General features: G+C 37.8%; 109 protein-coding genes and 7 pseudogenes (2 of these 116 running past the window's edge). 52 read left to right on the plus strand and 64 right to left on the minus strand.

Going from position 1 to position 115,343, the window contains the following annotated elements; all coding sequences use genetic code 11:
* The 3 genes from BTO22_RS16375 to BTO22_RS16385 all read right to left on the minus strand — a co-directional run.
* Positions 1–1,444: the 5' portion of a DEAD/DEAH box helicase gene (locus tag BTO22_RS16375; protein WP_105056392.1), read on the minus strand. Its footprint begins 62 nt before the window's first position; the window shows 1,444 of its 1,506 coding nt (coding positions 1–1,444); it begins with the start codon at positions 1,442–1,444; the stop codon falls past the left edge of the window.
* Between the two features lie 156 nt (positions 1,445–1,600).
* A complete protein-coding gene (locus tag BTO22_RS16380; RefSeq protein WP_105056393.1) occupies positions 1,601–2,323 on the minus strand; it encodes a YebC/PmpR family DNA-binding transcriptional regulator in 723 nt (240 codons plus the stop codon).
* A gap of 91 nt (positions 2,324–2,414) precedes the next feature.
* Entirely contained in the window at positions 2,415–2,621 is a 207-nt protein-coding gene (locus BTO22_RS16385; RefSeq protein ID WP_060992034.1) for a DUF3283 family protein, read from the minus strand.
* A gap of 341 nt (positions 2,622–2,962) precedes the next feature.
* On the opposite strand from BTO22_RS16385, the gene BTO22_RS16390 reads away from it, so the two are divergent.
* A complete protein-coding gene (locus tag BTO22_RS16390; RefSeq protein WP_105056394.1) occupies positions 2,963–3,325 on the plus strand; it encodes a pilus assembly protein PilA in 363 nt (120 codons plus the stop codon).
* Between the two features lie 79 nt (positions 3,326–3,404).
* On the opposite strand, the gene BTO22_RS16395 is transcribed toward BTO22_RS16390, so the two are convergent.
* Positions 3,405–3,599, minus strand: a complete 195-nt coding sequence (locus BTO22_RS16395; RefSeq protein ID WP_105056395.1) for a hypothetical protein — start codon at positions 3,597–3,599, stop codon at positions 3,405–3,407.
* Between the two features lie 313 nt (positions 3,600–3,912).
* On the opposite strand from BTO22_RS16395, the gene BTO22_RS16400 reads away from it, so the two are divergent.
* The gene (locus BTO22_RS16400; RefSeq protein WP_258132680.1) at positions 3,913–4,269 is read left to right on the plus strand and encodes a YkgJ family cysteine cluster protein; all 357 of its coding nucleotides are present in this window, start codon (positions 3,913–3,915) and stop codon (positions 4,267–4,269) included.
* A 30-nt stretch (positions 4,270–4,299) separates the two neighbouring features.
* Here the strand turns inward: BTO22_RS16400 and BTO22_RS16405 are convergent, their stop codons facing one another.
* Entirely contained in the window at positions 4,300–4,791 is a 492-nt protein-coding gene (locus tag BTO22_RS16405) for a M48 metallopeptidase family protein (RefSeq protein ID WP_105056593.1), read from the minus strand.
* A gap of 113 nt (positions 4,792–4,904) precedes the next feature.
* Between BTO22_RS16405 and BTO22_RS16410 the strand changes: the two genes are divergently transcribed.
* Positions 4,905–5,189 carry a hypothetical protein gene (locus tag BTO22_RS16410; RefSeq protein ID WP_105056396.1) on the plus strand — a complete coding sequence of 95 codons (285 nt, stop codon included), beginning with the start codon at positions 4,905–4,907 and terminating at the stop codon, positions 5,187–5,189.
* A gap of 48 nt (positions 5,190–5,237) precedes the next feature.
* Here BTO22_RS16410 and BTO22_RS16415 read toward each other — a convergent pair whose 3' ends face one another.
* Together BTO22_RS16415 and gbpA are read right to left on the minus strand one after the other, a co-directional pair.
* Positions 5,238–5,786, minus strand: coding sequence for a cytochrome b (locus BTO22_RS16415; protein ID WP_105056397.1), 549 nt, complete (start codon positions 5,784–5,786; stop codon positions 5,238–5,240).
* A 62-nt stretch (positions 5,787–5,848) separates the two neighbouring features.
* A complete protein-coding gene (gene gbpA / locus BTO22_RS16420) occupies positions 5,849–7,321 on the minus strand; it encodes an N-acetylglucosamine-binding protein GbpA (RefSeq protein ID WP_105056398.1) in 1,473 nt (490 codons plus the stop codon).
* A gap of 648 nt (positions 7,322–7,969) precedes the next feature.
* On the opposite strand from gbpA, the gene BTO22_RS16425 reads away from it, so the two are divergent.
* On the plus strand, positions 7,970–9,358 hold the full coding sequence (locus BTO22_RS16425; protein ID WP_105056399.1) for an SLC13 family permease: 1,389 nt from the start codon (positions 7,970–7,972) through the stop codon (positions 9,356–9,358).
* A 76-nt stretch (positions 9,359–9,434) separates the two neighbouring features.
* On the opposite strand, the gene BTO22_RS16430 is transcribed toward BTO22_RS16425, so the two are convergent.
* Positions 9,435–10,382 (minus strand): hypothetical protein, encoded by a 948-nt coding sequence (locus tag BTO22_RS16430; RefSeq protein ID WP_105056400.1) that lies wholly within the window; start codon positions 10,380–10,382, stop codon positions 9,435–9,437.
* Positions 10,383–10,976: 594 nt separating this feature from the next.
* Here BTO22_RS16430 and BTO22_RS16435 point away from each other — a divergent pair.
* Positions 10,977–12,017, plus strand: a complete 1,041-nt coding sequence (locus tag BTO22_RS16435) for an alpha/beta hydrolase (RefSeq protein ID WP_105056401.1) — start codon at positions 10,977–10,979, stop codon at positions 12,015–12,017.
* A gap of 87 nt (positions 12,018–12,104) precedes the next feature.
* Positions 12,105–12,689, plus strand: coding sequence for a class I SAM-dependent methyltransferase (locus BTO22_RS16440; protein WP_105056402.1), 585 nt, complete (start codon positions 12,105–12,107; stop codon positions 12,687–12,689).
* Here BTO22_RS16440 and BTO22_RS16445 read toward each other — a convergent pair.
* From BTO22_RS16445 to BTO22_RS16470, 6 genes are all read right to left on the minus strand, one after another.
* Positions 12,684–13,811, minus strand: coding sequence for an HNH endonuclease (locus BTO22_RS16445; RefSeq protein WP_105056403.1), 1,128 nt, complete (start codon positions 13,809–13,811; stop codon positions 12,684–12,686). The genes BTO22_RS16440 and BTO22_RS16445 overlap by 6 nt on opposite strands.
* Before the next feature lie 229 nt (positions 13,812–14,040).
* Positions 14,041–14,190 carry a hypothetical protein gene (locus BTO22_RS20275; protein WP_258132648.1) on the minus strand — a complete coding sequence of 50 codons (150 nt, stop codon included), beginning with the start codon at positions 14,188–14,190 and terminating at the stop codon, positions 14,041–14,043.
* Positions 14,191–14,391: 201 nt separating this feature from the next.
* Entirely contained in the window at positions 14,392–15,219 is an 828-nt protein-coding gene (locus BTO22_RS16455) for a CPBP family intramembrane glutamic endopeptidase (RefSeq protein ID WP_105056404.1), read from the minus strand.
* A 177-nt stretch (positions 15,220–15,396) separates the two neighbouring features.
* Positions 15,397–15,747 (minus strand): rhodanese-like domain-containing protein, encoded by a 351-nt coding sequence (locus tag BTO22_RS16460; RefSeq protein ID WP_105056405.1) that lies wholly within the window; start codon positions 15,745–15,747, stop codon positions 15,397–15,399.
* A gap of 187 nt (positions 15,748–15,934) precedes the next feature.
* On the minus strand, positions 15,935–17,419 hold the full coding sequence (dtpA, locus tag BTO22_RS16465; protein WP_105056406.1) for a dipeptide/tripeptide permease DtpA: 1,485 nt from the start codon (positions 17,417–17,419) through the stop codon (positions 15,935–15,937).
* A gap of 333 nt (positions 17,420–17,752) precedes the next feature.
* Complete coding sequence (locus BTO22_RS16470) at positions 17,753–19,219, minus strand: peptide MFS transporter (protein WP_105056407.1); 1,467 nt, start codon at positions 19,217–19,219, stop codon at positions 17,753–17,755.
* 311 nt (positions 19,220–19,530) lie between these two features.
* Here BTO22_RS16470 and BTO22_RS16475 point away from each other — a divergent pair, with 311 nt between their 5' ends.
* Both BTO22_RS16475 and BTO22_RS16480 read left to right on the plus strand, forming a co-directional pair.
* The gene (locus tag BTO22_RS16475; RefSeq protein ID WP_105056408.1) at positions 19,531–19,818 is read left to right on the plus strand and encodes a hypothetical protein; all 288 of its coding nucleotides are present in this window, start codon (positions 19,531–19,533) and stop codon (positions 19,816–19,818) included.
* Positions 19,819–19,829: 11 nt separating this feature from the next.
* Positions 19,830–20,009 (plus strand): hypothetical protein, encoded by a 180-nt coding sequence (locus tag BTO22_RS16480; protein ID WP_105056409.1) that lies wholly within the window; start codon positions 19,830–19,832, stop codon positions 20,007–20,009.
* A gap of 163 nt (positions 20,010–20,172) precedes the next feature.
* Here the strand turns inward: BTO22_RS16480 and BTO22_RS20365 are convergent.
* The 5 genes and pseudogenes from BTO22_RS20365 to BTO22_RS16500 form a co-directional block, all read right to left on the minus strand.
* A pseudogene (locus tag BTO22_RS20365) lies at positions 20,173–20,370 on the minus strand (hypothetical protein); the annotation flags it as partial.
* A 157-nt stretch (positions 20,371–20,527) separates the two neighbouring features.
* Positions 20,528–20,662, minus strand: coding sequence for a hypothetical protein (locus tag BTO22_RS20280; RefSeq protein ID WP_258132650.1), 135 nt, complete (start codon positions 20,660–20,662; stop codon positions 20,528–20,530).
* A 322-nt stretch (positions 20,663–20,984) separates the two neighbouring features.
* Entirely contained in the window at positions 20,985–21,311 is a 327-nt protein-coding gene (locus BTO22_RS16490; RefSeq protein WP_105056411.1) for a hypothetical protein, read from the minus strand.
* A gap of 1 nt (position 21,312) precedes the next feature.
* On the minus strand, positions 21,313–22,320 hold the full coding sequence (locus BTO22_RS16495) for a hypothetical protein (protein ID WP_105056412.1): 1,008 nt from the start codon (positions 22,318–22,320) through the stop codon (positions 21,313–21,315).
* Complete coding sequence (locus BTO22_RS16500; protein WP_181044675.1) at positions 22,317–23,879, minus strand: DUF4150 domain-containing protein; 1,563 nt, start codon at positions 23,877–23,879, stop codon at positions 22,317–22,319. The genes BTO22_RS16495 and BTO22_RS16500 overlap by 4 nt, the downstream gene beginning before the upstream one ends.
* 282 nt (positions 23,880–24,161) lie before the next feature.
* Here BTO22_RS16500 and BTO22_RS16505 point away from each other — a divergent pair, with 282 nt between their 5' ends.
* Positions 24,162–25,274, plus strand: coding sequence for an NADH:flavin oxidoreductase (locus BTO22_RS16505; RefSeq protein WP_105056414.1), 1,113 nt, complete (start codon positions 24,162–24,164; stop codon positions 25,272–25,274).
* Between the two features lie 61 nt (positions 25,275–25,335).
* Here the strand turns inward: BTO22_RS16505 and BTO22_RS16510 are convergent, their stop codons facing one another.
* Entirely contained in the window at positions 25,336–25,821 is a 486-nt protein-coding gene (locus BTO22_RS16510) for a VOC family protein (RefSeq protein WP_105056415.1), read from the minus strand.
* A gap of 500 nt (positions 25,822–26,321) precedes the next feature.
* Between BTO22_RS16510 and proV the strand changes: the two genes are divergently transcribed.
* The 5 genes and pseudogenes from proV to BTO22_RS16535 form a co-directional block, all read left to right on the plus strand.
* The gene (gene proV, locus BTO22_RS16515) at positions 26,322–27,509 is read left to right on the plus strand and encodes a glycine betaine/L-proline ABC transporter ATP-binding protein ProV (protein WP_105056416.1); all 1,188 of its coding nucleotides are present in this window, start codon (positions 26,322–26,324) and stop codon (positions 27,507–27,509) included.
* A 4-nt stretch (positions 27,510–27,513) separates the two neighbouring features.
* Positions 27,514–28,599, plus strand: coding sequence for a glycine betaine/L-proline ABC transporter permease ProW (gene proW / locus BTO22_RS16520; protein WP_061029826.1), 1,086 nt, complete (start codon positions 27,514–27,516; stop codon positions 28,597–28,599).
* Between the two features lie 2 nt (positions 28,600–28,601).
* The gene (gene proX / locus BTO22_RS16525; RefSeq protein WP_105056417.1) at positions 28,602–29,609 is read left to right on the plus strand and encodes a glycine betaine/L-proline ABC transporter substrate-binding protein ProX; all 1,008 of its coding nucleotides are present in this window, start codon (positions 28,602–28,604) and stop codon (positions 29,607–29,609) included.
* Positions 29,610–29,855: 246 nt separating this feature from the next.
* Positions 29,856–30,515, plus strand: a complete 660-nt coding sequence (locus tag BTO22_RS16530) for a nitroreductase family protein (RefSeq protein ID WP_105056418.1) — start codon at positions 29,856–29,858, stop codon at positions 30,513–30,515.
* A 115-nt stretch (positions 30,516–30,630) separates the two neighbouring features.
* Positions 30,631–30,846: pseudogene (locus tag BTO22_RS16535) on the plus strand (oxidoreductase); the annotation flags it as partial.
* Between the two features lie 49 nt (positions 30,847–30,895).
* Here the strand turns inward: BTO22_RS16535 and BTO22_RS16540 are convergent.
* Together BTO22_RS16540 and BTO22_RS16545 are read right to left on the minus strand one after the other, a co-directional pair.
* Positions 30,896–31,867: a LysR family transcriptional regulator gene (locus tag BTO22_RS16540; RefSeq protein WP_105056419.1), complete on the minus strand. Its 972-nt coding sequence runs from the start codon at positions 31,865–31,867 to the stop codon at positions 30,896–30,898.
* A gap of 187 nt (positions 31,868–32,054) precedes the next feature.
* Positions 32,055–32,285 (minus strand): annotated as a pseudogene (locus BTO22_RS16545) (MerR family transcriptional regulator); the annotation flags it as partial.
* 136 nt (positions 32,286–32,421) lie between these two features.
* On the opposite strand from BTO22_RS16545, the gene BTO22_RS16550 reads away from it, so the two are divergent.
* On the plus strand, positions 32,422–33,111 hold the full coding sequence (locus BTO22_RS16550) for a DNA-3-methyladenine glycosylase I (RefSeq protein WP_105056594.1): 690 nt from the start codon (positions 32,422–32,424) through the stop codon (positions 33,109–33,111).
* Between the two features lie 339 nt (positions 33,112–33,450).
* On the opposite strand, the gene BTO22_RS20285 is transcribed toward BTO22_RS16550, so the two are convergent.
* Positions 33,451–33,573 carry a hypothetical protein gene (locus tag BTO22_RS20285; RefSeq protein ID WP_258132652.1) on the minus strand — a complete coding sequence of 41 codons (123 nt, stop codon included), beginning with the start codon at positions 33,571–33,573 and terminating at the stop codon, positions 33,451–33,453.
* Positions 33,574–34,009: 436 nt separating this feature from the next.
* On the opposite strand from BTO22_RS20285, the gene BTO22_RS16555 reads away from it, so the two are divergent.
* Entirely contained in the window at positions 34,010–34,495 is a 486-nt protein-coding gene (locus tag BTO22_RS16555; protein WP_105056420.1) for a hypothetical protein, read from the plus strand.
* A 94-nt stretch (positions 34,496–34,589) separates the two neighbouring features.
* On the opposite strand, the gene BTO22_RS16560 is transcribed toward BTO22_RS16555, so the two are convergent.
* From BTO22_RS16560 to BTO22_RS16590, 7 genes are all read right to left on the minus strand, one after another.
* Positions 34,590–34,880 carry a hypothetical protein gene (locus BTO22_RS16560; RefSeq protein ID WP_105056421.1) on the minus strand — a complete coding sequence of 97 codons (291 nt, stop codon included), beginning with the start codon at positions 34,878–34,880 and terminating at the stop codon, positions 34,590–34,592.
* A 77-nt stretch (positions 34,881–34,957) separates the two neighbouring features.
* Positions 34,958–36,091 carry a JmjC domain-containing protein gene (locus tag BTO22_RS16565; protein WP_105056422.1) on the minus strand — a complete coding sequence of 378 codons (1,134 nt, stop codon included), beginning with the start codon at positions 36,089–36,091 and terminating at the stop codon, positions 34,958–34,960.
* The gene (locus BTO22_RS16570) at positions 36,091–36,918 is read right to left on the minus strand and encodes a TylF/MycF/NovP-related O-methyltransferase (protein WP_181044676.1); all 828 of its coding nucleotides are present in this window, start codon (positions 36,916–36,918) and stop codon (positions 36,091–36,093) included. The genes BTO22_RS16565 and BTO22_RS16570 overlap by 1 nt, the downstream gene beginning before the upstream one ends.
* A 1-nt stretch (position 36,919) precedes the next feature.
* A complete protein-coding gene (locus BTO22_RS16575; RefSeq protein ID WP_105056424.1) occupies positions 36,920–38,080 on the minus strand; it encodes an MFS transporter in 1,161 nt (386 codons plus the stop codon).
* Positions 38,070–39,269, minus strand: a complete 1,200-nt coding sequence (locus BTO22_RS16580; RefSeq protein WP_105056425.1) for a JmjC domain-containing protein — start codon at positions 39,267–39,269, stop codon at positions 38,070–38,072. Before BTO22_RS16580 ends, BTO22_RS16575 begins: the two co-directional genes overlap by 11 nt.
* Positions 39,270–39,734: 465 nt before the next feature.
* Complete coding sequence (locus tag BTO22_RS16585) at positions 39,735–41,702, minus strand: alkyl/aryl-sulfatase (protein ID WP_105056426.1); 1,968 nt, start codon at positions 41,700–41,702, stop codon at positions 39,735–39,737.
* Positions 41,703–41,846: 144 nt separating this feature from the next.
* Entirely contained in the window at positions 41,847–42,758 is a 912-nt protein-coding gene (locus tag BTO22_RS16590; protein ID WP_105056427.1) for a LysR family transcriptional regulator, read from the minus strand.
* Between the two features lie 256 nt (positions 42,759–43,014).
* On the opposite strand from BTO22_RS16590, the gene BTO22_RS16595 reads away from it, so the two are divergent.
* Both BTO22_RS16595 and BTO22_RS16600 read left to right on the plus strand, forming a co-directional pair.
* Entirely contained in the window at positions 43,015–43,656 is a 642-nt protein-coding gene (locus BTO22_RS16595; protein WP_105056428.1) for a hypothetical protein, read from the plus strand.
* 200 nt (positions 43,657–43,856) lie between these two features.
* Positions 43,857–46,265, plus strand: a complete 2,409-nt coding sequence (locus BTO22_RS16600) for a beta-mannosidase (RefSeq protein WP_105056429.1) — start codon at positions 43,857–43,859, stop codon at positions 46,263–46,265.
* Between the two features lie 41 nt (positions 46,266–46,306).
* Here BTO22_RS16600 and BTO22_RS16605 read toward each other — a convergent pair whose 3' ends face one another.
* From BTO22_RS16605 to BTO22_RS16615, 3 genes are all read right to left on the minus strand, one after another.
* Positions 46,307–47,236 (minus strand): LysR substrate-binding domain-containing protein, encoded by a 930-nt coding sequence (locus tag BTO22_RS16605; protein ID WP_105056430.1) that lies wholly within the window; start codon positions 47,234–47,236, stop codon positions 46,307–46,309.
* Positions 47,237–47,283: 47 nt separating this feature from the next.
* Positions 47,284–47,961, minus strand: coding sequence for an NAD(P)H-binding protein (locus tag BTO22_RS16610; protein WP_105056431.1), 678 nt, complete (start codon positions 47,959–47,961; stop codon positions 47,284–47,286).
* A gap of 133 nt (positions 47,962–48,094) precedes the next feature.
* The gene (locus BTO22_RS16615) at positions 48,095–49,465 is read right to left on the minus strand and encodes an NCS2 family permease (protein ID WP_105056432.1); all 1,371 of its coding nucleotides are present in this window, start codon (positions 49,463–49,465) and stop codon (positions 48,095–48,097) included.
* A gap of 236 nt (positions 49,466–49,701) precedes the next feature.
* On the opposite strand from BTO22_RS16615, the gene BTO22_RS16620 reads away from it, so the two are divergent.
* Positions 49,702–51,549: a M3 family metallopeptidase gene (locus BTO22_RS16620; protein WP_105056433.1), complete on the plus strand. Its 1,848-nt coding sequence runs from the start codon at positions 49,702–49,704 to the stop codon at positions 51,547–51,549.
* Positions 51,550–51,582: 33 nt separating this feature from the next.
* On the opposite strand, the gene BTO22_RS16625 is transcribed toward BTO22_RS16620, so the two are convergent.
* Positions 51,583–52,584, minus strand: a complete 1,002-nt coding sequence (locus BTO22_RS16625; RefSeq protein WP_105056434.1) for an esterase/lipase family protein — start codon at positions 52,582–52,584, stop codon at positions 51,583–51,585.
* Positions 52,585–52,720: 136 nt separating this feature from the next.
* Positions 52,721–53,335 carry a TetR/AcrR family transcriptional regulator gene (locus BTO22_RS16630; protein WP_105056435.1) on the minus strand — a complete coding sequence of 205 codons (615 nt, stop codon included), beginning with the start codon at positions 53,333–53,335 and terminating at the stop codon, positions 52,721–52,723.
* Positions 53,336–53,602: 267 nt separating this feature from the next.
* Between BTO22_RS16630 and BTO22_RS16635 the strand changes: the two genes are divergently transcribed.
* The 11 genes from BTO22_RS16635 to BTO22_RS16685 all read left to right on the plus strand — a co-directional run bounded on the left by BTO22_RS16635 (position 53,603) and on the right by BTO22_RS16685 (position 67,401).
* Positions 53,603–54,610, plus strand: a complete 1,008-nt coding sequence (locus BTO22_RS16635) for an MBL fold metallo-hydrolase (protein WP_258132681.1) — start codon at positions 53,603–53,605, stop codon at positions 54,608–54,610.
* Between the two features lie 196 nt (positions 54,611–54,806).
* Positions 54,807–56,561, plus strand: coding sequence for a gamma-glutamyltransferase (gene ggt, locus BTO22_RS16640; protein WP_105056437.1), 1,755 nt, complete (start codon positions 54,807–54,809; stop codon positions 56,559–56,561).
* Between the two features lie 325 nt (positions 56,562–56,886).
* Entirely contained in the window at positions 56,887–57,414 is a 528-nt protein-coding gene (locus BTO22_RS16645) for an MSHA biogenesis protein MshC (protein WP_105056438.1), read from the plus strand.
* The gene (locus BTO22_RS16650; protein WP_181044677.1) at positions 57,404–57,658 is read left to right on the plus strand and encodes a type II secretion system protein; all 255 of its coding nucleotides are present in this window, start codon (positions 57,404–57,406) and stop codon (positions 57,656–57,658) included. Before BTO22_RS16645 ends, BTO22_RS16650 begins: the two co-directional genes overlap by 11 nt.
* Before the next feature lie 338 nt (positions 57,659–57,996).
* Complete coding sequence (locus BTO22_RS16655; RefSeq protein ID WP_105056439.1) at positions 57,997–58,524, plus strand: pilus assembly FimT family protein; 528 nt, start codon at positions 57,997–57,999, stop codon at positions 58,522–58,524.
* On the plus strand, positions 58,514–59,077 hold the full coding sequence (locus BTO22_RS16660) for an MSHA biogenesis protein MshD (RefSeq protein WP_105056440.1): 564 nt from the start codon (positions 58,514–58,516) through the stop codon (positions 59,075–59,077). Before BTO22_RS16655 ends, BTO22_RS16660 begins: the two co-directional genes overlap by 11 nt.
* Positions 59,077–59,874, plus strand: a complete 798-nt coding sequence (locus BTO22_RS16665; RefSeq protein WP_105056441.1) for a PilW family protein — start codon at positions 59,077–59,079, stop codon at positions 59,872–59,874. The genes BTO22_RS16660 and BTO22_RS16665 overlap by 1 nt, the downstream gene beginning before the upstream one ends.
* A complete protein-coding gene (locus BTO22_RS16670; RefSeq protein ID WP_105056442.1) occupies positions 59,846–60,277 on the plus strand; it encodes an MSHA biogenesis protein MshP in 432 nt (143 codons plus the stop codon). Before BTO22_RS16665 ends, BTO22_RS16670 begins: the two co-directional genes overlap by 29 nt.
* Entirely contained in the window at positions 60,267–64,682 is a 4,416-nt protein-coding gene (locus BTO22_RS16675; RefSeq protein WP_105056443.1) for a DUF6701 domain-containing protein, read from the plus strand. Before BTO22_RS16670 ends, BTO22_RS16675 begins: the two co-directional genes overlap by 11 nt.
* 60 nt (positions 64,683–64,742) lie before the next feature.
* Positions 64,743–65,663 (plus strand): M14 family metallopeptidase, encoded by a 921-nt coding sequence (locus BTO22_RS16680; RefSeq protein WP_105056444.1) that lies wholly within the window; start codon positions 64,743–64,745, stop codon positions 65,661–65,663.
* A gap of 265 nt (positions 65,664–65,928) precedes the next feature.
* Complete coding sequence (locus tag BTO22_RS16685; RefSeq protein WP_105056445.1) at positions 65,929–67,401, plus strand: peptide MFS transporter; 1,473 nt, start codon at positions 65,929–65,931, stop codon at positions 67,399–67,401.
* Between the two features lie 47 nt (positions 67,402–67,448).
* Here BTO22_RS16685 and BTO22_RS16690 read toward each other — a convergent pair whose 3' ends face one another.
* Positions 67,449–69,206 carry an ATP-binding protein gene (locus BTO22_RS16690; RefSeq protein WP_105056446.1) on the minus strand — a complete coding sequence of 586 codons (1,758 nt, stop codon included), beginning with the start codon at positions 69,204–69,206 and terminating at the stop codon, positions 67,449–67,451.
* Positions 69,207–69,225: 19 nt separating this feature from the next.
* Positions 69,226–69,759, minus strand: coding sequence for a heme NO-binding domain-containing protein (locus BTO22_RS16695; RefSeq protein WP_105056447.1), 534 nt, complete (start codon positions 69,757–69,759; stop codon positions 69,226–69,228).
* A gap of 205 nt (positions 69,760–69,964) precedes the next feature.
* Here BTO22_RS16695 and BTO22_RS16700 point away from each other — a divergent pair, with 205 nt between their 5' ends.
* The 4 genes from BTO22_RS16700 (at position 69,965) to BTO22_RS16715 (ending at position 72,845) form a co-directional block, all read left to right on the plus strand.
* Complete coding sequence (locus BTO22_RS16700) at positions 69,965–70,501, plus strand: DUF924 family protein (RefSeq protein ID WP_105056448.1); 537 nt, start codon at positions 69,965–69,967, stop codon at positions 70,499–70,501.
* A 350-nt stretch (positions 70,502–70,851) separates the two neighbouring features.
* Positions 70,852–71,316, plus strand: coding sequence for a hypothetical protein (locus BTO22_RS16705; protein ID WP_061012176.1), 465 nt, complete (start codon positions 70,852–70,854; stop codon positions 71,314–71,316).
* A 128-nt stretch (positions 71,317–71,444) separates the two neighbouring features.
* Complete coding sequence (locus tag BTO22_RS16710) at positions 71,445–71,627, plus strand: hypothetical protein (RefSeq protein ID WP_061029891.1); 183 nt, start codon at positions 71,445–71,447, stop codon at positions 71,625–71,627.
* Between the two features lie 9 nt (positions 71,628–71,636).
* Entirely contained in the window at positions 71,637–72,845 is a 1,209-nt protein-coding gene (locus BTO22_RS16715) for an MFS transporter (RefSeq protein WP_105056449.1), read from the plus strand.
* Positions 72,846–72,958: 113 nt separating this feature from the next.
* On the opposite strand, the gene BTO22_RS16720 is transcribed toward BTO22_RS16715, so the two are convergent.
* The 6 genes from BTO22_RS16720 to BTO22_RS16745 form a co-directional block, all read right to left on the minus strand.
* Complete coding sequence (locus BTO22_RS16720; protein WP_105056450.1) at positions 72,959–73,705, minus strand: phosphatase; 747 nt, start codon at positions 73,703–73,705, stop codon at positions 72,959–72,961.
* 9 nt (positions 73,706–73,714) lie between these two features.
* Positions 73,715–74,449, minus strand: coding sequence for a nucleoside/nucleotide kinase family protein (locus BTO22_RS16725; protein ID WP_060991966.1), 735 nt, complete (start codon positions 74,447–74,449; stop codon positions 73,715–73,717).
* Positions 74,450–74,458: 9 nt separating this feature from the next.
* Positions 74,459–74,977: an MltR family transcriptional regulator gene (locus BTO22_RS16730; RefSeq protein ID WP_060991965.1), complete on the minus strand. Its 519-nt coding sequence runs from the start codon at positions 74,975–74,977 to the stop codon at positions 74,459–74,461.
* A gap of 69 nt (positions 74,978–75,046) precedes the next feature.
* Entirely contained in the window at positions 75,047–76,318 is a 1,272-nt protein-coding gene (locus BTO22_RS16735; RefSeq protein ID WP_105056451.1) for a zinc-binding dehydrogenase, read from the minus strand.
* A gap of 53 nt (positions 76,319–76,371) precedes the next feature.
* Entirely contained in the window at positions 76,372–77,775 is a 1,404-nt protein-coding gene (locus tag BTO22_RS16740) for a PTS mannitol transporter subunit IICB (protein WP_258132656.1), read from the minus strand.
* A 13-nt stretch (positions 77,776–77,788) separates the two neighbouring features.
* A complete protein-coding gene (locus BTO22_RS16745; RefSeq protein ID WP_061003376.1) occupies positions 77,789–78,232 on the minus strand; it encodes a PTS sugar transporter subunit IIA in 444 nt (147 codons plus the stop codon).
* A gap of 592 nt (positions 78,233–78,824) precedes the next feature.
* On the opposite strand from BTO22_RS16745, the gene BTO22_RS16750 reads away from it, so the two are divergent.
* From BTO22_RS16750 to BTO22_RS16760, 3 genes are read left to right on the plus strand one after another with little or no spacing between them, the layout of a single operon-like run.
* Entirely contained in the window at positions 78,825–81,035 is a 2,211-nt protein-coding gene (locus tag BTO22_RS16750) for a TonB-dependent receptor plug domain-containing protein (protein WP_105056452.1), read from the plus strand.
* Positions 81,036–81,037: 2 nt separating this feature from the next.
* Positions 81,038–81,631: a YfiR family protein gene (locus BTO22_RS16755; protein WP_105056453.1), complete on the plus strand. Its 594-nt coding sequence runs from the start codon at positions 81,038–81,040 to the stop codon at positions 81,629–81,631.
* Positions 81,628–83,628: a diguanylate cyclase domain-containing protein gene (locus BTO22_RS16760; RefSeq protein WP_060991960.1), complete on the plus strand. Its 2,001-nt coding sequence runs from the start codon at positions 81,628–81,630 to the stop codon at positions 83,626–83,628. Before BTO22_RS16755 ends, BTO22_RS16760 begins: the two co-directional genes overlap by 4 nt.
* Here the strand turns inward: BTO22_RS16760 and BTO22_RS16765 are convergent.
* Positions 83,612–84,934 (minus strand): diguanylate cyclase domain-containing protein, encoded by a 1,323-nt coding sequence (locus BTO22_RS16765; protein ID WP_105056454.1) that lies wholly within the window; start codon positions 84,932–84,934, stop codon positions 83,612–83,614. The genes BTO22_RS16760 and BTO22_RS16765 overlap by 17 nt on opposite strands.
* Positions 84,935–85,190: 256 nt before the next feature.
* Here BTO22_RS16765 and BTO22_RS16770 point away from each other — a divergent pair, with 256 nt between their 5' ends.
* Both BTO22_RS16770 and BTO22_RS16775 read left to right on the plus strand, forming a co-directional pair.
* Entirely contained in the window at positions 85,191–85,721 is a 531-nt protein-coding gene (locus tag BTO22_RS16770; protein ID WP_061003359.1) for a DUF2975 domain-containing protein, read from the plus strand.
* Positions 85,722–85,732: 11 nt separating this feature from the next.
* Positions 85,733–85,945 (plus strand): helix-turn-helix domain-containing protein, encoded by a 213-nt coding sequence (locus BTO22_RS16775; protein ID WP_005421814.1) that lies wholly within the window; start codon positions 85,733–85,735, stop codon positions 85,943–85,945.
* Positions 85,946–85,997: 52 nt separating this feature from the next.
* Here the strand turns inward: BTO22_RS16775 and BTO22_RS16780 are convergent, their stop codons facing one another.
* On the minus strand, positions 85,998–86,903 hold the full coding sequence (locus BTO22_RS16780) for a LysR family transcriptional regulator (RefSeq protein WP_105056455.1): 906 nt from the start codon (positions 86,901–86,903) through the stop codon (positions 85,998–86,000).
* A gap of 161 nt (positions 86,904–87,064) precedes the next feature.
* Between BTO22_RS16780 and BTO22_RS16785 the strand changes: the two genes are divergently transcribed.
* Positions 87,065–87,784, plus strand: coding sequence for an SDR family oxidoreductase (locus BTO22_RS16785; protein ID WP_061003357.1), 720 nt, complete (start codon positions 87,065–87,067; stop codon positions 87,782–87,784).
* Between the two features lie 105 nt (positions 87,785–87,889).
* Here BTO22_RS16785 and BTO22_RS16790 read toward each other — a convergent pair whose 3' ends face one another.
* The 5 genes and pseudogenes from BTO22_RS16790 to BTO22_RS16810 form a co-directional block, all read right to left on the minus strand.
* Complete coding sequence (locus BTO22_RS16790) at positions 87,890–88,423, minus strand: type IV pilin protein (protein ID WP_061003355.1); 534 nt, start codon at positions 88,421–88,423, stop codon at positions 87,890–87,892.
* Positions 88,424–88,781: 358 nt separating this feature from the next.
* Positions 88,782–89,195, minus strand: a complete 414-nt coding sequence (locus BTO22_RS16795; protein ID WP_045103503.1) for a VF530 family protein — start codon at positions 89,193–89,195, stop codon at positions 88,782–88,784.
* A 225-nt stretch (positions 89,196–89,420) separates the two neighbouring features.
* Positions 89,421–92,483 carry an efflux RND transporter permease subunit gene (locus tag BTO22_RS16800; RefSeq protein WP_105056456.1) on the minus strand — a complete coding sequence of 1,021 codons (3,063 nt, stop codon included), beginning with the start codon at positions 92,481–92,483 and terminating at the stop codon, positions 89,421–89,423.
* Positions 92,483–93,544 carry an efflux RND transporter periplasmic adaptor subunit gene (locus tag BTO22_RS16805; protein WP_105056457.1) on the minus strand — a complete coding sequence of 354 codons (1,062 nt, stop codon included), beginning with the start codon at positions 93,542–93,544 and terminating at the stop codon, positions 92,483–92,485. The genes BTO22_RS16800 and BTO22_RS16805 overlap by 1 nt, the downstream gene beginning before the upstream one ends.
* Positions 93,544–94,341, minus strand: a pseudogene (locus BTO22_RS16810) (efflux RND transporter periplasmic adaptor subunit); the annotation flags it as partial. The gene BTO22_RS16805 and the pseudogene BTO22_RS16810, both read right to left, overlap by 1 nt.
* Positions 94,342–94,470: 129 nt before the next feature.
* On the opposite strand from BTO22_RS16810, the gene BTO22_RS20290 reads away from it, so the two are divergent.
* Together BTO22_RS20290 and BTO22_RS20060 are read left to right on the plus strand one after the other, a co-directional pair.
* Positions 94,471–94,710: a hypothetical protein gene (locus BTO22_RS20290; protein WP_258132659.1), complete on the plus strand. Its 240-nt coding sequence runs from the start codon at positions 94,471–94,473 to the stop codon at positions 94,708–94,710.
* Between the two features lie 155 nt (positions 94,711–94,865).
* Positions 94,866–95,018, plus strand: a complete 153-nt coding sequence (locus BTO22_RS20060; protein WP_181044678.1) for a hypothetical protein — start codon at positions 94,866–94,868, stop codon at positions 95,016–95,018.
* A gap of 206 nt (positions 95,019–95,224) precedes the next feature.
* Here BTO22_RS20060 and BTO22_RS20370 read toward each other — a convergent pair whose 3' ends face one another.
* The 4 genes from BTO22_RS20370 to BTO22_RS16830 form a co-directional block, all read right to left on the minus strand.
* A complete protein-coding gene (locus BTO22_RS20370; protein WP_308727218.1) occupies positions 95,225–95,707 on the minus strand; it encodes a hypothetical protein in 483 nt (160 codons plus the stop codon).
* A complete protein-coding gene (locus tag BTO22_RS20375) occupies positions 95,647–96,024 on the minus strand; it encodes a hypothetical protein (RefSeq protein WP_308727219.1) in 378 nt (125 codons plus the stop codon). The genes BTO22_RS20370 and BTO22_RS20375 overlap by 61 nt, the downstream gene beginning before the upstream one ends.
* Positions 96,021–97,541 carry an FAD-dependent oxidoreductase gene (locus tag BTO22_RS16825; protein ID WP_105056595.1) on the minus strand — a complete coding sequence of 507 codons (1,521 nt, stop codon included), beginning with the start codon at positions 97,539–97,541 and terminating at the stop codon, positions 96,021–96,023. The genes BTO22_RS20375 and BTO22_RS16825 overlap by 4 nt, the downstream gene beginning before the upstream one ends.
* A gap of 85 nt (positions 97,542–97,626) precedes the next feature.
* On the minus strand, positions 97,627–98,901 hold the full coding sequence (locus BTO22_RS16830; RefSeq protein WP_105056458.1) for a trypsin-like serine protease: 1,275 nt from the start codon (positions 98,899–98,901) through the stop codon (positions 97,627–97,629).
* 566 nt (positions 98,902–99,467) lie between these two features.
* On the opposite strand from BTO22_RS16830, the pseudogene BTO22_RS20295 reads away from it, so the two are divergent.
* Positions 99,468–99,581 (plus strand): annotated as a pseudogene (locus tag BTO22_RS20295) (type I phosphomannose isomerase catalytic subunit); the annotation flags it as partial.
* A gap of 48 nt (positions 99,582–99,629) precedes the next feature.
* On the opposite strand, the gene BTO22_RS16835 reads toward BTO22_RS20295, so the two are convergent.
* On the minus strand, positions 99,630–100,694 hold the full coding sequence (locus BTO22_RS16835; RefSeq protein ID WP_181044679.1) for a DUF1214 domain-containing protein: 1,065 nt from the start codon (positions 100,692–100,694) through the stop codon (positions 99,630–99,632).
* 145 nt (positions 100,695–100,839) lie between these two features.
* On the opposite strand from BTO22_RS16835, the gene BTO22_RS16840 reads away from it, so the two are divergent.
* Complete coding sequence (locus tag BTO22_RS16840) at positions 100,840–101,784, plus strand: LysR family transcriptional regulator (protein WP_105056459.1); 945 nt, start codon at positions 100,840–100,842, stop codon at positions 101,782–101,784.
* Positions 101,785–102,167: 383 nt separating this feature from the next.
* Here the strand turns inward: BTO22_RS16840 and BTO22_RS16850 are convergent, their stop codons facing one another.
* Positions 102,168–102,995, minus strand: coding sequence for a LysR family transcriptional regulator (locus BTO22_RS16850; RefSeq protein ID WP_105056461.1), 828 nt, complete (start codon positions 102,993–102,995; stop codon positions 102,168–102,170).
* Between the two features lie 43 nt (positions 102,996–103,038).
* Positions 103,039–103,926 carry a helix-turn-helix transcriptional regulator gene (locus BTO22_RS16855; protein WP_105056462.1) on the minus strand — a complete coding sequence of 296 codons (888 nt, stop codon included), beginning with the start codon at positions 103,924–103,926 and terminating at the stop codon, positions 103,039–103,041.
* Positions 103,927–104,131: 205 nt separating this feature from the next.
* Here BTO22_RS16855 and BTO22_RS16860 point away from each other — a divergent pair, with 205 nt between their 5' ends.
* The 4 genes and pseudogenes from BTO22_RS16860 to BTO22_RS20300 form a co-directional block, all read left to right on the plus strand.
* A complete protein-coding gene (locus BTO22_RS16860; protein ID WP_105056463.1) occupies positions 104,132–105,334 on the plus strand; it encodes a sugar efflux transporter in 1,203 nt (400 codons plus the stop codon).
* 217 nt (positions 105,335–105,551) lie between these two features.
* Positions 105,552–105,956: a DUF6088 family protein gene (locus BTO22_RS16865; RefSeq protein ID WP_105056464.1), complete on the plus strand. Its 405-nt coding sequence runs from the start codon at positions 105,552–105,554 to the stop codon at positions 105,954–105,956.
* A 1-nt stretch (position 105,957) separates the two neighbouring features.
* Entirely contained in the window at positions 105,958–106,899 is a 942-nt protein-coding gene (locus BTO22_RS16870; RefSeq protein ID WP_105056465.1) for a nucleotidyl transferase AbiEii/AbiGii toxin family protein, read from the plus strand.
* A gap of 74 nt (positions 106,900–106,973) precedes the next feature.
* Positions 106,974–107,171 (plus strand): annotated as a pseudogene (locus BTO22_RS20300) (hypothetical protein); the annotation flags it as partial.
* A 25-nt stretch (positions 107,172–107,196) separates the two neighbouring features.
* Here BTO22_RS20300 and BTO22_RS16880 read toward each other — a convergent pair.
* Positions 107,197–107,763: a TetR/AcrR family transcriptional regulator gene (locus BTO22_RS16880; protein WP_105056466.1), complete on the minus strand. Its 567-nt coding sequence runs from the start codon at positions 107,761–107,763 to the stop codon at positions 107,197–107,199.
* Between the two features lie 346 nt (positions 107,764–108,109).
* Here BTO22_RS16880 and BTO22_RS16885 point away from each other — a divergent pair, with 346 nt between their 5' ends.
* The gene (locus tag BTO22_RS16885) at positions 108,110–108,616 is read left to right on the plus strand and encodes a GNAT family N-acetyltransferase (RefSeq protein ID WP_105056467.1); all 507 of its coding nucleotides are present in this window, start codon (positions 108,110–108,112) and stop codon (positions 108,614–108,616) included.
* 224 nt (positions 108,617–108,840) lie between these two features.
* On the opposite strand, the pseudogene BTO22_RS16890 reads toward BTO22_RS16885, so the two are convergent.
* A pseudogene (locus BTO22_RS16890) lies at positions 108,841–109,584 on the minus strand (alkyl sulfatase dimerization domain-containing protein); the annotation flags it as partial.
* Between BTO22_RS16890 and BTO22_RS16895 the strand changes: the two are divergent.
* Complete coding sequence (locus BTO22_RS16895; RefSeq protein ID WP_258132661.1) at positions 109,509–110,243, plus strand: LysR substrate-binding domain-containing protein; 735 nt, start codon at positions 109,509–109,511, stop codon at positions 110,241–110,243. The pseudogene BTO22_RS16890 and the gene BTO22_RS16895 overlap by 76 nt on opposite strands.
* Positions 110,244–110,329: 86 nt before the next feature.
* On the opposite strand, the gene BTO22_RS16900 is transcribed toward BTO22_RS16895, so the two are convergent.
* The 3 genes from BTO22_RS16900 to BTO22_RS16910 form a co-directional block, all read right to left on the minus strand.
* Positions 110,330–111,325, minus strand: a complete 996-nt coding sequence (locus BTO22_RS16900) for an HlyD family secretion protein (RefSeq protein ID WP_105056468.1) — start codon at positions 111,323–111,325, stop codon at positions 110,330–110,332.
* 4 nt (positions 111,326–111,329) lie between these two features.
* On the minus strand, positions 111,330–111,650 hold the full coding sequence (locus BTO22_RS16905; protein WP_105056469.1) for a DUF3302 domain-containing protein: 321 nt from the start codon (positions 111,648–111,650) through the stop codon (positions 111,330–111,332).
* A 295-nt stretch (positions 111,651–111,945) separates the two neighbouring features.
* Entirely contained in the window at positions 111,946–112,248 is a 303-nt protein-coding gene (locus BTO22_RS16910; protein WP_105056470.1) for a DUF3861 domain-containing protein, read from the minus strand.
* Between the two features lie 148 nt (positions 112,249–112,396).
* Between BTO22_RS16910 and BTO22_RS16915 the strand changes: the two genes are divergently transcribed.
* Positions 112,397–112,822: a MarR family winged helix-turn-helix transcriptional regulator gene (locus BTO22_RS16915; RefSeq protein ID WP_105056471.1), complete on the plus strand. Its 426-nt coding sequence runs from the start codon at positions 112,397–112,399 to the stop codon at positions 112,820–112,822.
* A gap of 100 nt (positions 112,823–112,922) precedes the next feature.
* On the opposite strand, the gene BTO22_RS16920 is transcribed toward BTO22_RS16915, so the two are convergent.
* Positions 112,923–113,873, minus strand: a complete 951-nt coding sequence (locus BTO22_RS16920; protein WP_105056472.1) for a LysR family transcriptional regulator — start codon at positions 113,871–113,873, stop codon at positions 112,923–112,925.
* Positions 113,874–114,051: 178 nt separating this feature from the next.
* Here BTO22_RS16920 and BTO22_RS16925 point away from each other — a divergent pair, with 178 nt between their 5' ends.
* On the plus strand, positions 114,052–114,864 hold the full coding sequence (locus tag BTO22_RS16925; protein ID WP_105056473.1) for an enoyl-CoA hydratase/isomerase family protein: 813 nt from the start codon (positions 114,052–114,054) through the stop codon (positions 114,862–114,864).
* A 93-nt stretch (positions 114,865–114,957) separates the two neighbouring features.
* Here BTO22_RS16925 and BTO22_RS16930 read toward each other — a convergent pair whose 3' ends face one another.
* On the minus strand, positions 114,958–115,343 hold the 3' end of the coding sequence (locus BTO22_RS16930; RefSeq protein WP_105056474.1) for a peptide MFS transporter. Its footprint extends 1,132 nt past the window's final position; only the last 386 of its 1,518 coding nucleotides appear in the window; its start codon lies beyond the right edge, outside the window — the gene reads right to left on this strand; it ends in the stop codon at positions 114,958–114,960.

Below are 115,343 nucleotides of genomic sequence, written 5' to 3' on the forward strand. Positions count from 1 at the left end.
CCGCTTTTGGCTTAGAGAAGTTACTGCCATTACCACGGTTTTCACCATTGCCTTTTGACTTTGGTTTACCAGAGCTAGTTGGCTTACCGCCATCAATAGGACGCTTCTTATTATTACCGCCCTCTTTCTTAGCAGCTCCGCCTTCTTTATTCTCTGTATTACGTCTTGGAGCTGGCTTAGCCCCTTGTCTGTGACCACTGCGGTTTTCACCAGAACGCTGACCATCTCTATGGTCTTGTCTTGGTGCTTTCGCTTTCTTTGGTTTTTTCGCTTTAATCGGGCGAGTATCTAATCGAGATTCAGGCACTTTTAATGTCGGTTCAAAACCTTCAAGCGTATGACGAGGTAATACTTTTTGAATCAGACGTTCAATTGCAAATAATTCACTTGCTTCATCTTCACTCACAAAAGAAACGGCTTTACCCGTTGCACCAGCACGACCAGTACGGCCGATACGGTGAACGTAATCTTCAGGCACCTTTGGTAAATCAACGTTAATGACTTGAGGTAATTGCTCAATATCTAAACCACGAGCCGCAATATCAGTCGCCACTAATACTCGAACCTGACCACTTTTGAAGTTAGCTAATGCTTTAGTACGTGCGCCTTGGCTCTTATTACCATGGATCGCTGCAGAGCTAATGCCTTTTTCTTCAAGCGTCTTCGCTAAACGGTTTGCACCATGTTTAGTTTTGCTGAAAACCAATACTTGTTTCCAATCATTGTCTTTAATTAGCTTAGTAAGAACGCGGGCTTTTTTCGTTTTATCAACAACGTACACCGATTGTTCAACCGTTTCTGCTGTTGTATTACGTGTTGCTACCGAAATCTCTACAGGGTTATTTACAAGCCCTTTTGCTAACTGACGAATGTCATCAGAAAACGTTGCTGAGAACAGCAGATTTTGACGATTCTTAGGTAATTTAGCTAAGATTTTTTTAATGTCATGAATAAAGCCCATATCCAACATACGGTCAGCTTCATCCAATACAAGGATTTCTAATTGATCGAATTTAATCGCGTTCTGGTTTGCAAGATCTAATAAACGACCAGGCGTTGCAACCAATACGTCCACTCCTTTACGAAGACGTTGCATTTGAGGGTTTGCTTTCACACCACCAAATACTACATCAGACGTTAATGGAAGGTTTACACTGTATTTCTCAACACTTTCGTGTACTTGTGCTGCAAGCTCACGTGTTGGTGTTAATACCAATGCACGAACTTGATTAAACTTACGTGTAGGACCTTTTGATAAACGCTCAAGAAGAGGCAGTGTAAAGCCTGCTGTTTTACCTGTACCTGTTTGAGCCGCAGCCATAACATCCTTCCCTTCAATTACCGCAGGGATAGCTTGTAATTGGATAGGTGAAGGAGTGCTGTAACCTTGTGCTTCTACAGCTTTTAAAATAGGGGCAGATAAGCCCAAAGAGGTAAAACCCATACTAAAATGTTCTCTATATTGTTCATTAAGCGCAAAACTGCGAGCGCTGTAGCATACAGTAACTTCTAGATTACTCAATCCTAAAGCGCAGTTTAAAACGAAAAAGCCGAGCAACTAAGGCTCGGCTTTGATTCATTTTGTAAAATTAGGACTCTATTAGTCTTCTAATTCTGCGTTGTGATAAACTTGTTGTACGTCATCACAATCGTCTAGTAGATCTAAGAATTTTTGGAATTTCTCAGCATCTTCGCCTGTAACCGCCATTGGGTTTTGAGGAACGAATGTAATTTCTTCAACATCAACAACTAATTCAGGGAACTCAGCAGCCAATGCTGTTTTCACTTTAAAGAACTCAGTGTTTGGAGCGAATACTGTGATCACACCATCTTCAAGTTCGATATCAGTAACGTCAGCATCTTGCATCATAAGCGCTTCAAGTACTGCTTCTTCGTCGTCGCCTTTAAACTGGAATACAGCTTGGTGATCAAACATGTGAGCACTTGTGCCTGGGCTACCAATCTTAGCGCCAGTCTTAACGAAACATTGACGAACGTCTTGGAAAGTACGGTTACCGTTATCTGTTAAACAGTCAACGATTACGCTTGCGCCGCCTGGAGCAAAACCTTCATAACGAGCGTGTTGGTAATCTTCACCACCGCCGCCGTTCGCTTTATCAATCGCTTTATCAATGATGTGTGTAGGTACCTGATCTTTTTTCGCTTTTGAAATAAGATGTTTTAGAGACAGGTTCATGTCTGGATCAGGACCGCCATTCTTAGCACACATGTAAATTTCTTTACCGTATTTAGAATAAACTTTGATTTTTGCGCCTTGTGTTTTAGCCATTGAAGACTTGCGCACTTCAAAACTTCTTCCCATCGGAATTCTCTCTTTTTTGATTGTGGACTTAAAATTATCGGCAGATTCTACCAAATTACTGAGGTGATACGCTAGTAAAGATCAAGGAACCTTACGCTACGCCCATTTTTGACTTGTATTTTTCAATAGATTGCTGAAAAAAGAGACGTTCAGCCTCATCTTCCAGTTTATTTGCTTCTGTTATCCAAAGGTCTGGGCCTGCTTTTGCATTTTTTACCTTCCAAACAAAGAACGCCGCTTGTTTATCAAGTTCAATTTCGTTTTTCTCTTTTGGAGGCAGTAGTGACAGGTTTTTCATAACAAGCTCAATTTAATTAATTACGGATAAAGTTTAATACTTCACTGTGAAGTTTTCTAGCCCCAAAAAATACATTCACAAAAACAAAACCGACAAGGGTGGCATTCACAAAATAAATGACTTTATGCTCAAATTTGAAACTCTATCACAATTCTCAATTGTGACACACCCATTAATGTCTTATCTATCAATTAGTGCGGTACTATGTTCACACAATCGATTGGTAATGAATAATCAAAGTATTATCACTACCTAAATATAAATAGATTTTTTTCGGCTTAATTTCGTAATATAACGATAATGCTTCAATATCAAAATCTTACTGACACTAAGTGCTCATAATGCAAAATAATAAACAAATCACGACTCGAAACCTCATCATTATATTCATTGTATTAGCTGTTTTTGGTATTGCTGCAAAGCCTTTCTTATCAAACATTGAACATCAATCTAAAGTAAGAGTTTTAGATAAAATAAAAAAATCGGTAGAACACGCAAATAAGACTCAAAAACTCGATACAACCTCTATCATCGCTTTAATTAATCCTCAAGATAGCTTATTAGCATCATTTGATGAAAATAAAACCTATATTGGTTTTGCGGATTCCATTGAAGAACTAAAAAATGGAAAATGCTACTTTCTTTACACTCAAGAAAATGAAGCGACAACAACACACTCTACAATAGAGAACAGTGGCTGTTAAATATTACGGCAACAAAAATGCGCCATAAGTAGACGCATTAATAATATCACTGTGAAGGTATGAAGGTAGAACTCAATAATTAATGGATAAGGCCCAAGTCTTTCGCTTCTTCTAGCGTAAGACCACTTTCTCTAATTTCTCGCATTTCTTCAATACGACGACGTGCTGCTACTTTTTTCTGACACTCTGTAATATTTGTTACTACTTCATCAGCAAGATCATACTTGCCTTTCATATCGGTGATTTCACCGTGATCAATAGAATTAATAGACATAATAACCTCCTAAATCCATACCTTTCAGACGTATGTTTAGCAAAGCCAATTGCACTTGTTAAACCTATTTATCTCATAATGTGATCAAAGTTAGGTTTGTGATTTTTTTCCCAAAAAACACTATCTTTAATTGTATCAGTTGAACTACATTTAAGGTTCTACCCTTAAGAAAATCATTTGAGCTACATCACGTATTTAACGGCACTTGTTCTCTATATCTTCACTTTAAACACTAAAAATTATTTTTATTATTCGTGATATCTACTCAGGTGAGTTACCCTAAGTTTCAACATTGATAAAAATAATGATAACTATGACCATCAACGCCATTGATATTACGGTTCTTACCGAATCATCTTCAACAGAGTCACTACTAACGACCGCCTCATCAAATACGGCTTCTGGCATTACTTGTGAGAACTGCCAAGCATGCTGCTGCAAATTAGAAGTAATGATCATTACAGACACTGGCGTACCAGAAGAGTACATAGACCGTGATGAGTGGGGAAGCGAGGTGATGTTGCGACTGGATGATGGTTGGTGTGCCGCTGTTGATCGCGACACGCTAATGTGTACGATTTATGAAAATCGCCCGTGGATATGCCGTGAATTTGAAATGGCGTCTTATGAATGTGAAGAAGAACGCAAAGCACAGGGCATCGATAAATAGACACCCAGACCTTTAAGTAAAAAAGAAAACCTATATCGTTTCTAAATACGTTAAATACAAACGCGCATCAAATTCTAATTGATGATAATCAGGCTCCATATGGCAACACAATGCATAAAACGCTTTGTTATGATCCTTCTCTTTGATGTGCGCTAACTCATGCACCACAAGCATTTTCAATAAAGGTTCAGGCGCTTTACGAAATACGCTAGAAATACGTATCTCATTTTTCGCTTTCAATTTATTGCCATGAATACGCGAAACAAACGTATGTAAGCCTAACGCATTATTCACTATATGTATCTTAGGGTCATACACCACTTTGCTTAAAGGAGATGACTTTTTAATGTACTTATTCTTTAACGCTTGAGTGTAATCAAACAATGCTTTTTCTGACGTAATGTCATGCATAGTTGGGTATTTATTTTTCACCCATTCCGCTAGCTTCCCATTCGCTACCATAGGCTCAACTTGTGCCAAAATATGCTCAGGGTAACCTTGTAAATATCGCAGTTTAGTCATGGTTTTGTTCATGATCTCATTTTACTTATGATGCACTATTGTACCTTACTTTCTTTATCGCTACTCTACCCACTCTTCTTTCTTCACCTTCTATATCTAACCAAAGGACTGCTATGAATTTTCGTCGCTCAATTGCTCACTCCATAAATCAAATAAAAACAGCAATTAGTGAAGTGATTGAATTTCAGTCTCGCATTTGGGTAATCAACATTCACGAAGGAACCTTAAATGATGAATCTTTCATTATTAATGAAGATAACTTTCAAGAGCCAATGCAATGGATGGTAAAGAGACAATATACTTCTGAGATGATAGAAAAAGTAGATGCGATGAAACGATCTCAAATCGTGGTATTGATGCTTAATAACGTAGAGCATAGATTAATGCGAGTAAAATAAAAAAGGCCTTTATTTCTAAAGACCTTTATAGTGCCGTTTTTTCTAATATTACATTGCTTTCAAAGATCTATTACTTTTTATCATTCTATCAAACAGATTGTTTTTTCGAACATAATGATGGTAGCAAGCCGCTATAATATGAATTAGCACACTACATGCTAATGCAATACACCCCACCCGATGAACCATAAAAAAGAATTGATTAATCACGAGTTCTTCAACCATATTATCGATACTAAATAACCAGAAAAATAGATACGGGCTTTCTAACATCAGATAACCAGAAATAAAAACAATGAACATTAAGAAGTACAATAGTGCATGCATAAAATGTGCAATATTCGCTTCTGTCATATTATTATGTTTGACCGCCTTAACTGCTGGACGAAAATAAGACCAGAGCCAGCGAACAACAAACAAAATGGTTCCCACCGTTGCTAATGACATATTCATAATTGATAACGTATAAAACAATTCTTTATCGCTATTAATAACCAAATGCATAACATAGCCTGCGATGGTGGCATAAATAATAATAACAGCCATAACCCAATGCAATATTTGACTAAAACGATCATAAGAAGTTTGTAAGTTCATATAGCCTCTTTGCAAAAATTGGCCATATTAAAAAATACGGCCAATAATGATATCTATTTTAGTTAGATCTTACCCCAAGCCAATGGCCAGTCAGAACCAACGCCAGGTGCAAAGTTCGTTGCCGTTTCTGACCACTGAACACAGTAACCAGAATAAGGGAATGCTTTACATTGATAGATAGCACCATCTTCTGCTAATACTTTAGTTCCTGCTTCGTAATTTTTTACGTTTTCAGGGAACACAAAATCATAATCACCCGCAGGTGGTGGAGTTTGCTCTTCCATCAAATGGAAATTAGATGTTGTTTGCTCAATTAGCTCGCCTTCCGTATTTTTGATACGAGAAATAAGCATGTGATGACCTTCTTCTGATTTAGATAAAGTCATAACTACTGGTTCAACATCGCCATCTTTTAAATTAACAACAGCATTAGAAAGAGCTTCTCTTGCGTGGTTATATACCGTTAGCTCAACATTCATATCACCTACTGCATACAGAGTAAGGTCTAATTCAGTCGCCTCATCACCAATCATATACATAGATTCTAGACCTTGAATATCTAGCTCATACGTTGGTTCAGGCGTCTCAATTTGGTAACCAATCTCAACATTCTTCAGGCCGCTGCCCGCTTTCAAATATACAGGGTTTGAGCCATATACAGGAACAAACTCACCTTTTTCATTTAGCTGACCAGCACCAATATTTGATTGCTCTTGATTGATCTTAGTTGCCAATGCATGAGTCCAGTTATTTGCTTGACCTTGAGTTGCGTTATCAATAACTAAACGTGTTGATAATGCGGAGTTCTCACCAGATGCATCAAATACACGCGTATAAACCTCATCACCCACGTTTAAATCACGAGTTGGATTAATTTGACCGCCTTGAGTCCAAGTAGGATCAACCACACCACCGTCACCTTCAAATTTAACATCGATTACGTTATAGAATGCCGCAGCGGTATCGCCCACATCCCAAACGGCAAGGATTACTTGGTAACCTTCACGCTCAGGAACAACACAGTCATGAGAGAATGTTTGTGGATATACAGGAGGCTTTTCCATGTTGTATTCAAGTTCACAGAATGGAGTCAAATCAAAAGAATCACGCGTCAATACAGCATTTTGATTCCAGTTCTGTTTTGTCATGTAATATTTCCACGTTTTAGTTACGTGGTTTGCCGTAAATGTCCACTCAAACGTTTGTTGGCCTGCCGTTATCGGACGCTTTACCCAACGATCAGACGTTTGTTCATTTAATTCTGAAAATTGCGGTAAACCTGCACTTGCGATCTGGCCATCAGCAGGACCTTTTTCAGGAAATCCGTCGTCGCCTTCAACACTTTGTGGTTCCCACTGCACAGAGCCACAATTTGTATTCTTTTCTTGAGTATCAGACGTTGGAAATTTACATAAAGCTGCACGCGAAGCAGCAATACCATCGTTTGTTTCAGAAACATAACCATGGGCAGAAACACCCGTGCTAGCCGCTATTAACGACAACGCAAATAGCGTTTTTGTTGAGCATTTGTTCATTATCATTCCTTAAAATTATAATTGTATTATTCATATCACACAGCTAATTGACTGTATTAACAACAATACAAACCAAGCCTCCCTGACTCCTAAAAAGATCAAAAGGGAATGTCTTATTATTTATTTTTAAAATTAATAAGCTTACTGCGTGAGTTGTGGAATGTAGTCGAAAGCATAAATAAACACGACTAATATTGACATAAAATGGAAGTCAAATCACAAAAGAAAAAAAGCTAAATCATTGTAAACAAAGGATAAAATAACAACCAAACGAATATATTAAACAAAGTTAATTCACGTAACGAATAAACAACCGGCGAATAATCAGAAACTAAATACTTATGCAGTAACATAAATGTCAATATCCAAAAATAAGAATACTATCGAATAAGTTAATGTTATCACTCAAAAATTTAATAACATTGCAGCAACAATAAAGGCTGTCTTTCTGTTTAAATAGTGAACTAAAGCATATTTATGACATTACAAAAACGATCGAAACGACAAAGCTCATAACCTTTTATTTACTAAGGTTACTATTCTGTGACAATAACAAAAAAAGTTACTCAATAACTATCGAATAAGACACTGTGTTTCACAGTAAATCTTGCTCATCAGAAACAATTCATCGTTAGAATGGAGCTCAACATGCACAAAAACGAACATCTGCCTTTACCCACCAATACCAAGGAATGGTTTCTAAATAAAAATAGCCTTATCATTCTTTTTGATATTATTCTTTTTGCCCTTCTATATCATTTCTTACCCTTTGAAAGAGAGGTTGTTCTTGGTTTAAGTATTTTAGTTTTTGTTGCTATTTTATGGCTTACCGAAGCGCTACACGTCAGTATTACCGCATTACTCGTCCCTCTTCTCGCTGTTGCTTTTAGTATTTTTGATACGGCTAAAGCCTTAAGTAATTTCTCTAATCCAATTATCTTCTTATTTCTTGGGGGATTTGCTCTTGCTGCCGCTCTGCATCGACAAGAACTAGATAAAGTCATTGCAGATAAAGTATTAGTTCTAGCCAAAGGAAAAATGAGTACTGCGGTTTATATGCTTTTTGGTGTCACCGCCGGTCTATCCATGTGGATAAGTAACACAGCCACCACAGCAATGATGTTGCCACTGGTTTTAGGTGTGCTAAGTAAAGTAAACTCAAAAACAGGCCATAATACGTATGTATTTGTTCTTTTAGGAATCGCTTACTGTGCAAGTATCGGCGGAATTTCAACCATTGTTGGTAGCCCACCGAATGCTATTGCAGCAGCCGAAGTTGGCTTAAGTTTTACTGATTGGATGGCCTTTGGCGTACCTGTCACCCTTATATTATTACCAGTGACTGTTGCTCTGTTATACGTAATGCTAAAACCAAACCTCAATGAAGTATTTGAACTTAACCATGAACCTGTAACGTGGGATAAAGGTAAAATCGTAACTCTAATGATCTTTGGTCTTACGGTTACTTTGTGGATTTTCAGCAAGCCAATTAATGCGATGTTAGGCGGATTCTCGAAATTCGACACCTTAGTTGCACTAATGGCTATCGTCTTACTTGGCTTCTCTCGAGTCGTTCATTGGAAAGACGTTGAAAAAACCACAGACTGGGGCGTTCTACTATTATTTGGCGGTGGTATTTGCTTAAGTAACATCTTAAAAGCAACAGGGACAAGCAGCTTCTTAGCACACAGCCTTAGCGATATTTTATCTCAAGCTGGGATTCTATTTACCATACTAACCGTTGCCGCCTTCGTTGTATTCTTAACAGAGTTTGCAAGTAATACAGCAAGTGCTGCATTATTGATCCCTGTATTTGCGAGCGTAGCAGAGGTGCTTGGTATCTCTCCTGTTGTGTTATCTGCCATGATAGCTATCTCAGCCTCATGTGCCTTTATGCTACCAGTTGCAACACCACCTAACGCCATTGTATTCGGCTCTGGTCACATAAAACAATCAGAGATGATGCGTGTAGGGGTTTACCTAAACTTAGTGTGTATTGTTATCTTAACTGCGTTTGCTTCTATCTTCTGGGCGTAATTAAGACCGCTAAAAACAACAACGGCCTCTGTTAAACACAGAGGCCGCATTTTTTACGGTGGTTAGTCATTATCGATTAATGCCAAAATTCATCATTCGGATCATTCTCTTCGCACCATTCTTTTACCGACCTTGCATTTAAATACGATTGCAAACCATCAAACAAAGCAAAAGCCATAGGGCCACCTAAATGCTCAAACTCATCAAAGAATGCATCTTCTTGTTCAACCAATGCACCTAGATTAATGCACTGATTTTTAATCGCCCATTCTATTGCTTTAGGCTGAGCGACCATACCATCAATTGATACAGGCACTAAAGGCAGTGTTTGAACCGTTTGATTTGATAATTCAGACTCTGCAATATCGGCCTTATCCTGCTCTTGGTTTAAGACTTCATTAATAATGGTATTACGGTCTCTGCTTGAAATGTTTCGATTTAACTCAGCAATACGTAAAGCATAAGCAAAACGCTCAGAACCAACGATTTCAATTAAGGTTTCAAGTAAGACAAGATCCAACGACAATGCTTTCACATGGTATTCAATACACGCTTGAATACTCAAATAACGCACACCATTAAACTCATAACCACAACTTTCATCATACCCATCAAGCGGTTCACCATCGACAGCAATATTCCAACCAACATACTCAACTCGCTCTTTTGCGATTTCATACATCGGCCATGCACTTTTACCAAACCCTTCCAAGATAGCACCGTGAAACTCTGAGTCTTCTAACTCTTCTTTTGTCCACTGTAACCCTATACCTAAATGTTTAGCATATTTGTTCATTAAGGCATGTTTAATGTTATCTCGAAATGACCAGATAGATTCAACCACACCACCCGTAGGTAAAGATAAGCACTCTTTACAAGCCGGTAACTCAATTGGCTGATGCGATATTTGTGCAATTTGGTGGGATGACTTTGGAAAAGAAAGGAGATCAAACGAGGGCTCACCACAGAACCAACAGGCATGTCTGAGGTTAAAAGGAATATCAATAAGAGAGTAGTGAACCATAGGGTTTCCAAGCTAAAGAAGAAAACCCTATTTTACCCAATAATTTGCATTAAGAAAGAAAAGGTGTGATTACTCTTTTTCTCTTAAAATACGGAATGTGTGTATTGCCATCGGAATTAACACAATCGCTAAAACAACGATTAAAAATTCCATAAATACCATGAATGAACTCTGAGAACCATTTAAGAACATCTCATTACCCTATGTTGTTTAAGCCATTACACCTAGACCAGAGACAGTTTATTTCCTGTTTCTTGTTGGTTTTTTATTGCAGAGAATACTCTCTTGCGTTTGTTATGGATCTCATTATGCTGTATTTATAAAGTAATTAGTATCATTTATTCACAAACATACGAGCATAGCTCACAAATATTTATATAAACTAACTTACTGATATAAAACACAATTAAATGAAGTTAAGATTTAATTCTTAAAAGAAAGACAATCTTACATGCTTATTTCATCCCTCCTAATTCTCCTTCGCAACTTCTTACATTGATACTTCTTACATTGATACTTCTTACATTGATACTTCTTATCTTTTAAAAACCTTTTATTCTGTAAGCTTATAAAGTTACGTAACAAGGATGTTAAGTGATATTCATATTAAGTACACGTCACCTTAAAAAGAGTTCAATACATACTCAACATATAGACGAGTCTGTTCGCGCTCATTACCTTATTTTGCCTGATGATGCGACGAGCTCAGATCACAATATTCATCAAACAAACCAAGAGCATTGGATTGCCGATTTAACAGCCGCAGCAACCAGTGGGCACCACCCTGATCACCATCCATTAGCTCAATTTAAAACAGGAAACATTCTTTTCTTTGTGCATGGGTATAACAATAACCAAGAAGAAGTGATACAACGCCATAAACTGTTAGATAAAAACCTTAAAGAACAAGGGTTCACAGGTACGATTGTCAGTTTTGACTGGTCTTGCTCTACCTACACTTTACATGATTTAGAAGACAGGATGGATGCTTATCAAAGTGCATTGCAATTGGTTATTTCAGGGATCACTCCATTAGCTATTAACCAACTCAACGAACGTAAAAACCAATGCGATATTGATGTTCATTTACTTGGGCATTCAACTGGGGCTTATGTAATTAGAGAAGCATTTTACCAAGCCAGTAAAAACCGAACCTTACAACGCATTTATTGGAACGTTAACCAAATATGTTTTATTGGGGGAGATATTGCCCAAAAATCATTACAAAACGATGACAGTAAATCAAAGCCCTTATTTGAACAATCTACTCGTATTACTAATTACCAAAGCCCTTATGATACGGCCTTAAAAATATCAGGTATAAACCGCTCTGGACTATCTCCTCGTTGTGGACGCATAGGGATCCCGAATAATGCCCCCGATCATGTCGTTAATGTGTATTGTGGTGCCCACTGGTTATCACTCACCAGCCCTTTTTCGCAAGATACTAATGATAATTGGACCCACTCATGGCACTTTTACTGCAAACACTTTGCGGAAGATTTAGCACAAACCTTATTAGGCGATATTGATAGGTTAGCCATACCAACCCGAGAAAGAACAAACGGAGAATTAAGCTTAAAAGTGAAAAAGCCCGTAACGATTGGGATTGTAAAAAACAGAGGGAAGCTGTGAGGTTGGTTGAGCTAGATAAGTGTTTATTTCATTAAAAATGAAAGCTTGCTATGATTTTAAGATACAATTTTAATAGGTTATATCATCATGGTTAATAGTAATTACTATAATAGTAACGCAGATGCTTTTTTTAACGATACTATTGATGTCGATGCAAGCTCTCTCTACCAAGAATTCATGCCTTATCTTCCTACCAATGCAAAAATTATTGATGCAGGCTGTGGCTCAGGCCGTGATACACACCATTTTTTAAAAAATGATCATGATGTCATTGCTTTTGATTCAAGTGAAAAGTTAAGGCAACTTGCCACAGAACGAACAAAGCACCCTATTTTACATACTACTTTTTTGGAATTTTCAACCAAACCAGAAAGCCAAGATGCTATCTGGGCCTGTGCTTCTTTGCTTCATGTCCCAATGAATGAATTAACACAAACCTTTCTCCATTTAAGTCAATTCCTTAAAACTAATGGCATTTTCTATTGTTCATTCAAATATGGTAACAATGAAACTAACCGTAATGGTCGTCGATTTACCAATTTAAATGAGGCATTGTTAATTCAACTACTTAAATCTTCACCTTTAGTTATTAAAAAAATATGGATAACCGAAGATTTACGCTTAGGAAGAACTAATGAAAAATGGCTAAATACCATTTTAACTAAACTATAAACCTTTAAATAAAGTCATTCGGTGATGCTTCAAATATTTCTCATGTTCTCTATTTACATGAAAAGCCATTCCATCAGTAATACCTAATACTTCTGGTTTTTCTAGCTGTCTAGAAACCATAACTTTTCCTGAATTTTCGAAAGAAATAAATCCGAGATCAAACGCTTTATCTAAATTTGCAAGCAGCAATAAACCATTAAATTTATCTAATCGTTCAGCATTATTAGCATCTCGCCAAGGTTTAATGTGCGATGCAACTAACATCTGTGTATTTTTATATCCAGTTACCGAGCATCCCTTCCACATTTCAATAAGTTGCTTTCTAAAGGTTCCTTGTCCCATTCTGGTATTAATCATTATCGATTTTTCAGTTTGTGTAAGTTTTTTATCTTCAAAGATATTTTGAATGTCTGCTTTTACATCTATTTGAGATAAATCTGCTAAAAAACGTTGGTATGAGTTTAATGCTGCGCTATACATACTATTACCCCTGACATTAAACTTTTTAAACTTATCCAAAGATCGCACACTTTCAGAAAGACGACAAAACTCTCGAAAAGACTTCACCTCGGTTAAAGGGACATTAAGAAGCCTTTCCTGCACCATCCAATTAGAAATAGACCCTCTTATTGCTTGGGAATAATTTTTAGCTGTTTTTTCTGATTTACCAATATCAAGAAGCCATTGAATGTAGAGAGCCGTTAAATCTGATAAATTTTCCACAAGAGAGTCTTTAAAATCATTAACCACTATCGGACTTTTTAAGTAATCAAACAATTCTGGATCTAAATAAGCATAGTCCACAGCTTTATTTGAATACCCTTTAACAAGAGAAGCATCAATACCTTCTTGATAAACTAAATGCCAAAAACCTTCACTTTTAAGATGAAAAAAAGGATTTTCAGGTGTGTCTCTATCTTGACCTTGCTTACGTTCATTGAAGAAATGAGTAAACCGATCTTTTAATGTTATATCAAGCTTAATCTTATTCTCATAGATATAACCTGCCTGTATTAAGTCCATAACTGAAAGCAACATGCAGACTTTATGAGGACTTTTTCGGCCTTTGTTACTATTCATGTTCAAGTTACGGAATTTGTCTACATAATAATCAACAGACATACAGCATCCTAAAAATAAAAACCAAGCTATTATAATATTATACCTAGTAAAAAAATGAGGTATAACAATCATTTCAAAAGCTATAAATATTAATAATAAAATCTAGCCCTGATTGTGACCCGTAGGGCCAAGACACAGCGAAGCGTTTTGTGGCTTGGTTGAGCCATTGGGGTTTGCGAAGAATGAGCAACCCCAATTCGCGAGATAAAGCAGGTTGCCCGAAGGGTGCTTACATTACGTTATTTAAATTTCGCTGTTGGTCCATGTAGACTTTTAAGCGGTTTACTCTTGATTCAATCTCTTTTTCTTTTAGCTCGCCTCGTTTCATTGCGAACTTGATGGCTTGCTGGTCGTACACGCCTTCGTTTTGCATCTTCATATTACTGATGCTGTTTTTAAGCTCTTCTTGGCTTCTGTCTCGCTCTATTGATTCGGTTTAATTTTACCAATCGCTTCTATTTTCATGTAAACCTCTGACTTGAATGTTTTTATTATTTTCTGGAACAGTAGATCCAAGTTCAGTGGCGGTCAAGTAAAACTAAAGGCACTCTGCATGTTGTATGAAGAATGCCTCTGTTTTTTACTTCATCATTGGGTAGGTGAAGAACAGTAGATGAGCAAAATTAAATAAGAAGTGGAATAACACGGCAACCCACAAACGTGAACTGTAATGGTAAGCCAAGCCATAACCTACGCCTGCTAGCGTAGCAAAAGCAACCAAGAGTAACCCGCCGCCAATGTGCGCTAAGCCAAATAATAAGCTTGCCACTGCTACGCCTGCTATCCAACCAAATCGTTTACTTAATGATTGCTGCACAAAACCACGGAAAAAGGCTTCTTCTGCTACACAGGTAAGCAGTAAGTTATTTAACGCAAATAACCACCACCAATGAGGAATTGTTAGCTCTGGTTGTAAAGCGCCTAGTCCCCATGCTATTGGTAATAAACTAAATAATGGTATTGCTGTAAGCAGAAGCGCTTTTTTATTGAAGCTTGCTTTATTTCCTAACATTGCAGGATAAGCGAGTAGCAATCCAAAAAAGATGAACGGCTTATCTAGGTTTAAGTACATTGTAAAGGGGATGCTTTGTGGGCCGGTGATAACGGCATCAAGCACTTTGGCATTGGTGAAACCGGGTATTAGGTGTAGGAAAAGAGCGACACACCAAAGGAAGATAAATAGGTAGGCACCTATCTGCCATTTGCGCTCTAGGCTTGGGGTTTTATAAGCGATAAAGAGGCCAACAATAAGAGCAACTAAACCGATTATATTGAGTCTTTGTTCTATTAACCCCCCGATTAAACTGATACCAAGTAAAGCGAAACTGGGTTTGGTTTGATGGGCAAGAGCAAATACGATGGCTAGGGAGAGTGGCAGCCAAATCCACATTGAGATATCTAAAATCATAGCAAGTCCTTTAAAAGTAATAGCGACGTCTAAGCGCGTCTTAAATGTGAAGCTAAGCCTACTTATATGTTGCTACAATGAAAAGATAAATACGCTTTTTTGTCGCTATTTTTTAAAAAATTTGCATTAAATGAATATATTTTAAGCAATAACCTTTTGATGGTTTCTAAACGCTATTTATTTTGTCGGTTGGCTTGAGAGCATTTCATCTAAACCACCGCCGTTGTGCACTTGAGTAAAGCCTTCTTGTTGTAGGTAAGTCATGGCTTTTCCTGAGCGATTACCGCTGCGGCAATACACTACAATTGGGGTGTTTTTGTCTATGTCTGCAAAGGCGGTATTTACGGTGTTTAATGGAAGATTTGCGGCTCCCTTTACGTGTCCTTGGTTAAATTCGTTAGGAGTGCGTACATCAATTAATAACGCGCCGTGATCGACAAGGTGCCACGCTTTATCGCTTCGCTCTGATGCCCAGCTAGTAAAAGATGTGATGGCAAGTAGCAGACATAATCCCACTTTGGTTTTCATTTATTGTCCTTGTTAAATGCTTAGTAAAATTTGTCTTATTTTAATCTGGATTGTATTTCCCGTATAAAATGTTGATCGTATTTATAGGCGAGATCAAAAAAAGCCAGCGTATTCATCTCTATAAGGGAATAACACTGGCTTTCTTTTTGTATCAACCGAATTAAATTAGGCTGATTAACTTTCTTTATTATGCGCTAGCAACTTCTGTTTGCTCTGGTGTTTCACCACGAATAATACGTGTTAGCTTAGGAGCTATCATCAGTGTAATTACCGCTACGATAGCTGTTGCGTAACCAATTTTACCAAACACATCGCTGTAGATAGCTAATGTTTGGTTTGCATCAGTTAAACCTGCTGGAGCTGTAGTTAATGCTGCAACCCAACCTGCAATAACCGCTGCGGTTGCTGAAGTTAAGAACCACATGCCCATTGCAAAGCCCATCATGCGTTGTGGTACTAGTTGTGCCACCATCGCAAGACCTAAACCAGAAACCAATAGCTCACCTAATGATTGGAAGGCGTAACAAGCCACTAACCAGTTTGAACTCATAATTCCTTTTGCATTTGCAAAGTTAGCGCCGAATTTTAGAACAAGGAAAGACAAAGCACACAGCACCATACCAAATGCGAATTTGTATGGCATTGCAAAGCGCTCACCTAGGTTGTTGTAAGCAATTGCTAGAATTGGGCTCGCTACCATTATCCAGAATGGATTTAATGCTTGGAACTGCTCTGGTGCTACCGATAAGCCAAACAAGTTATGTTCGATATTATGAATAGCGAAGAAGTTTAGTGATGTTGGCATTTGGAAGTAAAGCACGAAGAACACCACGCCTTGCAGCATTAGTGCAAACGCAACGAGCATTTTTGCACGCTCTAATCCTTGGATCTTGAATGCTTCTTTCATGTAAAGAACAACGATTGATACACCAACAACAACCAAGATAGCGTGAGCATAAAATAAATGCTGTAGCAGTATTGAACATAATAAGCTCAATGCAACCGCACCTGCCACTACGCCTAAATAACGCGCTTTATTTACTGCAATAAGATCAGGTTCTGAACCGACACCTTTCACCATGCGAGAGCACATTAGGAAGTTAATCACGGTAATGATCAAACCAACGGCACTGACACTAAACGCCATACCATAGCCAAACTGACTTGCTATCCATGGGATAAGTAACATCGAGAAAAATGAACCAAGGTTAATCGCCATGTAATACATGGTAAATGCACCATCTAAACGCTTATCGTCTTGATCGTATACTTTAGCCAGTAAACTTGATGGGTTTGCTTTAAATAGACCATTACCCATAGTAATGAAGCCCATTGCAACATAGATAAGACCTGAACCACCAATATTTCCTGCCGATGCAGATACACCTAATAGTGCGTAACCAATGGTGAGTATGAATGCTCCGAGTGTGATGGTTCGTTTAGTTCCTATGACTTTATCACCAACCCAACCACCAATGGCGACAGAGCCAAAGATTAATGCTGAGAATGCACCGAAAAGAATGAAAGACTCTGACTCTGACATTCCTAAAATTTTAACCAAATAAACGGCTAAGATTGCTTGCATGCCGTAGAAGCCAAAACGCTCCCAAAACTCGATAGAAAAGATTAAATAAAACTGCTTAGGCTGCTTGAATACATTCAAGTTAGACATAAATAAATCCCTGTGTATGTTGTGGTTATTTGCTTTGCTTTTTTTATTAATTGCACTGCCAACTTACGTATTTAACATTTAGTTATCACTAGCCATAAATGAAATCTAAATTACCGATTTTGAAATTATCAATAAGAGACAAGGAAATCAATAATTTACAAATATATACACAAGGAAACATTTAGTAACATTTTGTGCTAACATAATATTGACAAAGCAAAGATGACTTCATTGTAGGGACTAATAAATTATAAGGATAATAAAGGACTTACAAAAAAAGGCGTAATATAGGCAACAACAGACGCCATTGTCTGCTGCTACTCATAAGAAGAATTACATTGCAGTTTGTTTACGGTGTTTAAAATCAACCAGCATGCCAAGTACAAACACACCTATCGTCACAAATAAGATGCTTTGGAACACATGATGATATTGAGTCGCTGATACAATCAGATCCAATGTACCTGCATTTACTCCTGTATCTGTTGAAGTAAACTGTGCAATATCTGCGGCCAAATAGTTAGCCACAGAGCCACCAGAAAGCATGTAAATACCCGCTAATGTTCCTGTTGCACCTTGCGGATTTAATCGTGTAATCGCAGCAAGAGCGACAGGGTCAATAAATAGCTCAGCTACTCCAATACATAACAAACCAATCATTAACCAAACAAAGGTGGTTTCACCGCTTGCCATCGCTAATTTAGAAGACAAGGTTATTAAGCTAAATCCTGCAGTTAATAATAAAAGACCAATATTTAGCTTAGTCAGTGTTCTTACTGAAATACTTTTTGAATCCAGAATTTTCCATAACCAAGCAACCGCCGCACCACCAACAATGACTGCAATTGGGTTAATCGCTTGGAAGAAAGCTGTTGGGATCGTAAAGCCACCAATATTAGTATTAATGTTACGTTCAATGAACAAGCTGATTGAGCTACCACCCTGTTGGTCGAATGCCCAAAAAACCGTACCAAATAACATGAAATACATGATTGAATTTAACTTTTGGCGATCTTCTGCATCACTTTTACGATATAGGTTAATGATATGGACTAAAGACATTAAGCAGATAACAAATAAGATATACCCTGCCCATAGATTTTTAAGCACAAACACTAAACCTAAGGTTGCTACTGCGATAGCGGCTATTAATAGAGACCAATGCGGGATCCCGGCACTTTTTCTTTTTAGTGCTGGTATATTTGGTTGGCTTACATAGGTGAAATATTTACGGCCTGAGATAAATACACACAAACCAATAAACATGCCAATACCTGCCAATGAGAAGCCAACATTCCAACCCCATTTCATCGCAGCGAAACCACATAGAATAGGGGCAATCATTGAGCCAATATTGCCACCGATATAAGAGATAGAGAAACCCGCTTCACGTCCATGCTCTTGCTCTTTGGTTTGATAAAGTTCACCTAACAAACAACTAGAATTGGTTTTAAAGAAGCCATAACCACAAATAATAAGCGATAAGGCTAAATACAGTGTCGAATGATCACTACTGGGAATGCTTAATACAAAATGCCCTCCAACCATCAATAAGCTACCGAGAACCACTGACCAGTAATTACCAAGATACTTATCTGCTAAATAGCCACCAATAATAGGCGTTACATACACAAGTGATGTATACGCACCATACAAGGCATAGGCATGTTGGTCTGACATTAATAGCTTTTCCGTTAAGAAAAGAATCAATAAAGAGCGCATACCGTAATAGCTAAAGAATTCCCACATCTGTATTGCAATAATATGGAATATTCCTTTTGGTTGTTTGATCGTATTCATCTGTTGCCTCGTGACTGCTGCATCGAATAAGTATCAATAAGTTACTTCGGTACTTATTCAGTAATATTGAGTAAACATACACAGCAACGATTAAAACACCAAGAAATTTGCGGCAAATCTCGTGCAACATAAGTTTTCAAAAATAGAGGTAAAAGCTCAAGAAGAAATCACACATAAAGACATGCTTTGTGCAGGTAGGCAAATCATTACTATTTATTTCGTGAATGCTGTATGTAACTTTAAGATAAATATCTATTATTCACCCATAGACATACACAAGGATGTGTTCTTTCTTTGATAATAGGTAGAACATGAATTTTATTGATCTTACATTTTTAGATAAAAGAATCCTAACCCAACTGCAAAAAAAAGGTATGAGTGCTAATGAAGGCATTCGACTTATTAGTTATGAAATATATTATTTAAATTATAAAGATAGAGCCATAGTAAGAAAGGCTACACGCTTAATTGGAAATGCTAAAAAGAGCACCATTATTACTGCTATCCAAATGAACAAGCGAAAAAATTATCTTATTGAATTATATGAAAATTATGACGAATTCGACCACGTGAGTTGTGACTATTTATTTAGTGTATAGGATTGATGTCAATGAGTATGACAAAGAGAGATATTGAAGCAGCAATTATTATCATTACTTCTATGAGAAAATCAGCAAAGAAAACAACGAATATTATTAATCCTGAGACTAAAAATCGAGTTAATCAAAAAATATACGAATTAGAGTTAAAAGAGATTAACCAAAATCATGATTACCTTTCGTTCAATTAAATAATAAGCACCTCATTACAACCAAATTTAAGGTTATTCTTATCGTTATCACTAACTATAGACTAGCCCAGTAACCTTAAATACTAAGCTCATGCATTTTATCACGTATGAGCTTTTTTATTTTTGTATGAATGATGACGAATGTACTCTAAGTGACATTTCGTTAAATGGTCCCAAAAAATTTAGCCAGAAAACCAAAAACAAAGACCCCTAACCAACTCCACATACCTAAAGCATTCCACCACATGAACACTGTAAATTTCTTTGAGTCTGTTGATGCTCTTTTTCTAATAAATGGATATATGAAACAAAAATAAGAAAATAAACCACCAGCACCAATACTTACCATTGATATATAATGCTATCAGCTTATCGTTGTCCTCTTTCTCAACAGGCTCCATCGTTGGCAAAATTATCATTTCACCCTGACGTACTGGATTATTCAAGTGCTCATTGTGCTTTTGAATAAGGGCTTTGGTTGCCGTTGTAAACAAATCATCCCACAGCTCATCTTGCGATTAAGTTTTATCACACTGCATCCAACCTAAATCAAAAGCTAACTCCATCTTCGCCTTATCTAACTTAGGCGCGTGAATGTATAACTTATCATTCAGCTCATTTGCACTGGCTACAACCTGGTTTGGACGCTTCACTACTGGTGGCTTATCTCCACCTTTATCAATAATGCCTTGTATCTTGGCTTTGGTGTTATCAAATAGGGTTTGAGTCTCATCAATCAGCTGTTTTCTTACACGTTTAACGGTATCAATATGCCCAAGTGTTACCTTCTCTACTTCGCTGTAACCTGCTAATGACGCATTGCCTTTTACGCATTCTAATCAATTCCATGCCAACCCATTGCTTTGCAAGTTGTCGCAGATGTGCTTGCACCCGATGTTAGGCGATGGCAGTTTTGCAATGCAATGGTGGTGATGAGAATGGAAAAGTGGCGCTGTGGGTGGCTTTTGTATCATGCTATGATTGAATATAAGCAATAATAACTACAATAAAAAATATCCAATTTAACCACATAAATAAATCAAACGTTATTTTTTTGTTTTTTCTTCTATACCTAATGAATGGATATATGAAACAAAAGTAAGAAAATAAACCGCCCGCACCAATACTTACCATTGATATATAATGCTTTTTTTTAAACGTCTCAGGTTCTTTTGCCAAATCATCTACTAATTGATTTATATTTTTTTTATCTCCTAGACTATAAATAATCAAATGATATCCAAATGGAAACATCCATATTAACGCAAATAAAGCTATATATGACACTATATCTTCAATCATCTTAAATACCTTTTAAAACACTATCAATTGAGAATGTATTAAATCTACTATCAAGTATATACTTCTCCACTTCATCATTAGCAATAGATTCAATATCTGAATCTATATTATTTAAAATGCTCTCCAACGGTGATAGTTTATATAAATGCTCAACAGCAGATTTCGAAATTCCTGAAGAAATAGTACCACCAAATAATGCAGCACCACCAACGATAACCATAACAATAGGAGCAGAAGCAATACTAAAAAATGTAATTATACTACCAGCAGCAGCTACACCAATGGTACCGCCGACCCACCCTCCAACAACACCACCAGTTTCAATTACCGTATTTCGAACGCATGATTCAATACCATCGCAATTTTGAGATACATTATATACACTGCTCATTACGCTCAATCCAACAGCGATATTACCTGCGGCTTCTGCATGTTTGACCCATTTAGCAGTATTAGCAATACGCTTACCGAACTCACTAACACTACCTTCTTTAAGTATCTCATCAGCATTATGAATAAGAGATTTTGTTGAATAAACTCCAAGGGTCTTTTTAACACTTTTATTTACTGGGATATTAAGTGTTTTTTGAGTTAGTTTATCTAATTGCTTATCCAATATTTCTTTTAATACTTGGCGTTGCTGCGTAAAACTAGAACGATCTAGTTTTTTAGATAACATCTTCAGGTATAGTTCATCCAACTTAGACAATGTGGAAGAAACGTTTTCCAAATTCTTTTGCATCGCTGGAGCAACCGTACCAATAACAGCTCCCATATATGCAAAACCATCACTTGGCATTCCTGCATTCCAATATTCAACAAACTTGTTTTCAAGTACTTCAAAGTACGTATGATGAATTTGTAATTGCTCTTCCGTAAGATTACATAACTCTTCACTCGCCACTTTACATTCTTCTTTTAATGCTATGAGCTTATCAATATCCTCTTGCTCAACAGGTTCCATCGTTGGCAAAATTATCATTTCACCCTGACGTACTGGATCATTCAAGTGTTCATTGTGCTTTTTAATAAGGGCTTTAGCTCTTCTGAGGTTGCCGTTGTAAACAAACCATCCCACAGCTCATCTTGCGATTGAGTTTTATCAGACTGCATCCAACCTAAATCAAAGGCTAACTCCATCTTAGGTTTATCTAACTTAGGCGCTTTGATATATAACTTATCATTTAAGTCATACGCACTGGCCACAATCTGATTTGGACGTTTCACTACTGGTGGCTTATCTCCACCTTTATCAATAATGCCTTGTATCTTGGCTTTAGTGTTATCAAGTAGAGTTTGGATTTCATCAATAAGCTGTTTTCTTACACGTTTAACGGTATCAATATGCCCAAGTGTTACCTTCTCAACTTCGCTGTAACCTGCTAATGACGCATTGCCTTTTACGCATTCTAATCGAGATAGAAAACGCTCAAAAAAAGCATCTGCTACTTTATTGATGTGCTGTGCAGCTGCAGACCAGTCAAGGCTATCCCATGCTTTTTGTGGGTTACCACGACCAAAGTAACGTAAGTTTGCCCACAACTCACCGTAAGATGTTGAGGCATCTAACCAGATAAAAGAGTAAATCGCATCGGCATATACTGAAGTTGATATATTGGGTGAAGCGATACAAAGCAGTTGTGACACAAAATAGCGAACGTCTTTTTGCTCTATTGGCTCTTTATCCATTACTTTTAATAATGAGGTAGCGAACTCTTGTGCATCCCAATAGGTAAACAGTTGCGGAGAAAGATACTTAGCTTCTAATTCAATAATGGATTGCAGAGTCTCATTTGGGTAAGTTTGGCAGCCTAAGATACCCCATTGATATTGCTCTGCTCGGCTATTGGGCTTTCGTAACCAAAACGGATACTGCGAGCCTGCTGCTAATGAAAAGAAAGCATCATCACTTAATTCACCATAGCGCTGATTAAAATCTACAGGTCCAGGACCCCAATTGAATTCATTTGGGCTTTCATCATATTCCACTTCAAGACGCATATCTTGAGGTAATGGGTCAAGCGTGCATTTACCTCTGCCATCTAACTCACCAGAAGCAACGATATTGCCATCGCCATCTTTTACTTTAAAAGGTGCATTGGCTAAGTTTTCACAATAGATATTTACAGAATAAGTTTCTGGCTCTGGCGTACCAATTTGAATTGGTGGGTTTTGAACTCCGCTACACAAGGTATTGCCTGAATTCATGGTCATAGAATCAGATTGTCTTGCTACGCCTTGACCTTCTATTTTCACGGTAGGAGATGCACTGATGAAGGCTGCTTCACCTTGAATGGTTCCAGAAGCCACACCTTTTTTATCACCACCTTCATCCCCTGTACTTTTGGAAAAGATAGAACCTTTAAGGGCGACAGAGTTGCCGCCATCCATGGTCACGGTAGTAGAGCCATCAGCCAAGTCTGAAGATTTTGCGCTATTACCATAGGCGATATTAGAGGTCGATTTGCCCGTAGTAGTAGCACACACATCTGGAGAATCTGCACTTGCTTCTCCTCCCGAACCTTGATGAACTACACTTAATCCATTTGCACCTATTGTTGCCGCCAAAATATCACCATTGTTATCACATTTAATAGTGCAATTGTACCTTTAATAATGGCGATTATTAACATGACAAAATATTGGTTTTACTAGGTAAAGTAACTGAATGGTAAGTTATGGATTAGAGATCACTATAATTAATATATCAAACAAACTAAGCTCCCCCTCCCTCTCTGCATCAATTATATGCCCACTTCTTAATATAGATTAAAGTTTTGCTCTTTTCTTAGCGCTACTATTGCCGCCCTTTTATCCCAATGACATCATAGAACACTGAGAGGATTGCACTTGAGCACTTTGTTTACACAAACCCAGATTGGCAACATGACACTAAAGAACCGCTTTGTTCGAAGTGCAACGTGGGAAAATATGGCGACTGAAGATGGCCATATGACCGATAAGCTATACGATATCTACGAAGAGCTGGCAAAGGGTGACGTTGGCTTAATAGTGACAGGTTATGCAAATATCGTTAAGGAAGAAAAACCTAACGCTGGCATGATGGGTATGTACAACGACTCTTTTATTGCTGAATACCAAAAGCTGACTGAGTTAGTGCACAAGTATGATTCTAAGATTGCGATGCAACTGGCGTATGGTGGCACAAAGACCACTTATAACGTTGGCGAGCGTGTGATCTTCGCACCAAGTGACGTATGCGAAAGAGGTACAAAAACTCTTGGTAAAGCGATGACTAAAGATGAGATTGATTACATTGTTGATGCTTTTGCTCAAGCAAGCCGACGGGCACAAGAGTCAGGTTTTGATGGCGTAGAGATCCACGCTGCGCATACCTACCTAATCAATCAATTTTTAAGCCCATATTACAACCGTCGTGACGATGAATACGGCGGTAGCTTAGAAAACCGCATGAGATTCTTAATTGAAATTTATGCCAAGATCAGGAAATTAGTGGGCAATGATTTCCCTATCTTAGTTAAGCTAACCGCTACTGAGTTTTTTGATGGCGGTTTAACGTTTGATGACTCTCGTCTTATCTGTAAAAAACTGGAAGAAATTGGGGTCGATGCGATCATTGTTTCAGGCAACATTCACGGTAATGCGAGCACCATGATTGGTGAATCGTTCGATGGTTATACGCTGCAAGATGAAGGCTATTTTCGTGAGTATGGGGCGGTTATCAGTGACGATATTTCTATCCCTGTTATTACGGTGGGTGGTCTTAACGATATTTGTGCGATTGAAGCCATTGCTGAGAACACCAATATTCAATATTTTGCTTTATCACGCCCTTTACTTGCTGAGCCTCAGTTAATTAAGCGCTGGAAAGAAGGCAGCAGAGCAGAAGTAGATTGTGAGCGTTGCTCTAAGTGTCGCACTAAACGTGGTAATTTCTGCGTGGTGTATAAGAAAAGAAAGCCTAAAAAATCACAAGATTAATAAATAGATAGCAATAAGGGTTAGCGCAACGGCTAACCCTTAGTCTTTTTTCTACGGTTACTTATTCATATTCAGCAGAATATGTTTCTTCGTATGTATGTGAATAAAGCTCAAATAAATTACCAAATGGGTCTTCTAAATATACCATTTGAGATAGGTTATTATCGTCTTCTGGATGGTAACGCATAATATCCATACGCACCTTTCCGCCAAACTGTTCTGTACGTTCAATCACACCATGAAAATCATCGGTTTGAAGACAGAAATGGAAGATACCAATACGAGAGAAATCAACCTCGTGACGTTCTTGACGCTCTTTCATTTCAAATAATTCAAAGCCAATGCCGTCACTAGATAATAGGTGTGCAATATTAAAGCCTTTGAAACCTTCACCAAAAACAGCCACACACATTCTACCAATCGCCGTTTTGCGCTCTTCTTCAACTTTAGTATTTCCCATCACAACACTAAGGCCAAGTGCTTTAGTATAAAACTCAACCGCTTTATCCATATTGCCAACCATGATACCAACGTGATTCATTTTCATAATGTGCTCCAAATTCAAATAATATATTCAATGTTCGTTTCGATGGGATAAGTATATGGACAAGTACGAATTACAACAAATTATCAATAATTATAAAAATAATAACAAAACGTTATTATAAATCAGGTCGCGTCCTTTAAGTAAAAATGTGTATTAAAGCAGAATTTATCTCAGCAGCCTTAAACTGATTAAATAACAGTAGAAACTTTTAATTCGTACTCAAATTAAATTATCAGATTCAATATACCATCCAATTATTCACGAAATAATGAACTCATTACCTTACGTTTACAAAAAATATAACACCCAGTTATCACTTGAGATCCAACTCTACATAAATACACTCAAAAACAATGACTTAATTCAATCCTCTCTATTTTTATTTTTATTAAAAATACCGTAAAAACAAAGATACATACCATTTACCGTATGGATACTCTTGATAAGTACGCACGATTTAATTATAGTACTAATGATTTTTCAATCAAAGGAATTAAAAAATGAATCCCATACTGGAAGTTAAGGGACTGTACAAAGTGTTTGGAGAGGACACTGATCGCGCATTTTCAATGATTAATGAAGGCGCAAACAAAGGCGATGTTTTTGAAAAAATAGGATTAACCATTGGTGTTAATGACGTCTCTCTTAGTATTCAAGAAGGCGAAATCTTCGTCATTATGGGCCTATCTGGCTCAGGTAAATCCACTTTAGTTCGCCTCCTCAATCGACTTATCGAACCAACGAAAGGCAATGTTTTCCTTAGAGGTAAAGACATTGCACACATCTCTGAAGATGAACTTCGTCAAGTCCGCCGCAATAACATCTCAATGGTTTTCCAAAACTTCGCCCTAATGCCACACATGACTGTCGTTGAAAACGCAGCCTTTGGTTTAGAGCTCGCAGGTGTCAATATTGAAAAACGTAAACAATGTGCATTAAGTGCATTGGAAAGAGTTGGGCTTGATGTTTACGCTGAATCTTATCCTGATGAGTTATCTGGTGGTATGAAACAACGTGTTGGTTTAGCACGAGCACTGGCTTGTGACCCTGATATTCTCTTAATGGACGAAGCATTCTCTGCACTTGATCCCCTGATCAGAACAGAAATGCAAGATGAACTTATTCGTCTTCAAAATGATGATAAACGTACTATTGTCTTTATCTCTCATGATTTAGATGAAGCAATGCGTATTGGGGATAGAATTGCCATCATGCAAAATGGTGAAGTGGTTCAAGTTGGAACCCCCGACGATATCCTTAATAATCCTGCGAATGATTATGTAGAAGCCTTTTTCCGTGGCGTTAATGTCGCTAATGTTTTGACGGCAAAAGACATTGCTCGTAAAAAACCAGCGGCTATGTTTAAAAAATCAGAGCATGATGGTCCCGCTTCTGCTCTACAGTATTTAATGGATAACGACAGAGAATACGGCATTGTCGTAGATAAAAGCAGTCTCTACTCTGGCATTGTTTCGGTCGACTCTTTGCGTGAAGCTCATAATGATAACCGCTCTCTTATCAGTGCACAATTACCTGAAGGTTTAACGCTTAAACCAAGCCAACCTATTAATGATATTTTAGGTGTTGTTGCAGATGTGCCTTATTCAGTTCCGGTTGTTGACGAAAATGGCAATTATTTTGGTGTTGTGACGAAATCACGACTACTTCAGACGTTAGATAAGGGGTAGAACGATGTCATCAGATCAAACAAATAATGACCCATGGTCACAAACTACAACTGCGCCAAGTGCTGATCCTTGGGGTCAAACTGGCGACACTTCAGCTTCTGCTGATTGGCTAAATAGCGAAGTTGTTGAGACAAAACCTTTTGATATTTTAAACCCATTTGAAGAAGCTGTTCTACCCGTAGATACCTGGGTTGAATCAGGCCTAAATTGGTTAGTTGAACATGGACGCCCGTTATTCCAAGCAATTCGTGTCCCTATCGATTTTATCTTGAGCTCCTTTGAAACCACGTTAGTTTCTACGCCTGCCCCTTTCATGCTACTTATTTTATTTTTATTAGCGTGGCAGTTTTCTAACTTTAAACTTGGCGTGTCAACGGCTGTATCATTACTCGTTATCGGGCTCATTGGTGCATGGTCTCAAGCAATGACAACTCTTGCTTTGGTTATGACTTCGGTCTTTTTCTGTCTGCTTATCGGCCTACCCATGGGTATTTGGCTAGCAAGAAGTAAAACAGCTGCGAAATTTATTCGGCCAATACTCGACGCAATGCAAACAACCCCTGCTTTTGTTTACTTAGTTCCAATTGTTATGTTGTTTGGTATTGGTAATGTTCCAGGTGTTGTTGTAACCATTATTTTTGCACTTCCACCTGTTGTTCGTTTAACCATTCTTGGTATTCAACAAGTACCTGAAGAGTTAATCGAAGCCGGCCATTCATTTGGTGCGAATAAAAAACAGATGCTGTATCGAATTCAACTCCCTCTTGCCCTACCAACGATTATGGCCGGAGTTAACCAAACCCTAATGCTATCGCTATCAATGGTGGTTATTGCTTCAATGATTGCTGTAGGTGGTTTAGGTCAAATGGTGTTACGAGGGATAGGTCGTTTAGATATGGGACTTGCTGCTGTCGGTGGTTTAGGCATTGTTATCCTTGCTATTTTACTTGACCGAATTACTCAAGTGCTCGGTGTAAACGCAGGTAACACTAAACTACGTTGGTACCACATGGGACCCGTTTCTATCCTACTACGCATTTTTGCTCAAAAGAAAGAACAAGAACCAGAACTAAAACTTAAGGAGAAATAAGAATGATTAATTCATGGAAGAAAGCCCTAACGGTAAGTATCGTTTCAACACTCGCTTTATCAACAAACGTTTGGGCTGAGAAACTTCCTGGCGAAGGCGTCACCGTTCAAGCGCTTCAATCTACTGTTGCTGAAGAAACATTTCAAACCTCTATTGTAAACCGCGCACTTGAAGAGCTTGGTTATGATGTTTTGCCAACAAAAGAAGTGGATTATAACGTTGCTTATACTTCAATAGCGAAAGGCGACGCGACTTTCTTGGCTGTAGGTTGGTTCCCTCTTCATGCTGACAAATACAAAATGTCTGGTGGTGATGATAGTTTCTTCCGTCAAGGCCAGTACGTTAGTGGCGCTGCTCAAGGTTACTTAATCGATAAGAAAACCGCAGAAAAATACAACATTACCAATATTGGTCAATTAAAAGATCCTAAAATTGCTAAGTTATTTGATGCTAATGGTGATGGTAAAGCAGACCTAACAGGCTGTAACCCTGGTTGGGGTTGTGAAATGGTTATTGAACACCAAATCTCTGCATTTAAACTTGAAGATACGGTAACTCATAACCAAGGTAATTATGCTGCGATTATTGCCGATACCATTTCTCGTTATAAAAATGGTGAACCAATTCTTTATTATACTTGGACGCCTTACTGGGTAAGTGGTGTTCTTGTTCCTAACAAAGACGTTACGTGGCTAGAAGTTCCTTTTTCTTCACTACCGGGCGATCGTAAAGATGTTGATACCACTTTATCTAACGGTAAGAACTACGGTTTTGAAATGAACTCTATGCGTATTATTGCAAATAAAGAGTTTGCAGCACAAAACCCATCAGCAGCAAAACTATTTGAAATCATTAAATTGAATATCAATGACGTGAGTGCTCAAAATATGATGATGAGTAAAGGTAAAAACAGTACTGCAGATATCGAATCACACGTAACTGGTTGGATAAAAGCAAACCGCACTCAATTTGATGCTTGGATTGCGGAAGCAAAAAAAGCCGCACTGTAGTTTGTCTACCCTAATGCAGCTTTAACTCATTATTTGTGAATAATACAAAGGCCAATAGCATAAACTACTGGCCTTTTTTATATCAGTATTTTCTAGGCTAATCGATTATGGTATTTTTGTTCCATAGTCATTGGATAAATACGCTCTGTTTCTCTTGCTTCGTTTTATTTATATTACTTCCATCAACAACGCGTTAGACGGATGTTCTGTCTTGTGCTCTTGTTCATCTTATTTTAGGAAGTAGATATGACTCATCCAATTATTGCCGATTTAAACTCTCGTTACACAGCTAAAAAATACGATGCAACTAAACGCATCTCTGCAGAAGATATGGATGTGATTAAAGAAGCTATCCGTTTATCAGCGTCTTCAATTAACTCTCAACCTTGGAAATTCATCGTTCTTGAAAGTGATGAAGCTAAAGAGCGTTTCCACGGTACATTCGCAAACATGTTCCAGTTTAATCAACCACACGCAAAAGAAGCATCACATACGATTTTATTTGCACACAACCCTAAGTTTGATAAAGATCAATACAGAAAAGTAGTTGATGCTGAAGTAAGTTCAGGCCACCTTCCTGCTGAGCGTTACAACGATATGCTTGATGGCGCGTACGGTTTTGTTGAATTAAATACAGATGAAACAGGCTTTAACGGTAACTGGACTAAAGCACAATCTTACATTGCTTTAGGTAACACATTACACACACTTGCTCGTATGGGTATTGCATCTACGTCTATGGAAGGTGTTGATGCACAGCTAATTGGCGAAACATTTAAAGATGAGCTTGATGGTTATGTTTGTGACTTCGCTCTTGCACTGGGTTACCACAAAGAAGTTGAAGATTATAACCACGGTCTTCCAAAAGCACGTCTACCAATGGAAGATGTAATCACCGTTCTATAATATACAGAACAACCCTATGAGCTAATCATAGAAATGAAGGTCAGACAGATGTCTGGCCTTTTTTATATTTATCGCAATAAATCATAACAAAACGCTATTAAATTAATAATAAATCATAATTTATGCTGGTCGCTACAATACAGAGAAAGCAGGACAAGCATTAATTAGTGGCATTACTGATATGGTTGGCTTTGGTCGCCCATTTATTGCAAACCCTGATTTACCAAATCGTATCAAAAACGACTATCCATTAGCAAACCATGAGCCAAGCACCTTGTTTGGTGGTGCTGAAAAAGGCCTACTTGATTACCCTGAATATCAAGCAATCTAAGTAAGCCCATCTTATTGAAATAATCATAACCCTGCTCTTTTGAGTAGGGTTATTTTTTGATTACGTTCTTATTCATTTGGTACATAGCGTCAAAGTTTGGGATGTGTTGCTCCCAACGTGGTGACTCACCTATATACGCTTGAACGGCGGCAATAAACTCTCTAACTAAAGCCGTTTGTTGTCTGTGTGGATAGAGAGCATAAACAGCCAATCCTTGATTACAAATAGCGTAATTTGTTAATAATGGCGTTAATTGCATGTCTTCTATTGAACGAGCCAAGTTAGATGATGCTATCGTAGCGTAACCTAACCCATCTTGAACTGCTGCAAGCAAAGTGCTTACATCATTCACCTTGTAATTTCCTTTCATTTTATAATTATTAAACACACTTGAATCTGGTGTTTCACTGCACCTAACAACATCAACGGTTAATGAGCCATTACTGTAAATAACCGAAGGCAAGCTGACTAATTCTTCTGGCGTTTTAGGCTCGCCATAGTGCGCAATAAAATCATGGGAAGCTAATACAACAGCGCGAATATCTGCAATTTTTTTCGCGATTAAACTTGAGTCATCTAATCGACCCAACCTAAAAGCAACATCGAAGTGATCCGAAATAATATCAGAACGTTTATCATCCATTAAAAGAACGATCTCAACTTCAGGATAGCGCTTCATGAATTGGCTTATCACTGGTTGCAGATAGTGTTGCCCAATATGCAATGGGGCAGTAATGCGGATGCGCCCTTTTGGCACAGCATGATAAGAGTCAGCAATGGTTTGCACATGCCCAATGGTACTCACTAAATTATGCGCTTGCTCTAAGATCTCTTCACCTACTGGCGTTAAAGAGAAAGAGCGAGTAGAGCGATTAAGCAACTGCACTCCAAGCTCTGTTTCTAACTTTTTAATCTGCTTAGATAACGATGAATTATCCATATCATGCAATGCTGCAGCTTTAGTAAATGAGCCTTGTTGTACAACATCAATAAAAAGTGAAAGCTGATTAACCAGAGACATGACGGATCCTTTGTTTAAATAGAGAGGCATTAACTAATGACATTATAAATCATTAACTAAAGCCTATTATACTGGTCTAAATGTGAGATGGTATCAACGCATTAGCAGATAAATGACATTTATAGCTGCCTTCTATTCTACATACCAAGGGCTTTTAATAAATGCATTCTGCAAATTGATGACTGGCAAGCATTGAGGATAGAAGCTCTCTCGCTTTTTGTTTCTTTGCGATTTCATCATCTAATACATCTAGTCTATGCAGTTGCTGCAATAGTACTAGACGCTGAAGATCGTTTTCTGAATAGCTGCGATAACCATTGGCTTGTCGCTTTGCTGAAATCAGGCCTAACTTCTCGTAATACAACAAAGTTGAACGACTTAATCCCACGCGCTGCGCTAACTCAGAAATACGATACATAAACTCTTTTCCTCTTAGTTGATAACAAACACTATAAACTATGAAGCTTTAGACAGGTCAAGCGTTCACTCTTTTTAATACAAAAATAGAGCTATTTATGCTTCAATCTCTTCATGCTTTTAAATCAGAGACAATCATGACTATTGAAAAGTTTGAATCCATTTATCAACGAGCGGCGCAGCGTAAAGGTGGGGAAGCACAACTAGAGCTGATGCTACATAAACCATTATCACCAGAAGAATTAGCCGCGATTCCGGATGACCGTTGGTTAGCAGTATTTACAGAAAAGGTTTTTCAGTGCGGTATTTCATGGAATGTGGTTCGTAAAAAATGGCCAGAATTTGAAGAGGTTTTCTTTCAATTTCGTATTCAGCCTCTATTACTTCAACCTGATGAAACATGGGAAGAGAAAGCGAAAGATCCGCGTATTATCCGCCATCTAACTAAAGTAATGACTATCCCAGCCAATGCCTTGATGATAAATATGGCAAGCCTTAAATATGGTTCTTTTGGCCAGATGGTAGCAAATTGGCCTAGTGACGATATTACGGGGTTATGGGCATATCTTAAAAAACACGGAAAACGCTTAGGTGGTAATACGGGGGCTTATGCATTACGCCAAATGGGGGTCGATACCTTTATTCTTTCTTCTGATGTTGAGTGGTATTTACGTCATTGCGATATTATTGATAGTGGCCGAGATACAAAACGAGCACTTCAAGCAACAACTCAGGCATTTAATCACTGGAAAGCAGAGTCAGGGCGATCTTTGTCTGAAATTAGCCAAATAATTGCTTATAGTTGTGGGGATAACCGAATTCTTTAATAAAAAATACCACATCCAATGAAGTTAGCAGAGCAAGCAGAAGAAATGAAAGATCAAGTTTCACAATTTAAAACAAACTAATCCTTTCTGTATAACTAAAAAAGCACCTTACTAAAAGGTAATGCCGATCAGTTAGTCACTTTATTGAGTAATTATGCACTATTTATTCAATGTCTAATAGATATGGCAAAGTACCCGTTAAGAGAGTGAAAGATAGATACAACAAGGGCTCCAGAATGATTGTAATAAATTCGTCTGAAGCCCTTGTTTTTATTGATATTCGCTTAACTGACTGGCATTACTTACTAAAAGGTGCTTTTACATAAATAAAAAGGCAAATTATTCCTTTTTATTGATTTCAAGTAATATGCCAACAGCAAGCACAGCTAAAACGATAGTCACTGCGTAGCTCATCCAAATAACCAACTCTGTTAGTGGACTTAACCCTTCCGATATCAACATAACTCCTCCTTGAGCAAATTTCTTTTCGGTTACTCATTTTAAACATAACAATATTTATATAATGTGACTACGGCCAAAATCATGATCAATTTACACATAAAATTACGACGAAAAACCAAATATTATTATCACTATTTGTAACAATTACATATAAATGCTGTTTACGTCTAAATGAGCCTGACGAGCCCAAATATTGGTTTGATTAAACATAAATAGATCCCATACTGGTTCTACAAATAATAAGAATGATAGAGGATATATGGATAAGTTAGTTTGCCCATGCTGCCGTCAACATCAAGAGTGGTTTTATAGCGAAACAAGCTGTATTTGGTACTGTATTTGTGGACACGTCATTTTTATTGCATAACAAAAACTAAGCAAAATCAGTATTTTCTAACTACTATTATATTTCATAGTTCTTAAATTAAGGAATAATATGAAATGGATTTCAATATGTAGCTTTTTTTTGTTCTTATGCTCATTTGGCTCTTCTGCTACTTCGCTTCAAATTGCTTTTTTAGGCTACAGTAACCACTATGTTGACCGAAACTATGATTATAATGAAGACCATAAACTGATTGGCTTTAGCATTAATAATGGCTTTAGTGCTGCACATTTTGTCAACTCTTATAATAACAACTCCACACTTGTTGGGTGGAACTTTAGAATGGATGATGACCTTAAAATACAAAAGCTGTCATTTCGTTTAGGAGCGATGGTTGGTGTAGTTACAGGTTATGAACAAGAGCAAATAATTACTTATATTAATGAAGATATTAGCTTATATTTAATCCCTCAGCTTACTCTTTCTTATCCTGTAACAGACACAGTTTCGATCTCTCTCGTTAATGGCATTGTGCCTGACTCAAAGGGGGTGATTTCTATGCATCATTTTCAGTTATCATTCGACGATCTATTTTGATGTTTTAGCTTGTAGAATAATGCAGCTCCCACCCCATTCAATTACATTTAAGCTTGAGGTAATTTAAGACATTAGTAGGTAAATTTCATCCCTGTTACTTTGAACTTGTCTTAGTAAACATCATTTTATAAAGAGATTGGAAAAACACAGCAAAACCATAGCTAGCATCTGCTTTACCATATTCATCAACAGCATAAATAAAGTTTGATTTGAATTTTTCAACCGCTTTTTCTGCAGTATCGGCATAAATAACATCATCTTCCACTTCAAAACCTTGTTCTAATATCTCAGTCTTCTCTCGCCGAAATGTGCTTGAACTCATATCAAGAAAAGTATATTGCTTGCGTTCGCTATTAGGGATACAAAAAAATTGATACTTAGCCATGTTACTTTCCTCTATTTAAATATAACACCTCAAAAGTCATTTAAATTTGACTTGATAAAAATAATAAATCAAATATTTCACTCAGAGTCAATCATATTCAAAGCTATTCCCGTATCAAAAAACACTTTATATATAGCCTGACTTGTTTTTTCATCAAAAGTTTGATTTAAATCCGAAAAACTCAAATAACCATTGTTAAATATAAATTTAATTGTTGGTAATAACTCAAGAGGTAAACTCAGCTTTGCTGGTAAAAATGATATTGATTCAATTTCTACATGTCTAGGGATTACGGTAGGTAAAGTAAGCTCGATCATATCCTCAAAAACTTCATACCCCCAAGTACATTTATTAAAATAAAGAGTGTTATATTGAAATTCATTACCAGAAGAAGATTTTGGTACTAATTTTTGAAATGAAAATATCGATCTATATATATCATCAAGTGATAGCGATGTATTGACTGGAGGTAAATCTACAAATTTACGTTCTAGTTCATGAGGACTATCAATTGCTTTTAATAAAGGATATTCATCATAACCACTTAGATTATCAGAGCACTTCTGCAATAAAATATCTTTAATTGTTTTATATCTTAATATCACTGTAATGTGAACTGATACATCACTGGTTGTATATACGTCATGAGCAAATCCTTTTGGTATTGTAAATAAATCACCACAAGATATTTCACCTGTAAACTCATCATGTTTATCGGTGTCATTACTAACAACATAACCAGTGCTAGGATAAATAATATCTTCAGGCCTTCTAAATATACGCCAATACTTTGATCCTAATATTTGCATATTAAGTAAATGATGATAGTCATAATGTAGTGGACTTTTTTTGCTATTCCTAACAGAAATAAAAGCTTTAAGAGATACATTACACATACAGGTATTTGATATATCACTAGCTAAGTGAGAAAAAAAACCATCTACTGTTTCTAAATCATTAATAATATAGGAAACACCATTCTTCTTACATTGAAAAAGCACATCATCATATGAACCTTGAGAGATATATTCACCAGTGCAGCCACCAGCTAAACGATACTCTAATTGACCATGCCCATTAGCCATTGCAATCTTTAATTCTTTAAGTGCTGTAGATTTAAACTGAAATCCCAATGTATTTTCAATATTTACAACATCTTCTAAGCACAATAAGGCTGCTGACTTCCATTTACTTTTATTGTAAAATTTCATTACTTCTCCCAACACACAATACCTGTATCAGCACAAACCTCGTAGAGAGGATTGTCGCAATTTATCAAAGCTCTAAAATCATCCACAGCCTTCTTACAACCTTCAAGATTGTAATCATCGATAATGACATAACCACCTTTAGTAACTAATTGATAAAGATTAAGTAAGGTATCTCTTGTTGCCTCATACCAATCAACATCGATTCTAAGAACTGCTATATTATTTTCATATTCATCAAAACAATCTGGAATCCACCCCTTAACCAATAAAGGGATGTCATCAAGCCCATATTTCTTAAAGTTATTTACTACCGAATCTAAATCATATTTACAATCAAACATATATTCATCAAAAACGTTAGAGTAATGATGCCAAACTTCATTATCAAAAAGCGAATCGTGGTTACATGGTTTATCTAGCCCCTCAAAACAATCAAAAATATAGAGCTGACGCGATCTATCATATTCAGCTATCACACCCGCCATTAAAATTCCAATACCTCCTTTAAGCGTACCTACTTCTACAAAATCCCCCTTGACCTCTTTATCTAATACGGATAAGCAGCAATCAATAACATTTTTAATACCGAGCTTATTTACATAAGTATGAACAGGCCTATCTTTTCTAGCATAGGAAATAATTTTGGCGAAATGTGTAGGATCGCTAAGACTAGGATATGTTTTAAGAACTAAAGGGCAGCGCTTCTTTAAATCATTGATTACTAAACTACATTTATTTACTTCATTACTAGTAATTTTAATTTTGTCCGGGTCATGATATATTTCATTTCTGATCACTTTAGAAAGCAATTCAATATAATTAGACATTTTATCTCCTAACATAGTTAACTTTGATATTAAAATATGTAAATATAATAAAACCTATAATTCCTGCAATTAAAAGTAAGTATGAAGGAGATAAAAACTCACTAATTACAGCCCCTAATATTGGCCCCAAAATCATCGATATATTTTGAATAGACTGTAACTTTGCACTTAATTTAATCGCAACCGTCGAATTCTCATCAAATATATGCCTATTAAATAATACAGGAATACTAGCGCTAAAAATACCTATAACGAAAAATGTAATATATATTAAAAAATCAAACCTTACTGAATTAAATATTAAAAAAAGCATTAAAAAGCCTAAAAATACTCCAACCCCAGAATAATAAATAAATTTCAAGTCCTTTAGTTTTGATTTTGTATATAGAGAGAAATACCCAAACAAAGCATTACCAATCGCTGAAGAAGTAATTGATAAACTAAACATATACTTGGATAAACCTTCGTTTGAAAAAATTAAAGGTAAAAGGTTGTTACACATAAATACTAGTGTAAAATATATAAAAGCAGGATAATACAATGCCATCCTCCAATGTATAAGGCTATTTAAGCTTCTCTCTGGTATTATCTTAACAGAAGCATCTGATTTTTTTTTTATACTTTTACTTCTTCCTAAAAACAAAGAGAAATATATAGAAAATATAGTTATAACTGAAGTTATTGCAAAGGCAGTTTTTTCATTATAAAGACTAACAATAACACCACCTAGAAATGGAACTGCCATCTTAGAATAGGTATTAATTATACTCAAATACGATGAATACATTTTTCTTACGCTTTCAACTTGTTGACTACAATAAAAACTTACTACTGGTATGTATACTCCAGAAAAGGCAGATCTTAAAGCAACAATGATTAAAAATAAATTAATATTATCAATAAAAACCAAAGATACCGTAAGAACTGCTCTTATAAAAAAAGAGGTAGGGAGCAACCAATTCCTATAGTTACTCTCTAACAGCTTTATATAAAATTTCCCTAAAAAAACCTGCGGTAAAAGCATCGAAACGCTAGCTAAAGACACAATCAAAGGAGAGCTATCAACTCGATATGCTGAATATGTTAATATAGAAATAAAATCCAACCAATTAGCTAAACTAATTAAAGAAATTGTTACTATAAACTTTATTTTATTCGGCATTATCAACACTTATCAATCCATGTTTTACTAATTCTTTCACAAGAGCAATCTTGGATTTAATATCAAATGGGCCTTTTAAATCAAGTATTTCTTTATATTCACACACACTAATAAACTTAAGTTCTTCAGCGACTAAACTTGGAAGTGTCAAATATGGAGGAAGCCCAACCAGTTGATTTTTTTCTGGTACGATTATCGATGGGATAAAAAGCTTTATACTCTCTTCACTATCGGTAACTATTTTTGGTACCTGATGATTCGCCCATCTAATTTTTGTGTTTTCTGTAATCTTATTGATGGCTAATCCACTAGCCATCAAGCTATTATCAATTTGCGCTCGACCCGCCATTAATGATGATAAATATGCACTTGTAGTTATATCAATACTTTCAGTAATGAGTGAATTAAGATCTATAGTATTTAATGCCGATACTGCTGTTTCTGAACATAAATCTTGACCTAAAACACGATTCCTTAATAAAGGTTCACTTATTGCTAGATAATCTAGAGAATACTTTAATATATCCAAAACTGTTGTTGCAAAAAAACCAATACTAATATGTATAGAATGCTCATCTTTTGACTCTGCGCAATGAGGGTGACCCGATGGAATATAAAGGACATCACCGGGACTCAATAAAAGCTCTCTAGTTGGCTCACCTACCTCTTCTTGAGTTATAGTCCTAGCCATTGGTTTTCCAGGATTAAATTCACACTCATCCCATAGATACCACTTTTTAGTACCTTCGATTTGGATAATAAATACATCCGAAGTATCAAAATGTACATTTAATCCTTTTCTATTTGGAGAAGTCCAAAAGATTTTAGCCCAAGAAATACCACCAAAATACTCAACTAATTCACGACACAATGGGGCAATTGATGCCTCTCGCCTTTCCAGTTGTTCTATTTTAAGGCTAGCACCTTCAGACATTTTTTCTTTCAAAAAAGAAAATTGTGATTTAGTAAAAAAGTCTATATTTGCATGAGGATATGAATCACTTTCATCTCCATATACCATTACAAATTTATGTAAAAAACCTTCGAGTGTAATTAAATAATTTTCTATCTCTTGAGAACTAAAATAATGATGTAAATTTGATGATAGCGGAAAATACTCACTTTTAATCCCAAAATATTTATTTAAGAAAAGTTCATTCTTGTATATTTCTTTAAACCATTCATTCATATTAAATGTCCAATTAATTATATAAAAAGAGGGGTCTCCCCCTCTAAGATCTAATTTTATATACAACTAGAACATAACTAATTGAGCTCGTTGCGCAATAGCTGAAGCTTCTACATATTTAATTTTCGATAAATCTAATTTCATATTTATATATCCTTAAAATTAAACCCAACATTATTATTGGAGAAGCAAATGTACCAACAATACAAATTAAAATGCAACATCTTTAACACTTAATTTATAAAAATATGAAGCATATTATTTACATATCTGTTATTAAACATGGTAAAAGCTAAGTCCCAAAAGGCTTCTTAATTAAAATTAATGCTTTCAATCCTTTTGAAATAAAACTGTATTTAATTATCATATAAATATACAAATGGACTTATTTGAACACATACAAAAAAGCCCCATTAAATATATTCATTTAATGAGGCATAATTATATTGTGATTTTTATATTAATTTATGGAGTAACTACGCCAAACCATAAATTAAACTGGTCAAAGACTGACATCAGCTGTTGAAACTTAGCTTGATCTGAAACCGTAAATTCTCCTGATTTCATTTCATCTTTCAATGTCGCTTTTTTCGTCATCATATTTTCAAACGCTTGACGTGATAACGTAATGTTCAAATCCGCATTATCAAATTGAGTACCTGTGTATGATTTCAATACTGAATTACTTAAATCCATTGAGTATTTACCATCGCCTTTCACATCGATATTCACTTTTAAGTTCATGCCTTTTGCTATATCGGGCTTCACTGTCACACCTAAGTATTTCATGAACTGATTAAACGGCATATTCACGGCTATCGCAGCTGTATTTGGCGTTGCAACTGGTTTAATACCATTACGCAATTCTTTAGCGCCACCCAAATAGTAGTTTCTCCAAGGACCAGACTCTGATTGGTAGCCTAATTGCTCCATTGCATCCGCTTCTAAGTAACGTGCATCCATGTTTTTAGGATTAGCAAAGGTGACATTATTTAACAACGTCACAGCCCAGCGGTATTCCCCTTTCTTAATCGCAGCCTCTGCAATCTCAACAACTTTTTTCTCTCCGCCCATTGCTTCAACGTATTTTGTGCCCTCTTCCGTTGGCGTTAATGGGTTTAAGTTTGCTGGGTTACCATCCCACCATGCGCCAAAGTAGTAATCATACGTTGCACGTGCATTATGAGAAACGGTGCCATAGTAACCACGGTTGTACCACTCTTTACCTAATGAGTCTGGTAGCTTAATTTCAGCTGAGATCTCATTTGGTGTATAACCTTTATTTGCTAAACGTAACGTTTGGTCATGCACAAATTTGTACATATCTCGAGTTTTCGCTAGCTGACCTTTAATTTTCTCTTGTCCCCATGTTGGCCAATGGTGAGAGGCAATCATTGTGTCTGCTTTGTCGCCATAAGTGTGCAGAGCTTGATCGACATAAGCTGCCCATGAAGAGGCATCACGAGTTTTAGCACCACGTAATGTCGAAATATTATGAATGGTATGCGTCATTACTTCTGCTGCCATCATTGTTTTATATTGTGGGAAATAGAACATAAACTCAGAAGGTGCTTCTGATTCTTGAGCCATCATCACTTCTAAATCAACACCGTCAATCGTCATTTCTTGACCAGTGTGCTCTGCAATTTCGGTTGGTTTTACAATACCAGGAGAGCCTGTTGATGTTGTTTTTCCTAAGCCACCATCAACCATTCCTTTATTATTTGCATCAAGAAGGTTGCCATACATGAAAGACGAACGACGTGACATGGTTGTTCCGGCCATTAGGTTTTCAGCAATTGAATGCGTGAAAAACCCTTCAGGAGCCGCAATCACAACATCGCCATTATCAATGTCTTTTTGTGTGGTAACACCTAAAATCCCACCAAAATGGTCTACGTGTGAGTGAGTAAAAATAACGCCAGTAACGGGTAGATCTTCCACATTATCACGCAGTAGTTTTAAACCTGCCGCAGCCGTTTCTGGAGAAATTAGTGGGTCAATAACAATCCAGCCATCATCACCACGAATGAATGACATAACTGACAAGTCAAAACCACGAACTTGATATACGCCATCTTTAACTTTAAATAACCCATTAATGTTATTTAGTTTTGCTTGGCGAAGTAAAGAAGGGTTTATCGTTTGAGTATTTTCATCTTGGTTGATGAAATTAAACTTTGAGAAATCCCAAACGACATTTCCTTTTGCATCTTTAATAGTTGTTTCTGGCCACGTAGCAATAAAGCCACGCGAAGCATCTGCAAAGTCAGATTTATTGTCAAAATTCAAATATTGTTTTAATTGGTCGTTCTTTTGAATAGTGAATGTTGTGGCTTCTTTTGGCTGGCTAGTTGTCGGTGCGGCAAACACAAACGCAGGCGCTAAGGTAGCAATAACAGCAAGTGATACTATGGATTTTTTAAATGACATAATTTCTCTCTAAATAAATGCGAGCAATCTATTTTGCCCATCGATTTATAAATATTAAGAGTTATCAATTAAACAATCGATAATGCCATACTTAAAAGTGGATTTATATTTACTTAATCCACTATGCGGATTTACTCCATTAATTCATAAATACAAACTGGTTAAGTCTTTCGTAACCTCTTCAAATACCTGCTTTAACCACTGATGGCCAGTATCTGATTGCTGTGAATTATGCCATGTCATATAAACAGGCAGAAGATGAGATTCAAAAGGTAAAGGCAATATTGTTAATGGCAGCATTTTAGACATCATTTTTGCGTGCCATACACCGGTGACACATAACCAATCCATTTGAGCTGCCATCATAATAGAATTACAAGTAGATCCTGTAGCATAAGCTTCTTTTCGCTGAGGTAACTTATCAAGCACTAATGAATCCATGATGTAATTATCCATTCTTTGAGTTTTCCACAATAAGTGTTGCTCAGCAAAGAACTGCTCTTGAGTAATACTGTCTTTAATTCTTGGGTGGCCTTTTCTGCATACCACAACAAGCTGCTGCTCAAATAACAATTTATTATGATAGCCATGCTCTTCAAGTGGTACGGTTGCCAAAATTAAATCGACCTTACGCATACGCAAATCAGTCTGCCTGTCCTTTTCATTGAGATGCTCAATATCGGCTTTGAAGTTCACGTTAGGGGCAAGTTCATCTCGATATTTAATAAGGGGAGGAACGACCATTAGGTCTAAGTCTTTATGGCTTGAGATACGAAAGGTTCGCTGGCTTGTTGCAGGATCAAACGCTTGGCGAGATTTAGAACCATTTAACAATCGCTTTAAAGGCTCTTGGATTTCAGCATGCAACTCTATCGCAAAATTAGTAGGAACGATCCCTCTTCCTTGCCGAATAAATAACGGATCTTGATATTGCTCTCGTAAGCGATTTAATGTGTGACTAACGGCTGGTGCACTAATACCTAAATTTACTGCTGCCTCATTCACACTGCGTGTATTCATTACAACATCGAATGTTTTAAGTAAATTTAAATCCATGAATTCCTACCACATCAGTTATTTAGTGGTGTGATTATAAGCAGTTTTTCACTTAAAAATCTAACCTGTCTTGATGGGTTTTACTTTATCTTAGCAATACAACAAAATAACCTTACAAAAATAAAGTTTAATTTATAAGATTAAAGCGCATTAGTTGATTAATTTCTACTCATAATATCGCTTCATTGTTAGCCTTAATTATATAACAACGGATTGTTAATCTCAGTGGCTATCATTCTTTCAAAAGGATAGAGCAATGCGTGATCTTATGAATTATTTTTCAAACTCTGATATCAAAATCCACCACGATTTTGCTTCTTCGTTACGCCTTAATCCTCAAGTCTTTAATTACTGTAATTCATCATATCAATTACCAGTATCATCCAAGCAACGTCTAGAGCGTTATCTTGCTTTAGGGCAACCATTTCTGATGCCTTATGGAAATCTAAATCAAGCAGACACTTTAATTGCCTTTTCGTTTGGTGATAGCTCTGATGTGAACATTCAATTGAGTGAACTGGCTGAAAAAATCCAAGATTCATACCCCAATATTCATGTACAACTTCAACAAGAAATTGCGCTGCATTACCCTAGAAATAAACAAATAAATATTATTGAAAACAAGAATTACCAAACCACCGCCGATATTGCACGCGAAGCCTTAAATAATATTGATTCACGTAATGTTGTTGTCGTTGCTCAATCTTGGCATGCGAAACGTTGTATCGATACCTGTAAACAACAAGGCTGGAATGTCGTGGGTTTACGTTGTGTGGATTCCTTCCCAAGCCAAGACCCTCAACCTTGGGTCCAAAACCCATTAAATTGGTTAATTAAAGAAAGTCATAGAGAAATTGCGACAGGACAAGAAATCAGCCAATTATTTCAACTTTGTTGATAATGTAATAGACCGCGTTAAATTGTGCTAACCTTCTAATTGATATAAATAAAAGAACTTCGTTATTTCTCGTTCGAGAGTAACATCACGTTTTTATTTCCTTCTCAGACATACACTTCTTTGCTATTCATTAATACCGTTCAGCACCACTTAATTTTAATGCTGAACCACTTATATCAACGGCATCAGAAGGATTCTTTATGTCGCAGGTTTCTCTTAATGGCGATTGGACACTGACCTCGCCTACGCATTCACAACTCTCTATTCCAATGTCTGTTCCTGGAGATAATTATCACGCTTTATTAAAAGCCAATATCATTACGGATCCTTACCAAGAAACCAATGAAGAATTGGTTCAGTGGGTAAGGGAATGCGATTGGCATGTATCTCGCACCTTCTCCTTATCACAACAAGAACTCAATGCTTCTTCATTATTTTTAAATCTAAGTCGTCTTGATACTCTTGCTCATGTATTTATTAATGGTGAGTTAGTCTTACGCAGTACCAATATGTTCCAGTTACATCGCATCAATATCAAACCCTTTGTCGTACTTGGTGATAACCATATTGAAGTGCATTTCTCTCGTGTTGATGAAGAAGGTAAGCAACGAGCTAATGCCTTGCCAATGCCAATTCCTTGGGCGGTAGGCAACAACCAAGTTCCTCATATGAACCTAATCCGTAAAACTCAATGTCATTCCGGTTGGGATTGGGGAATTTGTTTATTGGTCTCGGGTATTTACGATCCTGTTTATATTGATGTAATTGAGCACATTACCTTGCTGTCTGTTCATACTGAACAAATTTGGCACCAAGAAAATGTAGAGGTAACAGCAACTATTCATCATGATCCAATCAGTGACCATGAAATTACCGTTAGCTTTGGTGACCAAATCCAAATGACCACCACCAGTGAAACTGGCATTACTACTGTTACTTTCCGTATCGACCAGCCTGAACTTTGGTGGCCTGCTGGCTACGGTAAACAGCCGTTGTACCCTTTACATGTAGATTTAAATAATCAGTCAATCTCTAAAAAAATTGGCCTTAGAAGTCTAATATTAAACAATAAGGTAGATACAATAGGATCGGCGATGGAGTTTGTCATCAATGGCTTCCCTATTAATTCAAAAGGGGCGAATTGGATCCCTATGGATGCTATGCCAAGCTTAGAGACTGAAGCTCGCTACCGTGAATTGTTAAGCAGTGCAAAAGACGCGAATATGAATATGATCCGCGTGTGGGGTGGTGGTCAATACGAGTCAGATATCTTCTATGAGATGTGTGATGAACTCGGCCTGATGGTATGGCAAGACATGATGTTTGCATGCTCACTCTATCCGTCGACAGAGGCTTTCTTAAACGAAGTTGAACCCGAAATTCGCCAACAAATAAACCGACTAAAAGACCACCCGTCTATTGTTCTTTGGTGTGGCGACAACGAAGTGATTGGGGCTATTGGTTGGTATGATGAATCCAAAAATAACAAAACTACGTATACAGTTAATTACGACCGTTTAAACCGAAATATTGCAAAATGGATTGCAGAAGAAGACCCAAGTCGTCGTTTTTGGACAAGCTCTCCTTGTAATGGAGACATGGATTTTGGTGACGCATGGCACAACGATAATCGTGGTGATATGCACTTCTGGGATGTGTGGCATTCGGGCAAGTCATTCAGTGCGTACTTAGATATTAAACCGCGTTTTTGCTCAGAGTTTGGTTTTCAATCATGGCCTTCTTTCGCGGAAGTGAAGCGTTTTGTTCCAGAACATGATTGGAATGTTACTTCCCCTACATTTGAAGCACACCAAAAGAATGGACGTGGAAACAGTATCATCACAGAAATGTTTACTCGCTATTTCCGTTTCCCATCTAACTTTGAACAGATGTTATATTTGAGCCAAGTTCAACAAGCTATGGCGATTAAAACAGGGTGTGAATATTGGCGTGCTATTAGCCCTATTTGTCGTGGCATGCTGTATTGGCAATTGAATGATAATTGGCCCGTCAGTTCATGGTCGAGCATTGAATACAGTGGTCGCTGGAAGCAACTTCATTACCATGCGAAACGGTTTTTTGCACCAACCTACATCCCTTTTGAGGAAACAGGCAGCGAAGTTAAGATCCGAGTCGTCAACGATTCTCGATTTGAAAACCATATCGATGGTGTCGTTTATTGGATGGACTTTAATGGCGAAGTGCTTGGCCAATGGACAATTAATTATTCTATTGAAGAAGATGGTAATGATGTTATTTGGTCACTAACAAAAGAGAAATTCCAAGTGAGCGCAAATAACAGTTTCTTCTTTACAGAGATAACAGTTAATGGAGAAAAGGTCCAAAATACTTGGTTTGCTACACCAACGATCAAACAATTAACGATTAAAAAAGCTAATATTGAAATAATACAAGAAGGGAATCGCATTACTCTGCGCTCTGATTATCCTGCTTTCTTTGTGCACCTAGAGCACGATGGAAAAGGCCGATTCAGTGATTCAAGTTTTACTCTTTTGCCTGAATATCCAGTTACGGTTGATTACTTAGGAAATGATTTAGAAACACTGATGAATTCCCTACGTGTGTACGATTTATCTAATAGCTATTAATTTCATTACCATTAGGAGGTACGGTCAATGTACCTCCTTTTTTATTTATATTCCGCTTTTACTCGCTCGATAATCAACTCTCTAAACCAACGATGAGAATGATCAAAGTCAAAATGTTTATGCCACATTAAAACATAGCACCCCGCTTCCATTGAGATAGGAGCTGGTAGTTTTCTTAATGGTGATCCTTTGAGCATGTTATCTACGTATTTTGAAGGTGCACATAAAATCAAATCACTGTGCTCGCATAACTCCATCGCGGAATGAAAATCCGTCAAGTTCACCGCAATATCTCTTTTTAAGTGCTGTAAGTTCAAGATATCGTCCAAAAGCCATTGCTCAATCCCTCCAAAAACCACTTGTAGGTGACGGTATTTTAAGAAGGTTTCTAGTCCCCACTCCTCATCAAACAAAGGATGGTCTTCACGCACTAAACAAACCGAATGATCTCGAACTAACTCAACATAGTTTAATTCTTTAGGTATATTTTCCATATGCCATTTAGATCGAGCATCCCACTCCCAACAACTGATCGCCATATCGATTTCACAACGCAATAATTGCTCTAAACTCTCTCTACGCCATGTTTTTGCATGCACATTCACTTGGGGGGCTTGCTTTAAAATCTCTGGCATAAAATGAGGGTATGTCAGTGAATAAGCAGGCTCTACCATATGAATATCAAAGGTTCTCTGACTTTCACTTGGTTCAAAAGAGCTAGGGCGAGTAAATAACTCTAAATGTTGAAGTACTTGCCTTAATTCTGGCGCTAATTGTTTTGCTCGTGGCGTTGCTCGTAATCCATAAGGCGTTCGCTCAAACAAAGGATCATCAAATACCTCTCGTAATTTGGCCAATTGCTTACTAACGGCTGACTGGCTTAAATGCAATCGCAAAGCGGCAGAGGTTACACTTTCCTCTTCAAGTAAGACTTCTAAAGTATTTAATAAATTATAATCAAATTGCTGCACTGATTGCTCTCCATTCCTTTATTTACTACAAACCTTTCTTTTATTAACTACTGCTCTACTAATGCAAACATTTCTCTTGAGGTATATCTAACAATCCCATTATCATGATTATTCTTTAACGCTAGTTCAAGCATACACTGTGCGACAAGCTCACCATGAATCGGTTTATAATTTAATAAAAATCCTTTCATTAATGGATTCATTACTTTCATAACCCCCTGTAAAAATGCCTCATCAGTTCTCGGTTCAGTTCGACTTCCGGATAAAGGCCCAGGCTGCATAAAGGTCACTTGCTTAAAGCCAATATCTGCCACCTTATCTTCCATCTCTCCTTTGCATTTTAAATAATGGGAGAATGCAGAACTTGATGCGCCAATACAAGACACCACATAAATCCGCTCAACACCAATATCATGCATTGATTGTGCAACACTCACCACCAGCGACACATCAATCGCTTTTAATGCACTCTTACTTCCTGCCTTTTTGATGGTAGTGCCTAACGTAATAAAACCGACCTTAGGCACATTATCTTTGACTTGCTCTTTATCAATGCTTAATTCAGGGTTAATCACCTGAATGAGCTTCGAGCATATATCATCAAGAGGCCTGCGAGTGAGACTATAAACGTGTTGAATCTCTTCATTTTTTAAGGCCGAATTCAATAAATGATGCCCTATTAATCCTGTTGAACCGGCAAGAATAATTGATGTTAAATCTGACATAATTGACTTCTTATGTTTCTACTACTGATACTTTAGCTTAATCCGTAACTTGCAAACTGTCTTGTTTTTTACATTAAAAAAGCCAGTGAGATGATCACTGGCTTATCAATTTACAAGGTAATATTATTCAGAACTAGATAGCCCAACCACCGACATAAAATACAATCAAAGCAATAGTAATCGAAACAATACCCACGTTTAATTTCTTAAACTCTCCAGCAAAAATACGACCAACAACTAACGTGGTAAAACCGATCATAATACCGGTTACAATATTTGCAGATAAGATAATGAATACCGCACAAACCAGGCCTGAAAGCGCATCAACTGAATCTTCAAAGTCTAATTTAGAAACGTTACTTAACATTAATAAACCAACGTACATTAATGCAGGAGCCGTTGCGTAACTAGGAACTAAATAACTTACTGGTGATAAGAAAATCATTACAAGGAACAACACCCCAACAACCGTTGCTGTTAATCCTGTTTTACCACCGGCTGCTGTACCTGCTGCTGATTCGATGTAAACCGCCGCAGGAGCGCCACCAACAAGACCTGCAACCATTGAACTTGCAGAGTCAGCCGTTAATGCCTTACCGCCATCGATGATTTGCCCGTTTTTATCAAGTAAGTTGGCTTGACCAGCAAGGGCACGAATTGTACCTGTTGCATCAAATACTGCCGTCATAACCAGCGCAACAACCACAGGAAGAATTGCAGGCGTTAATGCACCCATGATATCCATAGAACCAATCAGCGAGCTACCATCAGCGGTCTCTAAACTTGGCAGAGCAAAGAAGCCATTGTAAGTTACGCTTGGGTCAAAGATTAAGCCAATAATAGAGATAGCGACGATCACTAATAAAATGCCACCAGGAACACGTTTTTTCTCTAAACCAAAGATAGCAGCAAGACCTAATACCGACATGATTACAGAGAATGACTTAATATCACCTAGCATGATAGGGAGACCAGCGTGTGCATTTTTAACAATTAGGCCTGTGCCATCCGCGGCGATCAATAAAAGGAATAAACCAATACCGATACCAGTACCATGTGCAATGCCTGACGGTAGGTTATTCAGAATCCACTGACGAACGCCTGTTACCGTAATAAGGGTAAACAAAACGCCCATGATAAATACCGCACCAAGCGCAACAGGAATACTTACCCCTTGCCCCAATACCAAGCTAAACGCGGTAAATGCAGTTAATGAAATAGCACAACCAATTGCCATTGGAAGATTTACCCATAACCCCATTAATAGTGAACCAAACGCTGCCACTAAACAGGTAGCGACAAAGACAGCTCCCGTATCAAATCCTGCGGCACCTAACATGCTTGGAACAACAATAACCGAATAAACCATCGCTAAAAACGTAGTAAGACCGGCAATCATTTCTGTTTTAACGGTACTACCACGATCAGAAATTTTAAAGAAGCCATCTAGTTTTCTATCCATATTGGATTGTGGTGCCGTATTTTGCGCATTGCCCTGAGACATGGAACATTCCTTAAATAAGTAACATAAAAGTGCGGTTAATTTTCTGCGCGCATTTTTGCACAAATTGAGAGAAATATAAATAAGCAATCGTTATCGTCACCGTATTAGAATTAAAACAAAGCACTAATTAAGACCTGATATTTTTCATAAAATGAGCTTTTAGCACTTACTTCATCATTCATTTGTCATCTATGGCATAATCTGCTTTTCGCTAGTCTGTATTTAAAGGGACGAAAATGACTGCCACTACTTATCTTAATGACTTAAACCAACGTTATTTATCGATTCATCGCACCAAAGAAAACTTTTTTTGGGATACCTATATGGGTTTAAGCGATGATCACCAAGGCTCTACCCAAGCAGAAACTGCATGGACGAACTTTTTAAGTAATGCAGAGCAAATCTCCGCAATTAAAAAACAAATTACACTGGCTGAATCAATCACTGATAATGAAGAAAAAACACAAACCTTAATTGGTTTAAAAGGCTGGTTAGCAACATTTGAATCTCACGCAATTGAATCAGAACAAGCTCAACGTTTAAAAACCGAACTGATCAAATTTGAAGCGGGTCTATTTGAGAAAAAACAGAACCACACCATGACGTATGTAAACGAAGAAGGCGAAGCAGTTGAAGGCTCTCTTCCTGTACTCGCTTCTATTGTTCGCACCAGTGCTAATGCCGCAACACGTCAATCAGCTCATCAAGCATTTCTTGGCTTAGAGCAATGGCTATTACAAAACGGCTTTATTGAATTAATTAAACTTCGCAATAAATTTGCTCGCTCTCAGGGGTTTGATACTTTCTTTGATTACTCGGTAACAAAAAAAGAAAAAATGACGACAGATCAACTATTTACTATTTTAGATGATTTTGAAATTCGTACTCGTGATTGTCACCAACGTAGCTTAGATCAACTTGCAACGGATAAAGGCAATGAAGCCTTACTCGCGCATAACTTTGTCTTCTCGTTTGCAGGCGATGTGATGCGAGAGCTAGACCCTTACGTACCGTTCTCAAAATCATTACGTCGTTGGGTTGAATCGTTTGGCCGTTTAAATATTGAGTTCTCAGGCGCAGAATTAACGCTTGATTTATTGGATCGTAAAGGCAAATACCCTAACGGTTTTTGTCATGGCCCTATTCCTTCTTTTTATAATCAAGATCAATGGGTTGCTGCTAAAGTTAACTTTACTAGCAACGCAAAACCAGACCAAGTTGGCAGTGGTTATGACGGTATGAACACCTTATTCCACGAAGGTGGCCATGCGGCTCATTTCTCTAACGTGAAGATGAACGCACCCTGCTTTTCACAAGAATTTGCGCCTACCTCAATGGCCTATGCAGAAACGCAATCCATGTTCTGCGATAGCTTGCTAGAAGATGCAGATTGGTTAAAACAGTATGCGCTTGATGAAAATGGCAACGCTGTACCTGATTCGATTATCAAAGCAATGATCGACAGCAAACAACCTTTCCGTGCATATCAAGAACGCAATATTTTAGTGGTACCGTATTTTGAACGAGCGCTTTATCAATTAAGCGATGACCAATTAACACCAGAAAACATCACAGCATTAGCTCGTACTACAGAAAAGAAAATTCTTGGATTAGCGTGTAGTCCACGTCCATTAATGGCTATCCCTCACTTAGTATCTGATGAAGCCTCATGTGCTTATCATGGTTACTTGTTGGCACACATGGCGGTCTACCAAACTCGCGCCTATTTCACTGAGAAATTTGGTTACTTAACTGATAATCCTGAGATTGGTCCATTACTGGCAAAACACTATTGGAATGCCGGTAACAGCGTTAACCATAATGACTCAATCATAGCTCTTACTGGTGAAGGCTTTAACGCTAAATATTTAGCTGATAAGTGTAATTTATCTGTTGAAGAGGCGTGGAAATCTGAGCAAGAAAAAATGGCAGAGTTAGATTCTAGAACTCAAGCCGAAGTGGCACCGCTAAACGCAACAATCTCTATTATTGATGGTCCAAAAACATTAGCAAGTAATACAGAATCAAACAAAAAAATGTGTGACGAGTTTGAAGCCTATATTATGAAAACGTACGGACGCTAAACTGATTTCAGGGTGGTATTTATGCCACCCTGCTTATTTCAATATAGATAAATTAGAGCTATCGTCTTGAGAATAAAGTTGCTCAATTAAACGTACTTGCTCTAGCTGGCCAACCGTTCCATTATCAATCAGCAATTGTTGTTCTTTTAAGATATCAATCAAATCCGTCGGAACAGAATTACCATTACCGACAATCTCAACATGGCCTGCTTTCACAGTTATGGGATTCGCATGAACGACATCATCTACTTCTTGATTTGACTGCTCACTAACACTAAAAACGTAATCATCTTCAACGCATATTCCGTCATCATTGGTTCTTCGACACGTATTACGCTCATCCGTTTTTATCACTAAATGATGAGAAACAGAAGAAAGAAGTTCCCCCGGTTGTTCAATAAAATCAGCATTAGGTGGGATCTGTTGATACTTCTCTCCTGTCACGGCATAGCAGATCAAATCAACAATACCCAAAGACAAGATCCGTAAAGACGTCATGCCACAATGTGACGATATTTCAATGCCATTAAATGGCGAAGAGATGGTGGTAAGTTGCAATTGTTTTGTAGCGACTTTTTTCTCATCCTCTCTATCAACCGTAAGTGCTCTACGAGCGACCAACCCCCCCTGACTATGACCAATTACATGCAAAGATTGATGGGGGTTTTCAATTGATAATTTATTGAGAGCAGAAACAAGTTCGCCAGAGGTTTCTTCTAAACTCTTTCTGTCATCATACTCAAAACAAATTGCTTGCTGATCATATAAACCATAGACATCCGCTAAGGTTTTAAATTGACCAGCAGAAGCGAAGCAGCCATGAACGATAATGGTTAATGGTTCATCAGGATTTAAGTGAATGCTATCATCATTGGCATTATTGCAATGCTTTAGCCCTTCAATATTTAGGGTTTGCTTGGTCAACATCGTTGGTTCTTCAACCTCATCAATATCATTGACAGAGTTTGACGAGCAACCAACCAAGCCGAAAAGCACTCCAACACTGGCACATCGCAAAAAGTCCATTTGATTCATTAAGTTCATCCATAAACACAATATAAAATAATAATAGAGTATTTCTCACTCCATTATTACCCCAAAGCGAGAATCAAATGCATATATCAATGATTGCTGTGATGTTTATCGAAATTAGCTTTCTAGACTTTCTTTTTTAATCTTTAGAGTAACGGCTTAAAAACATTTTCGTCGTTTCTTCAACTAACTCTGTTTTTTCTTCTTCAGATAACACGTCTCTCATTCCCACAAGTTGTGGCCAAAACGCACTGCCTTTTAATAAGCTGTGCAGTTGAACACTGGCTTTATGTTTATCTTCAATGGTAAGTTTTTTTGTGTCCATCATCCATTGTAACCAACGAGACAATGCCGTTTCTTGTTGTTCCATTTTCTGTACATGCTGTTGTAGTTCTTCTGGTTTATAAAAGAAATGACCAAAGGCAACTTTGGCTAAATCTAAATAGGACCGTGATCCTATTACGTTTAACTCAGCCAGTAGCAGTTGTTCTAATTGAGAGTGAACACTCACCTTTTTTGAAAACTGAATATCAATATCTACCATTGAGTTCTGCCATAAATCAGACAGCAGTTCCATTACAAGGGCTTCTTTAGATGAAAAGTGATTATAGACCGTACGTTTAGATACCTGTGCTAATGCGGCAAGCTTATCCATACTGGTATTTTGGACACCCTCATCTTGATAGGCTTTTTTTGCGGCAGCAAGGATAGCTTCACGCTTTAATTCACTTCTACTTTTCTTCTTTTCAATCATAAAGATACCTTTGATTTAAGCTCATAATGACGGATTCAAACAATCATCACACTCAGTCATTTTACACTAACCAGTTTACTTTTCACTTTTTATAAGTAAACTATTCGGTGTAGTTTACTTATAAAAAGTGAAAACCATGCTAAGTAAACGACGAAATAAGGAAACTTAGCTACTCTACATAATGACGAGTAACTAAAAGGGACAAAAATGAAAAAAGAACGCACTTTAATTATCAATAAAAGAATCGCTTTATTAGGAGTTACCGTTATGGCCTTAACCTTTTCTTATTTTCAACAAGGTGAAAAGACTAAACCTGTCCGTTTTAAAAACAGTGAAACAGAATACACAACCAGTGCGAGTAATATTTGGGATATCGCTAAAGCCTACATTTCAACGACTCGAACTGAAGCTACACCAAAAAATACGGTACCTGTTCAAACGATTTCTATTGATAATTTAATGCAAGAAAAAGAAGCAGTATTATATCGTCTTGGTCATTCTAGTGTTTTAATTAAACTTGATGGAAAACTAATCTTAACTGATCCGGTTTTTAGTGATCGCGCCTCTCCTGTTCAATGGGCTGGCCCTAAGCGTTTTCATCAGGCACCAATTTCTATTTCTGATCTTCCAACAATTCAAGTGGTTGCTATCAGTCATGATCATTACGATCATCTTGATAAGCACGCGGTAAAATTATTAAACGACAAAGTCGAGCATTTTGTTGTGCCACTTCGCGTAGGCGCACTCTTGAAAAAATGGGGGGTCGCAGAAGATAAAATTACTGAATTTGATTGGTGGCAATCAACCACAGTAAGTAACATTGAGTTTTCATTAGCTCCTACTCAACATTTCTCTGGCCGTGGTTTAACGGACAAAAACAGCACATTATGGGGAAGTTGGGCAATTAAAGGTGAGCAAGCGAATGTCTTTTTCAGCGGTGATTCAGGCTATTTTTCTGGATTTAAAGAGATAGGCGAAAAATACGGCCCGTTCGATTTAACCATGATAGAAACGGGTGCATATAATGATTTATGGTCAGATATCCATATGTTTCCATCACAAAGCGTACAAGCGCACTTAGATGTAAAAGGCAAAGCCATGATGCCAATTCATAACAGTACTTTTGATTTAGCATTACACGATTGGCAAGATCCTCTTGAACAAGTGACAACAATCAGTGAAGAGAAAAACGTAAAATTAATCACACCAATGATTGGTGAAAAAGTAATAATCACAGAGCCAAAGCCAACCTCTCTCTGGTGGCGTAATATGTAATTCACCATTCATAATAAACACACGAATTGAGGGAAAATATTCACTCTCAATTCGTTTAAAACGTGAGCATCAACCAAGAACATTAACAACCTATTCGACAGCCTCTCCTTCCTCTGCCAGTCTTTTTCTTGCTCTGTAATTTATTTAAATTCAAGCACCTTCATCTATGTCCAATGAATACAATTAAGGAATCTCTATGCAGTGGAAAGCATCAACTCTCGCGCTATTAGTTTCGACCTCTCTTATTACTCCAATATCATTTGCAACTCAAACGGCGGACAATGTTGCCCCAGAAGCAGCAACAGGGTTAACCAAGCAGAACCTAGTTGAAGGAAAAGAGTGGATGATCGCATCAGCAAATCCTTATGCTAGTGAAGCGGGTGCTGAAATGCTGCGTAAAGGCGGTAATGCGATTGATGCAATGGTAGCAACACAACTGGTACTTGGGCTAGTAGAACCTCAATCCTCTGGCATTGGTGGTGGTGCATTTCTGGTGTACTGGGATGCAAAAAAGAATGCATTAACCACCTTTGATGGGCGAGAGACAGCACCATTAGAAGTGACCCCTCAATTATTTCAGGATGACAAAGGCCAACCTCTTAAGTTTTATGATGCCGTAGTCGGAGGGCGATCTGTTGGTACTCCTGGTACAGTAAAATTGATGTGGGATACTCATCAAAAACTAGGCAAACTGGATTGGAAAACCTTATTTGAACCCGCTATAAAACTGGCAATGAATGGATTCACTGTTAGCCCACGTTTAGCTAAACTGGTTGATAATGACCAAGAATTTTTACAACGTTCTGCTGCCGCTAAAGCCTACTTCTTTAACCAAGATGGTTCTCCAATTAAAGCAGGGCAACAACTTAAAAATCCAGATTATGCTAAAACACTACAGGCTATTTCTGAGCAAGGCGCTGTCGCTTTTTATCAAGGAAAAATTGCACAAGATATTGTTAACACAGTAAGAAATGAAACCTCAAATCCCGGAGTACTTAACCTCATTGATTTTACTGCTTATCAAATAAAAGAGCGTGAACCTGTCTGCGCCCCATATCGCCAATATGCCATTTGTGGAATGGGGCCACCAAGCTCAGGTGCATTAGCGCTTGGACAAATAATGGGAATATTAAGTCATTACCCAATCTCAGACATGGGCAAAGATAGCGTACAAAGCTGGCGCTTATTAGGAGATGCTTCTCGCTTAGCCTTTGCTGATCGCGGTAAATACATGGCAGACAGTGATTATGTCCCAATGCCTACTCAAGGACTTTTAAATCAAGATTATTTAAAACAACGCGCAGAATTACTCAAAGAAAAAAAGGCATTAACTGAAACCTCGGCAGGCTCACCACCGTGGTTTCATGCTAAGAATTACGCATTAGATGAAGCGATTGAATTACCTTCAACTAGCCACTTTTCGATTATCGATAAAGACCGTAATGTGGTTTCAATCACCACCACAATAGAAAACGGGTTTGGTTCTCGATTAATGGTTGGTGGATTCTTATTAAATAATGAATTAACCGATTTTTCTTTTAGAAGCCATGTTGATGGTGTCCCAATTGCCAATCGTATTGAACCGGGAAAACGCCCGAGATCATCCATGGCACCGACCATTGTAATGGAAGATAATAAACCGTATATGGCTATTGGCTCACCGGGAGGGAGCCAAATAATTGGATATGTAGCAAAAACTCTCGTTGCTCATCTAGATTGGAATTTAAACCTACAACAAGCCATCGATTTACCTAATATGAACAATCGATTTGGGGCATTTGAAATTGAAAAAGACACCACCGCTGAATCATGGGGTCCTAAGTTAGAAAAGCTAGGATTTAAAGTTCAAGTTAAGGAATTAAACTCAGGGGTTCAAGCGATTAAACTGCAAGGGAATTCTCTTGTGGGTGCTGCTGATCCTCGCCGTGAGGGTAAGGTGGTAACGCAATAAACGGGAGTTTAGTGGTAACAATAGCGAGTCATTGTTACCACTCTTTTCCTTAGAATAGTTAATTTTCTTCTAAAAATATACGAGGCATATAGAAGAAATGATATAACTATTCTATTGACAGAATATAAGAATAGCGTATTTTCACCTACTTTTTATTATAAAAATCAATAACTAAACAACACTCATGAACACAACATAAACCCCACCAAAGCACCCTTCTTTGTTAATGTTTTATTTACTTATGTAACTATATTTTTATATTTCTTGAATTCTTTATCCGTACAGCTCATTTATTATACGGGTAATATTTTTATAATGAAAAAAAATGACTCGAACTCATACCTATGGATTCACATTAATTAAGTTGATCTCGGTGATCGTTTTAATCTCAATTATATCGCTTAGTGCTAACAGCTATTTCTCCGGAATAAGCAGTGTGTCAGCCCAAACCTTACAGACAGAATTACTTCACTCTTTGCGTTTACCTCAAATTAGATCGATGAACCGCAGTGGTTATTGCAATCGTTGGTTAACCGATGAATCTAGAGCTCAACAAGTTAGTTTGGAGCAGCGTATAAATAATTGCGCAAATTCTTTTCCTAACAACCAAACAGATAATGATTATCTCGAAAACCAAGACATCAGCTATGTGGCATCACTTGCCAAATATGATGTCTATTTCTCTTTACAGCTCGGCTCAACACCTATCACATTGAACTCTCCATACGCTTTAGATTTTGACCCAATGGGAAGAGTAAAACAATGCCGAAATAGTGACTGTGAAATAGTAATTAACGGCGCTTCAACTCAAAAGATATGTATCGAAATGGAAGGATATATTCATGCGTGCTAATGCTAAAACTGGCTTTAGTTTAATTTCCATCATTCTTTCCATTGTTGTAATGAGTTTTGCATTAATGACATTAAGCATACTGCTTTTTCCACGAATTCAAGATAGCGCTCAAATAATACAATCAGCCAAAGCTGCTGAGTTAGGTGCCGCAATAATGGATGAAATTACAGGGCGTTCATATGATGAAAATAGTGGTCCTAATGGAGGGCTTCCTGAATGTAATCGCCCACGCTCATTCCCTTGAACAGCTCCAAAAAAATTAGGTTCATCGCGGCTTTCCGGGGAAAGCCGCGATGAACCTTTTTTATATATAAACAAATAAGTTACTAAAGAGAATCCCGTCACCTTTGATGCCATCGCTCAATAACCTAGCGACTAAAGCAGACCAAACCGAAATCCCATAAGAAGTTATTAAAAATATTTATTGACTGACAGTGAAAAGTAAGCAATAAAGTATTTCACAATGGATATACACAAAAACAGGAAAGTACTCACTAAATTTATGCTTATTTTACTTCTCTTAAGAACTTTTATCCGTAGACTGTCAAACTTTCATACGGTTAATATTTTGTAACGAAAAAAATGCATCGTAATCATACACATGGATTCACCTTAATTGAGCTTATTGCGGTCATCGTTTTAATCTCAATCGTATCTCTCAGTGCTAATAGCTATTTCTCCGGAATTAGTAGCGTATCGACGCAAACATTAAAAACAGAGTTACTGCATTCACTACGCTTAACACAAATTCGAGCCATGAATAGAAATGGATTTTGTAATCGCTGGTTAATTGATGAGCATAGAGCACAGCAAGTCAGCCTAAAGCTGAAACCAGATACGTGCTCAACGGCATTCCCTAATACTCAAAAAAGTAACGAATACCTTGAAAATCAAGACGTCACTTACGTTGCTTCACTAGCAAAATATAATGCTGTTTTTGCATTGAAGGTTAATTCAAATTTAATCGCTCCAACCACACCTTATGCATTAGATTTCGATTCAATCGGAAGAGTTAAACAATGTGCAAACACACGCTGTGAAATAATGATTTACGGCACATCAACACAAAAAATATGTATTGAGACAGAAGGCTATATTCATGCGTGCTAATCAACAAACAGGCTTTAGTTTAATCTCTATTGTTCTATCGATTATTCTTATTAGCTTTGCCTTAATAACATTGACCGTATTGTTGTTTCCGCGCGCTCAAAACAATGCTCAACTCATCCATTCAACTAAGGCAGCAGAGCTAGGCGCTGCGGTAATGGATGAAATCATCGGGCGTAAATACGATGAAAATAGCGGCCCAAATGGTGGGGTACCAGAATGTAATAGTTCATTAGGTAAAACTTGCACAGCTCCCGACCAACTAGGCCCCGATACTACCGAGGTTATCAATGGTATTCCCGATCGCACTTTATTTAACGATATCGATGATTTTAATGGATTATCAGGCAGCGTTAAAGATGTATTAGGTGATGATTTAGCTCTGGTTTACCCAAATTTTTCTATTTCTATTCACGTTTTCTATGATGCCAATATCAATCGAAAACTTGATGGCGTTCCAGATGTTATTTCAGGCAACAATAAACGTATTGTTGTCGATGTAACTGACCCAAGTAGACAACATTATGTATTCTCAGTTATTAGAGGGAATTTTTAATGCACTTACCTAATAGTGGATTCACACTTATTGAAATGACTATTTCAATTGTAGTACTTGCCATCATTGGTCTATCTCTTAGTGCCATAATCCAACACAGTATGACAATATATGCCGATACTACAGACAGAGAAGAACTGATTCTTCAGGGCCGTTTTGTCACAGAGCGTATGCATAAAGAGATCCGTGATGCTATTCCAAATAGTTTGCAAGTTAACTCAACTGGAACCTGTATCGAATGGTTGCCTATCGTCAACACAGCAGTCTATGAAACTCTACCAATAAAACCGATGAGTTCCTCTACCCTTCGAATCTTACCAGAAAGAGAGGTAAAATCGGGAGATCGACTTGTTGTTATGCCAACATCTGCAACAAACTTATTATCTGCGCTTCCAACAAATGGTCTTGGACGAACAGCTCAAGTTAAACAAGATGTGCTTTTTACCGCAGGTGAGGATGCAACAATGATCGATGTGACTCTAACTCAAGCAACGAGTTTTGAGGTCAGTTCACCTGCCCACCGTTTATATATATACAGAGAACCACTTGCTTATTGCTTAGAAGGAGCTCAATTATTCCGATACTCCGATTACCCACTATCACGTAGTGAATTATCCCCAGCAGGATTATCTAACGGAAAACGTCAACTCATGTCTGGTAATATCAAAAATGCATCCTTCCAAATTGAACACCCATCTTTGGTTCGTAACGGTTTAGTTAAGATGCTATTTATTTTTAGCGATAATAATGAAGAGGTAAGATTGGATCATGATGTTCTTATCTTCAACACGCCCTAGTCGCTCTCAGGGCTCAGCCTTAATTCTTACCGTATTTATTCTTGTTGTTGTGGCTTTTCTTGCCTTAATGATGATGAGAAACCAACAAAAGGTGAATACTCATACTGTCACTGCGGTAATGGGAACTCGCACCAACATGGCTGCTCAATCAGGAATACAACTTGATATTAGTGCTTTTTATATGTCAAACGCGGGCAGTTGTTTCGTTGCAAAAAACACTGCCGTTATTTATACCTTTGAAGGTGATGGTTTATCTCAATGTATTGCTAGTGTCACCTGCTCAACTAATGGCAAATTAGACTCCGGAATAGTTGTCCACCAATTAGTCAGTACAGCTCAATGCAAATTTGGCTCCACCTCCTTACAACGTATTATTGAAGTAGGTATTCGTGATGCAAGTTAATTTATCTTCTAAAATCGGCATTTTATCGGTTTTTTTTAGCGTATTTTCTCTCTCTTCAACTGCGCACGCTTTTCAAAATATTGACCGCGATACTTACTTCCCTGGCGTTGCCCAAGGGCATAAAAGTTATAATGAAAACTGCCCATACGCGCAATTAGAGCTCAATAACTCAGCTAAAATTAATGAAACTCAAGGTGCCTCTTTAAATTATTGCTCCAGTAACAAAGGCGCAGGATTACCAAGTAATAGCTGTGATGATGGGCGTGGTGGTTATCAATCATGTGAGATCACAGGCAATGTTGCACCTTCTCTATCGCTAGGGCACTTCCAAATAGAGCAAACCACCAGAAACAAAGTTTGTAATACAGGAAGCAAAGCATTTAAAGCAAAGAAATATAATCGGATAGAGATCCGAGATACTTGTCAGGTTAGTCTTAGTAACACGGGTAAATTAATCCATATTGCAAGTTTAGATCTCGAAGATAAAGCAAAGCTTACTCTGACTTCAGGAGATTATTGGATTAAGCAAATATCAACAAGCGGCAATGCTAATATCTATATTTCTGGTGATGTTCGCTTATTTGTTTATTATGATTTGCTTTTAAATAACGATACCAAAATCACTCTTGAAAATAATGCCTCTCTCACTGTTATTGGGTTTAATGATATACAGTTAAACAATAATTCCTCTTTAGAGGGAGACGTATACGCGAATAATCGTCTTTCATTAAATAATGATAGTTATATCAAGGGCCGAATATCGAGCAAAAAATTGTTCATGGAAGGCGATAGCCGTATCAATGATGAAGTAACACCTCCTGAACCACCAGCCTTCCCTGTATTATCGCTTCGCTTAGATGAAGATTCATGGGATGGTTCATATGGTGAAGTACTTGATAGCTCAGGAAATGGCTTTAACGGCACTACCAAAAACTCACCTCAACCAAGAAAAGACAATCCTGCGTTACCTATTGATATCAATAAGATGGGAACCTGTGGTTATGGAAATTTCAACCACTCTCAAGCGCAATACATTGAAGTGCCTCATAATAGTAAATTATCAAATGAAGATGAGATCACTGTCAGTGCATGGGTCAATCCTCGCTCTTACCCTCATAATGGTAGACTTTCTACTATTATTTCTAAAAACGGTAACTATGAATTTCACTTAAATTCTCGTGGTCAAATAAACTGGTATTGGGAACTAAAAAATACCAATTACCCAATGAACCTGACTACTTCTCAAAGCATTCCTGTAAATAACTGGTCTCATGTCATTATTCGCTATAACGCACACGATAGAAACAAAGCGTCAATATTCATTAACGGCCAAGAAGTAAAATCTATTGTTGAAGATGTACAACCATTACGACATCTAAAAGAAAACACTCAACCAGTGCAAGTGGCAAATGACTATGATTTATCTCGTACCTTTGATGGCTTAATCGATGAAGTAAAGATTTTCGATCAAGCGCTAAATGACACACAAATTCATGAATTATATGAACTCCGACACCCGTGCCCAGATAACGTTCTACCAACCTGTTACGAAGATGATTTTAACAACACTAATCTCAGCAGTAATTGGGTGACTAGCGCAAGTAGTGGTCGTTTTATCCCAAGAATTATTAATGGACGATTACAGCTAACACAAGCAACAAGAGCGCAATCAACAGCATCATCTTATCAATATCTTTACCCTGCTCTTGGTAACAAGATTGAGGTTGAATTTGATTATATGGCGTATGGCGGTAATGGTGCCGATGGCCTTGCTATTGTATTTTCTGATGCAAATATCACCCCTCAAGCTGGTGCTTTTGGTGGACCTTTAGGTTATGGATTTAAAAATAACTCAGAAGCAGTAAAACCTGGCTTTACTGGCGGCTGGCTTGGTATTGGTCTTGATGAATATGGTAATTACTCTAAAGAAGGTGGTTCAACAAATCATTCATCTTATTCCACAGATCAATCTGTTGTATTACGTGGTTCAGGACAAAATTATTCCGGTTATAACTACATTATCGGTAATAAAGTAACCCCTGACATTGATAATAATAACGGCAATAGCAAAACACATCGCTACCGCATTACTATCGATTCAAGAAGTAATAATACTGCAAATGTTACCGTTGAACGCAGTGTCCAATGGAAAGGGGACAGCCCTCGTTTTGGCACAATTATTGGTCCTATCAACGTGCTTGCTCCTCAATACAATCAAGCAGCAGTCCCTGATAATTTCATTATGTCGTTAACAGGATCAACGGGGCAACTGTATAACACTCATGAAATCGACAACTTCAAAGTGTGTGTTTTGTACTCAAAACCAATTGGAGAACAAATAGATCACTTTGAATTTGATCATTCAGGTGAAGGCTCTACTTGTGATGTCTCTGATGTGACTTTGCGAGCTTGTGTGGACGAATCTTGCTCTACCTTATTTACAGATGATGTCGATGTCACTTTAAGCACCTCAAACTTAGGGGGTGACGGTTATTGGTTAAATGGCAATCATATTACCATGCGTAATGGCGTAGCTAATTTATCTATCGGGAAACCAACACAAGGTAACGTAACCTTAGGGGTCGTGAGTTCTGAACCATCAACCAAACCATTTAGTGATACCTTATGTAGCATTAACGGCCAATCACTGAGTAAGAACAACTGTTCTTTAACATTCAAACCTGAAGGATTAACGGTGATTGTCCCTGATAAGTTAGCGAATAAGCCAGTCTATGCAACCATAAAAGGATGTGGGAACACCTTTACTGGCACCAAACAAATTCAGCTATGGTCTGACTATATTAATCCAAATACAGCGAACATTATTGGTTCTCCAACGGTTTCGATTGTTGAAAATAATGGATGGAAAACGATAGGAAAAACAGAGTCCTCAGCAACGTCAGTCTCTTTAAATTTTGTAAATAACGAAGCGAAACTCCCTCTAAATTACTCTGATGCAGGTCAATTACAATTAAATGTAAAACACACTCTACCTCAGCAACAAATCATTAGAGGCAGTGATACTTTTGTAAGCTTCCCTCTTGGATTGAGTGCATTTGTGGCTGACAGTAATAATTCAACGGCGAATAGTCGCTGCCCTTCAGAAGATCCAACTTGCACCATATTCGCTCATGCAGGAGAAGAATTTAATTTATATGTAAAAGCGCACGCATGGGTAAGCGATAGTGATATCTATATTGCAAACAACCCAACAACGCCTAACTATGCACAAAACATGCTGTTACTTGATCACCAATTGATCGCACCTATTGCGTCATCAGGTGGTAATGCTGGTAATTTATTAGTCAATGAATACAACCACACCGCATCACAAGATGGTACTTATCGCATTACACAAAGCATCAGTGAAGTAGGCGTTTTTGATATATCAATAACACCGCCAGATAATTATCTTGGCAGTACCGCTTATCAAATTCAATCAGCATCAACAGGCAGTATTGGCCGTTTTACGCCTGCTTATTTTGCAATGTCAGCTGAACAACCAAGCATTACCGATGCCTGTGGCTCTTATACTTACATGGGGCAAACCTTTGAATTTGATGATCTTCCCACGCTTGAAATAACACCGCTTTCTCAAACTGGTGGACAGCTTCAAAATTACAACATTGGTGATTGGTGGCTATACCGCAATGAATGGGATTTTAGAACGTACGCCGCAGCGCCTTCTGGAATTGAAGTTATCGATACGGACAGTCTATCTATTCTTAACCGTCGTAGTGGATTTGCTAAACCGGGCAATGTAGTGAAACTAACGAACAAAAATCAAGTTCAACTGCAAGATGCCGAATTACGCTATAAGAAACCTTTTGCTCCTCATGCGCCAACTAATGATGCCATTACACTAACCTTAACGGCTGATGATTTAAAAGATGCTGATGGCATTTGTTATAAAGTAAACTCATCAGGCACGTGTCTTAACTATCATTTCCCTGCCACATCGACGCATCGCCAAGAATGGGGACGTATTACTATGGCTGATTCTTATGGTTCTGAACTTTCATCTTTAGAATCAAAAATAACAACAGAATCATACATTGCAGGACGTTTTGAAAAGAATAGCGACAATTGCACGGTTCTAAAACCGAATTACTTCACCTTTGATGTAGGAAATGATCCTGCTGCATTACCAGTAGGAAAAGGAACCACATCTGCAAATTTAACAGGCACTGATGTTGATAATGGCTTAACAAGCATGGAATTTAGCGCTCCGGGGAATGGAAACAAAGGGAAAGTAATTCCTACTCTTTCTTTACTTAAATTACCTTGGCTACAGCAAGATGCAGATCGCGATGATTCATTTGAAGATTCAATTCAGGCCATGATTCATTTTGGAATTTATAGAGGCAGCGATCGTATTATATGGAGCCGCGAACAACTAAATTAGTGCTACTATGTCTTAGTATGCTCTACGGCATCAAAGCCAAATAAGAATAAAGGAAATTCCATGAAAAACGATTATACCTACCCAATTGGTACTCCAGGTAAAGCTTGGGGCGAAGCAGAAAAAGCAGCTTGGCTTGCAAGCATGACAGTAAAACGTTCATATCAGGAAGAAGTAGCAACCAAAATTCATGCGTTTTCTGATCGCTTCAATATCTCGCAATATGGTGCGCTATCATATGACGAAACACGCTTTCCACTGCTGTGCATTAAAACTCGCCAATGGGATAATGCAAAACCTACGCTATTGATTAGTGGTGGTGTTCATGGTTATGAAACTTCAGGCGTTCATGGTGCACTTCAATTTGTAGACACTAAAGCTGAGCACTATAGCCAATGGTTTAATATTGTCGTTGCACCTTGCGTTAGCCCATGGGGTTACGAAGTAATTAACCGTTGGAACCCAACAGCGACAGACCCAAACCGTTCATTTTATGCAGATAGCCCTGCTGAAGAGTCGTCAGGATTAATGGCATTAGTTGCGTCACTTGAAACGCCTATCTTTGCGCATATTGATCTGCATGAAACGACTGACAGCGATGAAACTGAATTTCGCCCTGCATTAGCCGCACGCGATGGATTAGAATACATCGAAGGCTATATCCCTGATGGCTTCTATACTGTAGGCGATACAGAAAAACCAGCAACAGCATTCCAAACAGCAATTATTGATTCAGTTCGTACTGTTACGCACATTGCCCCACCTGATGAAAATAACCAAATTATTGGCTCAGATGTAGTACAAGAAGGCGTTATTGAATACCCAACTAAGAAGTTGGGTTTGTGTGCAGGTCTAACCGATGCTGATTTTGTATCGACAACTGAAGTGTACCCTGATAGTGATAAAGTCACCGCACAAGAGTGTAATGATGCCCAAGTTGCGGCCATTGTTGGCGCATTAGAGTACCTGCTAGCTCAACGTTAACGATTACGTTCTCGTATTTAGAAAATAGATGAACTCACTCAATAAATCCAAATTTTGAATGATTCATCTATTCCCCATTTAACTATTGATCATTTATCCACCGATAGCGACATAATATAAATAGTTATCACTATTTAATAAAATAAAACCCTAAAAAAACCCTCTTACTTACACTATTTACACAATGAAACTTTAAGAATAACGTACTTTGTTACATTCTTTTGATGGTAAAATATTTAGAGTAATTACTTAAAAGAGAATCCTTATGTGGAACAAACTAAATAAGTCCATGATGTTTTGCCAAATGATGTTTGGCTTATCATTCTATGGCGTAATGGTTATATTAACTCGATTTTTCCTTGAAGAACTGAACTACAGCGAAGCTGACACCATGATGGTGGTAGGTGCTTTCTCATCAATAGGGCCTTTATTTGCTATTGCTGGTGGCTTCATTGCTGATAAATTCTTAGGAGCTTATCGTTCACTAACGATCAGTTATCTTGGCTTTTCTACGGGTTATGCTTTATTAGTTTTGGGCTCGTACACTACGAATGTTCCCATGGCACTGTGTGGTATCGCACTGGCAAGTTATGCTCGTGGTTTAATGTCGCCTTCTTACCCTAGCCTTTATAAACGCACCTTTGATACTCAAGAGCACTTTGAGAACTGCTACCCTGTTAACTACTCAGTTAATAACGTTGGTGCTCTATTAGGCCAATACCTATTCCCAATGTTTGTTCTTGTTATAAGTTTTCACGGAAGCTTCTTATTATCTGCTATTTTGGCATTCTTCGCTTTAGCTACTTTAGTTTTTTTCCGTAAATCACTATTAACCGTAGGCGCAGATATTGACCAAAAACCGGTAAGTTCTAAAAACTGGATTTCATTTTTAATTACTTCTGCAGCAATGATTGCACTTGTATTCTTCATGTTCTCAAATATGGATATTGGCCAAAATATCGTTTACGCCATTGGTTTAGCAGCGATTGGTTATTTCATTTTCTTAATGCTTAAATCTGAAAAACCAGATGCATTAAAAATGGGAACCATCCTTATTATGACAGTCTTAACGACAGCATTCTTTGTTTACTACGGTCAGATGATGACATCAATGACAATGGTAACCATCAATACTATGCGTGGTGATCTATTCGACCTTATCCCTATCGCACCTGAAGCATCAATGGCCATGAATCCATTATGGTGTATCGTTGCTGGTCCTGTAATCGCGATGATTTTCTCTGCACTTGAAAAGCGTGATATTCATCTTTCAACCGCAACGAAAATTGGCTTTGCATTCATATTAACGGCAATTGCATTTGGTATTTTAACCATGGCGGTGATGAGTGTTGGTGAAGATGCCGTTATTCGTCCTGAAGTATTCTTACTTATTCACTTCTTCCAAGCGTTTGCTGAAGTTATTGTAGGTAGTTTAGTCGTTGCATTTATTTTGTCTGTGGCGCCCAAACACATTGAAGGATTTTCAGTAAGTCTATTCTCAGTAGCAATGGCATTAAGTGGCATTATAGGTGCGGTATTCTCAACCTCTATAGCTCAAGAAAAAGGCCACGTAATCACTCAAGAATTTGTACAAACGATTTATGGAAATTACTTCCAACTATTAACCGTGCTTGCAGTTGTGATGGTTGTAGTTGCATTTGTTGCTTCGTTTATTATTCGTAAAATGCTTGAAAGCAGTAAACAAGCAGAAATTGCGTTATCTGAATCAAAAGCATAATACTTAATTAAAAAAAGCCCAACCCTCATTATGAGTGTTAGGCTTTTTTATAATCTATCGTTACCCGAAAAAGAAGAACAGCTCCATTTCATTAGCATTTTTTCTAACTCTTTGGCCTTATATGGTTTATGCAAAATATCATCCATTCCGGCATTCATACAGCTATCTACTTCTGTTGATGTTGTTCCCGCGGTCAAGGCGATTATCGGTTTACTGTACCCTTGCTCTCTCAACCTTTTTGTCGTTTCAAAGCCATCCATTATCGGCATTCGACAATCCATTAAAATAACATCAACCTCTTTCTGCTCTAAAAATGCCAAGGCTTCTTGACCATCGTTCGCAAAATCTGGCTGTATATTTACTTTAGCAAGCATCATATTCAAAATGACTTGGTTCATTTTAATATCTTCAACAGCCAAGACTGAAAGCCCTCCAATAGAATGAGAGCAATCAATACATTCTTTAGACTTCACTGTTTTTTTAGAAGCGACAATTAGTGGGATAATAGCCGTAAATACCGCGCCTTTACCTAATTCACTTTTTAACGTTAACTCACCTTCCATTTTATCAACGAGTGATTTACAAATAGAAAGCCCCAAACCAGTACCTTCAAACTGTCGTTGGCTTGAATTATCAACCTGAGTGAATGGGTCAAATAATGTTGATTGTTTTTCAAGAGGTATACCACACCCGCTATCAGAGACAGTAAAGTGCAACGCCCCCTCATTCCAAGAAATAGAAAAAACAATCTCGCCTTCTTTAGTAAATTTAATCGCGTTACCAATCAAATTTACTAATATCTGTTGAATTCGATCAACATCACCCCACAATTCAGTTGGTAGTGTATTTTCAATGTCAACGACAAAACTCAGTCTCTTCTCTTCTATCTGGTGAGCAAACATATGTTTAATGGTTTGAATCAATATCGCTGGTTCAAATTGAATGCTCGTTAACTGCAGCATTCCTGCATTCATTTTACTAAAATCAAGTAAATCATTAATAATAACCCTTAGCATTTCACCTGATTGATGAATGGTCGTTAATAACGTTTTCTGATAACTCGTTATTTTCGTGTCTTCCATCAACTCAGCAGAGCCTAAAAGTCCATTTAATGGTGTCCGCAATTCATGGTTTATCATGGCCACAAAATCACGGGTTGATTGCTCTGAATTCTCAGCTCTTTGTTTTTCTATCATTGTTTTTTCAAGCAATTGTTGACGTATAAATGCAGCACTTAACATCTCTGAAAATAAACGACATTGTTTCTCAATCGTTTGATGCCACGTCTTACTTGGTGGGTTATTAAACGTAAATTGCAATGAACCACATCGTTCATTTTTATGATGCAAGTAAACAATGATATGAGAGCCACTCAAGCTCCAATTAAACTCAGCGCTAGAGTGCTCTAATTCATCGTCACATAGAACAGTGTCTCCTGAAATTAATACAGACTGAAGGTGCCTATGAAGATTGAATTCAGGAAAAATAGTGAGACGTAATGTTGCGATACCATCAATACTAACTAGGTCATCTAACAAGCGTTGTAAGAGGATACTTGATGGTTCTTCTTGTAAAAAAGCTTGATTATAATCTAATAAAATAGCATCCAGATATCCTTTAAATTGAAGTAACACAACGTCTTTTTCGGCCTTTTCTTGAACAATAAGTAGTGTTTCTTCCACTAATTGCTTAGCCGTAAATAGCTCACGACTCTTTTGTTCAAGAAGAATTTCTGCTGCCTTACGAGCCGCTTTTTCTCGTTGCACTTTTCGATTTAATAGCTCGACCATTTTATCGTTATCCATAATCACCTCTTCACACAAATCATTGCATTTTTAAGGTAAAACGAACTTGAGAGCCATCTTCTTGGACTGACGCCATTTGAATATCTATTTTTTCATTGAAGTGTTCTGCGCAACCTTGAATTAAGCCAAAACAAACATGAGAAAAGCATCGTGCTGAGATGTAATCCATTACCATTTCTGAATCGGTATTAGAAATAAAAATGAATTGAGGAGGATTTGCGTCGGCATATAACTTTTTCACTTCTATATGAATATAGTTTTCTACTTGTCGAATAAAATCAAACGTCGAAGAGGACTTACCTTGTAAACCCGGCATACTATTAAACAAGGTTAAAAATACAGATTTACCATAGACTTCTTGTAAGTCTTCAATACTAATGCCTGTCAGTTTGCTCAAAGAAATAATTAATTTGACTAGATCTTTATGATCGTAAGTTCCAACAGAAGTATAAGCCCCTTCATCATTATTTTGATCGAGCATTTCTTGGCACACTTCTAACCCGAATGTATCTTCAACTAACTCTAAAAACTCTGAAAAAATAATCCCTTTCATATCACGTCCTTTTATCGCTTCGTATTTTTATGATGCCACTTTTCAAGTTTAGGTAAAAATAACGATAGAAGGTAATTGATATACTGATATTTATTCTGTTTTTGTCATTTACTAGACATGAAACCTGTATTTTTTATAAAAACCCAGCAACATACTATTTTAAAGTGCACTTAAGCAGTAAGCATCATTCTAAAGAGAGGGATACATGCATCAAGAAATTATTGATTTTTGGTTTACTGAATTGCAACCAAAGGATTGGTTTGTTAGTAATGAAATCGTTGATAATATGATTAAAACTCGATTCTTACCTGTACTAAAACAGGCGACTCAAGGTGAGCTTTTTTTATGGCGAAAAGAACCATTAGGCCGATTAGCTGAAATTATCGTACTCGATCAATTCTCACGTAATGTTTATCGCAATACTCCCCATGCTTTTGCTCAAGACCCTCTTGCATTAGCTCTTGCACAGGAAGCAATATCTCTTGGTATTGATGAGCATTTGTCAGATTTACAACGCAGTTTTCTCTATATGCCTTTCATGCACAGTGAGTCAAAAATCATTCATATCGAAGCCGTCACTCTTTTTAACTCACTCGATAGCAAGAATAATTATGAATTTGAGTTAAAACATAAAGAAATTATCGATCGCTTTGGCCGTTACCCTCACCGCAATGCTATTTTAGACAGAGAGAATACCGCTGAAGAGTTAGTCTTTCTCTCTCAACCTAATTCCAGCTTCTAATCTCTCGCAAGAAGGTAACAACGATGATGATTCTTTAAAAGAATCATCATAATTACATAGTTCCGCTTTGTACTTTATAAAACACGACACCAAATAATGCGGCAAAGACCAACACTGTAATGGCTACTTTTAACCAAATAAACTTCATATTTTTCCTTTTATCTATACATATAAATATTTTCACACCTTCATATCATAATAAACTTGAAGCTATAAGCTACAAACCAAAGTAATAATTGTCTCGTTTCTCTTTTATTTGGAATATTTATTAAAATAAAGGCACTTTTTTTTATGTAATCCTATAGACTTAATACTATTAATAGAATAAATAAATCATTCGAGCTCTACTCATGAAAACATTACTGTCTCTCATTCCATTTTTACTTTTTCTTAATGGTTGCCAATTAGAACAGGAGATTGAATCTGAAACCGTTGTATGCAACAAGGATGAATTCCTTTTTTCATTACCAAAGCATATTTTAGATTATAGAGATTCTATGGCGACTTTCTCGCAAGAGGGTGGCGAGAATCCATTAAACTCAGTTCAATTTGTGAGTGAATGCATACCTAAAACCTCATTTAAAGAACTTGCTGAGCGTAGCGCAAAAGATATTTTAATTTCAAATTATAAAAACTCAGGTCGAGTAACACACTTTAGAATAAGAGATAACGTAGCTTATGTAGAGCTAGCGGCACATACCGATGGTTGGCCTGGTGTAACTGCATCATTAGCTGCGGTAGAACCTATTATTAAACGTAATTTATTTCTAAACAGCAAAGTAGAAGACGTTGTTGTTGGTGAAATAATCGATTAATAAAATAAGACAATGCTTCTATAGAATCTATGCACAAAAATCATAGTAATCGTTACAAATAGTCATTTGCTTCATAGCCTCCCTTTCCCTACTATTCGCGCTCTTATTTTTAACCCTAAGAGCGCAGCATGTTTTCACAATCCATTTTCGCTCAATTGATCAGAATGAGTGTGTTATTAGTTTTATCCCTTATTGCCGTTCATAACTCACCTGCTTTGCTGAACTTATTAGCTCAACAAGCAGTAAATAGTGGGTGCCATCAGCAAACAGGTCAAGACGATAACCACCACCACTCTCATCACCACCATTAAGAGCACATTATGAGTATTTTTCGCTTTCCACCACTAGTATGGCTTGGGATCGGGATTTTAATTATCAGTCTAGGGATCAGACAATCATTCGGCATCTTCATGATGCCAATTTCAGACCATTTCCAAACAGGTCGTGAATTTTTTAGCTTTGCTATCGCACTACAAAACCTTTTATTTGGCATTTTTCAACCCTTTGTTGGTATGGCATCAGATAAGTGGGGCTCTAAACGCATTATCATGTTAGGTGCTGTCGCTTATGCATTGGGGCTTGTTCTTACGTCAATAGCGACTGAACCAAGCATGTTATATTTATCTCTTGGCGCATTAGTCGGCTTTGGTTTAAGTGCCACAAGTTATGTGATTATTTTAGGTGCTGTCGCTAAAGTCGTTCCTGCTGAACACGCAGCAAAAGCTTTTGGTTTAACAACCGCAGCGGGCTCTTTTGGTATGTTTGCTGTTATTCCTGGTACTCAAACCTTAATGCATGATTTTAACTGGCAATTTGCATTACAAATATTCGCCATGCTATGTACGCTTATTATTACTTTTGCTCTGTTTATGAAAACAGCAAAACCGTCTTCTCAACAATCAGTTGTAGAGGATACTCAAACACTAAGCGAAGCGTTAAAAGAAGCGTTTACTAACAAAAGCTACTGGTTAATCCACGCAGGATTCTTTGTATGTGGCTTTCATGTGATGTTCATTGCTACGCATTTACCTAGTTACTTAGCTGATAAGGATCTGCCCGCTTCAAGTGCGGCAATGGCATTAGCTTATGTAGGTATTTTCAATATCTTTGGTTCCTATTTCTGGGGTGTAATGGGCGATAAGTACAGCAAGCGACACGTAATGTCTGCTCTGTATTTTGTCCGTACTATTGTGATTGGTGCATTTGTAACGCTACCAGTTACTGAACACACAGCGGCTATCTTTGGTGGCGCAATTGGCTTCTGTTGGTTAGGTACAGTGCCATTAACATCTGGCTTAGTTCGTCAGATCTTTGGTGCTCGTTACCTATCAACTCTGTATGGTTTAGTGTTCTTTACTCATCAGGTTGGTAGCTTTTTAGGCGCTTGGGCTGGCGGTCGTATTTACGATTACTATGGCTCATACGAACCAATCTGGTGGTCTACGGTTGTTCTTGCTTTCTGTGCGGCGTTAATTCACTTACCAATTAATGATAAGCCAATACAAAGACTGAAATTACAAACAGCCTAACTTTCAAATAAAAAAAAAGCCGATACATTATAACGCGTATCGGCTTTTTTGTTATTTGAAGGTTTGATATCAACTCAATAATTAGGTCACAATTCTACTTACTAAAACTAATGTTAATAAAGATCTTCAAACTCTGGAATTGCAGATTTTCCTCTTAATAATAAAAAATTAAGAAAACGAGAAGTCGACGTTGTAAGTATTTTATTCTCTTCAACACCATACTTTGCTAGTAATGTAACTGCCAAATCTAACTGTGCAATTTCTTCACAAAAATGCGCATCAGATCCTGTTGTAAAGTACACTCCTACCTCTTTTCCTATTGCTACTATTTTATCGCAGCGAACATCACTTCCTTTTCGGCTCTTTCCTGTGAGCGATGTATTATTAACTTCTACCGCAACATTATATTCTTTAGCGCATTGCAGTACTCTCTCTATATCAAACGGATAATTTGGGTTTCCGGAATGACCCAATACATCAATACGCCCACTCTTAATCACATTAATAAGAGCTGCTGTATGTTCCGCTTCACTTGCTGGAGCAAATACTGGTTCATGTAAACTTGCGATGACCCAATCTAAATGTTGATCAGAAGATGCAGGTAAATCAATCTCACCTTTTACATTTAATATATTCGCTTCTACGCCACGTAGGATCCCTACATTATGAAGAAAGCGGGGTAAAATTCTTTGGTTATTGAAATACCAATAGTGGGGGGCACCTGGCATTTCAGGAGCATGATCTGTTGTACAAAGAAATTTTAACCCCTTATTCTGTGCTGAAAGTGCATTTTCAATAATCGTACTATAAGCATGACCACTGGCAAGTGTATGAGTATGGGTATCTACAACAATATTCATGACAATCTCCTATTGAATCTCAAACGAACCATTCTTATTCATGTATAAATTCAGATCAGCCCGAACAGATTGGGTTAAGACCTTATTGACATTAATGGCATCCGAATTTTCATAAAAAGTAACCGCTTCTTGTTCTGATGCACCACCTCTCACCTTTCTATTTACTAAGCGTTCTTTTAGAAAATCAGCATCGGTATCAATAAAAACAGTAAAGTCAGCAAGTTTATATAAATCACACCACACAGGTTCATTTAGTAATAGCCAATTCCCCTCGACAACAACAATATTCTTATCCACTTGAATTGCATCATCAACGGGATCATGTAGATTACGATCATAATATGGCCACTTTGGCGAACGTGTTTGGAGCTGCTTTAATTTATCGATGAGATCCGTCAAATTAAATGTTTCAGAAGCCCCTTTAATATTTCTAAGTGATATTGTTTCATTGTTTCGTTGAATGGTATTACTTTCTAAAATCTCATTAGTGTAATGAAATCCATCAAAAGGAAGGACCTGTAGTGGTTCTAATTGAGGTGACTGCTGAGATAAGTATTCCCAAAATGCCGCTAAGGTCGACTTTCCACTGCCGGGAGGCGCACATAAGAAGACTATCACCCTCTCTTCTTGCTCTTGATATAAACGAGTAAATTTCTCAACTAAGGGCTTATGAATTTTAGCTATGTCTTTATTCGAAAAAAATGCTTCTGTATCAAAACCACTCACGTTTAAGTTCACTTTCATTACGAAACCTTACTTCGTTATTTCCTCTTCGATTTTTTCTAGCAACATTTCACAAGACAGCTTAAGTACCGTTTTGATCAGAGATTCGTATCTCATTTGAGAGAAAATTTCAAAAGAAGAAAACTTTAATTGATTGATTGATTCAATATAAAAACTATCTTGCTGTGTTGAGAGTATCGCTTGATTTGTAATAAAGTCATAAACCATATCATGACCAAACGACACCTTATCTGACTGACTTTCTGCATATTCTAGCACTTGATGATATAGACCAATATCTGCGTAAGTTCCCAATGAAATCTTACCCATAGCTAAAATCAGTTTAGACATAACATCAGTCGTCACAAGCGGACCATCTTCTTTTAAAAGAGGCTCCACAGCATATTCCATAACCAATTTGTCTTGAACAAAGACGTTTGGAAGTAATGCTTTTAATTTGAGATTAATTAATTTGTTAGAAACCAGAAGAAAATCAGTTGCGTTTTCACATGCCTCTAGCCCTTCTAACAATTCAATTTTTTGTATCAACGTAAAACCTCTCTATTATATGTGGCGACCTCAAGCAGGGCTCAAGGCTACCACATAAACTTCATAGAACTAAACCGTAAAACTCACGTCATAAAACTCTAATAATGCTTTTTCTGCGTGCTCATTCCAGACATAGTTATTCTTCGCTAATATTGCGTCTAACTCAGTAAAAAATGAGTCTTGGTCCGAGAGTGACTTAAACTCATCAATTGCAGTTAACGGCAAATCTATATGAGGATAAATAAGTTTCTTTCCACCCGGAATATCCAATTGATTCAAAATAGTATGAGGCGCAGCTTGTAGTCCTCCAACGTGCGTAACCATAAAAGATGGATTGATATTATTGTTAGCTGATAGTTCAAGGGATTCCAACATATCTCCTGTCGAACCTCCTGACGTACCTACAATATGGGTTGATTCATAATGCACATTATAAAAGTTAAATGGGACTTTAAATGCTTTATCTGTTGGACCAGCAAAGAAATTTAAACAACCGTCATTTCCCAGAAGATCATCAGCTTGTTCAAGTACTTGTGCTACTGCTGCATACACCATGACATCATCATAGCCTTGATCATCGTTCAGAGATTTTAAGTAAGCTACAGGATCATCCATCTCAATAGTATTAACATAAATAAGTTCAATTCCTTGAGCTTTTGCCGCACTTACTGGAATTAAGCTTTCTGCACGAGACAGGCGCTCTTCATCAATATCAGTAACGACAATTCGTCTTGGTTTCACTGGGCCATTAATTGCATAATCAATAGCACCAATGCCCATAGGACCAGCACAAGCTAATAGAGCAAGCGTTCCACCTTCTTTGATACCCATTTCATGCTCATATACATACTGAGTTGTATGATAGCTTGCATGGAAAGCGCCAATAATACACGACATTGGTTCAGCTAAAGAGGCATTAGCAAAATATGATCCCTTGTACGGCAGCACACAGCCTAATTCAATCGCAATTTTAGGTATAATCGAATACGTTGCATTACCGCCAAATGTTTCATAGCTATAACCCGCGGAGTACCCTGTCGGTAATCCCATCGCGGGTTGAAGAACAAAAGGCTGCCCAGCAGTAAATTGTTCTTTTAAATTTTCACCAACCTCAACAATAATGCCTGCATATTCATGTCCTGTAATCACTGGAACATCAGCTATATTTTCAGGAACTCGTTTATGCTTGCTGCCAAGCAAAGCGGCTTTGTAAGTCGACAAACAAATACTGTTTGAAATGTTCTTAACTAATAATTCATCTGCTGAGATGTGTGGTAAATCGAACGTTCGTAATTGGATATTTTTTTCACCGCAAATAACCGCAGCCGTTGTTTGAACCATGATCGTATCTCCAAATAAAGAGGTGCTGTCCACCTCTCAAAAATTAATTTAGGTTAGGCCTGTTGCTGCTCAATCTTATTTAACAGTTCATTAAGCGCTGGGTCATTTAAGAAATTAGTAATTGTAATTACTGGTAAGCCTGTGGCTTTTATTGCTCTGTCTTCTAAGCTTTCATGGGTAATTACCACATCAGCATTACTTGGCACTTTTTCTATCGCGAAGTTCTTAACCTCAATGTCATACCCTGCTTGAACCAATTTACGCTTAAAAGTCGATGCTCCCATAGCACTTGAACCCATTCCTGCATCACAAGCAAAAGCGACGAATTGGATTGGTCGATCATTCTCCTTTTCTGTTACTGCTTGTGGTTGTGCTTTACCTTCTGCTTTCATTTCTTTCATATTAGTAATAGATTGTTCAAACTCATCTTCTGAACCTTCTTTCTTACTCATTTTAAGAATCGCACTAGCTACAAAGAAAGAGACAACCGCAGCACTTGCAACACCTGCAATCATCGCGATAAAGCCACCTTTTGGCGTTAACGCTAAGTAAGAGAAAATCGAACCTGGACTAGGACCCGCAACTAAGCCAGCACCTAGCAAGTTAAACGTTGCAATACCTGTTGCTGCACCGGCAATCATTGCCAAAATCATGATTGGTTTCATTAATACGTATGGGAAATACAATTCATGAATACCACCAAAGAAATGGATAATGATCGCACTTGGTGCTGAACGCTTACTTAAACCTTGACCAAATTTTGCGTACGCTAATAGCATACCAAGACCAGGCCCTGGGTTAGATGCCACCATAAAAAAGATAGATTTACCGGTTTCTGCGGCAGCTTGTAGACCTAAAGGATAATAAATACCTTGGTCAATCGCGTTATTTAAAAAGAGCACTTTTGCAGGCTCATTAATTACAGCTAATAAAGGCAAGAATCCTGTAGCAACAAGCGCTTCGATACCTGATTTCACAAAAAGATTCGCAGCAGTTACCGCAGGGCCAACAACTTCATAAGCAACCAAACAGCAAATCATGCCTATAATGCCTAATGAGAAGTTATTAACCACCATTTCAAAACCTGATGGGATTTTATGCTCAACCCTTTTATCAAACTGAACAATCGCCCAAGCACTTAGTGGCCCCATGATCATTGCACCAACGAACATCGGAATATCAGCCCCAACAATAACCCCCATCGTACCGATAGCACCGGCTACCGCTCCACGTTTATCACCAACTAACTGACCTCCGGTATAACCGATAAGTAATGGCAGTAAATAGGTAATCATAGGACCAACAATTTCACCAAACTGCTCATTTGGCATCCAACCAGTTGGAATAAATAAGGCGGTAATAAAGCCCCAAGCAATAAAGGCTCCAATATTTGGTAACACCATTGCGGTCAAATGACCACCAAAGGTTTGCACTTTTGCTCTAAAATTTATTGTCACGTGACGTTCCTTCTTAGTACGCTTTAATAATATCGAGCACTTCATTTTTTGAAGTGGCGGCGGTTAATCTTGCGATATTTTCTTCATCCACTAACATTTCACTTAACGCTTGAATGACTTCAATATGCGTATCTGGATCTGTTGCAGCAAGTGTTAATAAGATATTTGCAGGACCAAGGTCAGAACCAAATTCAATGGCGGTTGGAAATATGTGAATGCCTAAACCTGTTTTTAATACTCCCGCTTCTGGGCGAGCATGTGGCATAGCAATACCTGGGCAAAGAACATAATAAGGTCCATTATCATAAGTAGATTGAATTATCGCCTCGGCATAATTTGCAGTTACATAACCTTTTTTCTCTAGGTAACTGGTTGTCGTTTTCACTGCGTCTTCCCACGCATCACTATTGTGATTAACAACATCGATAAGATCATGGTCAATTAAATCGTATAACATGAGCGTGCCTTTTGGTTTGTATTTGATAGTTCTATTATCAATACATATGAGGTCACTCCGCAATGAACCAAGAGTTGTGACGAACCTCTCCAAATAATACGAGTCAATCATTTTAAAATGCCTCAACCCTCAAAATAGACATGAAATAAAATTACATATTTTATTTTTACTACATTTCAATAAGCTAAATCCGACATGACGCACATTTACAGTAAAATAATATAAAACCCACTTTGCGATACAAATCAAGCTTGACCAATTGACAGGTGTAAACTTGTGATAGCTGGCGTTTTTTACTTTTCTAATTCACCTAATGAATAAAGGCTATAATGTGAGAATCATCACTTTAGCTATATTTATTACTTCTTTTTGTCACTAAATAACCAATAAATGTCACTCCTTCCTCCTAAAATATAAGCCACAAAATAATTAACATTTTAAAATGTAATTTATTTCACGATCACTCGCATTTTGAATGAAATAAACTTCTGAAAAATATCTTAAATATAAGATTTAATTCAAAATACACAAAATGGGTATTTACTTTATGCCCTGCATTTAAATTAATTATATTTGGTGTTAATGGAACATTATGCCGACGCTATCTCGAATCCCATTTTTGTATGCTCTATGCCTCTTTATGTCTTTTCCTGTTATTGCTAATACAGAGGATGGATTCGATGAACTCGACGCATTGCTGAATATGCCATTAGACTCATTAGCTGACACCAAGGTAGTCACTGTCACTAAGACGTCATTGAGCTTATCTGATGTCCCTGCTTCGGTGCATGTTATTACCGCTAAAGAAATTGAGCGCTCTAGTGCTCGCTCAATCGCAGATGTATTAGTTCTTGCTCCTGGTCTTCATGTCACAAAGTACTCAGATTATGATTGGACGATTTCTGCACGCAGCAAAAACCAAGGTGAGAACAACACATTACTTGTCATGATTGATGGTCGCAGTGTCGTTAACCCCCTCTACTCTGGCGTAAATTGGGATACTCTACCTGTAAGCTTAGACAATGTTGATCACATTGAAGTTGTATTAGGACCTGTAGGTACTATGTGGGGTGGAAACGCAGTTAATGGCGTTGTAAATATCATCACTAAAGATGCTGAAAGTGCTCCTAAAGCACAAGTAAGTGCCTCAGTAGGTAATTATGATTATCGTGAATACAAAGCGCATCACAATATACAACTTAACGAGAGCACACATCTCTCTGGTTATATCGAATTATTAAACCACTCTCCTTTTACCGATGAAGACGCTCACCTTAAAGAATTACGTGACTTAAAAGTACAAACTGAGCGATTTGGCTTACGTGCTGACTACCAAAATCTTCAAGATACCGTTTCGATTCAATTTGGTGGTATTCGATCACGCGAAGACTATCAATGGTTAACCTATACTCCTGCATTTTTGGATCCGGCATCACATCAAGATGATTATGATGCGTTTATAACAGAAATGAATTCTCAAGAACTCTTTGCTGGCATTCAATACCTTCATGAAAAATCAGATGGCGACCAATGGGAGAATCAGGTTTGGGTAACCTACAGTGACTCTGATAGCACCAATGAACCGGCAAGTTTTACTCGTATAGATTTAGACAGTCGTTATACATTTAATACTCAAGATTGGGGAATACTGACTCTTGGTGCGAACGTACGTATTATCGATGAAGAATACGCACAATTTTCAGAGCAAGAACAATACCTATCGCCTTATGTCCGTACAATTGAAGAGCATGAATTTTTAAATGAAAGCTATGGTTTATATGCTAACTGGACCATAAATCTTACTGAATCAACAGAGGTTACATTAGGTAATCGCTGGCAGCATACCAATATAACTGAAGAGCTTTATTCTCAACCACAAGCTAGATTGCTGCAAAAACTGACGGATAATCAACGCTTATGGATAGGTTGGGGTCGATCGGTTATTACACCTGCTCGTTTAGAGTTAGATTCACAGTTTCAAGAAAATTACTCTTGTAGCTCATGTGGTTATTATGACCCAGCAACGGGAAATGTTTATGACAAACCTGTAAATGGCACGATTGGTCCTGTTGATTATCTGCAAGCCTATAAATACTTAGGTAATCGTGATCTAGAAATGGAATCCGTTGATACTTATGAAATTGGATATCGCTATTGGCAACATAACCAATTTCAGTTCAGTGTAAGCCTATTTTATAGTCAACACGATAATGTAAGGGCGTATCAGAATCAGGGGGGATTTGTTTATATCTCCCAAGATCATTCAAACGGTGCTATTGGTACTGTCATTCATGATATGTATGCCCAACTCATCGACCCTCTTTCTCAAGAGACGATGGGGGGTGAATTAAGTATGCAATGGCAGCCAATTAACGTATTGCAAGTTAATGCCAACTACAGCTATAAAACGATTAAAGGCGAGTGTTCTGGATCTGTTTGTGGTTCAAACGATCTACCAATATTAGATCTTGAAAACACACCAAATCACTATGCAACATTGCACCTGATGTGGGATATCCATCCAACACTTTGGGGTTCTTCTGTTGTTAACTACGTTTCAGCCTCTAAGCCTGATGACAAATTGGTAGCCGCATATCAAAGCTATGGCGAGGATTATCTTGTATGGCCAGAGTTAGTTACACTCGACATGTCAATTCACTGGCAACACAAACCAACATGGCCAAGCATAAAAATCAGTGCTGAAAACCTAGGAAATGACCAAGTAAAAGAATACTCAGAACAATTTAATCCTTTTGCTAACGGTACTCAATACTATGCTGAATTGAGCTGGAACTTCATATAGCTATGCTCAAAGTAAAAGCACGGGCAAGTTCATTATCACCACCATTTTATGGTTTTTTCCATAAAGTGATGGTGTGCCTGATCCTTTTACTCATTCTTCCAATCAGTAGTTTTTCGCTCCAAGCAAGTAACCAAAATATTCAAGACCATGAGCTAAAAGCCGTTTATCTCTTTAGATTCGCCTTTTTAACTTCTTGGGGAAACTTTGCACCCACAAATAAGCAATTCAACTTCTGCTCAGAAGCGTCCTTAGATGTCAGCTATACCCTAGAAGCTTTAATCAATAAAAAACCGGCTCAAGCCGTTTTTATACCTTATTCATCAGTAAATGATATTAAACAACATCACTGCCATATCATTTATTCAAATTCCAATAACCCACTTAAAATTCAACAATTTAAAACAGCGCAACCACATGCCATTTTAGTCGGTGATGGAAAACCCTTCATTTCGTCTGGGGGCATGATTGCTTTTATTAAAGTGAATAACCGAATCAAACCCTTAATCAGTTTAGAAAATCTAGCGCCAACTGAACTCTCTTTACGTTCACAGTTACTTTCCGTTTCAGAAATCGCTAGCACTAAGGAAAAACAATGATCCATCATTGGTTCAGTGCGTTACCACTACGCAAAAAAGTCATTTATCCTATTTGGACACTGTTAACGCTTAGCACCATCATTTTAGGTGCCAGCGTTGCTCATTTTGTTGGAATTACTCACAGTGCAAATTTATACACTCGAACGTCTATTTTAACTCAAGGAATTGCAAGCAACTTATCTGGCGCATTGATATTTAATGATAAGCAAACAGGGTTAGACCAAATGGATGCTCTGTCGTTTGACCCAGAAGTCATTGCTGCCTATGTCGAAGGCGCAAACAAAGAAGTGTTTGCAAAGCTTGATAATTTGCCAAGTAATTGCCAATGGATTAATCAAAATATTAACTGCCATAGTTCTATATTTTTTGCCATCACTCACCCAATAACACTTGATAATGAACATCTGGGAAACCTTACTGTGTGGGCGTCAAAAGACAAGATGTTTAAACAACGCAATCAAATAATCACCATTTTCTTATTCACAAGCGTATTGTTATCAGCATTTGCTTTGTTTTTTGCTCACCGAGTACATCGACTTATCGCAACCCCTTTATTATCTATCTTCCATTCGATGCAAAGTGTGATAAAAAAAGGGGTAACAAACCAACGCTTAGAAGTCATACATCCAGATGAACTTGGCATGGTGACTCGTTGTTTTAATGACATGCTAGATAATCTTAGCCATCGAGATAGCTTATTATCACAAGCATTTCAGCATTTAGAAGATAAAAACCATTATATAAACCAAGTGCTTGATTCTCTTGAACAAGGATTATTAGTTGTTCCCCCAAATAAAAAAATCACTTATTACAATCCAGCTGCTCGTCGATTATTGCCTTATATTACCCATGATGAGCAAGATGCGTCTACTGAACTTATCACTGCCCCACTTGGCGCCATATTCAATGATTTCGAACCTATAAATAAATTATTAGCACTAGAAGAACACATTGAACAACACAAACGTTTAGAACCGATCATAATTCGTCATCAACTGACCAATCAGTTATACCAAGTGTCGACCTACCCTATTGCAGGAGTCAACAACTCACTGATTCATATTGAAGACATCAGTGCTCGTTATCTTGCAGAGCAACGCCAACGCATGGCTGAGATGATTTTCGATCAAAATCCAAGCTCAGTCATCGTATTAACTAGAAAGCTAAACATAGAGACAAAAAACAACGCATTCATTCGCATTTTTGGTGATATTGATAATCTAAACAAGCTTTATTTACGCCAAACTCTCGGCCTGAATTTTTCTGTTTTTAAACAATTACTCACTCATGGATTTCTTAAAATCAATGCCGAAGTCTCTAGCTCTGAGCTATCCAATAACCTGAAAGACACTTCTGCTTGGCTGCCTTGTTTAGTTACCATAAAAACCATTAAGAATAGTGATAATAAAGTTGAATCATTTATCGTTTCAATCAGTGACCAAACTCAAATACTTGAACTTAAAAGACTAAGTTTTGAATCCAATCACGATGCGTTAACAGGATTAGCAAACCGTAAGAATGCATATCAACGTCTAATAAAATCACATCAACAACAAGAATCTGCTTATCTGCTCTTTGTTGATTTAGATGGCTTTAAAGCCGTAAATGATACTTATGGACATCAATGTGGTGATGAGCTATTAAAAGTAATTGCTCAACGACTAACGCACTGCGTTTGCCAAAAGGACCTTGTTGCGCGCTTATCTGGTGATGAATTCTTACTTGGTATTTATTTATCGAAAGAAACATCAACTGAAGACCATAATATTCATACTGTATTGCAGCATATTTTAGATACGATTAATCAACCAATCATAATCAAAAATAACACAGCAAAAGTCTCGGCAAGTATTGGGGTTTATTATTGGGATAAATACAGCAGAAGTGATTTAGAAAGCGCGTTACAACAAGCTGATAAAGCGATGTATCGCGCTAAACTATTAGGAAAAAATCGTTATCATTTAAGACAACAAAGTGAATTTATTTATGAATATTAAGCGGTTGGTCTACGTCTCTTTTAAGCATTGACGGAGCAAACTCACAACAGCTATTGCCTTGCTCTTTTTTCGCTTCGTACATAGCAATGTCTGCAAACTTAATTAGCTCCTCTCCTTTGACGCTATCATCGGGATAAATGGCCACGCCAATCGAAGGCGATATAAGCATCGAAGTCTCGTTAATTATAACGGGGAATTTGAACTGTTCTAACAATTTAGATGTCAGCTTTTTTATTCCAGAATGCTGTGAGATATCTTGTCCTATAACCAAGAATTCATCTCCCCCTAATCGAAAAACTTTATCTTTAGATCGAATTGTTTCAGCCAGAAGTTGTGATGTTTTGATTAATACTTGATCGCCGATATCATGACCTAGAGAATCATTTATCTCTTTGAATTTATTCAAATCTAAGAAGTAAACAGCAACTTTAGTGTTTGTTTTCTCTCCATGATGAATAGCGCATTGCAGCTCAGTATTCACCATGCTTCGGTTCTGTAACCCTGTGAGTTCATCATGATGTGCTTTATACGCCAGCACTTCTGCTTTTTCATGTACCACTTCATTCATTTTAAAGAAAGCCGCAAGCAGGTTGCCCATTTCATTTTTTTCTACCACATCTGCAATCTCTAATTTTTCACCTTGTTGCATTTTTTTAGTACTTAAAAGTAAAAGGTTGAGTGGATCAAACAAGTTACGCTTCATAAAGGAAATAGTGGCGATAGCTAAGAAGATTAATACTACAATCTGCATTTTAATTAACGTGACTAATTGCGTTCGATTTTCTTTAAAGTCCCCTTTACGCTTTTCAAGCAATATCATCTCAATGTTGATAAATTGAGTCAGATCAGCTCTTAAGCTATCCATATAATCTTTACCTCGATCTTCTTTTACCACTTTAAGTGCTTGGGATAAATTGTCGTACTGAGTCAACTCTACTGTCAACGCTAATTCATCAAACTTTAGTTTTATTGACTTATCAATATTATCAAGAGCGGCCTGTTGTTCTGGGTTATCTTTGGTTAATAACCTTAGCTCTTGAAACATTTTTTGAGCATTCGACATACCAGTGTAATAGGGCTCTAGATAAGTAATCTCTTGGGTTAACAAATAACCTCGCTGCCCTGTCTCGGCATCTTTCATGCTGCTAAGCAACTTTTCAGAATCAGTAATCACATTATGGGTATGAATCACCCAAGCAAGCTTCTCATCACCATAAGATTCCAATTTAAAGGTCAATATAGAACCAACAATAGAAATAGAGAATAAAACCAAAAGAAATAGAGCTAATTTTAAGCGAACATTCATTATATCAATCCTGATAATAAACATTTAACAATCCGTTATTCTGAATACTAGACCCTATCTACAATACTGACAATAAATCTTTTAAATTAATGGCTCAATGTCATTTTTTCATAAATAAAGATGGTAAATATTCCTTTTTACCTTTAAAGACAAAAAACGCAAGGCGATAATAAGTTATCGTTTTACGATAAATATTTATTGACATTTATTTTCCAGAGCCATATATTCTCACCACAAATAATGATTAGGGAATACCATGAATAACTTAAATAACATTCAATCTTTTAGTTCAAAACTGCTTATTGTCTTTGGATTTGCGCTTGTTGCCTTACCATTAATGGACACTGCCCTTTGGTTTGCCGCAACCCTTTATAACTCACAATCATTCCAAAGTACTTTTCCTATTGAAGTCACTCTTCCACTGTCTTTCACTCGTTCAGCGTTAGGTTATCTGCCAAGCATGCTACCAACGCTATTAACCTGCGCAATCTTATGGCAGTTAATACTTTTATTTCGTTTATACAAGAAAGGGCAAGTGTTTACGCTTGATAACACCATTAGATATCGTAAAATCGCTAACATCTTAATTATGATGCCATTTGTTAAAGTGTTATCAGATATACTCCTTAGTATTGCTCTCTCTTATACTGAGGATAATGTAGAAGGTGGGTTTAACATTTCAGACAGTGAAATCAGTATGTTAGTCGTTGGCTTAATCGTGCGAGTTATCGCGAAAGTGATGGAAGAAGCAAGCCTTATCCGTGAAGAACAAGAACTCACAATCTAGAGACGGTATGTATGCCTATAGTTGTAAACCTCGATATCATGTTAGCTAAGCGAAAAATGCGCTCAAATCAGCTAGCTCAATTAATTGGTATCACTGAGCAAAACTTATCTGTACTAAAAAATAGCAGAGCGAAGGCAATAAAGTTCTCAACCTTAGAAGCCATTTGTAAACACTTAGAATGTCAGCCTGCGGATATTTTAGAATACCAAGCAGAAGAAGAATAATATTCGATAATAAATAGCCATGACTCACTCATATGTGTCTCATGGCGTTTTTTTAATTTATGCGAGTAAATAACTCTGAATGCTGTTTCACAAAATCAATAAATGTCCTTATTCGCTTAGGTTGATAACGATCGCGATGATAAATAGCTGAGAAATCGACACTAGGGATCACCCACTCTTCAAACACTTGCTCAAGTTTCTTTTCATCCAATTCTTGTTGACAATAAATCAGAGGTACACGAATAATGCCGTTACCTGCTATTGCACCAGCAACTAATACCCGTCCATTTTTACACTGTAAATTTCCTTTAACCGTCACGTCATAATGTTCTTTTGTCTTAATTGATTCAAAATGCCACTTACGCACAGAACCTGTTAAACAATGGTGTTGATTTAACTCTTTAGGATGTAACGGTCGGCCTCGTCGAGCTAAATACTTTGGGCTTGCTAATGTTCCCATTTCTATAGTTAATAATTTTTTAGCGATAAACCCTGAGTCATCTAATACTCCCATTCGAAACGCAATATCAAACTCTTCCTCAATCAAATCAACTCGGTTACTACTAAAATCTAAACTGATCGACACATCTGGGTATTGTTGCATAAACGTATTTACGATCTCAGCAATAACAACCTCACCTAAGTGCCCGCCTACGCAGTTCACTTTTATCTCTCCTTGTACTTTTTCTACATCATCAACAGCAGATAACAGCGCTTGGTCTATAGTATGAAGGGCTTGTTCACACTGTTGATAGAAATGCTTACCCGCTTCGGTCATTCTTAAAGTACGAGTAGTTCGAATAAGTAGAGTTACTCCCATCTGTTTTTCAAGACTACTTATTTGTCGTGATACATGAGAGCGAGAAACATCTAAGGTTTCAGCTGCCTTAGTAAAGTTACCTAAACGAGCAATAAGTACAAAAGAGCGAATATCAGTAAGATTGATTTGGTTGATCATAAAGCCACCACAGTAAAGAGACCTCTTATTGTTGCAGTACAGCAACAGAGTTTCAAGCAAATGACTATATATCAACAATAAAGTTCTCAGTAATATACCTCCATCGCAACGAAGCAGGGTTCTGGTTCGATTGTTTATTGAATTTATTAAGGAAATAGAAGATGAAAAAATTAGTTGTTATTACTGGTGCAAGTTCTGGTATTGGTGAAGCAATCGCACGTCGTTTAAGCGATGAAGGTCATCCTCTGCTTCTTCTTGCTCGTCGTATTGAGCGTTTAGAAGCTTTAAACCTACCAAACTCACTTTCTGTAAAAGTGGACGTAACAGACAAAGCGTCTTTTGATGCTGCAATTGCTCAAGGTGAAGCGAAATTTGGTCCTGTTGATGCGCTAATCAACAATGCAGGCGCAATGCTTCTTGGTCAAATTGACACGCAAGATGCACAAGAGTGGAAGACAATGTTTGATGTAAACGTTATTGGTCTTCTAAACGGAATGCAAGCAGTTTTAGCTCCTATGATGGAACGCAATACAGGTACTATCATCAACATCAGTTCTATCGCTGGTAAGAAAACATTCCCAAGCCATGCGGCTTACTGTGGTACTAAGTTTGCGGTTCACGCTATCTCTGAAAATGTACGTGAAGAAGTGGCATTATCAAACGTTCGTGTTACAACGATTGCACCGGGTGCGGTTGAAACTGAGCTTCTGTCTCATACAACATCTCAAGACATTAAAGACGGTTACGGCGAATGGAAAGAAAGCATGGGCGGCGTACTAGCTGCTGATGATATTGCGCGTGCGGTTTCTTTTGCTTACCAACAACCTCAAAACGTGTGTATCCGTGAGATTGCTTTAGCTCCAACTAAACAGCAACCATAATAAGTACTAACTAAACGTAACTATATTATAGTTACACTATAAAAAATTAAGTTACAAAAAAGCCAAACAGGGATAATCTTGTTTGGCTTTTTATGGTCTTTTCTTTTATAAGCAAGGTAAAATATCTAGGATATATTCACCACCTAAACTTGTCGGTGGGCCATAACGAATAACACATTGTGTTTTATCATCATGTTCTTTTGGGGCAATAAAAATTTCAACATTACTAGAACTACCGTCACGTAAAATCTTCCAATCAGTCTCATCTTGATCAGATAAATTAGAAACAAGAATCGGTAACGACGAACTGTCTGCGTCAGGGTAAACATATCTAAAAGTACAGCTATTTGGCCCTCCAACTTCACACCCATCAAACGGGAGATCCTGCTTTGGCAACCCACTGCTTCCATCATCTGCAGTATTAGACACATAAGCTCTATTCTCTAAGCCGGCAATAACCATTGCACCGTATCCAAGCTCTAATGCAGAAGCAATCGCACCTTTCATTCCCTCTAGACGAGCGTCTCTGGCATCTTTTTGTATGCCTAAGAACTTAGGTGCAGCAATAACAGCAAGAATACCTAACAATATAATAACTACGACCAACTCAATTAAAGTAAATCCAACTTGTTTTTTCATATTTATCTTCGTAAAAATTAAACATAGCCTTATAAATTAGCGAGATAATTTACTATTATATAACGCACTAAATATTATTTTTATCATTATTGGTACATTATACCGTCAAATTTAACCCAAATAAGTAATTGAATCGTTAATTTTTAACACTGTCGCAAATTAAGTATAAAAAAACAGCATTTGTCGTTATTTCTCAAAATCAAGATTTTAAATACCAATAATATCCATTGCTTTACCCTAGAGAATGAATAAACACAGGTATAAAAAAAGCCAAACAGGGATAACCTTGTTTGGCTTTTTATTTTTAACTTAACTGAACGTGCCTTTTAATTAACACCCGTTCATTTCGTTATACCAATTAACGGCGGTAGTTACCACCACGGTTTTGAGAACGCGCTTGGTGTGCTGACGCTGATTTAGCTTGAGAAAGCAAAATTGATTCAACCGTCAATTCCATTGGTTCACGAGGCTCAAGACCATGAGCGAATGTGCGTGAACGTGGAGGCATTTGATATTCAAGATCAGACGCTTTAGGCATACGTTTAAAACGATACAAGTAGAAGTTTTCAACCTTCTCTCTTGCCCACTGTGTTTTCTTTAGATATTTAACACTACTCGCCATTGACGGGTTTGTGTTGAAGCAGTTTAAACGCATTGCGGTATCTAGAATTTCCCATCCGTAATGATCAACCAACTCTTGCAGTAAGATTTCTAACTTAAGACCGTGTAATGGGTTGTTCTGTTGCAGTTCAATTCTTTCTTCTTCAGTCATAACGAATTCCTAAGTTTAACTAACGCGTGAATGATTGTCTTAGAGACAATAATATTACCAGTAAATAGGCGGCGGATTATACAGGGTTATCACTCAAAATATAGTATTAACCCGTGAAATATAAGTAACTATCTTTAAGGAAATTATAACGTAAAAAACCAACCACAATAAACCCTAGGGCTATTGTGATTGGTGAGCAAAAAGTAACTCAAAGGCAGTGTTAGTTTATGCGTGGCTTGGTGCAGGCTTAATCTTAAATAAAATCGCGTACATTACTGGCACTACAATCAAGGTCAGGATGGTCGCAAAACCTAAACCCGCCATAATCGTAATAGCCATTGAGCTAAAGAACGCATCAAACAATAATGGGATAAGCCCTAATATTGTGGTTAACGCCGCCATACTTACAGGACGCACACGGCTGATCGCACTGTCAACTATCGCAATGTACGGATCTTTACCTGATGACAATTCAAGATTGATTTGATCAAGCAATACAATACCGTTTTTCAAAATCATACCGCTTAAGCTTAATAAGCCTAAGAATGCGGTGAAGCTAAACGGCATATTGGTACTTAATAAACCAAACGCCACACCAATGATGGATAACGGAACCGTAAACCAAATCACTAACGGCTTTTTAAACGAATTAAACAGCAACATTGTGATGATAAACATGAACAAGTAACCCATTGGCAGCGAACCAAATAGAGACTCTTGTGCATCTTTTGACGATTCATATTCACCACCCCATCTGATCTCATACCCTTCAGGTAACGGCATTTCCAACACTTTTGGTTGAACACGCGCCAACAAACTTGCAGGCGTATCATCACTTAATAAATCGTGATCGGCCATTACCGTAATGGTGCGTTTTCTGTCGCGACGCTGGATAAGAGGCTCACTCCAATCTAGGTTCACACCATCAATCACTTGGTCTACTGGAATGTAGCTTTGTAATGATGGACTCCAGATCTTCACGTTTTGCAGTGATTCAAAATCCACGCGCTCTACTTCTGGCAAACGCGCCACAATCGGCAATGTATGTGTCCCATCACGCAGCGTGCCTAATGTGTTACCACCAAATGCCATTTGCAGCGTATTTGATAGATCTTCTTTTGAGATCCCTAAACGACGCGCTTTCGATTCATTAAACTCAGGCGTTAACTCTTTAGTACGTTCACGCCAATCATGTCGAATGTTTCTTGAACCTGAATCCGTCGCTAGAATGTCTTCAACATCGGTCGCTAAATCACGCAAGATCTGAGGATCAGGCCCTGAAATACGAACTTCAATCTTAGACGCTGGCGAAGGACCAAATTCCATCATTTTGAATTGGAAAGTCGGTTTATCAAAACGTTTATCTAATGAGTTAGTCAGGTTTTCTAACAAGCTAAACATTGATTCGCGATCCGTGGTTCGGATCTGAAATTGCGCATACGCTTCATAGCTTTTTTCTGGTTGGTAAGTTAGCGCAAAACGCTGCATACCTTGACCAATCGACGCTGATACAAACTCAATGTTGTCTTGCTTGTTAATGTAGCTCTCAACCGCTTCTGATTGCTTAATTGTCTCACGAATATCTGTACCTTCTGGCATCCACATATCCACGTAGAACATTGGCGTGTTTGAGGCTGGGAAGAATTGCTGCTTCACATTACCAAACGCCATTACCGCAACAACAAGTAAACCCACTAGCGATGCCACGGTTAACCAACGGAAACGTAACGCTAATTTAAGCGATGAACCAAACGCGGTAAATAAGAACCCTTTGTAAGCGTCTTCTTCTTCACCCGTATTTTTATCTTCTTCTTTCAATAATAAGTTAGCTAAGAATGGGGTGATCGTAATAGCCGTTACCCAACTTAAAAACAGTGAATAACACAACACCCAATACAAATCGCCCATGAATTCGCCAGTGGCATCTTCAGACAGACCAATCGGAGCAAACGCGGCAATCGCGATCACTGTTGCACCTAATAAAGGCCACTGAGTTTGTTTTACAATATCTGCGGCTGCTTGAACTTTGGTACGCCCTTTTTTCAGGCCAACTAAAATCCCTTCCACCACCACAATGGCATTGTCTACTAACATCCCTAGCGCAATAATTAATGCACCTAATGAGATACGGTGAAGATCAATGTTGTTGTAACTCATTAGAATAAAGGTGCCGAATACGGTCAGTAGTAATACAACACCAATAATCAAACCACTTCGCATACCCATTGCAAACAATAGAACGACGATAACAATCGCAACCGCTTCACCTAAACTGATAATAAAATCACGAACTGACGTATCAACTTCTTGTGCTTGGTTATAGAAATAGCTCAATTCTAATCCAGCTGGCTTAATGGATTCTAAATAGGTTAATTCTTCTTGAACACGTTGACCAACTTCAACCACGTTTACGCCAGATGCGAACGACAACCCGATATTTAATGCATCTTTACCGTTAAATCGGATCACATTGCTCGGTTTCTCTTGCGTACCACGGCTGATAGTTGCTACGTCTTTCAAACGAATTAAATTGCCCGTATCACGACCATGAATAATCAAGTCTTCTAACGATTCAATTGTGGTTAATGTGCCGCTTGGACGAATGGTTAAGCTCTCACCATTCACCAATACTTCACCCGCCTGAACCACGTTATTTTGTTGGTTTAATAGGCCAGCCACGGTGTTCATGTCTAGGTTCAGTGCCGCTAAGCGATCAAGTGAGATCTCAACAAACAGCATTTCTTGTTGATCGCCCGCGATAGACACTTTACCTACGCCATCAATCAGTTCTAATTCACGCGTTAATGTGTCGGCATAACGTTTTAACTCTACATAGTTATAATCGTCACCCGTCAGCATCATCATTACGCCAAATACGTCGCCAAAATCATCTATGATCTGTAAAGATTGAACCCCTTGAGGCAAAGTTGGTTTCAAATCATTAATTTTACGACGCATTTCATCCCAGATCTGTGGCAATTCATCTGGACCGTAATCCATCTTCATACTCACCATGATCTGTGACATTCCATTAGAGGACGTCGATGTGATTTTATCGATGTAAGGTAATTTACGGATCGCTTTTTCTAACGGATACGTTAGCTCTTCTTCTACTTCTTTTGAGGTTGCCCCCGGATAAGTAGAAATAATCATCGCATCTTTAATCGTAAAGGCAGGATCTTCTAAGCGACCTAAATCTAAGAATGAGGTGATACCACCAATAGTTAGAATAACAATGAATAGCCAGCTAATGACTTTGTTTTTTATCGAATATTCAGCAATGTTCATTATTGTTTATTCTCCACTAATGTTACTTTTTTGCCTTCACGTAATTTTCGTAAACTTGAGTTGGCAAGAACATCACCTTGAGTAATACCAGAAGCCACAATTGCCCCTTCACCATTAATTTGGCGAATAGACACTGGAACTTTAACCGCTTGTCCATCACGTATGATCCAGACATAAAACAGACCTGCTTTTTGACCCGCTTGCAATGCCGTTACGGGTACATGGTAGCCATCAATTGAAGTGATCCCTGCTTCTACCATATCCACATTCACCGTAGCACTGGTACCCGGTAAAATCTCAGTACTCGGTTGAAGCATGGTTAAGTACATCTCGTAAGTTTGAGTTTGTTCACTCGGCTCACTCGTGTGCTCCAAGTACTCCATAGAATAAGAATCAGATAAACCAACAAATGTGGTCATTGGATGATAAGAGTCTCGATTGGTTTCAGGATTTATCATGGCTAACACGTTATCTGAAAGATCAATACGCACGTACACTTTATCGTTTTGATACAAATTCAGAATGGGCTCACCAGCGGCTGCGCGTTCAAACTGCTCTTTATAGACATCAAGCACTTTGCCGCTAAATGGCGCAACAAGATGAGTATAAGTTAATTGATTGTTTGCTGAACGATACGTCGCTTGAGCCAATTCTCTATTCGCAAATAACTCATCAAGTTCTGCTTTTGAAATCATAGCGCGACGGTTCAATTCTTTACCGCGTTGATACTGTTTTGACGCTAGCGAATACTGTGCCTTAGCATCATTAACCGCTTGTTTTACCTTGCTATCTTCTAGTTTTGCAATGAGTTGGCCCTGTTTAACCACATCTCCGGCTTTTACTAAGACCTCTTGGATCTCACCTGTTACTCGAAACGCAATAGGGGTTTGCTCAGCAGGAACCACTTGGCCTTTAAAAGAGCGAAATTGTTGGGTCACAGGCGAACCAACTGTAAAGCCAGAGATATAAAGTGGCTCACTGGTTTCTGTTACTTCTTCTTCTTGGCAGCCTGTCAGCATAAAAAGGCTCAGTACCAATAATGAATATAATGAACGCTTCATTAAATACCTTCCTCACGCTGCCATGCTTTTACTGTTTGACCTTCAACAAGGCTATCAACGCCGGCAATCACAACATAATCATTCGCGTTTAAACCAGATATCACCAACCCTTGCTCATTTAACGGTAACGTCGCTTTAGTGACGGTGTTTGTTTCATCATTCATTAACCACACTTGCCCTTGGTTGGTATTTTTACTTACCCACGCACTTTGAGGAAGCTGCAAATAATCAGAGCTTTTCTGTTTTGGGATATGAACTTGCCCTGTCATGCCCGTTAATAAATTGCGTCCTTCTGGCAAGGCCATCGTTACAATCGCTTCATAACTGTTCGTGTCTAAATTCGGCTGCGTTGAGATCTCTTTAAACCTACCATTAATTTGATTGTTAGGCTCATTATCCATGGTTACCCACATATCACTGCTGATTAATGCCGGAATAGAAACGGAATCTACATAGCTAATAGGTAAGGTTACCGACACATCCAATGTTGAGTTATCAATCAGATTTAAAATCTCTTGTTTCTCACCCACAATTTGATGCGGTTTTACGTAGGTATACGAAATAATGCCAGAGAACGGCGCATGAATTTCGGTATAACTTAAATCTGTTTTTGCTTGCTCGTAATTAGCCAATGCCGCTTGGTATTGCGATTCACGTTGATCGTAATCGTTGGTGCTGATTAGCTTCTTACTGTACAAACTCTTAGCCCGGTTCCATTGTGTTTTTGCCAATGAGAACTGCGCTTTAGCTGCATCTAACGCCAGTTGTAAATCATTTGGATCCAGCGATGCCAAGATGACAATGCACTGCTTGAGTATTTCTTAAAAACCAAGTGTGAATTTGAAGCGATTTTTAAAGGCTTATTTGAAGAGTACAACCAAGCTAATCCAGATGGAAAACTCGATATTTGGGAAACTAAATGGCAAATGCTGATTTTTGCTCATGGTGCATCCAGCTTAACGCCAATGATGTCTGAAACCTGGCCACAATTTGCAGATAACCATGAGAAGCTGTTACTTCAACATTGGAATCTATTTAATCAAAACATGGCGGCTAAGTTCTCAGTAACGAAAGAAGATATGCTTTGTCCAACTAAATTATCAGATCTTTTAATTGATATTGAGTGCCCGTTGGAGCAGGAAAATCTTATTGTTATCAATGAGTAATGTATATCAATAACAAGGATGAAAGATTGTCTCTTTTATCCTTTTTTACCCTTCAAGTCGTTAATCAAAAATAAACCTCTATTAGATATTATTAAATTTAATTAAACCAATGAAGTCGATATCATCCTTTTACTGACGATTTAAGAGGATAAGCTATGTGCGATTTAGATGAAAGTTTCGAAGATTTAGAGATAACCATTACCGAAGATGAAATTAAAATACTTGGTTGGGATGACAAAGAATGGTTTATTGAAAGCATCACTTTTATATCATCAATCATTCTACTGATTTATCTCTATTTCTTCTAACTTAGGCTAATTCAAGGCCATTTCTTATTTTGCAATGCATTCAATCACCTCAAAAAGCGATGATACAAGGCCCAGCGTATAAGCTAGGTATCCAACTTATCCCCTTTCATATCTCATGTTTAATTTTCACTATTAATGTCATCACAGTGAAGATTGCCTAAGCTCTACTCTAGGGGATAAAAGAAATAACGGTCACCTCTATTAAATTACATGATGATAAGCCCACCAAAAGAGATAGCAGCAACACAAAGTAGAACAATCGATAAACCACATTGAACTCGTGCCACGGTTACATAACCACTAAAGGATTCGGCAATTGCAAAATCCTTTCCTCCCCACTCCCTGACTTTAAAATTAAAACAAAGGCTAAGAAACAGTAGATGACTCGCTGTAATTATCCGAGCATAAAAAAAATCATCTGCACCAACAGCAATGGAGAACGATGCGACATGACAAATAACTAACGTCATTTTGGGCAAAGTGTGGCGATATTCAACTAATAGCAATTGAGTTAACCAGGCACCATAAATAACTATTAACTGCCACTGGACACTCTTCCCAAAAATCAAAACCCCTCCACCGTCTAACAATAAGGTTTGCGTACTTCCATTTATCCAAAAACCAATAGCTAATGCCAAAAATACAGAAATACAGAAATACATAACGATAAGTAAGCACGTTTTTTCCATTGAACCAACATGAAACCAGTGGCTTGAAGAATAAAGAAGAACACTAACGCTTTATCAATATATTCAAGGCTAATCCATTGACTGACAGCCAAAAAGCACAACAGATTAAATCCCGTTTCAAGTAATAAAATACGTTTAATCTCATGTGAATTATCTACAGGTTGAATCAAGGGCCAAAAAAAAACAGGAAGTATTAACGTCAAAACAAAAGCGCCCCAAAGAGAGCTTTGGACGAGAAGATAAAAACCACTGCCATAGATGAGGCAAATAAGTAAAAAAAAGACATTAGATAATGGAGAATAAAGAACCGTTTTCACACAACCTCCATGTCCAACAATGAAGCCTTCATTAATACATGTTCCATACATAAATTAGCCGTTTCAATACAACGCTCTAATGTCACTGGTACGCGCCACTTTTGTTTTGGATCATATAAATACTCACCGCTTAAAAAGACGTTAGAATAATTTTCAGCTATTAGTGGTAAATGACTTTTTGACGTTGGTTGTGTTAATGCATGTTGCACAACCCAATAACAACGTTCTCCCTCCTCATTACGGATCGGAGGGCCGAGAAACCAATCAGAGTAGTGAGTTTCGGCTTCATTTTTATTAACTATCTTAGCACCTAAACCAATATTAAACGCTTCATAAGTCGGGTCATCAAGTAAACTCAACTCACCAAATAATTGCGCTAGTAATTCATCCCTAACTTCTTCTTCACTACACTCGAGTACTGGCTGCAAATACATCACACCAATCGCTTTATCCAAATCGGTAGCAGTAACCGATAAACAAACATTACCTTCTTCACTCGTTGTTATGTGATAACTCAATCCCCACGGCGAATCAAGAACAAGCCCTACCGTTTTATCTTTTAATATTTCAGGCATAGAAGAAAAATGAAATTGAAAGCCATGACTAAAGACATAACGATAATCCAACGCTTTACTCGCTTTACCTAGCAATGATTGAGTAACATGAGCAGGCAGTGCCAATACATAAAAATCAGCTTTCACGGGATCGGTATCTTTAAGCTCAACATAATCCACATGTGTTTTTTCATCATTTGAATGCAAAACTCTGAGTTCATTCCCCAAATGAAACTGAACTCCTTTTTCTCGTAAATAATGCGTTAAAGGAGTGATGATGGCATCACCAATCGGTTCTCGAATTCCAAGGCTATAAGCTTGCGGAGCATCTGGGTGAAACTCACCTATTTTATTGTTCAATAAATCAAGAACAGACAACGCAGAAGTCTCATCTGTGCAGCCAATCCAACCTAATAAAACCGGCTGTAAAAATGCAGCTAAACTAGGTCTTGTTTGATACTCAAAAAATTCACCAACCGTTTTTTTAAGTAGCTCACTAGGGTCATAATCTCTTTGAATTTGTTTCTTAAACCACAAGATATCAATCAATGAAACTTGAGAATACACCATCGAATACGCAGATTTTGCATCATCTAATAACTTATCCAATCCTTTAAAATAAAGACGCTGAAATTGCATTGTTTTATTTTTCTTTCCCCAATGAAATTGCACTCTATTTTGAGGATATATAGAATCTAAACAACTACCTGTACTAGAGGGAATTTCTTTCAAAAAATTAATAAGGTGATGATTTTTAGCAAATAACTGGCGATGAGTAAGTTCATAGACCTTTCCATCAATCACTGTGCCTCTACACTTTCCTCCCGTACTCATTTCTTTATCATATACCGTGACTTCAAAACCTTGTTTAACACATTGATGTGCTATCGCTAACCCTGAAATACCCGCACCAAAAACGGCAACCCTAAGCGGTCTTTTTTCTATTTTACATCTATCAGTCATAATCAACTCTTGAATAAAGAGGCCAAATATTTCTATTTGGCCAAACATAAAGCATCTCGTATTAAGAAACTATGAATCCTATAAACTATCGTCTAAGATTTACGTGGTTAGCGACTTCAAGAAGAAACATCTCATGATTTGGTAGCTTATTTAATAGTGGATTAATATCCAATTCAAACGGGCTATTAACCAGTAAACGGCACTTAAGTAGATCATCTCCTACTATTTCTATTTTTGGAGTAGTGCCTTCCCAAACCAATTTAGCAGTTAGGTTTAAATCACTAATATTAATTCCACAATCATAGGTTCGAGATTTAAATATTCCATCCTCAATGTTATAACCACCAACAAGATCGACTGGGAGTTGTGCAGTAGGAAAAACAACTGGAATGAATTCACCTTTTTCTTCTAGCGGTAACTTGTTTTTCGCTACTCGCGTTTGAATATCTCTTACCGTCTCAACAATCCAATTATGAGCCCCCTCACGACCAAAACCTTCATAGAAAGTAGCTACGTTATACGACGCTGAATAAATATTGACAACAGAGCTTGCTACACCATAAATCTTGCCATTAAAAATAAGTGGGCTTCCACTATCGCCTCTAGTACTACCGTATTTAGTGATAAAACCGCTACTCTCATCTAAAGAATAATCTGGATGAGACGAAGGCAAGGATGGACTTTCAACACTAATCGTATATTGCGTTTGGCTTATCGGTTCTCTTGGATTTTCAAATGCCCACTCCAAATACCCACACCTAGCCTCATCTCCTTCTGATCTTGGTTGCGTATAATAACTATTTGAATAATTTGGAGAGTTACGGCACTCAGAAAAGAAAGCTTCAATATAATATGATTTAGAGTTTTCTTTTGCTGCCACTTTTGCTGCTATCGGCATCTTTTTCAATTGACCAGAAGAGTACCCAAGTGGGTACACCTCGGCATCTAATGGAATGCTATCATATGCCACAGGGAGGTATTCAACACCTTCAGGCGTGCTTTCGAGCTCTAAAATAGCGATATCATAGTACTTTCTAGGATCATCAAAGGTGTATAAATGGTTAATTAAATGAGATTTAACAACTTTGGTGCTTTTGCCATTTACTGTGCCATCTTTATTCTTCGAATATAGGAAATGAGCATTTAAATTACTGACACTGCAATGTCCTGCTGTTAGAACTGTATTTGGAGCGATGAGTGCACCACTGCACGTAGTGCCTCCACCTTCCAAATACACCATGTACGATTCATCTTTAGGGTTAACTTCAACCCCGTTATAGACAGCATGAGCTTGAGAGGAGTAAACACCAACAATAGTAACTAATGGCAGTAAATGAGAGGCTATACGATTTTTTTTCATAATAATTCCTTTTGAATATTTAAGTGATTAGCGACTTAAAGGAGAAATATTTTTCCCAAAACAACGCTAAATTAGGCTGTTAATTTTTCTTATATATTTCCCCATCACACTACTGGGAATGATCCCAAACGAGAACTTATATCAATTGGTAAATTAACGCAATAAGGCTATGTTCGATTTTTAGCGAAAAACACACGCATAAACCCACCGCAAAAACTCATAAAGAAACCATAAAACATAACGTTAAACTAAAATAAAATATTCACAACGAGAATGGATGCATAAGGAATAACATCCGAAAAATTTGCACTTGCTTCCATATTCATTTCAACATCACTGACTAAGTTCTGCTGTTTTCTTGATAAAAACTCATCATATTCTCTTCACTTAATGGTAATGCGTTAAGTCGTACTCCTTTTTACAATGTAATTCTTTTCACGCTTTTTATACCTTCACATCATTTCTAAGCATTTTTCCTAATAACTCTAAGCCGCTATCTCATGTAGCAGCTTCACCCAACCTCTAATATTTCAAGTGATCCCCCCCTAAAAAAAAACTACTTTCTTCCGAATCAATTCGAAGAGTTAACTACGGGAAAATTTGTTGATTGTCCTTTTTTATTTAAAATCCTAGCGGCTAATAAAGCACTATCAATTCAAGTTCATCTGAGTAAAAAAAAGCCGTTAGAAATCCTCTAACGGCTTACTTTTTTCAGTTGTTCTATACAGTTACTGCGCTTTTACCATTGGCAGCACTCGGTAGCCATCGACACGCACTTTATCACTTGGCTGGTAATGACGAATACCTAAATTAAACACACCCGAGTCGTTTGCTGTTTCAATATTGTTTGGGGCATCTGCACCACAACCAAAACTTACGGTATAAGTTCCATCTTTGTTTACCGTCGCCGTATTCGAGCTTACGTTCGCCACGTCATTAAACATAAAGCCTGCTTTGTTATAAACAGTGATAGACCAAAACGCTTTATTCTTAGGATCTTCAAACGTTGCTTGATAACAAGTATCTATCGGGTAGTTGCCTGACACTTCATAAATATTATCTATCATTTGAGCACCGCCCCAACCAATAGCAGCCCCAACTTCGTACTTCTCTTGAGTAAACAATTTCGTCGATTCATCATTAAAGCCAGTAAACATGCCTGTTAATGCTGCGCTGCCGTCACGCTTATTAATCATTGGCATTTTAGCTTTCAACTCATCTTCCACTTTTTCAAATGATGCTTGATTGACACTTTCAGAAGTAAACAGCTCTGCACTGTTTGCATTAATTTTCATTTGGTCTTGATACATAGCCGCTTCTTTTTCAGTAAACGTCGCATCAAGACGAATAACTAAATAAAGATGCTTACCCGTATGGGTTGATAAATCAAACGTGCCACCACCGTAATACATTGGTTGAATGTGGTGATCTTCTGTAATCGGTTGAACAGAGATGTATTTGCCTTCTGGTAATTCAGGCATTGTCACTGTCGCCCCTCTTGATACATCAACAACAGCCATCGAATAATAGGTATCACGGTTCATTCGTACCACTGGCTGTGCATCTGTTGGCGTAAGCTGACGCTTATGTAAAAGCTGATTCACACCAACTAGATCTTGATTCTTCAAAATTTGGTGAGCCGTTTCATCTGTTGGGTATGTCTGGGCTGTCACCATTTTTCCATCGGCGGTAAAAAACCCATCTAAACTTGTCGTTGACTGAGCCGCTGAAACACTAGTTGCCGTAACCATCGCGCCTAGTAAAACACTTTTTGTAATTAGGGAAAGTTTCATTTAATAGCTCCTCAGCTGTTATTCAATTCTGTTGGATTGAGTAAATAATAGACTGGAAATTTCATTTATAGAAATCATAAGATCACATAACTGATATGCTATGATGTAATATCACTGTTTATTATTAATACAATTAAGGGAAGATATGAAAACACTTGAACAGGAGCTTTCTAGAGTTGATCTCAATCTGCTTGTTTCTCTCAGTGTCTTGATTAAAGAAAAAAATGTATCAAGAGCAGCTGAAAAATTGTATTTATCTCAACCCGCAATGAGTCGGATCTTAGGTCGGCTGAGAGAATTATTCGATGACCCTCTGTTTTATAGAGAATCAAATGGCTTACAACCTACCGCTAAAACCTTAGAGTTAGAATCACAACTAGATAACCTATTATTCTCTATCGATAGCCTAATAAACAGTTCTACTTTTTCAGCAAAGACGTGTGAAAAAGCCTTTCGACTATCGGCACCACCTCTTATGAGTAAATTACTCACGGCCCCCTTAGCCAAAGCAATCCATGACATCGCACCAAAAGTTACCCTTGAAGAGTACCCTTCTGCTATCGACCCCGTTTTATTGTTAAAAGAAGGCCACGTTGATTTTTCAATACACATTGAAGATGTCGTTACCAGTGACGAATATCGCTCAGAAAAGATCGGGTATACCTACCCTGTTATTTATGGCGCTTCAGATCACCCTTTATTAAAAAAAGAAAACATCACTATTGATGATTGCCTTAAATATTCATTTGTGGAGTTGTCATTGGATATTCGCTCGACAGGTGAATACCTTAACCCAATAGATATTGAGTTAAGAAAACAAGGAAAATACAGAAACATTGCACTTAAATCAGGGCAATTATCGACACTAATAGAATCAATTAAAGACACCGATCGACTCATTATTGGTGGGCATTTACTAGGACAAGATCCTATTTTAGATTCAAACTTTAAAGCAATAAAAACGTTTGATAGCAAACCATATACTGTTGGTATTTATTTAATCGAACACAGAAGAACGCTTACTAGCTCACCTCATCGTTGGTTAAAATCGATGATCAGTGAATCAATAAAGACAAGCTTCCAAGATTAATAAGAAAAGAAGATGAAGCGGTAGGATAGGAAATTTAGCGGTCAAGTAGAGGGGTTCAGTTAGCTCACTAGCTTGTACTTGTACCGCTGACAATATATTTATGTTTTATACATTAGGACCAATCATTAAAACAGCAACAATAGTGGCAATCAATACACGAGGAATAACAACATCTTTATCAAGTTTCATCAAATAACTCCGGTTTACCTGTAGTTAAAATAAATCTAATTTTTCATTAAATATGAATAAATTAGACTTCAATCAGGTAATAGTATGATGCTTGATAACGAGAAACTATTGGTCACTGGCTATGCGATACATAGCTTTTATCTATGCATTTAGTGCTCAAGATAAAGTTAACATTCACGTCACTAGCAACATCGTTAACTTAATCTTGCCTTAATCTGCTCACGTATATATTTATGCGTTTTATTGGTGATATTACGGCGATGATAAATAAGCTTAATTTCATACGGTTGAAGTGGAAAAGGCGACTTCAATACTTTTAAACCGAGTTCTTTAGCTAAACCAAACATACTTTCAGCCACAATACAGATCGCATCAGTATGCCTTACACTCAACAATAGATTCGATGGACCACTCACTTCACGCACAATGTTACGCTCAAAAATCTCATCAGGACGCATTTCAAATGCACCCACGTTCTCATTTTTCAACTTAAGCATGACATGCTCAGCTTGATTAAATTGTTCTAAGCTTAATGAGTTACCCGTAATGGTTGGGTGATCACATCGACAAGCAAAGGCGATATCCAACTTGCCTAAGCTCTCAGTCACGAAGGTATAATCCGTCACCGTAATATCATCAATCAAGATATCGACTTCCCCTGAGCGAATTTTATCGAGCATTTGATATTCAACCGCAGGGCTTTCTGTCAGCAACGCATCGTCCATATCAGGCAGAGATTGCAATACAATTTCTGGCGCACTGATGATCAAACGACGTGGCGACTCCAATGCCACCACCAACTGTTCCATTATCGGACGTACTTGATAAGCTAATGAATGAGCCGCATCAGTTGGCTCAAGAGATCGTCCTACTTTTAAAAATAGCGACTGCCCATAACTCTCTTCAAACTTTTTAATCGCACTGCTCATTGAAGGCTGAGTAATATCCAAATGCTCCGCAGCTTTTGTCACGCTACCAAAGTCATATACCGCAAGAAAATGTTTGATAAAATTTAAATTCATTTCGCTTCCTACTCTATATCCCTAAAGAAATACCTAACTTAGGTTAATTAAATCGACGTCGAAACTCAGTCGGCGTCATCATTTTTAGCTCTTTAAATTGGCGGTTAAAGTTAGATATATTTTTAAATCCCGTTTTTTCTGCCACTAAGGCGATAGGAAAGTGAGTACTTGCTAACAGCTCACACGCTTTACCAATACGATATTGCTTTAGGTGATCAGAAAAACTCATTCCATAATGCTTCTCAAACATTCGATAGGCCGAGCTTTCACTCATATGAAGTCGCTTACATAAATCAGAGATCTTAATCGCATCACCATAATAGGTTTCTATATAACGCGTCGCTCGTTCAATTCGATGGTTTAATTCAGAATCATCGGAAAGCGGCTTAATTCTATAAGGTGTGGTTGATAGCTTTTTTGCTTTCGTATCATCAGAAAGACTGACTAATATCTCAATCACTTTTATCGCCTGTTGATGACGTTCTAAAGTACCTGCTTGTTTTAATAAACTTGATATTTGCTGCGCGGTATCAGCACTAAATGAAAGTCCATAGGCTGAATTATCTAATAACCGTTTTAGATTTCTGGCTTCAGGAATAAGCGCAATTAAGCGTTCGACCCAATGATGAGCAAACCAAATAATTAAAGTGTGATGTTTTGACTGCTCTAATTTTACGCTTCGCCCCGCCACCATATGAGGTAAACCCGGACCATATAAAAATAGAGAGTTATGATCTATATCGCCAATCGCATCTCCTGCAAAATAACTGCCTTGAAATGCCTCATCAGGATCAAGATACAACACCAATTCATATTCAGAATGATAATGCCACGAACACGCAAACTCATTGTCTTCTACACAACAATGAAACTCTCTGACTATCCAATCAAAACTCGGCACATTTTGTACGTGTTCTTTAAATGGTTTCATTCTTGGCCCTAACGGTTAATACCACTCTAAATAAATCACTCTCAGGCTAATCGTGTAAGCGTTATCTGTCAAAGGAAGATATCAAAATGACTGAATAGTATTAGAGGTAGCTCGAATAACATCAATCGTCCCCTCCATCATTAAGTAGACTACGCCTAAATAAAACGATTCAACCATATCCTATTTCGTACACTGGAGCTTCACTATGCCGCAAAACAAGAAGACATTTTTGTTTATTTTTACTGCCTTTATTACAGGGCTTTGTAGTGCATTTTTTTATCCGCTATCAAGTCTGTTTATTGTAGAGGAATTGGGCGCATCACCAATGATGCTTAGTTTATATATGACCCTTGCTGTCAGTAGCTCAGTGATCGTTTCTCAGTTTATTGCCAAACGCTCAGACACGCATTGGAACCGTAAAACCATTTTAATTGTCTCTTTAGCAAGTTACTTAATTTTGGTCGCCAGTTTTACCGTTATTCGTGATTATTGGTTAGCGATTACCATGGCAGTGGTCTTTGGTAGCGTCAGTGGTGCATCTTTTGGCCAACTGTTTGCCCTAGGCCGAGAATATGGTGACAGACACGTCGCCAACAGCACCAGCTTTTTAGCGAAGATGCGTGCAGGCCTTGCGATTGCTTGGGTATTTGGTCCACCTGCTGCATTCATGCTTAAAGCACAGTTTGGCTTTAATGCGGCGTTTGCGGTGTCTGCTATTACGGTCTCTATCGCGATACTCATCATCGCTAAATTCATCCCTGATAATGTCGTAACCAAAGAAGAGCGAAGCGCTACCGTTATTGAACATAAACCGTTAGGTCGTATGGTTGTTCTCTACTGTTTCATTATTGTGTGTGCTTTCTCTGCCAATAATTTATACATCACCAGTATGCCTCTGTATCTTTCACAAGAGTTGCAAGTGGATGTCAGTTGGTTAGGCCTAATGTTTGGTGTAGCGGCAGCTTGTGAGATCCCTGTGATGCTTGGTGCAGGCAAAATGGCTGAAAAACTAGGTACAACCAGAGTCATGACACTTGGTGTTTTATCTGGTGCCATGTTCTTTCTTGTTATGCTATCAACCACCAGCTTTACTGGAATGTTGATTGCTCAAGTTCTTAATGGTTTCTTCATTGGTGTGTGTGCCACACTTGGCATGGTCGCACTGCAAGACATGATGAAAGACAGATTAGGTACGGCCTCTACTCTGTTCTCAAACATGCTGAACATCAGCGTGTTGGTATCAAGCGTATTGGTTGGTGTTGTGGGTGAGTTATACAACTACTACAGCGCGCTGTATTTATGCTTTGTTGGTGCCGTTATCGCTGCTGTGTTGTTGATTGTGTTTGAGATATTAGAAAAGAAGCAGAAGGTAGTGATTGAAGGCCAATGCGCGGTGATAAACTCATAGCAACATTAGATTGCAGTGTCGGTTATGGTTACGAACTAACGATTATACCAATGCAACTAATTAGATGATCTATTTTTATTGCAATGAAATACGGCATTATTATGTTAATTTATTATCCTAATGATGCCGTATTTTCGCTTGTGATTATGCCGTATTTATTCCTATAGTAACAAGGTTGAGTTATACTTCGAACACGTTAAAAAGTTAGGAGGTTCAAATGACAGCCGTTGATCGTGTTTATCAAAAGATAAAGCGTTCCAGACGCTATGTTTTTGAGCGCAAAGACTTTGATGGTTTTGCTAGCTACGACCAAATTGGTCGAGTACTTAGGCAGTTGGTCAAGCAAGGTGAATTAATAAAGCTTGGTTATGGTTTGTACACTAAAGCAAGAATTAACAGCCTAACAGGCAACCCTATGCCCACTAACCCAGGGGGAAGCGACGCCCTTATGCGCGAGATATTAAAGATGAAAGGGGTCGATTTCGAGATGGACAACCTATCTTTACAAAGTCTATCAGGTAAAAGCACCCAAATCCCATCATCCATTCAATACTCATGGAATCCCAAGCAATTTAATCGCAAATTGGTTGTGGGTAACAGAATATTAAACTCGCCGAATTAATATGGAAAAGCTAAAACAACAATTCCTTGAGGTTTCCGATGCGCTTGAGCTCGGAAACCCAGCTATCATTGAAAAAGATTACTGGGTCGTTGCCTTGCTTGCCGAGCTAACAAAGGTCTCTCTAGGTCATCATCACATGGTCTTTTCTGGCGGCACAGCATTAGCGAAATCAAACGTAAAAATTCTAAGAATGTCGGAAGATGTGGATATAAAACTCATTCCAAACCAAGCATTTGACGAATTAAGTCGAACAAAAAAGAAAACGGCTCGAAAGGCATGTATTAACGAGATTGAACAGGCGGTTACTCAGTCAGAGCAATTTACAGTTGAAACGCGTAGTGTACGTGATGAATATCGCTATGCTGAGATCGAACTCAGATACCTGCAACAATTTAGCCAAGCGCCCTGCCTTCGCCCCATAATCAAGTTAGAATTAATCGAAACCATTCCATTACTCGCTGTGGAGTCACGTAGCATTCAATCACTGGTTGCAGAATTGTATAAACAATCGCACGAAGTGAATGCGTTTGATTGTGTGTCTATCCATGCCACATTGGTTGAAAAAGTCATTTCAATGTTACGTCGTACTATGTCAGTGAAGCGTAATACTGAACGCAAGGACGATACAACTCTTGTACGCCATATCTACGACGTTCACTGCATAACACAATCAGAAATTCCCGATAATGTTGTGCTTGCAGAACTATTTAAAATGGTGTTGAAAGAAGATATTGAACGTTTTGGCAACCAACATGCAGAGTTTGTCGCCAATCCAGAACAAGAGTTACAACTAGGTCTTAACGAGCTAGAGAAAAATCCAATTTTTCGCCAACGTTTTAAAGACTTTGTCACGCCAATGGTGTTTAACACCAAACCTCATGATTTTGATACTTGCTTTGCCTCATTTAAACGCATTGCCGAGTCATTAATCAGAAGCATTTAAAGAAGACTATAAAAAGAGCCCGTATTCTTAACTAACTGGCACTCAACCACCAGTTTTACAGGCATGCTAATTGCTCAAACATATTAAACATCAGTGTCTTGGTATCAAGCGTGATCGTGGGTGTGGTGGGTGAGTTATACAACTACTACAGCGCGCTGTATTTATGCTTTGTTGGTGCTGTTATAGCAGCTGTGTTGTTGATTGTGTTTGAGATACTAGAGAAGAAGCAGAAAGTGATAGGATTCACTTTCTCTAATACATCAAAACTGTAAGGGTATTTCTCTAACTATTTTTTGCTCAAAGACCAAGCAGTAATAACTGTTTTTGAATAAAGCGGTCTTTAATTTCTGTTAACGGGTAATCGTCTTTGGCAAATAAGTAGTTCAGGGCGATACCATCAATCTCAGCAATTATTGAGTGGCTATCAATTTGAGACTTTGCTGCTGGAATTTCGGCCAAAATCTCGATAAACGAACCCATCATTAATTGATACCGCTCTTCAAATAGGTCTTTCAGCAGCTCTCTTGTTGCAGGTTGACATAAAATTTGAAAATCAAACTGATAGTACAATTTATGCGTTGGAGAAGCCATTGAGGTAAAAATCGCTTCAAGGTAGTTCACTAACTTTTCTTTAGTACTTAATGTCTCCCCCATACCTAGACTCTCATCACCAACTTCATTGACAATCTCAGCCATGCGCATAAATACTTCTCTGAGTAACCCCTCTTTATTTTTAAAATGATGGAAAACCAAACCTTTGGATACCCCTGAATGCTCACAAATCGCAGCCACTGAGGTTTTTTCATACCCAATGGTTCCAAATAACTCGATTGCAGACTCAATGATTTGTTTTTTCTTATCCATCTTCTTACCCTTAGAAGTTTGTATTCCTCTCAAAACCAACCACTGACCAGTTGGTCAGTGGTTGTGTGGCGAAATATATCTGGGATATTACTAAAATGCAATCCCTCATAGTCCAAATAAAAATAGTAGGGTTTTCGGATTGATTTACATCTTGTTTGCTAAGTAACCTAAGTGACATTATCCACTATAGAAAAAATTTGACATCCGATGTGAAGCTCAATAATATCCCACCAACAAACTGACCGACCAGTCAGTCGACTAACGAAAGGGATACTTAACATCTTATCTAAAAGAAACCAAAAACAAGGTGAGAATCCCACGACGAAATAAAATAGGAATATAGAAAATGAAAACACCTTACGAAATTCAATATGAAACATTCGCAGTAGCAGGTGGCCTTTATGACGAACGACACGCTAAATTGTACGCAGAATTCGCCAATGACCTTATTATTGATGGCAGTTACTCCATTATCTACGAAGGAGTTGCACATGCATGTTATACCCGAATTACTATCGACGCAGCGCCAAATTTGAAGTGTTACGTAGTTGCCCCTTTAGCTGTACTTCCAGAGTATCAACGTCAAGGTTACGCCACTCGCCTGATGGAAAAGGCAGAGCAAGAATTAAAACCAGACGTGATATTTATCATGGGTGAATTCCATCATTATGGTAAACGCTACAACACACCACATAAAATCGGTTTACCTGTGGAGTCATTAGCACCACTAGAGAACTGGTTTGCACTAGCTTTAACCGAAGGTGCTCTTGATAATGTGGGAGAATCAACATCATCAATCGCTGGCCCTTATGCAGAACCACATATTTGGATGCACCCTAGCGAACAAGTCTGAGTTATTGCGGTATATCGTTCTTGTGTCCTACTTTAATCCCTTTAAGTTGGATATGACCCAAAAAATAAATTTTTTGAACGATAATTCGGTTATTAGCTACCGAACTAAGGCTATATGTTCATATCGCCAATAAGCTCTCCCCCCTCTCAACCAAACTAAAAATGCCAGTCAACTTAACTGACTGGCATTACATTACCCACAATAGGGGGGTTTATCACTAAATTTTACTTACTTGGCATTGGTAGAATCTCAAACATGCCATCAAACTTATCTAGTGAGCCAGCCAGTTGCTCTAGCAGCGATGCATCGCCTTTCACACCCGCTTGACCAGACTTGAATAATGCCTCTAGCGTTGTCTCACCAAGAACGACTTTTGTGAAATCTGCTTTGTTGATAATTAATTCAAAATCCACTTTTGGTAGCTTATCGACTTCAATGTTAGCCATATTCGCATTAGACACTTCACCATAGTAACGCTCTCCAAGATCTGGGTGGTAAACACCGAAGTTGAAGTCAAGACCTGCGGCTTCCGCTTTTGGTGCGTTCAAACTCACAGCAATAAAGTCTAAGAACATGCCTGTTGGAGTGTTCGCTATTACATCAGATGAAGCAAGCTTGATTGATTCTTGGATCTCACCAGTACGCAGTTCAACAGCGCCTTGCAAGTAGCTGTTGCGCCACGCCATCGTTTCAGACTGGTAACCTTGCTGTTCAAAGCTGTCTGCTAGTGCAAAACGGTAGTCAATGTTGTTCGGATTACATTGTACTAGGTCGTTAAACAGTTGAGATGATTCTTGATATTCACCAGCATTAAAGTGCGTCATACCCGCTTTATATAATACGTCTGCACCTGCTGCATTTACATATACACAAGATTGATCTTTAGTTTGCAATGGGTTGGTATTCACAGGGTTCATATCGTGGTAGCCAAGATACAGATTTACCACTGCACGAGCATTGTGGCTGTATTTTGGAGTTTGAACCTGAACATAGCCAGCGCACCTTTCGAATCTCTAGTCATAAAGACATTGATTTACTGATAGTGCCAACATTGGTCAAATATAAAGAACAGCACGCCCCGAATATAACCATCGCTGCCGATATCGAACATTTAAACGAACAAGATAGACAAGATGCTCTCCGTAACAGAAGTGTTGATGTTATCTTAGCGACCGTACCACTGACTGATCATGGTTATATTAATCACGTTTTATTTGAACAAGAGCTAGTGGTAACAGCAAGTAAAAAACATCCGAGAATAAAAGACATGCTAACGATGGAAAACTTCATGAATGAAAGCCATCTGGTATGGAAAACACAGCGATTAAATACCAATACACTTGATTCTTTGGTTATTGAAAATAACCTTCCAGCAAGAAAGGTGGCCTATAGAACGGGGTCTACCACTACGGCCTTAATGTTAGCCTCAGAAACAGACTGGCTATGTGTAACAAGTAAATGGCACGCCACAAAAGTTGCAGAAAGTTTTGGTTTGAATGTATTTCCAGTTCCTTTTGAAACCAATAAAGTCCCCGTTTATATGACGTGGCATCAAACCCAAAAAAACGATACTGGTCACCAGTGGCTGCGAGAGGCCATCATCAATTCAGTGCCTAAAAAGCAATAAACCGTTATTGTTATTCATCATGACCTCCTACAAAAAAAGGCGAAACTATCATCGTAGTCTCGCCTTTAAACTTAAGAGCTACTTATTTACCCTTCAAATACCCAGTTCTCCCAACTTTGCATTCTAAGTATGACTTTACGTACAAGGCTGAACATTTCCCACTTAGGTGAATACACTGCAACATGAGCATCAGTCCCCGAGGGGAGTGGCATTCCATCCATCAAAGATGGGTTATCAAGCTCAACTTTCACTAAAATTCTACCACCCTGACTAATGTTTTCAGGTGCTTGCATAACTCCAGATGGCGTAATCGCTCCTTGCGCGATGATATTATTTATCTGTACAACATGTGCTTTATACGCATGTCCAGGAATGGTATTAAAAGTAACTTCTGCAGGATAACCTTTCTTTATATATCGAGCAGGAGACTGCTTAAATGCGGCGAATAATTGTTTATCTTCTTTATGAACAAAGACAAGATTACCCTGAAAAGGAACGATTCTACTCTTCATCCCAGGTCTTAAAGCAACTTGCGTAACATAGCCATCAGTAGGGGCTATTACCCTTGTATGTTCTAAATTAAATTTCGCTAAATCAAGCTGTGTTAAGTATTTATTTTTATTTGCTTTTTGTTGTAATAATTGAGATTTGATATCATCAATATTTTCTTGAGAAGAGAACCCTTTCGTTCCTAATTTTTTATATCTAGCAAACTCGGCTTGGTAAAAATCAATCGCTGAATCTGTACGTTTGATATCACTTTTCACTCTATTCACTTTATCTTGAAAAGGGGTTCTATCTATTTGATATAAAGGATCCCCAGCTTTTAATTCTTGATTACCTTGAACAAATACTTTGGTTACTAAGCCTTCAACTTGCGAGGTAATTGACGTAGTCACACTATAGAGTCTCGCCATACGAGATACAGGTTGATACATCGCCATGTATAAAAATATCCAACCAACAAGGAACAGGCCAATGACAGAAGCCGTTGTAATCGTCCATTTATTTTTCGGAAGATTACAAACTTTAAAGATGATGATACATAAAGCGATGTAACTTAATATGATGATTGTTTCCATCTATTTACCCCTTAATATTCTTTTCTAATTCGTCAAGACGGGCAACTAAAGATGAATAATCTTCTGATGACACACTTTTTCTCTCTCCGAGCCACTCTTTTTTCTCACCGTTATACATCGTTGCCCAAATCCACAAAAACGGCCACAAAACATGAAGAAAAAACAAGCTAACCCAGCCTGCCACGTGAATGGCCTCTGCGTGAGGATGATCTCGCTTAAGAGCCATCTCGTAAGGGATATCATGCACAATAATTAAGCCGTAAATAAGTATTAATAGAACGGTAAAAAGTATTCCTAATGAAGCGTAGTCTAAGAATAGGTTCATATTATTCCTCTAGAATTATTTGTTAATTACCTTCATTGAGGTCTTTGATTAATACCAATTTAATTAGATACTTACTGAAATTGGTATTATTAATGTCGTGTTAAGATTTAAATAGTAACGACTACAGTTACTGGTAACTATTGATTAAACTTTAAATGTGGATTTAGTTCTGTTTAATTGAAGGGGTTATGAAAGAGAATTCACAATTAATCTAGATTTTACTCAGGCACAAAAAAACCGAGTTCATCTCTCACTCGGCTTTGGATTTTTAATATAATATTAAAACATCACTCTCTTATTTGCCTTTCACTTTACTCTTCAAGTTCTGCATAAAACTTTTAAAGTGAGGCATAAAATCAGCAAACAATTCATGTTTACGATTTGTCATCATAACCGGGCCTAGTAGACGTAACGCAACCCCAACTCTCGTTGCGACTTCTGGCTCTAAGCCACTCTTTTGCTTTAGCTTATCGACGATAGTAAATACATCTTCACGATCTTGAAATTCAAACGCCAATGTTTGAGCGGTTTCTTGCTCTGGTGTTATCTCTTCAATGGTCACTCGGTAACACTTATCTTTTCTGATTTTAGGGATCATAGTTCTACCTTCTAATAATCTAAATTGCATCATGATTAACAGCAAACCGATTTGAACTTCCTCTTGAAAGAACGCTCAATTAAGTTGATAATATCAACTATATATTTTTAGTTGATAAAGTCAACCACTTTTTGAAGGTGAGATTTTGATGTCAGAAAGAAAATCGTTAGATAGCTTGTTTACGTTAGTACATACACTAAAGCGTAATTTGCATGATCAAATTGAAGAGTTAAACCTTGGTATCACTCCTATGCACGTACGAGTTATCAAGATCATTAACCACAAACCGTACTGCACAGCCGTTGATATTGCTAACTATTTAAACCGTGATAAAGCTCAAGTCACGCGCCTTTTCAGCAGCTTATTAGCACAAGAACTCATCGTAAAAGAGCCAAACCCTGAAGATAAACGCAGCCAATGCCTTCGTATTGCAGAAAGCGGCAAAGAGATTATGAAAAAAATATCAGAGATTGATAAAACTATGTTTGAAAAGATGTCGATGGATCTTTCAGAAGCTGAAATCGCTGAATTTAAACGTATTGCAGAAAAAATGGCGAGCAACCTTAACGCTTAACGGCAAAACTGCGTTTAACGAATTAACTCTGGCTATAAATAAAATAACCCCGCTTATTTAAGTAGGGGTTATTTTAACATTCAAAAACCCAGTCTATAACCTATCTCGTACCACCGTATAATTTGGAAAAATTCGGTATATTTTTCTCCCACACAGGTAAATCCTCTCCAATAATTGATTTTAAAACATCGATAAATAACTTCGTTTTGATGGGCGCATCTCGGTGTGGGTACACAGCATAAAAAGTGCCAAAATCTTCAAGATTCAAATGCGTCATTATCGGGATAAGCTTTCCTTCAATAATTTCATTCTCAATCATTTGGGCAGTAACTACTGCAAGCGTATTACCTGCCACCGCACTTTTTACCACCATTTCAACATCATTTACTTTATACGCGACATTCAAATGAAACTGCTGCTCAACTTTGTTTTCATCAAGGTAAGTAAATTTATCAATAAATAAACCGGGAGCCGCATAAATCGTCGCTGGCAGTGATTCTAATTTTTCAATCGTCTCTATTTTCCCATGCTGTTGAATGAAATCAGGCGATGCGACAATTAACAAACGACTTCGGGCAATCTTACGAGAGATCAAACTGGAGTTCTTTGGCTTACCAATACGAAAGCCAATATCAAAGCCTTCTTGCACAATATCCACCACTCTGTCTTCTAATCTCAGCTCGCATTTCACATCTGGGTATTGCTTCTGAAAAACCGAGATCGCATCTTGAACATATTGTCGACCAAACATCATTGAACTCGTAATTCGTAATATCCCTCTTGGCTCTGAATGGTAGTTTTGCGCTAAACGCTGGGTATTGTTAAGCAAGTCACGTAACAGTTTTGCTTGGCTAACCATCTCATTACCTGCTGCTGTTAATGATAATGATCGCGTGGTGCGGTTAAGTAAGCGAACCCCTAATTCTTTTTCTAAACGACTTATCTGCTTTGAGATAACAGAGCGATCAAGGTTCTTTTGCTCGGCAACATTAGTAAAAGAGCCAAGTTCAGTGACTTCTAACAATAAAAGTAAGCGATTAGAAAAATCCATTTGAACCTCATGAGAATAAATAAAAACAGCATTGGTGCAATATTAGCATCAATCTTATGCCATTAACGGTATTTTTCTCACCTAATAGATTGCTTATAGTTATCTCACTGACGGAGAGGATACCCTCTTAGCGTAACTATATTTAACTAGCCGATAGGCGATTTAGAGGAAGTACATTATGAAAACATTATCAATCACGAATCAAAATGGTATCGCAACAGTTGCTATCAACAACCCACCAGTGAATGTATTAACCATTAATCTAATCAACGAAATTAATGAGTATGTGCTTTCTTTAAAAGATGACCGAGATACTAAAGTGGTGGTGTTTAAATCACTGCATGAAACCTTCTTTTTAGCGCACCTTGATCTAAACGTGATCAACGGCACGCAAGACGGTCAAGCAGCGTCAATTGAGTTCAACCACATGATCATGAACATCAAGGCGATGAAACAAGTGTCTGTTGCTTTGGTTGATGGCGTGGCTCGTGGGGGCGGTAATGAGTTTGTTATGGCGTGTGATCTTGCTTATGGCACCGAGAATGCAGCGTTTGCTCAACCAGAAGTGCACGTAAATATTCCTACTGGCGGACAAGGCGCAGTTCAATTCGCAAGAAGAATGGGCAAAAACAAAGCACTACAAGCTTTGTTATTGGGTAACGATTTTACAGCACAACAAGCTGAGAACTTAAATATCATCACTCAATTTGTACCTAAAGCGAAAATGGATAACTTTTTAGCGATGACTTTAGGTGTGATTAGCACATTAGAAGTGCGTGATATTGTGATGTACAAAGAGATCATTGCAGCATCAATTAAAGATGAAGACGCAGGTGCAGAGCTAGAGTTACGTTACTTTTTAGAGCGCGCTAAAGAGCAAAAAACAGCCGCTATTATCTCTGCATTTTTAAAAAACGGCGGACAAACAGAGCGCGAAGCAAAAGATATCCAAGGTATTTTTGTTGATACCGCGGCTGAACTGTCTAAATAAAATTAAATCACGCCATTATTAGCCGACACATAAAAAGGGCGATATTCGCCCTTTTTATTCTAAATAGCTTGCTCATTAACTTAGTGAGCTACATTAACTTTGTACGTCTGGTTTCATTGTCGCCTCTTCTTTCTCTTCAGCTTCTAACTCTTCTCCACGAGCGATTAATCTTTGAATCACTTTAGATAAACCTAAGGTCAATACCGCCATAAATGCCGCCACTTGCGCTAACATATAGAAATAGCTGGTATAGACCGTTTCCACCACTTCTGGCGTGAAAACGATGTCTTTAGGTAACGCGATTTTGGTTGCAATTACAGCGGCTAAAATACCACTTAATGAAATTGCTACCGCACGTAAACCAATCGAGAATGCCGCAAGATAACGAGGCACCATTTCAAAAATAAAGCCTGCACCTAAAGCCCCTACGATAAGCTCTGCACCTGATTGGAAGAAGTGAACAGATAAGATCCAGTTAG

Source organism: Aliivibrio sifiae (assembly GCF_002954705.1).
In the GTDB taxonomy this organism is placed as follows: domain Bacteria; phylum Pseudomonadota; class Gammaproteobacteria; order Enterobacterales; family Vibrionaceae; genus Aliivibrio; species Aliivibrio sifiae_A.

Excerpts from the sequence above, each read along its gene's own strand:
- BTO22_RS16380 (WP_105056393.1), bottom strand. The coding sequence starts at position 2,323 with ATGGGAAGAAGTTTTGAAGTGCGCAAGTCTTCAATGGCTAAAACACAA.
- BTO22_RS16385 (WP_060992034.1), bottom strand. The coding sequence starts at position 2,621 with ATGAAAAACCTGTCACTACTGCCTCCAAAAGAGAAAAACGAAATTGAA.
- BTO22_RS16390 (WP_105056394.1), top strand. The coding sequence starts at position 2,963 with ATGCAAAATAATAAACAAATCACGACTCGAAACCTCATCATTATATTC.
- BTO22_RS16395 (WP_105056395.1), bottom strand. The coding sequence starts at position 3,599 with ATGTCTATTAATTCTATTGATCACGGTGAAATCACCGATATGAAAGGC.
- BTO22_RS16400 (WP_258132680.1), top strand. The coding sequence starts at position 3,913 with ATGACCATCAACGCCATTGATATTACGGTTCTTACCGAATCATCTTCA.
- BTO22_RS16405 (WP_105056593.1), bottom strand. The coding sequence starts at position 4,791 with ATGACTAAACTGCGATATTTACAAGGTTACCCTGAGCATATTTTGGCA.
- BTO22_RS16410 (WP_105056396.1), top strand. The coding sequence starts at position 4,905 with ATGAATTTTCGTCGCTCAATTGCTCACTCCATAAATCAAATAAAAACA.
- BTO22_RS16415 (WP_105056397.1), bottom strand. The coding sequence starts at position 5,786 with ATGAACTTACAAACTTCTTATGATCGTTTTAGTCAAATATTGCATTGG.
- gbpA (WP_105056398.1), bottom strand. The coding sequence starts at position 7,321 with ATGAACAAATGCTCAACAAAAACGCTATTTGCGTTGTCGTTAATAGCG.
- BTO22_RS16425 (WP_105056399.1), top strand. The coding sequence starts at position 7,970 with ATGCACAAAAACGAACATCTGCCTTTACCCACCAATACCAAGGAATGG.
- BTO22_RS16430 (WP_105056400.1), bottom strand. The coding sequence starts at position 10,382 with ATGGTTCACTACTCTCTTATTGATATTCCTTTTAACCTCAGACATGCC.
- BTO22_RS16440 (WP_105056402.1), top strand. The coding sequence starts at position 12,105 with ATGGTTAATAGTAATTACTATAATAGTAACGCAGATGCTTTTTTTAAC.
- BTO22_RS16445 (WP_105056403.1), bottom strand. The coding sequence starts at position 13,811 with ATGTCTGTTGATTATTATGTAGACAAATTCCGTAACTTGAACATGAAT.
- BTO22_RS20275 (WP_258132648.1), bottom strand. The coding sequence starts at position 14,190 with ATGAAGATGCAAAACGAAGGCGTGTACGACCAGCAAGCCATCAAGTTC.
- BTO22_RS16455 (WP_105056404.1), bottom strand. The coding sequence starts at position 15,219 with ATGATTTTAGATATCTCAATGTGGATTTGGCTGCCACTCTCCCTAGCC.
- BTO22_RS16460 (WP_105056405.1), bottom strand. The coding sequence starts at position 15,747 with ATGAAAACCAAAGTGGGATTATGTCTGCTACTTGCCATCACATCTTTT.
- dtpA (WP_105056406.1), bottom strand. The coding sequence starts at position 17,419 with ATGTCTAACTTGAATGTATTCAAGCAGCCTAAGCAGTTTTATTTAATC.
- BTO22_RS16470 (WP_105056407.1), bottom strand. The coding sequence starts at position 19,219 with ATGAATACGATCAAACAACCAAAAGGAATATTCCATATTATTGCAATA.
- BTO22_RS16475 (WP_105056408.1), top strand. The coding sequence starts at position 19,531 with ATGAATTTTATTGATCTTACATTTTTAGATAAAAGAATCCTAACCCAA.
- BTO22_RS16480 (WP_105056409.1), top strand. The coding sequence starts at position 19,830 with ATGAGTATGACAAAGAGAGATATTGAAGCAGCAATTATTATCATTACT.
- BTO22_RS16490 (WP_105056411.1), bottom strand. The coding sequence starts at position 21,311 with ATGATTGAAGATATAGTGTCATATATAGCTTTATTTGCGTTAATATGG.
- BTO22_RS16510 (WP_105056415.1), bottom strand. The coding sequence starts at position 25,821 with ATGAAAATGAATCACGTTGGTATCATGGTTGGCAATATGGATAAAGCG.
- proV (WP_105056416.1), top strand. The coding sequence starts at position 26,322 with ATGAATCCCATACTGGAAGTTAAGGGACTGTACAAAGTGTTTGGAGAG.
- proW (WP_061029826.1), top strand. The coding sequence starts at position 27,514 with ATGTCATCAGATCAAACAAATAATGACCCATGGTCACAAACTACAACT.
- proX (WP_105056417.1), top strand. The coding sequence starts at position 28,602 with ATGATTAATTCATGGAAGAAAGCCCTAACGGTAAGTATCGTTTCAACA.
- BTO22_RS16530 (WP_105056418.1), top strand. The coding sequence starts at position 29,856 with ATGACTCATCCAATTATTGCCGATTTAAACTCTCGTTACACAGCTAAA.
- BTO22_RS16540 (WP_105056419.1), bottom strand. The coding sequence starts at position 31,867 with ATGTCTCTGGTTAATCAGCTTTCACTTTTTATTGATGTTGTACAACAA.
- BTO22_RS16550 (WP_105056594.1), top strand. The coding sequence starts at position 32,422 with ATGACTATTGAAAAGTTTGAATCCATTTATCAACGAGCGGCGCAGCGT.
- BTO22_RS20285 (WP_258132652.1), bottom strand. The coding sequence starts at position 33,573 with ATGTTGATATCGGAAGGGTTAAGTCCACTAACAGAGTTGGTTATTTGG.
- BTO22_RS16555 (WP_105056420.1), top strand. The coding sequence starts at position 34,010 with ATGAAATGGATTTCAATATGTAGCTTTTTTTTGTTCTTATGCTCATTT.
- BTO22_RS16560 (WP_105056421.1), bottom strand. The coding sequence starts at position 34,880 with ATGGCTAAGTATCAATTTTTTTGTATCCCTAATAGCGAACGCAAGCAA.
- BTO22_RS16565 (WP_105056422.1), bottom strand. The coding sequence starts at position 36,091 with ATGAAATTTTACAATAAAAGTAAATGGAAGTCAGCAGCCTTATTGTGC.
- BTO22_RS16570 (WP_181044676.1), bottom strand. The coding sequence starts at position 36,918 with ATGTCTAATTATATTGAATTGCTTTCTAAAGTGATCAGAAATGAAATA.
- BTO22_RS16575 (WP_105056424.1), bottom strand. The coding sequence starts at position 38,080 with ATGCCGAATAAAATAAAGTTTATAGTAACAATTTCTTTAATTAGTTTA.
- BTO22_RS16580 (WP_105056425.1), bottom strand. The coding sequence starts at position 39,269 with ATGAATGAATGGTTTAAAGAAATATACAAGAATGAACTTTTCTTAAAT.
- BTO22_RS16585 (WP_105056426.1), bottom strand. The coding sequence starts at position 41,702 with ATGTCATTTAAAAAATCCATAGTATCACTTGCTGTTATTGCTACCTTA.
- BTO22_RS16590 (WP_105056427.1), bottom strand. The coding sequence starts at position 42,758 with ATGGATTTAAATTTACTTAAAACATTCGATGTTGTAATGAATACACGC.
- BTO22_RS16595 (WP_105056428.1), top strand. The coding sequence starts at position 43,015 with ATGCGTGATCTTATGAATTATTTTTCAAACTCTGATATCAAAATCCAC.
- BTO22_RS16600 (WP_105056429.1), top strand. The coding sequence starts at position 43,857 with ATGTCGCAGGTTTCTCTTAATGGCGATTGGACACTGACCTCGCCTACG.
- BTO22_RS16610 (WP_105056431.1), bottom strand. The coding sequence starts at position 47,961 with ATGTCAGATTTAACATCAATTATTCTTGCCGGTTCAACAGGATTAATA.
- BTO22_RS16615 (WP_105056432.1), bottom strand. The coding sequence starts at position 49,465 with ATGTCTCAGGGCAATGCGCAAAATACGGCACCACAATCCAATATGGAT.
- BTO22_RS16620 (WP_105056433.1), top strand. The coding sequence starts at position 49,702 with ATGACTGCCACTACTTATCTTAATGACTTAAACCAACGTTATTTATCG.
- BTO22_RS16625 (WP_105056434.1), bottom strand. The coding sequence starts at position 52,584 with ATGAATCAAATGGACTTTTTGCGATGTGCCAGTGTTGGAGTGCTTTTC.
- BTO22_RS16630 (WP_105056435.1), bottom strand. The coding sequence starts at position 53,335 with ATGATTGAAAAGAAGAAAAGTAGAAGTGAATTAAAGCGTGAAGCTATC.
- BTO22_RS16635 (WP_258132681.1), top strand. The coding sequence starts at position 53,603 with ATGGCCTTAACCTTTTCTTATTTTCAACAAGGTGAAAAGACTAAACCT.
- ggt (WP_105056437.1), top strand. The coding sequence starts at position 54,807 with ATGCAGTGGAAAGCATCAACTCTCGCGCTATTAGTTTCGACCTCTCTT.
- BTO22_RS16645 (WP_105056438.1), top strand. The coding sequence starts at position 56,887 with ATGACTCGAACTCATACCTATGGATTCACATTAATTAAGTTGATCTCG.
- BTO22_RS16650 (WP_181044677.1), top strand. The coding sequence starts at position 57,404 with ATGCGTGCTAATGCTAAAACTGGCTTTAGTTTAATTTCCATCATTCTT.
- BTO22_RS16655 (WP_105056439.1), top strand. The coding sequence starts at position 57,997 with ATGCATCGTAATCATACACATGGATTCACCTTAATTGAGCTTATTGCG.
- BTO22_RS16660 (WP_105056440.1), top strand. The coding sequence starts at position 58,514 with ATGCGTGCTAATCAACAAACAGGCTTTAGTTTAATCTCTATTGTTCTA.
- BTO22_RS16665 (WP_105056441.1), top strand. The coding sequence starts at position 59,077 with ATGCACTTACCTAATAGTGGATTCACACTTATTGAAATGACTATTTCA.
- BTO22_RS16670 (WP_105056442.1), top strand. The coding sequence starts at position 59,846 with ATGATGTTCTTATCTTCAACACGCCCTAGTCGCTCTCAGGGCTCAGCC.
- BTO22_RS16675 (WP_105056443.1), top strand. The coding sequence starts at position 60,267 with ATGCAAGTTAATTTATCTTCTAAAATCGGCATTTTATCGGTTTTTTTT.
- BTO22_RS16680 (WP_105056444.1), top strand. The coding sequence starts at position 64,743 with ATGAAAAACGATTATACCTACCCAATTGGTACTCCAGGTAAAGCTTGG.
- BTO22_RS16685 (WP_105056445.1), top strand. The coding sequence starts at position 65,929 with ATGTGGAACAAACTAAATAAGTCCATGATGTTTTGCCAAATGATGTTT.
- BTO22_RS16690 (WP_105056446.1), bottom strand. The coding sequence starts at position 69,206 with ATGGATAACGATAAAATGGTCGAGCTATTAAATCGAAAAGTGCAACGA.
- BTO22_RS16695 (WP_105056447.1), bottom strand. The coding sequence starts at position 69,759 with ATGAAAGGGATTATTTTTTCAGAGTTTTTAGAGTTAGTTGAAGATACA.
- BTO22_RS16700 (WP_105056448.1), top strand. The coding sequence starts at position 69,965 with ATGCATCAAGAAATTATTGATTTTTGGTTTACTGAATTGCAACCAAAG.
- BTO22_RS16705 (WP_061012176.1), top strand. The coding sequence starts at position 70,852 with ATGAAAACATTACTGTCTCTCATTCCATTTTTACTTTTTCTTAATGGT.
- BTO22_RS16710 (WP_061029891.1), top strand. The coding sequence starts at position 71,445 with ATGTTTTCACAATCCATTTTCGCTCAATTGATCAGAATGAGTGTGTTA.
- BTO22_RS16715 (WP_105056449.1), top strand. The coding sequence starts at position 71,637 with ATGAGTATTTTTCGCTTTCCACCACTAGTATGGCTTGGGATCGGGATT.
- BTO22_RS16720 (WP_105056450.1), bottom strand. The coding sequence starts at position 73,705 with ATGAATATTGTTGTAGATACCCATACTCATACACTTGCCAGTGGTCAT.
- BTO22_RS16725 (WP_060991966.1), bottom strand. The coding sequence starts at position 74,449 with ATGAAAGTGAACTTAAACGTGAGTGGTTTTGATACAGAAGCATTTTTT.
- BTO22_RS16735 (WP_105056451.1), bottom strand. The coding sequence starts at position 76,318 with ATGGTTCAAACAACGGCTGCGGTTATTTGCGGTGAAAAAAATATCCAA.
- BTO22_RS16745 (WP_061003376.1), bottom strand. The coding sequence starts at position 78,232 with ATGTTATACGATTTAATTGACCATGATCTTATCGATGTTGTTAATCAC.
- BTO22_RS16750 (WP_105056452.1), top strand. The coding sequence starts at position 78,825 with ATGCCGACGCTATCTCGAATCCCATTTTTGTATGCTCTATGCCTCTTT.
- BTO22_RS16755 (WP_105056453.1), top strand. The coding sequence starts at position 81,038 with ATGCTCAAAGTAAAAGCACGGGCAAGTTCATTATCACCACCATTTTAT.
- BTO22_RS16760 (WP_060991960.1), top strand. The coding sequence starts at position 81,628 with ATGATCCATCATTGGTTCAGTGCGTTACCACTACGCAAAAAAGTCATT.
- BTO22_RS16765 (WP_105056454.1), bottom strand. The coding sequence starts at position 84,934 with ATGAATGTTCGCTTAAAATTAGCTCTATTTCTTTTGGTTTTATTCTCT.
- BTO22_RS16770 (WP_061003359.1), top strand. The coding sequence starts at position 85,191 with ATGAATAACTTAAATAACATTCAATCTTTTAGTTCAAAACTGCTTATT.
- BTO22_RS16775 (WP_005421814.1), top strand. The coding sequence starts at position 85,733 with ATGCCTATAGTTGTAAACCTCGATATCATGTTAGCTAAGCGAAAAATG.
- BTO22_RS16780 (WP_105056455.1), bottom strand. The coding sequence starts at position 86,903 with ATGATCAACCAAATCAATCTTACTGATATTCGCTCTTTTGTACTTATT.
- BTO22_RS16785 (WP_061003357.1), top strand. The coding sequence starts at position 87,065 with ATGAAAAAATTAGTTGTTATTACTGGTGCAAGTTCTGGTATTGGTGAA.
- BTO22_RS16790 (WP_061003355.1), bottom strand. The coding sequence starts at position 88,423 with ATGAAAAAACAAGTTGGATTTACTTTAATTGAGTTGGTCGTAGTTATT.
- BTO22_RS16795 (WP_045103503.1), bottom strand. The coding sequence starts at position 89,195 with ATGACTGAAGAAGAAAGAATTGAACTGCAACAGAACAACCCATTACAC.
- BTO22_RS16800 (WP_105056456.1), bottom strand. The coding sequence starts at position 92,483 with ATGAACATTGCTGAATATTCGATAAAAAACAAAGTCATTAGCTGGCTA.
- BTO22_RS16805 (WP_105056457.1), bottom strand. The coding sequence starts at position 93,544 with ATGAAGCGTTCATTATATTCATTATTGGTACTGAGCCTTTTTATGCTG.
- BTO22_RS20290 (WP_258132659.1), top strand. The coding sequence starts at position 94,471 with ATGCTGATTTTTGCTCATGGTGCATCCAGCTTAACGCCAATGATGTCT.
- BTO22_RS20060 (WP_181044678.1), top strand. The coding sequence starts at position 94,866 with ATGTGCGATTTAGATGAAAGTTTCGAAGATTTAGAGATAACCATTACC.
- BTO22_RS20370 (WP_308727218.1), bottom strand. The coding sequence starts at position 95,707 with ATGGAAAAAACGTGCTTACTTATCGTTATGTATTTCTGTATTTCTGTA.
- BTO22_RS16825 (WP_105056595.1), bottom strand. The coding sequence starts at position 97,541 with ATGACTGATAGATGTAAAATAGAAAAAAGACCGCTTAGGGTTGCCGTT.
- BTO22_RS16830 (WP_105056458.1), bottom strand. The coding sequence starts at position 98,901 with ATGAAAAAAAATCGTATAGCCTCTCATTTACTGCCATTAGTTACTATT.
- BTO22_RS16835 (WP_181044679.1), bottom strand. The coding sequence starts at position 100,694 with ATGAAACTTTCCCTAATTACAAAAAGTGTTTTACTAGGCGCGATGGTT.
- BTO22_RS16840 (WP_105056459.1), top strand. The coding sequence starts at position 100,840 with ATGAAAACACTTGAACAGGAGCTTTCTAGAGTTGATCTCAATCTGCTT.
- BTO22_RS16850 (WP_105056461.1), bottom strand. The coding sequence starts at position 102,995 with ATGAATTTAAATTTTATCAAACATTTTCTTGCGGTATATGACTTTGGT.
- BTO22_RS16855 (WP_105056462.1), bottom strand. The coding sequence starts at position 103,926 with ATGAAACCATTTAAAGAACACGTACAAAATGTGCCGAGTTTTGATTGG.
- BTO22_RS16860 (WP_105056463.1), top strand. The coding sequence starts at position 104,132 with ATGCCGCAAAACAAGAAGACATTTTTGTTTATTTTTACTGCCTTTATT.
- BTO22_RS16865 (WP_105056464.1), top strand. The coding sequence starts at position 105,552 with ATGACAGCCGTTGATCGTGTTTATCAAAAGATAAAGCGTTCCAGACGC.
- BTO22_RS16870 (WP_105056465.1), top strand. The coding sequence starts at position 105,958 with ATGGAAAAGCTAAAACAACAATTCCTTGAGGTTTCCGATGCGCTTGAG.
- BTO22_RS16880 (WP_105056466.1), bottom strand. The coding sequence starts at position 107,763 with ATGGATAAGAAAAAACAAATCATTGAGTCTGCAATCGAGTTATTTGGA.
- BTO22_RS16885 (WP_105056467.1), top strand. The coding sequence starts at position 108,110 with ATGAAAACACCTTACGAAATTCAATATGAAACATTCGCAGTAGCAGGT.
- BTO22_RS16895 (WP_258132661.1), top strand. The coding sequence starts at position 109,509 with ATGGGTTGGTATTCACAGGGTTCATATCGTGGTAGCCAAGATACAGAT.
- BTO22_RS16900 (WP_105056468.1), bottom strand. The coding sequence starts at position 111,325 with ATGGAAACAATCATCATATTAAGTTACATCGCTTTATGTATCATCATC.
- BTO22_RS16905 (WP_105056469.1), bottom strand. The coding sequence starts at position 111,650 with ATGAACCTATTCTTAGACTACGCTTCATTAGGAATACTTTTTACCGTT.
- BTO22_RS16910 (WP_105056470.1), bottom strand. The coding sequence starts at position 112,248 with ATGATCCCTAAAATCAGAAAAGATAAGTGTTACCGAGTGACCATTGAA.
- BTO22_RS16915 (WP_105056471.1), top strand. The coding sequence starts at position 112,397 with ATGTCAGAAAGAAAATCGTTAGATAGCTTGTTTACGTTAGTACATACA.
- BTO22_RS16920 (WP_105056472.1), bottom strand. The coding sequence starts at position 113,873 with ATGGATTTTTCTAATCGCTTACTTTTATTGTTAGAAGTCACTGAACTT.
- BTO22_RS16925 (WP_105056473.1), top strand. The coding sequence starts at position 114,052 with ATGAAAACATTATCAATCACGAATCAAAATGGTATCGCAACAGTTGCT.